This is a genomic window from Bacteroides sp. GD17, assembly GCF_038448625.1.
Taxonomy (GTDB): Bacteria; Bacteroidota; Bacteroidia; order Bacteroidales; family Bacteroidaceae; genus Bacteroides.
Map to the genome: position 1 here is coordinate 1 of NZ_JBCEZS010000003.1, position 115,343 is coordinate 115,343.

Annotated in this window: 103 protein-coding genes and 2 tRNA genes (1 of these 105 running past the window's edge); 59 read left to right on the forward strand and 46 right to left on the reverse strand. The window is 45.0% G+C overall.

All coding sequences use genetic code 11. From position 1 onward, the window contains the following. Window positions 1-128 precede the first annotated feature (128 nt). Window positions 129-1,856 carry a helix-turn-helix transcriptional regulator gene (locus AAE250_RS05495; RefSeq protein ID WP_446715728.1) on the reverse strand — a complete coding sequence of 576 codons (1,728 nt, stop codon included), beginning with the start codon at window positions 1,854-1,856 and terminating at the stop codon, window positions 129-131. 149 nt (window positions 1,857-2,005) lie between these two features. Between AAE250_RS05495 and AAE250_RS05500 the strand changes: the two genes are divergently transcribed. Next, window positions 2,006-3,664 (forward strand): B12-binding domain-containing radical SAM protein, encoded by a 1,659-nt coding sequence (locus AAE250_RS05500; RefSeq protein ID WP_342288750.1) that lies wholly within the window; start codon window positions 2,006-2,008, stop codon window positions 3,662-3,664. Between the two features lie 267 nt (window positions 3,665-3,931). Beyond that, window positions 3,932-4,210, forward strand: coding sequence for a LytR/AlgR family response regulator transcription factor (locus AAE250_RS23615; protein ID WP_446715735.1), 279 nt, complete (start codon window positions 3,932-3,934; stop codon window positions 4,208-4,210). A 147-nt stretch (window positions 4,211-4,357) separates the two neighbouring features. Here the strand turns inward: AAE250_RS23615 and AAE250_RS05505 are convergent, their stop codons facing one another. The 5 genes from AAE250_RS05505 to AAE250_RS05525 form a co-directional block, all read right to left on the reverse strand. Beyond that, a complete protein-coding gene (locus AAE250_RS05505) occupies window positions 4,358-6,232 on the reverse strand; it encodes a helix-turn-helix transcriptional regulator (RefSeq protein ID WP_342288751.1) in 1,875 nt (624 codons plus the stop codon). Between the two features lie 8 nt (window positions 6,233-6,240). After that, window positions 6,241-6,468: a hypothetical protein gene (locus tag AAE250_RS05510; RefSeq protein ID WP_342288752.1), complete on the reverse strand. Its 228-nt coding sequence runs from the start codon at window positions 6,466-6,468 to the stop codon at window positions 6,241-6,243. A 53-nt stretch (window positions 6,469-6,521) separates the two neighbouring features. Then, window positions 6,522-8,030 (reverse strand): DUF6850 family outer membrane beta-barrel protein, encoded by a 1,509-nt coding sequence (locus AAE250_RS05515; RefSeq protein ID WP_342288753.1) that lies wholly within the window; start codon window positions 8,028-8,030, stop codon window positions 6,522-6,524. 40 nt (window positions 8,031-8,070) lie between these two features. Continuing rightward, complete coding sequence (locus AAE250_RS05520; RefSeq protein ID WP_342288754.1) at window positions 8,071-9,114, reverse strand: DUF4876 domain-containing protein; 1,044 nt, start codon at window positions 9,112-9,114, stop codon at window positions 8,071-8,073. 173 nt (window positions 9,115-9,287) lie between these two features. Further along, window positions 9,288-11,876, reverse strand: coding sequence for a TonB-dependent receptor plug domain-containing protein (locus AAE250_RS05525; RefSeq protein ID WP_342288755.1), 2,589 nt, complete (start codon window positions 11,874-11,876; stop codon window positions 9,288-9,290). A 514-nt stretch (window positions 11,877-12,390) separates the two neighbouring features. Here AAE250_RS05525 and AAE250_RS05530 point away from each other — a divergent pair. Together AAE250_RS05530 and AAE250_RS23620 are read left to right on the forward strand one after the other, a co-directional pair. Further along, window positions 12,391-13,110 carry a helix-turn-helix domain-containing protein gene (locus AAE250_RS05530; RefSeq protein WP_342288756.1) on the forward strand — a complete coding sequence of 240 codons (720 nt, stop codon included), beginning with the start codon at window positions 12,391-12,393 and terminating at the stop codon, window positions 13,108-13,110. Window positions 13,111-13,450: 340 nt separating this feature from the next. Beyond that, the gene (locus AAE250_RS23620) at window positions 13,451-13,732 is read left to right on the forward strand and encodes a LytR/AlgR family response regulator transcription factor (protein ID WP_446715736.1); all 282 of its coding nucleotides are present in this window, start codon (window positions 13,451-13,453) and stop codon (window positions 13,730-13,732) included. A gap of 52 nt (window positions 13,733-13,784) precedes the next feature. Here AAE250_RS23620 and AAE250_RS05535 read toward each other — a convergent pair whose 3' ends face one another. From AAE250_RS05535 to AAE250_RS05555, 5 genes are all read right to left on the reverse strand, one after another. Further along, complete coding sequence (locus tag AAE250_RS05535; RefSeq protein ID WP_342288757.1) at window positions 13,785-15,287, reverse strand: glutamine synthetase family protein; 1,503 nt, start codon at window positions 15,285-15,287, stop codon at window positions 13,785-13,787. Window positions 15,288-15,338: 51 nt separating this feature from the next. Continuing rightward, window positions 15,339-15,614 carry a hypothetical protein gene (locus AAE250_RS05540; protein ID WP_342288758.1) on the reverse strand — a complete coding sequence of 92 codons (276 nt, stop codon included), beginning with the start codon at window positions 15,612-15,614 and terminating at the stop codon, window positions 15,339-15,341. 7 nt (window positions 15,615-15,621) lie between these two features. Continuing rightward, the gene (locus tag AAE250_RS05545; protein WP_342288760.1) at window positions 15,622-16,197 is read right to left on the reverse strand and encodes a sigma-70 family RNA polymerase sigma factor; all 576 of its coding nucleotides are present in this window, start codon (window positions 16,195-16,197) and stop codon (window positions 15,622-15,624) included. 89 nt (window positions 16,198-16,286) lie between these two features. After that, window positions 16,287-17,384 carry a peptide-methionine (R)-S-oxide reductase MsrB gene (gene msrB / locus AAE250_RS05550; protein WP_342288761.1) on the reverse strand — a complete coding sequence of 366 codons (1,098 nt, stop codon included), beginning with the start codon at window positions 17,382-17,384 and terminating at the stop codon, window positions 16,287-16,289. Window positions 17,385-17,397: 13 nt separating this feature from the next. Then, a complete protein-coding gene (locus tag AAE250_RS05555) occupies window positions 17,398-17,862 on the reverse strand; it encodes a DUF417 family protein (RefSeq protein ID WP_342288762.1) in 465 nt (154 codons plus the stop codon). A 380-nt stretch (window positions 17,863-18,242) separates the two neighbouring features. Between AAE250_RS05555 and AAE250_RS05560 the strand changes: the two genes are divergently transcribed. Then, window positions 18,243-18,686, forward strand: coding sequence for a PH domain-containing protein (locus tag AAE250_RS05560; protein WP_342288764.1), 444 nt, complete (start codon window positions 18,243-18,245; stop codon window positions 18,684-18,686). 383 nt (window positions 18,687-19,069) lie between these two features. Here AAE250_RS05560 and AAE250_RS05565 read toward each other — a convergent pair whose 3' ends face one another. Further along, the gene (locus AAE250_RS05565) at window positions 19,070-19,249 is read right to left on the reverse strand and encodes a winged helix-turn-helix transcriptional regulator (RefSeq protein WP_342288765.1); all 180 of its coding nucleotides are present in this window, start codon (window positions 19,247-19,249) and stop codon (window positions 19,070-19,072) included. Window positions 19,250-19,571: 322 nt separating this feature from the next. Here AAE250_RS05565 and AAE250_RS05570 point away from each other — a divergent pair, with 322 nt between their 5' ends. Both AAE250_RS05570 and AAE250_RS05575 read left to right on the forward strand, forming a co-directional pair. Further along, window positions 19,572-19,955, forward strand: coding sequence for a nuclear transport factor 2 family protein (locus tag AAE250_RS05570; protein ID WP_342288766.1), 384 nt, complete (start codon window positions 19,572-19,574; stop codon window positions 19,953-19,955). A gap of 2 nt (window positions 19,956-19,957) precedes the next feature. Then, on the forward strand, window positions 19,958-20,509 hold the full coding sequence (locus AAE250_RS05575; RefSeq protein WP_342288767.1) for a flavodoxin family protein: 552 nt from the start codon (window positions 19,958-19,960) through the stop codon (window positions 20,507-20,509). Between the two features lie 359 nt (window positions 20,510-20,868). Here the strand turns inward: AAE250_RS05575 and AAE250_RS05580 are convergent, their stop codons facing one another. Continuing rightward, complete coding sequence (locus AAE250_RS05580; protein WP_342288768.1) at window positions 20,869-21,729, reverse strand: helix-turn-helix domain-containing protein; 861 nt, start codon at window positions 21,727-21,729, stop codon at window positions 20,869-20,871. Window positions 21,730-21,877: 148 nt separating this feature from the next. Here AAE250_RS05580 and AAE250_RS05585 point away from each other — a divergent pair, with 148 nt between their 5' ends. The 20 genes from AAE250_RS05585 (at window position 21,878) to AAE250_RS05680 (ending at window position 38,087) form a co-directional block, all read left to right on the forward strand. Continuing rightward, the gene (locus tag AAE250_RS05585; RefSeq protein ID WP_342288769.1) at window positions 21,878-22,543 is read left to right on the forward strand and encodes a porin family protein; all 666 of its coding nucleotides are present in this window, start codon (window positions 21,878-21,880) and stop codon (window positions 22,541-22,543) included. Between the two features lie 11 nt (window positions 22,544-22,554). Continuing rightward, entirely contained in the window at window positions 22,555-23,691 is a 1,137-nt protein-coding gene (locus AAE250_RS05590; protein WP_342288770.1) for a BamA/TamA family outer membrane protein, read from the forward strand. A 12-nt stretch (window positions 23,692-23,703) separates the two neighbouring features. Continuing rightward, window positions 23,704-24,699: a hypothetical protein gene (locus tag AAE250_RS05595; protein WP_342288771.1), complete on the forward strand. Its 996-nt coding sequence runs from the start codon at window positions 23,704-23,706 to the stop codon at window positions 24,697-24,699. A gap of 21 nt (window positions 24,700-24,720) precedes the next feature. Then, window positions 24,721-24,942: a hypothetical protein gene (locus tag AAE250_RS05600; protein WP_342288772.1), complete on the forward strand. Its 222-nt coding sequence runs from the start codon at window positions 24,721-24,723 to the stop codon at window positions 24,940-24,942. 459 nt (window positions 24,943-25,401) lie between these two features. Next, window positions 25,402-26,016: a TetR/AcrR family transcriptional regulator gene (locus AAE250_RS05605; RefSeq protein ID WP_007568835.1), complete on the forward strand. Its 615-nt coding sequence runs from the start codon at window positions 25,402-25,404 to the stop codon at window positions 26,014-26,016. Between the two features lie 95 nt (window positions 26,017-26,111). After that, window positions 26,112-27,218, forward strand: a complete 1,107-nt coding sequence (locus tag AAE250_RS05610) for a tyrosine-type recombinase/integrase (RefSeq protein ID WP_280186785.1) — start codon at window positions 26,112-26,114, stop codon at window positions 27,216-27,218. 78 nt (window positions 27,219-27,296) lie between these two features. Beyond that, window positions 27,297-27,749, forward strand: a complete 453-nt coding sequence (locus AAE250_RS05615) for a DMP19 family protein (protein ID WP_115485216.1) — start codon at window positions 27,297-27,299, stop codon at window positions 27,747-27,749. Window positions 27,750-27,801: 52 nt separating this feature from the next. Then, entirely contained in the window at window positions 27,802-28,221 is a 420-nt protein-coding gene (locus AAE250_RS05620) for an NTF2 fold immunity protein (protein WP_342288773.1), read from the forward strand. A 545-nt stretch (window positions 28,222-28,766) separates the two neighbouring features. Then, entirely contained in the window at window positions 28,767-29,468 is a 702-nt protein-coding gene (locus tag AAE250_RS05625; protein ID WP_005643591.1) for a PoNe immunity protein domain-containing protein, read from the forward strand. Between the two features lie 9 nt (window positions 29,469-29,477). Further along, window positions 29,478-29,999: a DUF7691 family protein gene (locus AAE250_RS05630; RefSeq protein WP_117588480.1), complete on the forward strand. Its 522-nt coding sequence runs from the start codon at window positions 29,478-29,480 to the stop codon at window positions 29,997-29,999. A gap of 104 nt (window positions 30,000-30,103) precedes the next feature. Continuing rightward, window positions 30,104-30,655, forward strand: a complete 552-nt coding sequence (locus AAE250_RS05635) for a hypothetical protein (protein WP_117588479.1) — start codon at window positions 30,104-30,106, stop codon at window positions 30,653-30,655. A 73-nt stretch (window positions 30,656-30,728) separates the two neighbouring features. Further along, window positions 30,729-31,274 (forward strand): hypothetical protein, encoded by a 546-nt coding sequence (locus AAE250_RS05640; protein ID WP_342288774.1) that lies wholly within the window; start codon window positions 30,729-30,731, stop codon window positions 31,272-31,274. A gap of 85 nt (window positions 31,275-31,359) precedes the next feature. Then, entirely contained in the window at window positions 31,360-32,043 is a 684-nt protein-coding gene (locus AAE250_RS05645; protein WP_117588478.1) for a hypothetical protein, read from the forward strand. 51 nt (window positions 32,044-32,094) lie between these two features. Beyond that, the gene (locus AAE250_RS05650; protein ID WP_055295418.1) at window positions 32,095-32,292 is read left to right on the forward strand and encodes a hypothetical protein; all 198 of its coding nucleotides are present in this window, start codon (window positions 32,095-32,097) and stop codon (window positions 32,290-32,292) included. Window positions 32,293-32,302: 10 nt separating this feature from the next. Then, window positions 32,303-32,854, forward strand: coding sequence for a hypothetical protein (locus tag AAE250_RS05655; RefSeq protein ID WP_117700620.1), 552 nt, complete (start codon window positions 32,303-32,305; stop codon window positions 32,852-32,854). A 30-nt stretch (window positions 32,855-32,884) separates the two neighbouring features. Further along, window positions 32,885-33,727: a helix-turn-helix domain-containing protein gene (locus AAE250_RS05660; RefSeq protein ID WP_007845708.1), complete on the forward strand. Its 843-nt coding sequence runs from the start codon at window positions 32,885-32,887 to the stop codon at window positions 33,725-33,727. Window positions 33,728-33,758: 31 nt separating this feature from the next. Further along, window positions 33,759-34,661, forward strand: coding sequence for an RteC domain-containing protein (locus tag AAE250_RS05665; RefSeq protein ID WP_004326095.1), 903 nt, complete (start codon window positions 33,759-33,761; stop codon window positions 34,659-34,661). 35 nt (window positions 34,662-34,696) lie between these two features. Further along, window positions 34,697-35,125 carry a helix-turn-helix domain-containing protein gene (locus tag AAE250_RS05670; protein WP_008648468.1) on the forward strand — a complete coding sequence of 143 codons (429 nt, stop codon included), beginning with the start codon at window positions 34,697-34,699 and terminating at the stop codon, window positions 35,123-35,125. Then, entirely contained in the window at window positions 35,088-37,160 is a 2,073-nt protein-coding gene (locus tag AAE250_RS05675; protein WP_117978430.1) for a bifunctional DNA primase/helicase, read from the forward strand. Before AAE250_RS05670 ends, AAE250_RS05675 begins: the two co-directional genes overlap by 38 nt. Window positions 37,161-37,568: 408 nt before the next feature. Continuing rightward, a complete protein-coding gene (locus AAE250_RS05680; protein WP_005924160.1) occupies window positions 37,569-38,087 on the forward strand; it encodes a dihydrofolate reductase family protein in 519 nt (172 codons plus the stop codon). 97 nt (window positions 38,088-38,184) lie between these two features. On the opposite strand, the gene topB is transcribed toward AAE250_RS05680, so the two are convergent. Together topB and AAE250_RS05690 are read right to left on the reverse strand one after the other, a co-directional pair. Next, a complete protein-coding gene (topB, locus tag AAE250_RS05685) occupies window positions 38,185-40,272 on the reverse strand; it encodes a type IA DNA topoisomerase (RefSeq protein WP_342288775.1) in 2,088 nt (695 codons plus the stop codon). Window positions 40,273-40,298: 26 nt separating this feature from the next. Then, a complete protein-coding gene (locus AAE250_RS05690; protein WP_342288776.1) occupies window positions 40,299-41,621 on the reverse strand; it encodes a DUF4099 domain-containing protein in 1,323 nt (440 codons plus the stop codon). 547 nt (window positions 41,622-42,168) lie between these two features. Here AAE250_RS05690 and AAE250_RS05695 point away from each other — a divergent pair. Both AAE250_RS05695 and AAE250_RS05700 read left to right on the forward strand, forming a co-directional pair. Continuing rightward, on the forward strand, window positions 42,169-42,870 hold the full coding sequence (locus AAE250_RS05695; RefSeq protein ID WP_011202384.1) for a DUF6088 family protein: 702 nt from the start codon (window positions 42,169-42,171) through the stop codon (window positions 42,868-42,870). A 9-nt stretch (window positions 42,871-42,879) separates the two neighbouring features. Then, window positions 42,880-43,896 (forward strand): nucleotidyl transferase AbiEii/AbiGii toxin family protein, encoded by a 1,017-nt coding sequence (locus tag AAE250_RS05700; RefSeq protein ID WP_118337890.1) that lies wholly within the window; start codon window positions 42,880-42,882, stop codon window positions 43,894-43,896. A gap of 45 nt (window positions 43,897-43,941) precedes the next feature. Here AAE250_RS05700 and mobC read toward each other — a convergent pair whose 3' ends face one another. The 3 genes from mobC to mobA are packed head-to-tail and all read right to left on the reverse strand — an operon-like array spanning window position 43,942 to window position 47,647. After that, window positions 43,942-45,951 (reverse strand): conjugal transfer protein MobC, encoded by a 2,010-nt coding sequence (gene mobC, locus AAE250_RS05705; RefSeq protein WP_007754157.1) that lies wholly within the window; start codon window positions 45,949-45,951, stop codon window positions 43,942-43,944. Window positions 45,952-45,971: 20 nt separating this feature from the next. Further along, window positions 45,972-47,240 (reverse strand): conjugal transfer protein MobB, encoded by a 1,269-nt coding sequence (gene mobB, locus AAE250_RS05710; RefSeq protein WP_342288777.1) that lies wholly within the window; start codon window positions 47,238-47,240, stop codon window positions 45,972-45,974. Continuing rightward, window positions 47,225-47,647, reverse strand: a complete 423-nt coding sequence (gene mobA / locus AAE250_RS05715; RefSeq protein ID WP_221661016.1) for a conjugal transfer protein MobA — start codon at window positions 47,645-47,647, stop codon at window positions 47,225-47,227. Before mobA ends, mobB begins: the two co-directional genes overlap by 16 nt. A 561-nt stretch (window positions 47,648-48,208) precedes the next feature. Between mobA and AAE250_RS05720 the strand changes: the two genes are divergently transcribed. The 16 genes from AAE250_RS05720 (at window position 48,209) to AAE250_RS05795 (ending at window position 60,023) form a co-directional block, all read left to right on the forward strand. Continuing rightward, window positions 48,209-48,991, forward strand: a complete 783-nt coding sequence (locus AAE250_RS05720; RefSeq protein WP_122145301.1) for a ParA family protein — start codon at window positions 48,209-48,211, stop codon at window positions 48,989-48,991. 1 nt (window position 48,992) lies between these two features. Beyond that, on the forward strand, window positions 48,993-49,421 hold the full coding sequence (locus tag AAE250_RS05725; RefSeq protein ID WP_118529125.1) for a DUF3408 domain-containing protein: 429 nt from the start codon (window positions 48,993-48,995) through the stop codon (window positions 49,419-49,421). Between the two features lie 2 nt (window positions 49,422-49,423). Next, window positions 49,424-50,086, forward strand: coding sequence for a hypothetical protein (locus AAE250_RS05730; protein WP_234059363.1), 663 nt, complete (start codon window positions 49,424-49,426; stop codon window positions 50,084-50,086). A gap of 168 nt (window positions 50,087-50,254) precedes the next feature. Beyond that, window positions 50,255-50,551: a DUF4134 domain-containing protein gene (locus tag AAE250_RS05735; RefSeq protein ID WP_004308755.1), complete on the forward strand. Its 297-nt coding sequence runs from the start codon at window positions 50,255-50,257 to the stop codon at window positions 50,549-50,551. A 10-nt stretch (window positions 50,552-50,561) separates the two neighbouring features. After that, complete coding sequence (locus AAE250_RS05740; protein WP_007845738.1) at window positions 50,562-50,897, forward strand: DUF4133 domain-containing protein; 336 nt, start codon at window positions 50,562-50,564, stop codon at window positions 50,895-50,897. Next, entirely contained in the window at window positions 50,894-53,407 is a 2,514-nt protein-coding gene (locus AAE250_RS05745; protein WP_342288778.1) for a TraG family conjugative transposon ATPase, read from the forward strand. Before AAE250_RS05740 ends, AAE250_RS05745 begins: the two co-directional genes overlap by 4 nt. A gap of 11 nt (window positions 53,408-53,418) precedes the next feature. Then, window positions 53,419-53,769, forward strand: coding sequence for a DUF3876 domain-containing protein (locus AAE250_RS05750; RefSeq protein WP_004326111.1), 351 nt, complete (start codon window positions 53,419-53,421; stop codon window positions 53,767-53,769). After that, a complete protein-coding gene (locus AAE250_RS05755) occupies window positions 53,769-54,395 on the forward strand; it encodes a DUF4141 domain-containing protein (RefSeq protein ID WP_008648479.1) in 627 nt (208 codons plus the stop codon). Before AAE250_RS05750 ends, AAE250_RS05755 begins: the two co-directional genes overlap by 1 nt. Before the next feature lie 19 nt (window positions 54,396-54,414). Beyond that, complete coding sequence (gene traJ / locus AAE250_RS05760) at window positions 54,415-55,410, forward strand: conjugative transposon protein TraJ (RefSeq protein ID WP_118027934.1); 996 nt, start codon at window positions 54,415-54,417, stop codon at window positions 55,408-55,410. A gap of 20 nt (window positions 55,411-55,430) precedes the next feature. Next, window positions 55,431-56,054, forward strand: coding sequence for a conjugative transposon protein TraK (traK, locus tag AAE250_RS05765; RefSeq protein WP_004308760.1), 624 nt, complete (start codon window positions 55,431-55,433; stop codon window positions 56,052-56,054). 4 nt (window positions 56,055-56,058) lie between these two features. Continuing rightward, the gene (locus AAE250_RS05770; RefSeq protein WP_118027932.1) at window positions 56,059-56,355 is read left to right on the forward strand and encodes a TraL conjugative transposon family protein; all 297 of its coding nucleotides are present in this window, start codon (window positions 56,059-56,061) and stop codon (window positions 56,353-56,355) included. Further along, on the forward strand, window positions 56,333-57,664 hold the full coding sequence (gene traM / locus AAE250_RS05775; protein WP_342288779.1) for a conjugative transposon protein TraM: 1,332 nt from the start codon (window positions 56,333-56,335) through the stop codon (window positions 57,662-57,664). Before AAE250_RS05770 ends, traM begins: the two co-directional genes overlap by 23 nt. 33 nt (window positions 57,665-57,697) lie before the next feature. Continuing rightward, entirely contained in the window at window positions 57,698-58,633 is a 936-nt protein-coding gene (gene traN, locus AAE250_RS05780) for a conjugative transposon protein TraN (protein ID WP_007845745.1), read from the forward strand. 3 nt (window positions 58,634-58,636) lie between these two features. Beyond that, window positions 58,637-59,218 (forward strand): conjugal transfer protein TraO, encoded by a 582-nt coding sequence (locus AAE250_RS05785; protein WP_007845747.1) that lies wholly within the window; start codon window positions 58,637-58,639, stop codon window positions 59,216-59,218. Window positions 59,219-59,231: 13 nt separating this feature from the next. Continuing rightward, window positions 59,232-59,690 carry a DUF3872 domain-containing protein gene (locus AAE250_RS05790; RefSeq protein ID WP_004329653.1) on the forward strand — a complete coding sequence of 153 codons (459 nt, stop codon included), beginning with the start codon at window positions 59,232-59,234 and terminating at the stop codon, window positions 59,688-59,690. Window positions 59,691-59,702: 12 nt separating this feature from the next. Continuing rightward, complete coding sequence (locus AAE250_RS05795) at window positions 59,703-60,023, forward strand: hypothetical protein (RefSeq protein WP_004308767.1); 321 nt, start codon at window positions 59,703-59,705, stop codon at window positions 60,021-60,023. Between the two features lie 203 nt (window positions 60,024-60,226). Here AAE250_RS05795 and AAE250_RS05800 read toward each other — a convergent pair whose 3' ends face one another. The 7 genes from AAE250_RS05800 to AAE250_RS05830 form a co-directional block, all read right to left on the reverse strand. After that, a complete protein-coding gene (locus AAE250_RS05800; RefSeq protein WP_007845751.1) occupies window positions 60,227-60,709 on the reverse strand; it encodes a DUF7258 domain-containing protein in 483 nt (160 codons plus the stop codon). Window positions 60,710-60,720: 11 nt separating this feature from the next. Next, window positions 60,721-60,942 carry a DUF3873 domain-containing protein gene (locus tag AAE250_RS05805; protein WP_005924228.1) on the reverse strand — a complete coding sequence of 74 codons (222 nt, stop codon included), beginning with the start codon at window positions 60,940-60,942 and terminating at the stop codon, window positions 60,721-60,723. A 77-nt stretch (window positions 60,943-61,019) separates the two neighbouring features. Further along, on the reverse strand, window positions 61,020-61,553 hold the full coding sequence (locus AAE250_RS05810; protein ID WP_004329650.1) for an antirestriction protein ArdA: 534 nt from the start codon (window positions 61,551-61,553) through the stop codon (window positions 61,020-61,022). A 633-nt stretch (window positions 61,554-62,186) separates the two neighbouring features. Next, entirely contained in the window at window positions 62,187-62,717 is a 531-nt protein-coding gene (locus AAE250_RS05815; RefSeq protein WP_117887854.1) for an ORF6N domain-containing protein, read from the reverse strand. A gap of 84 nt (window positions 62,718-62,801) precedes the next feature. Further along, window positions 62,802-64,031, reverse strand: a complete 1,230-nt coding sequence (locus tag AAE250_RS05820) for a site-specific integrase (protein ID WP_004327305.1) — start codon at window positions 64,029-64,031, stop codon at window positions 62,802-62,804. 273 nt (window positions 64,032-64,304) lie between these two features. Beyond that, window positions 64,305-64,389, reverse strand: a tRNA-Ser gene (locus AAE250_RS05825). 386 nt (window positions 64,390-64,775) lie between these two features. Beyond that, a complete protein-coding gene (locus AAE250_RS05830) occupies window positions 64,776-65,213 on the reverse strand; it encodes a DUF6078 family protein (protein ID WP_294602863.1) in 438 nt (145 codons plus the stop codon). Between the two features lie 375 nt (window positions 65,214-65,588). Between AAE250_RS05830 and pflB the strand changes: the two genes are divergently transcribed. Then, on the forward strand, window positions 65,589-67,817 hold the full coding sequence (gene pflB, locus AAE250_RS05835) for a formate C-acetyltransferase (RefSeq protein ID WP_294602861.1): 2,229 nt from the start codon (window positions 65,589-65,591) through the stop codon (window positions 67,815-67,817). A gap of 1 nt (window position 67,818) precedes the next feature. After that, window positions 67,819-68,544 carry a pyruvate formate-lyase-activating protein gene (gene pflA, locus AAE250_RS05840; protein WP_294602858.1) on the forward strand — a complete coding sequence of 242 codons (726 nt, stop codon included), beginning with the start codon at window positions 67,819-67,821 and terminating at the stop codon, window positions 68,542-68,544. Here pflA and AAE250_RS05845 read toward each other — a convergent pair. Both AAE250_RS05845 and AAE250_RS05850 read right to left on the reverse strand, forming a co-directional pair. Further along, the gene (locus tag AAE250_RS05845; RefSeq protein WP_294602855.1) at window positions 68,541-69,887 is read right to left on the reverse strand and encodes an outer membrane beta-barrel protein; all 1,347 of its coding nucleotides are present in this window, start codon (window positions 69,885-69,887) and stop codon (window positions 68,541-68,543) included. The genes pflA and AAE250_RS05845 overlap by 4 nt on opposite strands. Beyond that, a complete protein-coding gene (locus AAE250_RS05850; protein WP_294602866.1) occupies window positions 69,888-70,436 on the reverse strand; it encodes an RNA polymerase sigma factor in 549 nt (182 codons plus the stop codon). A gap of 180 nt (window positions 70,437-70,616) precedes the next feature. On the opposite strand from AAE250_RS05850, the gene AAE250_RS05855 reads away from it, so the two are divergent. The 6 genes from AAE250_RS05855 to AAE250_RS05880 all read left to right on the forward strand — a co-directional run bounded on the left by AAE250_RS05855 (window position 70,617) and on the right by AAE250_RS05880 (window position 78,694). Then, a complete protein-coding gene (locus AAE250_RS05855; RefSeq protein WP_294602854.1) occupies window positions 70,617-71,321 on the forward strand; it encodes a NigD-like protein in 705 nt (234 codons plus the stop codon). 176 nt (window positions 71,322-71,497) lie between these two features. Continuing rightward, window positions 71,498-72,547 carry an efflux RND transporter periplasmic adaptor subunit gene (locus tag AAE250_RS05860; RefSeq protein ID WP_294602852.1) on the forward strand — a complete coding sequence of 350 codons (1,050 nt, stop codon included), beginning with the start codon at window positions 71,498-71,500 and terminating at the stop codon, window positions 72,545-72,547. Between the two features lie 2 nt (window positions 72,548-72,549). After that, on the forward strand, window positions 72,550-75,582 hold the full coding sequence (locus tag AAE250_RS05865; protein WP_294602850.1) for an efflux RND transporter permease subunit: 3,033 nt from the start codon (window positions 72,550-72,552) through the stop codon (window positions 75,580-75,582). 2 nt (window positions 75,583-75,584) lie between these two features. Further along, window positions 75,585-76,871, forward strand: a complete 1,287-nt coding sequence (locus AAE250_RS05870) for a TolC family protein (protein ID WP_294602848.1) — start codon at window positions 75,585-75,587, stop codon at window positions 76,869-76,871. A gap of 28 nt (window positions 76,872-76,899) precedes the next feature. After that, on the forward strand, window positions 76,900-77,928 hold the full coding sequence (locus AAE250_RS05875; RefSeq protein WP_294602846.1) for a sensor histidine kinase: 1,029 nt from the start codon (window positions 76,900-76,902) through the stop codon (window positions 77,926-77,928). Further along, a complete protein-coding gene (locus AAE250_RS05880; RefSeq protein WP_294602843.1) occupies window positions 77,921-78,694 on the forward strand; it encodes a LytR/AlgR family response regulator transcription factor in 774 nt (257 codons plus the stop codon). Before AAE250_RS05875 ends, AAE250_RS05880 begins: the two co-directional genes overlap by 8 nt. A 58-nt stretch (window positions 78,695-78,752) precedes the next feature. Here the strand turns inward: AAE250_RS05880 and AAE250_RS05885 are convergent, their stop codons facing one another. The 11 genes from AAE250_RS05885 to AAE250_RS05935 all read right to left on the reverse strand — a co-directional run bounded on the left by AAE250_RS05885 (window position 78,753) and on the right by AAE250_RS05935 (window position 93,329). Further along, complete coding sequence (locus AAE250_RS05885) at window positions 78,753-81,344, reverse strand: beta-mannosidase (RefSeq protein ID WP_294602840.1); 2,592 nt, start codon at window positions 81,342-81,344, stop codon at window positions 78,753-78,755. Between the two features lie 290 nt (window positions 81,345-81,634). After that, the gene (locus AAE250_RS05890; protein ID WP_294602838.1) at window positions 81,635-82,708 is read right to left on the reverse strand and encodes a nucleotidyl transferase AbiEii/AbiGii toxin family protein; all 1,074 of its coding nucleotides are present in this window, start codon (window positions 82,706-82,708) and stop codon (window positions 81,635-81,637) included. Continuing rightward, the gene (locus tag AAE250_RS05895) at window positions 82,689-83,432 is read right to left on the reverse strand and encodes a DUF6577 family protein (RefSeq protein ID WP_294602835.1); all 744 of its coding nucleotides are present in this window, start codon (window positions 83,430-83,432) and stop codon (window positions 82,689-82,691) included. The genes AAE250_RS05890 and AAE250_RS05895 overlap by 20 nt, the downstream gene beginning before the upstream one ends. A 224-nt stretch (window positions 83,433-83,656) precedes the next feature. Further along, a tRNA-Ser gene (locus tag AAE250_RS05900) sits at window positions 83,657-83,744 on the reverse strand. A 298-nt stretch (window positions 83,745-84,042) separates the two neighbouring features. Next, the gene (locus AAE250_RS05905; protein WP_294602832.1) at window positions 84,043-85,989 is read right to left on the reverse strand and encodes a fimbrillin family protein; all 1,947 of its coding nucleotides are present in this window, start codon (window positions 85,987-85,989) and stop codon (window positions 84,043-84,045) included. Window positions 85,990-86,120: 131 nt separating this feature from the next. Then, window positions 86,121-87,074, reverse strand: coding sequence for a fimbrillin family protein (locus AAE250_RS05910; RefSeq protein ID WP_294602829.1), 954 nt, complete (start codon window positions 87,072-87,074; stop codon window positions 86,121-86,123). Between the two features lie 33 nt (window positions 87,075-87,107). Then, entirely contained in the window at window positions 87,108-88,679 is a 1,572-nt protein-coding gene (locus AAE250_RS05915; RefSeq protein ID WP_294602826.1) for a hypothetical protein, read from the reverse strand. A 143-nt stretch (window positions 88,680-88,822) separates the two neighbouring features. Further along, the gene (locus AAE250_RS05920; protein ID WP_294602824.1) at window positions 88,823-90,628 is read right to left on the reverse strand and encodes an Mfa1 family fimbria major subunit; all 1,806 of its coding nucleotides are present in this window, start codon (window positions 90,626-90,628) and stop codon (window positions 88,823-88,825) included. A gap of 59 nt (window positions 90,629-90,687) precedes the next feature. Continuing rightward, window positions 90,688-91,719: a FimB/Mfa2 family fimbrial subunit gene (locus AAE250_RS05925; protein WP_294602820.1), complete on the reverse strand. Its 1,032-nt coding sequence runs from the start codon at window positions 91,717-91,719 to the stop codon at window positions 90,688-90,690. A gap of 14 nt (window positions 91,720-91,733) precedes the next feature. Then, window positions 91,734-92,021, reverse strand: a complete 288-nt coding sequence (locus tag AAE250_RS05930) for a hypothetical protein (protein WP_294602818.1) — start codon at window positions 92,019-92,021, stop codon at window positions 91,734-91,736. Between the two features lie 156 nt (window positions 92,022-92,177). After that, on the reverse strand, window positions 92,178-93,329 hold the full coding sequence (locus AAE250_RS05935) for a tyrosine-type recombinase/integrase (protein ID WP_294602814.1): 1,152 nt from the start codon (window positions 93,327-93,329) through the stop codon (window positions 92,178-92,180). Window positions 93,330-93,637: 308 nt separating this feature from the next. On the opposite strand from AAE250_RS05935, the gene AAE250_RS05940 reads away from it, so the two are divergent. Further along, on the forward strand, window positions 93,638-94,324 hold the full coding sequence (locus AAE250_RS05940) for a response regulator transcription factor (protein WP_294602811.1): 687 nt from the start codon (window positions 93,638-93,640) through the stop codon (window positions 94,322-94,324). Continuing rightward, entirely contained in the window at window positions 94,321-95,685 is a 1,365-nt protein-coding gene (locus AAE250_RS05945; protein WP_294602808.1) for a sensor histidine kinase, read from the forward strand. The genes AAE250_RS05940 and AAE250_RS05945 overlap by 4 nt, the downstream gene beginning before the upstream one ends. A 93-nt stretch (window positions 95,686-95,778) precedes the next feature. Here AAE250_RS05945 and AAE250_RS05950 read toward each other — a convergent pair whose 3' ends face one another. The 3 genes from AAE250_RS05950 to AAE250_RS05960 form a co-directional block, all read right to left on the reverse strand. Continuing rightward, on the reverse strand, window positions 95,779-96,318 hold the full coding sequence (locus tag AAE250_RS05950) for an HU family DNA-binding protein (RefSeq protein WP_342288782.1): 540 nt from the start codon (window positions 96,316-96,318) through the stop codon (window positions 95,779-95,781). Window positions 96,319-96,773: 455 nt separating this feature from the next. After that, window positions 96,774-98,804 (reverse strand): fimbrillin family protein, encoded by a 2,031-nt coding sequence (locus tag AAE250_RS05955; RefSeq protein ID WP_342288783.1) that lies wholly within the window; start codon window positions 98,802-98,804, stop codon window positions 96,774-96,776. 44 nt (window positions 98,805-98,848) lie between these two features. Then, window positions 98,849-99,064 carry a hypothetical protein gene (locus AAE250_RS05960; protein ID WP_342288784.1) on the reverse strand — a complete coding sequence of 72 codons (216 nt, stop codon included), beginning with the start codon at window positions 99,062-99,064 and terminating at the stop codon, window positions 98,849-98,851. A 422-nt stretch (window positions 99,065-99,486) separates the two neighbouring features. Between AAE250_RS05960 and trxA the strand changes: the two genes are divergently transcribed. Next, the gene (trxA, locus tag AAE250_RS05965) at window positions 99,487-99,783 is read left to right on the forward strand and encodes a thioredoxin (RefSeq protein WP_294600673.1); all 297 of its coding nucleotides are present in this window, start codon (window positions 99,487-99,489) and stop codon (window positions 99,781-99,783) included. 9 nt (window positions 99,784-99,792) lie between these two features. After that, window positions 99,793-100,272: a thioredoxin family protein gene (locus tag AAE250_RS05970; RefSeq protein ID WP_294600671.1), complete on the forward strand. Its 480-nt coding sequence runs from the start codon at window positions 99,793-99,795 to the stop codon at window positions 100,270-100,272. Between the two features lie 99 nt (window positions 100,273-100,371). On the opposite strand, the gene AAE250_RS05975 is transcribed toward AAE250_RS05970, so the two are convergent. From AAE250_RS05975 to AAE250_RS05995, 5 genes are all read right to left on the reverse strand, one after another. Continuing rightward, a complete protein-coding gene (locus AAE250_RS05975; RefSeq protein ID WP_446715729.1) occupies window positions 100,372-101,226 on the reverse strand; it encodes a histidinol-phosphatase in 855 nt (284 codons plus the stop codon). 44 nt (window positions 101,227-101,270) lie between these two features. Continuing rightward, window positions 101,271-103,157, reverse strand: a complete 1,887-nt coding sequence (locus tag AAE250_RS05980; RefSeq protein ID WP_294600667.1) for an ABC-F family ATP-binding cassette domain-containing protein — start codon at window positions 103,155-103,157, stop codon at window positions 101,271-101,273. 20 nt (window positions 103,158-103,177) lie between these two features. Beyond that, entirely contained in the window at window positions 103,178-103,990 is an 813-nt protein-coding gene (locus AAE250_RS05985; protein ID WP_294600665.1) for a DUF3805 domain-containing protein, read from the reverse strand. 491 nt (window positions 103,991-104,481) lie between these two features. Next, on the reverse strand, window positions 104,482-106,350 hold the full coding sequence (locus tag AAE250_RS05990; RefSeq protein ID WP_294600663.1) for a SusD/RagB family nutrient-binding outer membrane lipoprotein: 1,869 nt from the start codon (window positions 106,348-106,350) through the stop codon (window positions 104,482-104,484). Between the two features lie 38 nt (window positions 106,351-106,388). Further along, window positions 106,389-109,613 carry a SusC/RagA family TonB-linked outer membrane protein gene (locus tag AAE250_RS05995; protein WP_342288785.1) on the reverse strand — a complete coding sequence of 1,075 codons (3,225 nt, stop codon included), beginning with the start codon at window positions 109,611-109,613 and terminating at the stop codon, window positions 106,389-106,391. A gap of 970 nt (window positions 109,614-110,583) precedes the next feature. Between AAE250_RS05995 and AAE250_RS06000 the strand changes: the two genes are divergently transcribed. After that, window positions 110,584-113,736 (forward strand): SusC/RagA family TonB-linked outer membrane protein, encoded by a 3,153-nt coding sequence (locus AAE250_RS06000; RefSeq protein WP_342288786.1) that lies wholly within the window; start codon window positions 110,584-110,586, stop codon window positions 113,734-113,736. A gap of 29 nt (window positions 113,737-113,765) precedes the next feature. After that, window positions 113,766-115,343: the 5' portion of a SusD/RagB family nutrient-binding outer membrane lipoprotein gene (locus AAE250_RS06005; protein WP_294600656.1), read on the forward strand. 234 nt of this gene lie beyond the right edge of the window; 1,578 of the gene's 1,812 nt are visible here — the first part of the coding sequence; the start codon lies at window positions 113,766-113,768; its stop codon lies off the right edge, out of view.

Consider the following 115,343-nt stretch of genomic DNA (forward strand, 5'->3'; position numbering starts at 1 on the left):
ACAAGATGCCATCTTGTGTAGCATAAGATGGCATCTTAAACAGCACAAGATGGCATCTTGTGCAATAAAGCAATAAGGCATATGGCTGTTTACCTTATTAGTTTCATCTGTTCACTCCCAGTGTTCCATCACTTAAACTCCGACTGTGTGTTTTTAAATTCAGCTGGTGTCATTCCCGTCTTGCTTTTAAACAGATTATGGAAGGTAGGCATGCTGTTTATTCCGGACGCTTCGGCAATGGCACGCAAAGTATATTCAGGATGTTCTTTCAGTAACTGTATGGCATGCTTCAAACGTATATTATTGATATATCCATTCAGGTTTGTACCTGTATTTTCCTTTATCATCTTGGCAAAACGGGTATTATTCATATGAACTCTCTTAGCCAAATCGTCTCTGCTCAAGTCTGTCGAAAGATACAGCTTCTCTTTTCTAATAAGAAAATCCAGTTTCTGAAAAACCATCTTATTGACTTCATGTGCCGTTTCATCATCTGTTTCCTCACCTTCCTCGCCATCAGGCAAAGATAAAGAGGCGGATAATTGGGAGTTCTCGTGAGACTGATCAAGGCTGGCCTGCAAAGAAAGCTGCTCATTGATATATTGTACCAAAACTCTATTCTTATTCTTTATGGCACGGTTCTTAAACCATAATCTCCAAAGGAAGGCAAATGCCGATAAAGCCAGACATAAAACAAATACCAATGAGATATTACGTATCCGCAACTGGAATGACTGCTCGGCGATACGTGCTTCTTTCTCATTCACTTCGTAAAGAGTAGCCAGTTCCAATGCAGCATTTTCTTTCTCACGAAGATACATGCTGTCAGTCACTGCAATGACCGACTCCCGCAACAGTGCAACTTGTCCGAAATCTTTCAAGGCAACATAAGCTTTTATCTCCTTCTGCAGGATTCCACGATACTGATAATTAATCGTATCTTGCTGTCTGAATACATTTTTCAGCTCACGGCAATGATCCAGTACGGCTTGATATTGTCCGGAAGCAAGTAAATAAGGAGTAGCATCATACTTCCCGTCCGGAGTAGCGGCGGCTTCTGTAGCCTTATACTTTTGGTAATATCTTACTGCTACAGCCGATTCTCCCAACATATAATATGTATAAGCCAGTTTTGAGTAAACATATTCATATTGCTGGTCCAAATAAGTATCCGAGATATCCTGAACTGTTTTCATCCTGTCCAGCAATTTCTCCCTCTGCAGGCCAATTGCCAAAGCATCCGCAAAGCGATTATCGTCAATAAGATAGCTCATCTTCACTCCATAAAAATAAGAAAGCATTCTCATTCCCCGGGCATCGCGGGCATTGTCCAACAATTGAATAGCTTTGTCGAAGTATTCATACCCTTCTTCCTTGAGAGACAACATCCTTTTGTTCTCACCCATGCAGAACAGTAACTTTGCTTCCGCCTGCTTATCCCCATTTTCCCGGGCCAGTTCCATTCCTTGAATGGCATAACGGATGCTCTCCTTATACTCACTTAGAAGATTGGATAATTCGGCTAAAGTTATTGTCATCTCCAACAAATGTTCGGGATTATTATTGGCTATAGAATCATGTACATACGCTCTCCGAGCATACAAGAAAGACAATTCGCATTGATACATGTGGCGGTAAACTCTACTGCGTAACTCATCAATCAGATAAAGAGGCATTGAATTTTTATCTTCGGCCTCATTGAGCAATTCTAAAGCATGTTTAGGTTCGGATACATAAGTATCTCTTATGTGCTGCTCAGTAGGGAGCATGTGAGCTTCATATCCCATGTTTTCTTGAGCAGACAAATGTATGCAGCTTCCCAATAAAAGCATACATATATAAATAACACATCTCATGACATAAAAAAAAGAATGGTTTACATAAAAATAGCTTGTGTTGCATCACATCCCATTGACAAATTCCTTGTCAATGTGCAAATATATACTTTTTTATTTATCTGAAAGATAAAATCAGCTATCTTTGCATGCATGAAACCCCGTCAAATATGAAAATTCTCTGGATAGACCTTAACAGTTCGTATGCCCACTCTTCACTGGCACTCCCTGCACTACATGCACAGATTGCAAACGATCCTTCCGTCGAATGGGAGATAGTATCTGCCACCATCAACGAGAATGCAGGAATGATTGTCGATGAAATATACAGACATCGGCCCGACATACTTGCAGCAACAGCCTGGTTATTCAATCATGAACAGCTACTACATATCACAGCAAGGCTGAAAGCGCTGCTACCTCAAAGCTGCTTCATCTTGGGTGGCCCTGAGTTCTTGGGTGACAACGAAGATTTTCTTCGCAGAAACCCTTTCATCGACTGCGTATTCAGGGGCGAAGGAGAAGAGGTGTTCCCTCAATGGCTTGCTTGCTGGAAGCAACCCGAAAAATGGAATGTAATTCCAGGGTTATGCTATCTTGACTCACAGAAACAATACATAGACAACGGAATTGCCCGCGTACTTAATTTCTCTGACCTTGTACCTCCTGAAAAGAGCTGCTTCTTCAATTGGAGCAAGCCTTTCGTACAACTGGAGACAACACGAGGGTGCTTCAACACTTGTGCATTCTGCGTCAGCGGGGGAGAAAAGCCGGTACGAACCCTGTCTATCGAGAAGATCCGTGAACGACTTCAAGTCATTCACCAGCATGGCATTAAAAATGTCCGCGTCCTCGACCGGACATTCAATTATAATTCCCGACGGGCCAAAGAGCTACTGCAACTCTTTTTAGAATTCTCTCCCGATATACGTTTCCATCTGGAAATGCATCCGGCTCTGCTGTCCGATGAATTAAAAGAAGAACTGAAGCAACTTCCTGCAGGGCTGCTCCATCTTGAAGCCGGCATACAAAGCCTGCGCGAACCCGTCCTGCAGAAAAGTCAGCGAATGGGGAGGCTGGATGATGCTTTGAAGGGATTAAAGTTTCTATGTTCCTTATCCAATATGGAAACTCACGCCGACCTTATTGCCGGATTGCCTCTGTACCATTTATCTGAAATCTTCGAGGATGTGCGTACCCTTGCCGAATATAATGCCGGTGAAATACAATTGGAATCCTTGAAACTGCTTCCCGGTACGGAAATGCGAAGAAAAGCGGAGGCATTGGGCATTCGTTACTCTCCTCTCCCTCCTTATGAGGTATTGCAAACCAACGAAATCAGTGTAAGCGAACTGCAGACAGCCCGCCAGCTCTCACGATTGCTGGATGGATTTTATAATACGCCTGCCTGGCAAGCCGTTACCCGCAAACTGATTTTAGACAATGAGGACTTCCTCCCTCTTTTCTTAGAGTATCTGATACGAAAGAACTTGATAGACCAGCCTATGAGTCTGGAAAAGCGCGGACTTATTCTTTATGAATTCTGCAAGGACAATTACCCCGAATATCAGCTTGCAGTTACCATCGCCTGGATAGAGGCAGGCATGTCACTGAAGAAGGTGCCCGCAGAAAAGGTAAAAACCAAACGTCAACTTCCGCCCGAAAATTGGGAAATTATGTACGGAGAATACAAAGCAAGTCTCCGCCTCTGCTTCTTGCCTACCGACGAGAAAACAGAGGATGGTTATTGGTTTGGCTTCGAGTCTGAAATACAAAAAGCCGAACCGGTATTTAAAGCTAAGGGGACAAACCTCGCAAAACAGTATTGAATGAGTACTTTGTAAATTACAAAATCATCATTAAAATTCCGAAATCATAAAATAATATAGGACATAGAGCACCATAGTTTATTAGCAATCAATAGATTACAATATCATAATCTACAAACTACATTTTGGGATATTGGGAATCCTATTTTCGCCTTACCTTTACAAACAGAAAATTCAAACCTATTATTCAGAACTATGGATGTAAAACCGAACAATACTGCCGGCAATTGTATCTATCTGAAACAAAATGATTGTTATTGTAGATATATGTATAATGAGATTTATCATCTTGAAGCATCAGGGGGATATTGCTATATTTATCTGGCACCCGACCGTCCCAAAATCATACTTGCAATGACACTCACAGAATTAATGGAGTATCTACCTTCAGAGATTTTTATACGTACACACCGCTCTTATATAGTCAACCTAAATCATATTGAGCGAATTACTGGCAATACATTGTATATAGGAGCAGCGCAGATAGTTATAGGGAGGGAATATAAAAAGGAAGTACTTAAGCATTTAAACATAGTAGGATCGTAAATATCCACTCAAGAGAGAGGGGTGCATAAAATTTTGGGTATGGTTGTTTAAATAAGAAATATTACTTAGAAGATATTTCTTGAATATCTCGTAAAAGTCAGACTGATTGAAGTTAGACTTTTACGAGATTTCTTTTTTTGATGAAAACTATGCATCTTGGGATGTATCGTACTTGTGCTTTTTTTTATATTCACCCGGCGCACAGCCCTCACATTCCTTAAAACTGGAATAGAATGTGCTGCAGGATTTAAAGCCAACTTCTTCAGCTAAATCACGCAAATTGTCTGTAAACATGATGCGTTTTAAAGCATGGTCTATTCGAAACTTATTAATCCATTGGTTAAAATTACCTCCCGAATATTTATTGATAGCTGCCGATAAAGCAGTGCGATTTGTATCCAACCTCTCGGCTAATTCATCAAGAGTCAGCGAGCTATTCAGATAGAGTTTTTTAGTTGTAACCAATTTTCGGGCAGCATTGTAGAGTTGTTCTTGCTGGCTAAGCGGTTCGCGTTTTTGAGGAACAGCAGGCGGAGGAGGAGTCAATTCTGAGAGCCGCTTATGGTATTCTTTAATATTTCTCTTCAATCGACAATTTATAAAGACAGAAACGCTAACGACAAGAACCAAAATTAGACTAAAAGTCCATGAGGAAGCTGTCATACGCATTGTATTATCGAGCTGCTGTTGTTTTAGCTTATTTTCATTCTCTAATTCCTGAATTTCGAAACGGCCAGTCCAGTTCTTACTATCACTACTTATTTTTTCTTCATAATATATCTTTTGGATAGAATCCCGATAGACTAATAAATCAGCTGCTTTCTTATATTGCTTAGTAGCTTGGCAAAAAGCACTATAACGCCCAAGAGCATCAATCTGCTTTTCTAATCGGGCAGGTTCAGTCACCGGTTCCTTCATTAAAGGCTCAACTAGGCGAAACGCCTCACCTGCTTGCTGGGTTTTACCATTTTTTTGTAGTAGGGAGGCGTATGAGGGATAAACATACATAAAGTACATAGGAAGCATCTTGTCATCTTGAGATTTCAACTCACTTTCTGCTTCAAATTGCTTCATAGCCTTATTTAAATAATAAGTAGCTGAATCTTCTTGATTTTCTGAAATATACGTTTCTGCCATTCTACAATAATATACTACTCCTATCCTATTATGCAATTTCGAATTCATCTTTGTTAAATAATAGCGTGCACTATCAGACTTCTGAAGCTGCAAGTAGCATATTGACATCATAGAATAGGCAGAAGGTATATGTTTAGCTATAGAATCAACACCTAATGTATTACAGATATTTACAACGTCATTGTAATATTTCAAATCACAAGAAATATCAATAATTGATACTAGACATGATATTTGTTGTTCAAATGATCGGTAATTTACAGCTTGTATATAGGCATCCTTATATACAGAAAGACCTTTTTTCAAATCTCCCAATCGAGTTAAATAAGTAGCAATTGTATACAGATCTTCAATCACAGACATATTCTCTCCTGCATCACGATGTTCTTTCAATAATTCATACAATATTGATATACTTTCTTTATATAACCCTTGTCTGTTCAAAAAAGCTGCCTTTATATCCCTAATTTTCCAACTTTCCTCTTGAGATAAAGAATAACATGCTTCCAGTTCTTTACATAGTTTAAGCCCCTCAACAACAGCACCTGGTGCACTTAATGCATCTAGACTTTCATAAAGAGACACTAATTGAAACAATATCTTCTTTTTTATTTTTTTCGAAGCGATAGGTAAAACTTCAACTAAAAGCTCTTTTTGTTTTTCTATTTTAGAAAACTCCACTTCTGCCCGAGAAGATATCTCTAATATAATTTTTGCTTGTTCACAAACAGGCAAAGTTTTCACTTTTTGTAGCAATGAGTCAAATGAGGGAGATAGTATAGACACCGCATTTAATTCATATCCTACTTGAACAGCAGTCTTTTTATTCTGACTTATACAACCAATACATAGGAACAACAATAAAAACAGAAAAAGCGACTTCATATATTCAATCAAGTCAAAACTATAGCACGATACGCACAAGCAGATGCACAATCACCACATTGGTCACAAATTTTCTCATTCTTCATTACAATAACATTATTTTCCAAAGCCAACAGGCCCCTTAAACATGCATCAATACATTCACAACATGTAGTACATTTAGATTGATTTATTGTCCATCTTCCCACCGGCATATCTCCCGAAGCAGCTGCCAATTTTCCTTCATTGTTTTCCATAATTACGTTATTTTTAGTTTTTAATTTTTAGCCCCCAAATCTACACATTCTATCTAAAATATCAAACCAATATGTGTGACAATTTTCTTACTATCCCTTTTTAATAGAGATTTATGCAAATATTCGTAGTCACCAGACAATCGAATAAACCAGCAGAAAGGTACTTTACGCGTATATGTAACAGAAAAATTCAAAGCGAATCCTGCTGCTGTTTCATAGTCATAATCCTGTTGTAAACGCCTGGTATTCTGCCATAACTTTATTTCACCTGCATTTTGATCGGAAGTTAGTTTCTCCTCTTTCATGATATCTCCACCTCCTACCCGATACTTCCCACCTAAAGAACAATCAAGATATGCATCGGGCAGCACAAAATTACGTGTAAACATTGTGTAGAACGTAAAACGATGAAGCGGTTGCACATATTTCGTTGGATAAAACAATAAACTGCTTTCCTGATAACGATAGTCAACTCCTGACAGTATAGAGAAAAGAGGATTCCAAACATCACGCAACCGACGATATTCATAATTCAAACTCCCCCAACCAATATGGCGAGTAGAGCGAAGTACCTTCCCGTACGAATTCCAGGCTCCCCCTTCCTCTTGCTGTTGCAACGGGTCATAGTTATCAGCCTGCTCATATCTGACTTGCAAACTCCACTCATGTCGAGCATGGGCAAAAAGCCTTTGAATCTTTCCCAAATAAGCAATTTTCCAAAGATCGGTTTTCCCTTCTTCGCGATCTTGTATACGATCTCCTTCAATCTTTTGCTTCGTCATACTTCCCTCCAGTTGCTGGAACCAACGAAATTCCTCCCTACTAAAATCCAACTGTAAGGCTCCACCCAATTCCTGCCCCTTATAATACCACTTTATATTTTCATCTTTAGACAGCGTCTTAAAGAAACTTAGCGGATAAACTGCAAAGAAAGGATAGGTTGCATGTGTCCCCATATTCTGATAATCCACAGATTCTTTTCTCTCGGCATAAAACAACGATGCTCCCCATGTATAATTCCCTGATTGATATCCTATCCCAGGAGTCAATATCCACTCCGACCATTGATTCTTATTACGAGGATCAGTATCCTTAGACGTCATTTGTACCCGATAATCAAATTGTGCACCTACCAACCAACTCGACCGTAACGGCAAAGAAAAGGCTCCGGCCAAATGATACGCCTCACTCCTTCGTTTGCCACTGACCGAATCACACAAATTCACCGCTTGCCAATAATCATTAGTCATCCCGTCCCAATTTTGTCCCCGATTTTGATTCTGCGTATAATCCAAGCAACCATACAAAGCAACCTCTCCCAATCGTTGGAACGACTCGCTCAACACAGAATAAGCATTGGCAGATACAGGCAAAGATACCTTTCCCAAGTTACCACTGCTATAACCATACCCTGCTTCCGCCACAGAAAATGTATTAAAACGGTTGAAAGACAAACCTATCGGATTGCGTCCGGCAAGCCAGGAATTCTGTTTATACACCTCCTGTACAGAAGGAATATGCAAAGTATCCGATTGTGCCAAAGCAACAATCGGTACTCCCATTAATAGCCCTATTAACGCTGTCCGGAACTTCATTCTATTATCACTTCTTCAATAATGGAACCGAAACTTCAAAATCTTCCGCAGAGTTGTTCGTATCCTGATAAGTCACACGCCCATCCGTTCCTATACTCTTCTTGCGGACAAGTGATTTTCCACAATAAGCTCCCTCCGGAATATATGCCGGAGTATGATTCAATTCATCGGGTACCCGCTTATTGGTTATCTTATTTACAGTCTCCACGCACTCAACACAATCAATTACCCACGCTTTAGGTATCATTAGATAGAGTTTATTCTGATTGGCAGCTTGCGGACGGGGCTCACGATTAACCGGGTCGTCTACATAGCTCTCTGCCGCAACTCCTTGCAAACCGAAAACTATGAAAGTAGGACCGACAACAGGCAAAGAATAGATCGAAGTATTAGGATTGAGTTTTGATATAAGCTTCATCGGGGTTACACCCGGCTGAATATCCTGGCGACTCAGGCTCACATCCCAAAATCCCCAGTCCACTCCCGACAAGTCAATCGAATTAGCATGCTGATATTCACCTCCGGTATGATTAACAGCATTTGTAGCAATAGTAGTTCCGGCTCCCGGAAGCAAAGGATAATCCTTACCGTTTCCCGGAAACTGCCAAGTCAAGTCATTCACCGGGATTCTCGACATATCTGTATATTTCATCCAGGGAGATTCTATTCCCGTAGGAGGATCGACCACTCCTACGCACAGTCCGTCCAGATAAATTGTTTCATCCGAATTATTGTATAACGTAACGTATTGATCTGCCTGATATTCTTCCCCCATTTTGCCGATACAGCCACCATAATATATCTCTTTTATAACCAACGCATTCGTTTCAGAACGAGATAGTTGTACCTTCACCACATCTGTAGCCTCACTCTGTCCCGGCAATAACGGCAATGATTCTATTCTACCGCTGAAGATCAGTCCGGATGGAGATTGATAATGTACAGAAACAGTATAGTAACCATACTCCACATTGAAATGCGCTACTCCTTCGGAAGAGCATTGCGATTTATAAATTGCCCCTTGAGACTGATTCGTCAAGACGACTGTCATTTCCTCATAAGGTAAATCCGAATATCCCTCAGGTGATAATATCCGTATATCAACCTGAGACGAGCTATTTTCATCTTCTGAACAAGAAGAAAGAAGTAAGATTAATACGAAAAATAAATAATGAATCGTTTTCATTGCTTGTTATATTTGTTTGTTCTATTTATCCAAGATTATTAAAACCGGATATTTATCTCAGCCCCATAATACAAATCCGGATTCAACAGTGAATATTGCTGTGTACTCTGCGTCCAGCGTTTCGGATTTGCCCTTGTAAGGTTATTGGCACAGAACGCAACCGAGACATGGTTTCCAATTCTTTTTGTCACCCGGAGATTTAACAGGAAATAAGCACCGAACGAGTCTTCCTGAAAGGCTGTCAAAGTGCCGGCATCCATTACCAGATCGGCAAAACGCTTATCAGTCGCCATTTCCGGAGTAAAGCGGTGTCGGGTACCTTCCTCATCCAGGTAATACACCGGATTGAGACGTTTGCGATGTTCCGTATCAGTCATCGGGTTGCCATCCATCCGATACCCATTCTCATCTGCAAGATAAACCGGATTATCATAGTCACTTTCCATTCCTCTGCGCTGTTTATCCATCCATACTGCTTGCAGCGTCAAGGTAGTAATCAGTCCGATACGGGGAACCTGAGTGATGCACTGGAAACGGCTGCTGCATAACTGCCTTGTCCAAAGATTGGAAAGCAGACCGGTAGCCTCGTAAATACCCACATAAGGATAAGGCTTTCCATTCAGTTCCACTTGCGGATAGTACGCAGAAAGTGCATGGTCCTTCTCACGTACCTTTATATAACTGCCACTGACAAGGAATGATGAACGCAAACTCTTCCAACGTCCTAAATCGATGGTATATTCCACCCCTTCCTTACGCTGCTCCACACCATTTTCAGGGCGCATATAGAGGGAAAAAGTCGTATTCGTTGTATAAGGAAGAAGTTCTCCATTATTCATCACTCCTTCAGCAGTCAGCTCCGGGTGTTCACCTTTATCTGTCAACGAAGCATAACGTCGATAGCTGAAGGGCTCCGCCTGCTGTACAGAGCAATACCCATTGCGTAGACGTTCCCGGAACCACACAATGTCGGCAGTTACACCTTTGATTTTCAAGTTTACACCTAATTCTAATTTATTGTTGACCGGCAAGCGCAACTGCGGATTAAAGGTTTTATCTGTTATAAAAGTATGCAACACTGTCAGACGCCGGCCATTTTCCACATCACTATAAGTAAAACAATTCTTGTCTGTATAAGCCTTATCCGGATAAAGATAGGCCAGCACCGGCATTTTACGCATTAATCCCCAACCTACACGTATACTGAAGCTATTCAGAACTCCACCTTCCTTCTGCTCCCAAAGTACCTGTCGGAGATTGAAACGCGGTTCGACTGTTGGAGTGTAATGTAAAGACTTTACCTGCAAATGGTTGAAACGTATCCCCGCCTGCAGTTCAGTTTGCATTCCCCCATAGCGCAAAGTCAGCCTGTCTTCGGCAAAAGCTGCATACTGATGAACAAAAGGAATATCGCGATACGAGCGCGCACGCGCTCCGATCATCTCGGTAGAAGGAGCGAGCGGATTAAAAGAAATCCCCTCACCATGATTGCCTTCCATACCCGCCTTCACGCCTAAAGAAAAATGGTTATACACATTATTATATATGGACTGCCGGAGATTGGCAATCAGAGACGCATCGGCAGTCAAAGGCTTTCCTTCTACAGAAAGATCTGAAAAATAATTAGGTGGAAGGAAGACACCGGCATGTTCTCCTGCTTCTGTTTCATAGGTAGTGACCTGCTGGGTACCCGAATAATAAAGGCTTGACCGATTCTTTTGATATCCATACGTCAGTCCCGCTTCATACTCAAGGCTGGTAATCCATACTTTTCCCAAGTTCCATTGCCCATTCATCGAGAATGAAAGCCCCTGGTTAACAGTCTTCTGATATTCCCCATCGAGCATATTTTTCCCCTTCTCATCCTTATCTTGCATGTGATAGCCTCTAAAATTCAGACGAAAAGTGGCTGAAGGGAAATCTTTGGCATACGCCACCTGCAAGCCCATGCGTTGAAAAGTTTGCTCCGGCTGGCGGTTATCCAGATTAGATAATGCATAATCCGCACCCAAGTAGATAGTCCCTCTATTCTTCTCCAATGCCCAGCCTTTACCCAAAGAAAACAACTTTTCGGAAGCCGTAAACCTCAGCCCGGCAGTATATGGCTGCACACCGGCTTTAGATTTCACCAGTACTACTCCGCTGGTCACGTCACCATAGCGAACGGAAGGAACACCACGTATCACTTCTACCGTTTCAATGGACGAAGGAGAAAGTGAACGTACATCAAACCCGGAAAGCGCAGAACTATTGAATAACTTTCCGATGGCTCCCAAGGCAGTTTGTTGCAAGTTTATGTTGTTATTCATCCGCACGCCATCAACCAGTATTGCTGTTCCCAAAGCGTTGGTTGGATCTTCATACGACGCACTGCGAATAGTAAAAGCGGCGGGGACATTCAGGTCAGGATTACGAGTCAGCACCCCCGGCAACAATTGGGATAATCCGGAAAGTTCAGTAGCTTGTATATGGCGAATAGCCTCCTGTCCGATTACCGAACGGGTACCCGGAGCATCAGGTTGAACAGCAGTAACCACTACCTCCTGAAGGTGGATATTCCGAAGGGAATCAGTACGTAACGTCTGCGTTTGCCCCCATACTTTACACAAACCAGACTGCAATGCCAAGAATAAATAGAATATTATGTATAAATAGTTTCTGCTCATAACTTACGAGACAAAGAAAACTATTTTATTTTATCTATCCATCATCATACACAAAAAAAGGATGCAAAAATTCTATGAATTTCAACTTTTGTGTGTACATTTACAATCAAAAACAACCAAAATGTATCTACTTGCGTTACAAATACTAGTCATCTGCACTTCACTGCTTGCCTGGATTACGACAAGTATCTGTTGGATCATGCAATTGCCATTCTGTAATAAGAAGCAGACGAGTGCGGTCACATTGACAGCCCCCATTCTATTCATGTTATGGGGGATGAATACTTATACCTTGTATGAAACCTTCTTTCTGTGCCAGGGAGTCTCTTTTATGTCCAGTTTTAACTGCTGGTCTTTCACTATAATCATTCCACTGGTTTACTTGTATTACAATTTTCTCGTTACCAGGATATTGCCCAACAAGCAGATGTGGATACGTCACTTATTACTGCCGGGAGTATTAACCATCATTTACATGGGCATGATGTTCTTGAGTCCATCCGCCTATTGGACTATTTTCCGTGTCTGCTGCTGCCTGATAAGCATTCTTCAAATTACAGTATATGCCTTTCATTTACAGCATAGTCAGAAACTTAGCAAACTACGAACTCTTCTTGGTCGCAAGAAAATTATTTTCCTCCTATGCTTTTTCTTTATTGCCGTTGCCAACACATTGGCAACCAACGATGGTTTCAGCATCCTATACAACTTGTTCCTCACTGCATTAGGCAGTTATATTATCTGGGACTTTCAACTTTACCGGAAAATAAAACGTATATTCAGATTAAATCTACCCAGTCTCTCGCAAGTCCACCTCCTACCTCAAAAACAGAAGAAAATATTTATACCTACAGAAAAGCAAAAGAAAATGATAGAAAAATGGTTGGTTCCGGATATATGTAAATCAAAGGTTACTTTGCAAATGATTGCCGACGACGTCATGATAGACAGAGCCGATTTAAGCATATATCTCAAACAAAGATTAGGAACCAGTTTTGCCAAGTACATCACTTCCTTACGCCTTGCTTATGCAAAGGAGTTGCTTTTAAAAAAAGACAAGAACTTAACGATGGCCGAAATAGCCGAATGTACAGGCTTTCAAGGACTATCTACATTTTATCGCGCTTTCATAGCCCAGTATCAGCTCTCACCTTTAGAGTGGAAAAAGCAACAGGCAGATAACAGAGAGCCCTAAAGAGTTCCTAAATCATCTATTTAATTACTAAATCGTCAAAAAGATCCCCTAATCAGAAAGAGTACTCCACTGATAAACAAAGAATTACAATCAAAAGTCCGGTAAACTACTTTTTAGGACTTTTGTATTTGCGTTTCTGCCTATCTTTACAGCAACAAACAATAACTTTTTTATTAACAAGGAGGACTACATCATGATTACTACCACAAAGACCACGTACGAAGTTGGATTATTATACGAGAAAAAGTCCTATGGTTTTTACAATAAAGAAGCCATAGTAGAAGTCCAACCGGACATATCCAGTATTTACGTTAAATATAACAATTCTCTTGAAAAACTGATGTGCTCTATGATCCACTATATAGAAGCAGCCGGAAGCTATTGCAAGATTTGCATGTCGGATGATAAGAGAATAACAATAGCGCAACCGCTCGGAGATTTTATAACATCGCTGCCTTCAGATATTTTTATCCGTGTACATCGCTCATACGCCATTAATATCTGCCATGTCGAGAAATATAGTTGCAACATCTTCTATATAAACAATAATGCAATCCCTATCGGAAGAGCATACAAGCAAGAGGCATTGTCGCATTTCAATATCGCATCAAAAGGGTTATAATATCCCTTTTGATGCGATATAATAGGGTATTTATAGGTTCAAGATAAACGGATTATCCGCAATGGAAATATTTCTCCACCAGCTTCAACATCTCTTCCGGATTGTCTTGTATCTCACTACGCAAAGTCTTGTCATCGTAAGAGCGTAGTTTGGTGAGGATGCCATCAATCATTGCAGGGCTGAATACCCGGTACTGTTCAAAGATTGCACGCTGTTTCTCCAGACAATCAGCAGAAGAAACACAACTGTCGGGAAGTTGTTCCAGTTGTTTCAACTTATTTTCGTTCTCTTTCTTATGAATATTCACATTTACATACGTTTTCTCGGCAATAGCCAAAGCATCTTCTATCTCAAAACCATGACGGCACGCTACGGCCAATCCTGCTATCAATTGGTATAAGTCAGCGGAACCATCCGGAGAACGCATTTCCACCGTCTGCTTCTGTGTAGTATCATAGTGGCTCGGACTTTCCAGCGGGTTGGCAAGCATACACATATCCGTCTTTGCCGACCAGCCTAACGGAACACGTACCAGCACAGAGCGATTACGATCTCCCCAACAAATATTGGTAGGTGCTTCCTGATGGGGAACAAGGCGGAAATAAGAAGTCGGATTCGTATTGCCGAAAGCAGTAATGGAAGGTGCCAGTTGCATCATTCCCGCAATAGCTTTCCGGGCTGTTTCGGAAAGTACCCCATCCTGCAACATCTGATTGTGCCCATCCTTCATGATGCGCATGTGGATATGGAGCCCTGAGCCTGCCTTTCCGGCTGTAATTTTCGGAGCAAAAGTAATATTGTACCCATATTGGTGAGCCAGATTACGAATCACCCACTTGGCTATCATCAGCTGGTCGGCAGCGTAATCGGCACGCACGGGAAGAAATTCAATTTCATTCTGCTCATAGATCTTACCATCGAGCGTAAAATTACCTACTTCAGAATGTCCATACTTTATCTGTCCGCCCGCCTGCGCAATATACGACATACATTCCGTACGGAAATCATTGAACTTGGCATAAGGAGCCGACTCATGATACCCACGCTGGTCTGTAGCCGGGAACAAATCGTCATTTTCCGAAATCACATAATATTCCAACTCACCCATCGCTTGGAATTCCATACCTGTTACGTCGGTAAATGCTTGGCAGGCTTTACGCAAGGTGTATTCCGGTGAGCTTTCCAATGGCTCACCATCCTTATTAAAGAAAGAACAAAGCATGGTAAGCGTAGGTAGTACGGAAAACGGATCGACGAAAGCTGTCCGGAAACGTGGCACTACATACAAGTCGCTACTGCCTGCTTCGATAAAAGGAAACAAGCTCGATCCGTCTACACGTTCGCCGCAAGTAAGTATAGCATCGAGATAAGCAGCATTGTTGATGACAAAGTTCAATGTTTTCAATCGTCCGTCTGCAGCGGGATACATGAAGTTCACCATCTGAATGTCATTCTCCTCAATATAAGAGATGATGTCAGCTTTCGTAAATTCGGAAGCCGGTTTTTGAAGGTCAGCCACCAACAAATTGGGGCTCATTGACAGTTCTTGATTCATAATACGTTGGTTGTTTTTAAGTTATTAGATTATCAGGGGGATCATTTTCCCTCACCCGTTTATTTTCTCTTTTATGTCTGCTTTGAACAGTTCCACTTCATTCTCTTCAAACTGGCAGTTACAAGCCTCTCTTTTGATTCCTTCTTTCATCAGACTATCTAAGAAAACAGCTTTTGTATTGTATGCACGGCACAATTTGCAGAGCGAAAGATGAATTGCCAAACGCATTCTCTCCGTCATGGACAGAGGAACATGAATGCGTTTTTCTATCAGGTATGTAGCTTGCTTACACGACAGCGTAAATATATGTATAAGTTCTTTCAGCATTTTGATCTTATGATTTAAACCAATGAACATCAATACATTTTCTCAACTGAAGACGGCTGCGCTGCAATAACTTCCAATAGTTGGCAATCGACAGATTTAGTTCACGGCATATTTCTGCCGCTTTCTGTTCCTGAAGATAGCATTTATTGACAACAATCAACCATTGCCGGGGCAGATTCCCAAGGCACTGATTGAATACCTCATAAAAGCTCTCATTATTCAACAATGCACTTACTGCAAACTCATCCTCTTCCCAAGGATCTGCAACATCCGCTTCTATCCATTCGCCATGTTTATCAAAAAAAGTATCAAAAGAGAATGATGAAGTGCTTCCATTATACCGTTTCTTATAAATATCCGCAACTTTATGATGCAATATACTCATCAGCCAAGTCAGTGGCGAACTTTTCCCTTGAAAAGAATCCCGGCTTTTAAATGCAGAAAGAAAAACTTCCTGCACTATATCTTTGGCATCTTCTTTATCGGACAGCAGATAATATGCTCTGTCCAATAATATTCTTGAGTAGTCATCTACCCATTTCCCCAATTCGAAAGCAGCCATAGAGTTTTCACTTTGTCGCATACGGTTACTGATTACTTTTTGCTACAAAGATAGTATTTTATCGGACAATAACTTTCAAAACTATATTTATTGTAAGAACCGAGAACGTATTATTTTTCTTTCAAAAGAGAAAGGTAATCTCCATATCCCTCTTCTTTCATCTTTTCCTTCGGAATAAATCTCAGCGATGCACTGTTAATGCAATAGCGTAACCCACCTTTATCGGCCGGACCATCATTGAATACATGTCCCAAGTGTGCATTTCCTGTTTTACTGCGTACCTCAATCCGTTCCATGCCGTAAGAGCGATCCATCTTTTTCACTACCAGACTCTTGTCGATGGGTTTTGAGAAACTGGGCCATCCACAACCGGAATCAAACTTATCTGCTGATACGAATAAAGGCTCGCCTGTAGTTATATCCACATACAGTCCTTCACGCTTTTCATCCCAGTATTCGTTTTTGAAAGCTCTTTCCGTTGCATTCTCCTGTGTCACTGCATATTGTTCATCTGTCAGCATAGAGCGTAATGTAGCATCATCCGGCTTTTGGAATTTCTTTTGAGAGGCCGAGGCTGCTCCGGTCTTTTCATTCTTCATATTGGCTTTCCTGGCCATATCGAATAATTCAGGATCGATATGACAGTAACCATTCGGATGTTTATCCAGATAATCCTGGTGATAGTCTTCAGCAGGATAGAAGTTCTTTATCGGCTCAACTTCCACAACGACCGGCCTGGAGTATTGCTTTGCCAAAACCTCCACAGTCTGTTTGATAAGAGGTAAATCCGCTTTATCAGCATAATAAATACCGGTACGATATTGTGATCCTCTATCATTACCTTGTCGGTTAAGACTTGTCGGGTCTATCGTTTTGAAGAACAAATCTACCAACAGCTTCAAATCAGCTTGTTGCGGATTATAACTTACCTTTACTGTCTCGGCAAAGCCCGTGTCGTCATTGCAAACTTGCTCGTAAGTAGGGTTCTTCAAATTCGCTTTCCCATTAGCATAGCCCACTTGCGTATGGACAACGCCATTAATCTGCTTCATAAAATGCTCTGTTCCCCAGAAGCATCCGCCTGCAAAATAGATTTCTTTCATATCACTCATTTTAGTATTTTTAGAGAGCTGTCCGCTCATTGTTTCCTGCGCAGTTGCCAATCCAACATATACAAGCAACGCAATAGTCAAAATAATAGTTTTCATATATCTTTCTTTTTTATGTAAGTGAATAAGGTGAAGGACGGAGGTACATAAAACCTAGTCCCAACATAGGGATATCTTTTAAAATCATAAAATTCGTGATTGGCACTCCGTCCACTATGCTCCACATTCCGGGAGTAGTAAACAGAAAGCTGAATGTTATCAGGAACGTTGCAATGAGGCAAAGAGCTGCAAATGGCCTCAATACATCATATTTCAGACTAAAAAGCAGCAAAAGCCCAGTCGTGATTTCGATTACTCCAAAAAGATTAGATACCTGCTGTACATTCAAGACATCATATAACCAAAATAGTAAAAAATGGTTCTCTACCAACGGCTTGATGCCAGCCGCTTCGGTAGGTGTAAATTTGAAAAAGCCGATCCACAACATAATTAACACAATACTTAAAAGCGAGATGTAATATCCAAAACGTGCAAGTTGTGGAAATGGAGCGGTGATGTAACTGATAATTGATTTCATGTTCTTTTCTTATTTAATTCGTTATTTTGTTTCTTTTGATAGTTTAGTCTGTCATTCTACAAAATACTGACACCAATTGGAAAACTTTTTTCTAATCTTTTCAAACCTGTAGAAATAACAAGTTAATTATCAAACAAATAGTACATCTTCTTCCTCTACAATAAAATCAAGTTGCCGTTTTATTTTTGTTAATCTATTGCCTATATTACAGTTTGTATGGGAATAAAATAGTATTTTCGGAACTACGAAAGAGGCTGACGGTTGGAAAGGTGAAATAACAAATGAAAAGAAAAATCTAAGATTTATTTTGTACCATTCTGATTATATGTATTTTTGTTCCCTGATAATAAAACTATGCAATCTATTAATTTATAAGTACTATGAGCTATATTCAAGACAATCTACAAGCAGGTGAAGAAATCAAATATAAAGCAAATATTCACTGGTATATTTTCGTATATCCAGTAATACTGTTATTACTGGGTGCTTGCCTTTCTTCCGCACGGACAAGTTTCATTTATTATATCGGTTTGCTTTTACTAATATTAGGATTATTCCAATTGGTAAAAAGAGTTTTTATAAAGCTAGGGGCTGAATATGTTATCACAAACAAAAAGGTTATTCTAAAATCAGGTTTTCTTAGTCGGGATGCTCTCGAATTGATTTTAAATAAATGTGAGGGCTTACGAATTAATCAAAGTATTATGGGACGTATTTTAGGATTTGGTTCTATCGTTGTAACTACTGGCGGAGCAACAAATACATTTAACTATATAACCAATCCAATGAAGTTCAGGAACGAGATCAATGCACAACTTCAATAATCCAGAAGTATGGGGATAAAAAAAGTTCCACAAATCATTGATTTTGTGGAACTTGGCTATCCTTTATCCGGTTTTATCCGGTTAGTTCAGCGGAGAGACAGGGTACTGAGCCAAACCATCTAACAACCTATAAATCAACATCTTATTTTCCAAGATTTCAAATAGGTAACGAAACAGTAACGATTTCCATTGACGCTTTTGTCCAGCTTTGTCCGCTGTTTGTCTGAATATCTCACGAGTTCAAGGATACAACTCTTTTCTGAATTACGCAAATGTCTGAATATAAATGTTTAGCGATTAGTGCAAGGTGCAAGCTATATATATAGATATATACTTGCACCTTGCAGTAAAAATCATAATAAGATGCTTTTGCAATTATAAACTTATTTTCTATGCTTCCTTTCAAATAAGTCTTTATTCTTTTTTCCCCAATCAAGCATAGCATCAATAATTGGAATTAATGTCATTCCAAGAGAAGTGATAGAATATTCAGAGCGAGGTGGAAGTTCAGGATAAATGGTTTTCTCTACCAATCCGTCTTCCACTAACTCTTTTAATTGCAAATCAAGTACTCATGGAGTAGCTTCAGGCAATGCTTTATGAAGTTCGCTGGGGCGCATAGCTTGATAGCGTAATTCATCCAATATACATGACTTCCATTTAGAGTCAATTAGGCTCATAGTTAGTCGTAATGGGCAATCTAAATCTATAGGGATTTTTCTTTCGTACATATCTTTTTTTTGTGACAAAGCTACAAATAACATTCAAAAAAGTAGGTATACCGAATAATTTTTCAGTATATGAATAATTTTACGGTACTTGTATAAACAAGGACTGCCCTATAACTTTGCAACAGAATTAATAACACTATTAAATTATAAAATTATGAGAGCAAATATTGCGGAATACAAAGCAGTGGAAGAAGCTGCTTTGAAGTTTGTTAGGAGTGTGGCAGAGGGAAATAGTACCTATGCAAAAGAACTGTTTATAGATGAAGCCGTATTGTTTGGCTATTTGGATGGGAAGCTGGAACATGGTTCTATTGAACAATTTTATCATAATGTTGATACAGTGGGGGCAGGTGATGATTTTAAGGCACGTATTGATATTGTTTCTGTGGAAGAAACTGTAGCTGTTGTACGTGTATTAGAAGAAAAATGGGGTGGTAGAATTGATTTTACCGACTACTTGCTTCTACTTAAGATAAAAGGGGAATGGAAATGTGTGGCAAAAGCATATAATCAAAACTCAAATACCATTCAAAAATAATCATGAGCAAAATACTTATACTTAACGGAAGTCCTCGTCTACATGGAAACACAGCAGGACTTATAGACGCCTTCAGACAAGGTGCTGAAAAGAAAGGTCATGCAATCACAGTCTTTAATCTGCAAAAAATGAACATTCATCCATGCTTGGGTTGCTTTGGTGGTGGTAAAAATCCGAATAAGCCATGTGTACAAGAAGATGATATGCTACAAATTTATCCTGCCTATGAGGAAGCTGATATTGTAGTATTGGCTTCTCCAATGTACTATTGGAACATTACAGCACAGTTGAAAACAGCTTTCGACCGATTATTTGCTGTTGCCGAGAAAGATGCTAATTACAGCAATCCGCAAAAAGGCTGCATTATGCTTATGGCTGCGGAAGGTAACTCTAAAGATAACTTTGAACCGATAAAACATTATTTTCACTCATTATTAAAACACTTGGAATGGAGTAACTTAGGTGAAGTTTATGCTGGTGGTGTAATGAATATCGGCGATATTAAAAAGCATCCAGCGTTAGAGGAAGCAAGTAAATTAGCTATGTCTATTTAATATGAAAGTCTTATTGATTAACGGTAGTCCCAATAAAACCGGATGCACTTATACTACACTTTCTGAACCTATCTCCTTATATCGCTTAAATTCAACTATTTATCAATATGTCAATGCCTTAGGGGGTACAATTTAGGTTTCAAAAAAGACGTTTATCTGTCGTCCTTTGGCTGTTACTTCGGTTCAAGGATATAACTCTTTTCCGAATTACGCAAATGTTTGAATATAAATGTTTCAGCTTAGAGAGGGTGTGTCAAAACCCTCTTTTTAACAAAACCACCCCTGCTACAACTATGTGTGACAGGGGTGATTTTCTTGTTTTAGGTGTTTTGACACACCCTCCTAAATCATTCTGAAAATCATTTTTCCCTATATTCTTTAGGAGATATGCCAATTTGTCTTTTAAAGTACTTTCCAAAAAATGACTGAGAGGGAAAATTTAAGCCGTCACTAATTTGCTGTATGGTCAAACTGGATGATTTTAATAAAGATTTAGCTTCTAAAATAACATAATCATCAATCCACTCTGCCGCTGTTTTTCCACTCACATTTTTAATAACAGTTGATAGATAGCCAGCAGACAAATGTAGTTTGTCTGCATAGAAAATAACTTTTCTCTCTATCTTGTAGTGTTGTTGTACTGTCTTTAGAAAATCCTGCATCAAGATTTCTTCATTCGATAATTTTTTACTTACTGTTATCTGATGAAAATAATATCCCATTCCATAAAAGAAAGCACAAGTAAGGTGTTTGGTAATATCCAGTTTGTTTGGATGGTCTATTTTTATAACATTACGTACCATATTACAGTAAGAAAGCATTGCTTTATATTGATTTTCCGTTAATGGCAAAATAGGAGTTTCCTGTACAGACATATAGGTTTGAAAATTATATGGCAGACCTAAACTGCTAACAAAATCCTTAGACATTAGTATATAGATACCCTGAAATTCATCTGTCATAAATTCATGTTCCAATAATTGTCCGGGAACATTTATTGACATCCCCAACGCTTTCAGCGAATAGGGTATAAGGTTTATCCGTCCTCTGCTTTCCCCTGCTGAACAGATACAGCAAATATATAAATCTGTCCTAAACGGATAATTCATCAGGTTCATTTCAGATGATAGGTTACCTATATAGAATTTATCTTCTATATTTTCGACGTTCCCACTCTTTTGAATAAATGGATGTGAGTTAAACTGGATAGCACATTTCATAATCTACGTTTTTGAACACAAATATATATCAAAATAATATGTATTTACTAATCAATTCAAAGAACAGTCCAATTTATCCAAATGTATGACCTTTTTTAGCCCTTAAACATCTTCTACTTTTGCAACCGAATTTAAAGATTATAAGAATATGAAAAAGAAACTTTTCATCAGTGTGATACTGATTAGTTTGGGAATGATGAATGTGCAGGCTCAAACTATAACACATGACAAGGAAAAAGTCACGCAAAAAATCAAGTTGACAGGTGGTGCTATTTTAGAAGCCAATCTTACCAACTTTATTCATTCGGGTATTGATAAAGGAAGTAGCGACATGAAAATGGGAGCCAGTATGGGCGGTTTCCTGAATTTAGGGCTTTCATCCCCCTTTTCTATACAGGGGGAAATACTGTTCCACTATAAAACATCTGATTTCAATTGGAACAGTCATGCCGGAAAACATCAATATTGGGGAGTTGAAATACCAATTTATGCCATGTATTCTTGGAATGTCCGTAGCAACAACCAATTGTATGTAGGAATTGGTCCTTATACAAATTTTGGTTTCGGGGCAAGATTCAAAGAGGGTGGACAAAAAATAGATGTTTATGAAAAAGAGGAAAATACAGGCTTACCGATAATGAAAGATTCTGATACAGGTTTCGGGATTAAATTAGGCTATGAACTTACATCGGGCTTACAGTTCAATGTAGCTTATAAAATGAGTGTGACTAATATTATTGACGCTAACAGCAGCAGTGTAAAAATGAAGCCGCAAACATTCGCTTTTGGAATTGCATATCGTTTGGGAAAATAAAGACAAACAAGATGAAGATTAAATATATTATTACTACCCTTTTCTGTTTTCTATATGTATCCGGCGTTTATTCCCAAACTGATTCATCAGAGGTAAAGGGCTTGGAAAAATATTGGAACAGTCTTGTTCATGGAAATGTGGATAGGACATTTGAAAAGAAACTGGATATGAGTTTTGTTGTTGCTCCCTGCTATACGAGAGAGGGCAGTTTGGGCATAGGTGGGGCTGCTACAGCCTTATATCGCTTAGACCGCAAGGATTCAATCATGCAACCCTCTGATATTTCTTTGTCAGGAAGTGCATCAATCAAAGGCATTTATGCTATTACCGCAAAAGGTAATAATCATTTCAAGGGCAACAAATCCCGTTTGTCCTATCGATTACAGTTTCTCCACAAAACATTGGACTTTTGGGGAATTTCTTATAATGCTTGTGCTGTAAATCCAATATCAGAATACACTAAACGGCAAATAAAATGGGAGTCTGATTATGTTTACAAACTGACAAAAGATTTTCATGTGGGCGTAGCTTTCAATGTGAACTATACGGATTTATCGAAAATTACAGATTTAGCCTATTTGTCGGGACAAGAAAAATCCTACTTTTTCACAGGTATAGGGGTTTCCCTGCAATATGATACAAGAGATTTCATACTTAATCCCAAACGGGGGATTTATTTTATGGCAAGGGAGATTCTCTATCCTGATTTTATGAGCACATACAATAGAACAATCTTCAATACAACGATGGTTTTTGATACTTATCAGGAAGTATGGCAAGGTGGAGTTCTTACAACAGACTTATACGGACAGTTTTATAATGGTCAGACTCCTTGGGTGTTAAGAGAGGAATTGGGAAGCGGAAGTAGCAGGATGCGTGGTTATTATGCAGGTCGTTATATGGATTGCAACCAAATTGTAGCGCAATTGGAATTAAGGCAGCACATTTACAGCCGTATAGGTTGCGTTGCATGGATAGGCGGTGGAACGGTATTTCCATCTTTCAAAGAATTGAAGCTAAAGTATATTTTACCTAATTATGGTTTAGGTTTACGGATAGAGTTCAAGCATAATGTCAATGTCCGCATTGACTATGGATTTGGAAAAGATACCGCAGGGTTTGTATTTCAATTCGCAGAAGCATTTTGATTTGTCAAGTATATGTTGAAAAAGATATTTTTTACAATAATATGTAGTGGATTGTTTTTTACTCCCTGCAAGTCACAAGTTATAACAGATTCTTTAGCAAATGATTTCCGTTCTTTTGCAGCGAAACATTTTTCAAGATACCGTACTGTCAACCTGTTTTGGGAAACAAAAAGTACGCATGATTATACTCTAAAATTGGGTGGAAAAGAGATTGAACAGGGGAAAAAAAAGGATTTGCATACAATTAAGTTCTCGACAATGATTCCAATTATAAGACAGAAAAAAATATCATTATATGCCAATGTCAAATATGATTGTTACAAATCAGAAAGCAACAATAATGATACACAATCTGCTGTATTTACCACCGATACATATAATTGCTATGAGGGCGGTTTGAATGGGGCATATTATATGAGCCTGTTTAACAAACCTTTTATCTTATCGGCTAATATTGCACTTGATGGTTGGGATAGAGGTTTTGGAAAGCTACAGGCTCATTTATCGGCAATGATGGTAATTGTAAAGAAACCAAATATCAATTTTAGTGCTGGTATTATAGGAATGAGCTTATTTGATGGTATGCCCATAATGCCACTTATTACTTATTGGTATCGTTTTAGCAACCCCAATTTGAGTGTAGATATAATATTCCCCAGTCAATTCTATTTACGATACCAAATGCGTACACAGAGGCTTTCAATAGGTTCTTCTTTATCAAGAGAGAGCTTCTATTTAAAAACAAATCTTAAAGGAATGCCAGAAACTTGTTATTATAGCGATGCCGTGCTAAAACCTGAAATTCACTATGAGTATATCATTAATAGTCATTTCTTTCTATCTACCCATGTAGGTCTTTCTATAGGGACGAAAAGCGGACTGTATAATAAGAATAGGAAAAGTATAAAAGTAAAAGAGGATAAAAATGAAGTAGAGCAAATTTTCAAACAAAAGCGTTCTCCCATTCCTTTTATTAATTTTGGAGTTTCGTATAGCTTATTTAAGTAATTTAATAGCATTACATGAAATATGAAAAATGTAATTTTAGTTTTTAGAACTTCGGTTTCAACTATAAAAGATGTGGAACGTGTTAGCGTTATATTAAATAAATGTCCCCAAATAATGACATGGAATATAGACTTAGAAGATTGGGAAAAAGTGCTTAGAATAGAATGTAGAGAAAATTTAAAAGCTACAGATATTTCGATTATGTTGAAAGATATAGATATATGTATTTCAGAACTTGAATAGCATGAAATAGAGATAAGGGCTAAATGATGTCCGGTAGGGCAGACATAAGGGGATAAAAAAAAGTCCCACAAATCGTTGAATTTGTGGGACTTGTCTGTTCATTGTCCGGTTTTGTCCGGGTAGTTCAGCGGAGAGACAGGGTTTTGAACCTACAACTCTAACCGCTTATATTTCAGCTACTTCGCTTTCAAAATTTCAAATAGGTAACGAAACAGTAACGATTTTCAGATGTTGGGCTTGTCCAACTTTGACCGCTGTTTGTCTGCCTAACTTTCGGGTTCAAAGATACGGCTTTCTTTTGAAACTCGCAAATATCTGATAATAAATATTTTTGGGTTAGTGCAAGGTGCAAGCTATATATATAAATATATACTTGCACCTTGCACTAAAAAAAAGCACTGGGGTACAAATGGTTAAAACAAAATCCGTATCTTCGTAACCGATTAAAAACAAACGTGTATGATAATAACTAACCGTGAAGAAGTAATAGATAAAGCGTTCGGCGTATTTGTCAGGATGAACTACGAGAAAGCAAGCATCATCACGCTTGCCAAAGCCTGCGGGGTGACAAAAACGGGTATCGTTTATTATTTTCCGCACAAGTTGGATTTATTCATGGCTGTGGCGGACAAATACGTGTTGCAAATGCACGAACCGGAAAACAAGTTTGCCGCTCCTGCCGATACGTTGACGGAGTTCATCGGGCAATACGTGGCGGGAGTAGCCGCTTCCATGAAAAGGATTGTTGAACTGATTGGCGATAATTGCAGCCCGCATGATTGTAGTCCTAACTTCTACTACTTTCATTTCCTGTCACAAGTGCGCATGTACTATCCGGGTATCAGGCAGAAAATTGAGAAAATCTACCGACAAGACTATGACCTATGGGAGAAAGTCATACAGAAGGCAAAAGAAAGCGGGGAAATCAGGAGCAACACGGACGTGAAGAAAACGGCTATCTTGTTCCGGCAAATGTTTTTAGGACTGTCATACGAACAAGCATTTCTGAACGGTCTGAACGTGGACGAACTGGCAGAAAATTTTCGCCATATCTATTCGCTGCTTAAAGCCTGATACTCTTTTGTTTTTTTAACCTCTATTATTTTTGAACAGATGTTCAAAAAGTGATATTTTTATCTTATCTTTGGAGCGAAGCAAAATTCAGCGACATGGATAAGGTTCAGAAACAGAGAGGAAGCATCGTTCTGTACAAGGAAGAAAGAAACGGTGCGGACTACATACGGATAGAGTATGTAAACAGTCAGGCTGTCGCCCTGCTGCTCGCCCAAGATACGGACGTGGAAAAGACAGGCAATAGTTCTGCCTACATACCTGCCACCGCTTTTAAACTGCCGGATTTCTATGACCGCTATTCGCCCCACGCCTATATTGATTACAGCCGGGTTTACGTGCGGCATCCCAAACCTAAAAGGGAATACATACTGCCGAGAGGCTACCTCGAACTGCTGGAACAGAAGCGGTACAGCCTTTCCACCATAAAAGCCTATAAAATCTATTTCAGCGACTTCATGGAATACCACAAGGGGCAAGACCTTGACCAGCTGACGGTCGAGGACATAAACAGCTATATGCTCCACATGGTAAAGGAAAAGCACATATCCGCCACCCAGCAGAACATGCGCATCAACGCTATCAAGTTCTATTACGAGAAAGTCCGGAAAGGCAAGCGGCAATATTATGGCGGGATAGCCCGTGCAAAAGAGTACAAGGCATTGCCCGAAGTATTAAGCCGGGAAGAAATGAAAAGCATCTTTGCACAGTTATCCAATCGGAAACACAGGTGCATGATTTCTCTTATTTACTCTGCCGGACTACGCCGAAGCGAACTTCTGAACCTGACACCCCAAGACATCATCAGCGAACGGATGCTAATCAGGATTGCCGGAAAAGGCAAGAAGTGCAGGTATTCCCTACTGTCGGAAAAGCTGCTCAACGAACTAAGGGCTTACTACCGGGAATACAGACCGCAAAAATGGCTTTTTGAGGGCGAACAGGCAGGCGAACAATACTCACCCAGCGCATTGGTTAAGATATTGAAAGAAGCGGCAAGGAAAGCCGGAATAAAGCATCGGGTACACCTGCACATGCTCCGGCACACGTTCGCCACCCACCTGCTGGAACAAGGGACAGACCTAAGAACCATACAGGAACTTATGGGACATACCGATATAAAAACAACGGCAATTTATCTGCACGTTTCGAACGCCTATAAAGCAAAAATCCCCAATCCGCTGGATTGTTTGGATGATGATTAGACAATGATTTAATAGTGAATAGGAACTGCACCATAAGGTGCGTTTATCGAAAAATTATCTATAACAAAAGCAATAAGAATGGAAAATTTAGAACAATATTGGGAGCAATCCTTTTCTCCTATTGGACGTAAGTTTACAGAAATTCGTCCCGATTATCAAGATATGGGGGAAACAGACAGTATGGTCGCCGCATTATATTGGCTGGAACTTGAAATGTATAATGGTGGATTTCTTCAATTCTTCTGTAATTGGGGCTATGATGCTTATTTGCTTGCAATCAAAGGACTGGGAGCAATTAACGCAACATATACAGAACAACTTCTTATACAGGCATACAGCATCATCCAAAGATTGGAAAATGACAGCCAATTACAAGAGCTACGGGATATTCCCAAGCATTTGACAGAGAACGAAATCACCAAGTTGAATAAAATAGACGAGGAATATTGGGAAGATAAGGAAAATATTATGCGGCTTATGCTTCTAAAATTCCATTCTGATTCAGTTGAAAATATAGATAACGAAGCGTGATAACGCTTACAGCGTTCCCCGCTTAGCCATTAATAATAAAGATAATTAAAGTATGGACGATATTACGACAAAAATACTTGAAGAACTTGTTACAAATTTTATTTCAGAAATGAATAAATGGGAGAAATATTGTAACAAGTTTGACGAAGACCAGTTAGAATTGGATGAAACAGAGCATAAGATAAAGCAAATGGTTGCTTCTATCATTAGTAAATATTGTACAGACAAGGAACGAAAAATGAGCCGCCCGAATGCTTTGTCATGGGGACTTGAAGGAAGTTATGACTATGATCCAAATAAGGAAAAAATAATAGATATACAAGAAAGCAGGAAAAATAGATTTATTGTGACAACACGAACTGATGATGAATATCTACAATATGTTATTGTCAAAAAAAATAATAAGTACTTGATTGATAGTAAAAAAAGAAGATTCTTAAGCGAAGATAAATGGTACGTGGATTATTTATAAGTCTAACAACCAACTTTAATGTTTATTTTAATAAACTCTATTATTAACAAGTTCGAGATAACAGCTGAACGCTGTTCCTCGCCAAACCATTAATGGTAATTAAGTATGATAGATTATTTATTTTTCAAATTTTATAGGCTATGGAAATACAGTTCTTATTCCGAAATAGCGGTTTATGCAGCTTTGTTAATTCTCGCTGTATTTCTGAATTGTAATATTCACACAATATGGGGAGTATTGGAACAATATAAAATATTGCCTTATCCAACGCGAACAATGTATAATGTGTCTTTAGGGCTGATATTCATTCTTTTATGTATTCGTTTCTACTGGAAAAGAAGGTATAAAGCTGTCATAGAGAAGTTTAATGAAAAGCCTAATAAGAATAATCTATTGATACTTATATTATACATTTTCCTTTCGTTGTTTCTCTTTGTTTTAGAGGCTTTTTATAGTAAAGGGAAAATATAAATATACCATTAACAACGCAGGATAACGGCAAGCCGTTCCCTGCTGAACCATTAACATCAAAACAGTGTACCATAATGGAAACAAGAGATAAACTTTTTACAGAAGAACAGTATTTAAAGCAACTGAAATTGTATAATGAAGAAATTCTTTATTATGAACAAAAGCATCTTTCAGGTAAACATATAGGTTACGATTCTTTGTTCAATTATAGGCTTCGTTCTTTATTGGTACAGTATTCTATGGGACAGGATATTGATAATCTGAAAAATAATTATGTGGAAACCCTCAAAACGATGCCGAGATTTTGGACGGATAACGGATTTTATATTGAAATGTTATGGCTTCTGTCAATAGGCATTATGTTGGATTACGAAGACAACCTTATACAAAGTTTGGTTCAACTGATAAAAGACAGGGAAGCAAAAGACTATATTTATGACACCTTGATTAGATACAGATTTCTTGATTGGGAAAGGACAACAAACAAAGTATTATATCCGTCACCCTATCAAGCAGCTATCACTGTTACAGAGTTGGCTGAACAAGACAAGGCAGAAGCGATGAAACGATTAGAAAAATACCTCAAAAAAGAATGGTATCGAGGACATTCTGATTTATCTTGGCATGACGACCATAAATATGGTATCAACCATGACGGTTATTGGTGTTTTGAAAGCGGTGCATTGGTCAAGGTCTTGGGGCTGAATGATAGCAGCCTGAAAGGGTTGCCCTACTATCCATACGACATGGTACATTGGAATGACAACATTAAATAAAGAAAAGGTATGAGTTACTCTGTTTGTGCATATTTGATAGAAGCCGATAAGGTAAGGTCTGTTTACGGGGCTTGTGATAATCAGCTTATAAACCAATTAAAGGTTGCGTTGAAGCAGGAACTTGACTGTTTGAACGATTCTTTCAGCAATAGCCTAAACACGGATAAAGATGCTTATGCGGTATTAGCAGACATTGTGAACGGAAAAATCCGTTATCCCGAAATTGCTTTCATGTACGGGTATGTATATGAAAAGATTTGCAACCATTATGGAACGCAAATCTACTGTGCGGAAAACCTTTGGCAACTGGATAGTCAAAGTACATTCATCCCTATTCCATTGAGCAGTGATTTTCCCTATATTATCAGCATACCCGTTTCTGAATTGGAGAGTAAGCGTACGGAATACACCTCGCTGAAAGAGGGTAACGGTATCGGAGATTATGACTATGAGCAGGAAATGGACGACCTGAATTTCATTTTCGATGAAGCCTTTGAAGCGCAAAAAGACCTCGTGATTATGGTTTATTGATATGGTACACTGGTGTGAGAATAAATATGATGTTAACGAAGCGTGATAACGCCTTACAGCGTTCCCCGCTGAACCATTACCGATAATAATAAAACAAAGAAAATATGAATGAACGATATGCCAAATGTATTCCATTTGATAAGAATGTAAAAGGCAGGATTGGTGGCAATCCACCTAAATGTATAGAAGGACAAATCCCCAGCGATTATAAATTCTATGCAATATTGGTACATCCTGAAAAGGAAAACGTCATGCTTTCTATCATCATTCACCAAGATTATGATACTCTTATTGACAATAACATATATCCTTCAATAGCAGTAAAAGTAATAGAACATGAATTTTCTGAAATTGGTAATTGCACAGAAAAACGAAATACCAACTTAGGGATGTGTTCTATTAGTGAATATTCAGAAGATAAGGATAGTGAAAATATACTTGTAAAAATAGGTGGAACTCCTATCCTTATTCAAGATGAAGAAAGCTATTATAAAGAATTAGAGGAATATGGTTTTTCTTTTTTCTTGTCAATAGACGAAGACGGATATAGTGAAGATGTTACTATCGGCAGTTATCCTTTCGGATATGGTGCTTTGTATTTGTATAAGCACTGTACAACCAATGAAATAATCGCAGGATTTTGGCAATGTTCATAAAAATATATCGGTAACATGCACCTGTTCCGCCTAACGGCGGCAAGCTGCATCCCATTAGCGAAAACATGTCAAAATGAAACGGATAGAATTGTTTATGAATATGCTATACTATTGTAATTATATGATTATGTATAAGACACGCAGCAGTTTGGACTATCTGTTCCTTTCTATATACGACAATGCGTGCACCCGGAAATTCTGCAAAAGCGACAGGTACTGGAAGTTTGTAGATGGGGTTAAACGGGCACATAACAGTATAATGTGGGAAAAATGCAAGGGCTTCCCAGTTTATAATGTCCTAAGTGGCACATACGGAGCAACCTTGCTTTTTGTCTTTATCATCCTGCATATAGTGCTCAACATGATAGAGGCGATAACGCATATACCGGTATATAATCTGATGTTTGAAAATGAGTTAGTTGCGCTTATTGTTTATATTATTCTGTGCGGGTCTCTGTCATATTTGATGATTGACAGGTTGATAGAAAGGAACGACAAATACATTTCCTACTTCAAGAAGTTCAGGAAGCAGAAGTTCTGGAAACTGTTCATCTGGTATGTACTGTCTTACGGCGTGGCGATAGCCTGCTGCTACTTTAGTTTCATTTTGACAAAGTAAATAACAGAAAGAATATTTCGCTAACAACGCAGGATAACGGCAAGCCGTTCCCTGCTGAACCATTAAATGTAATAGCAACAATGATATGAGCATGAGAAAATTATTTCAAACAATAAATAAAGGTGAATTTGAAACTGTAAAACAGATTATCCTTCGGCAACCGGAAGTAGTGAATAACAAGTCTGTCGGATTACTTAAACGTGACGAAGGACAGACACCTTTAAGGATTGCAGTAAAGAATAGTTTTCCTAAAATGACTATGTTGTTTGTTGAAAATGATGCTGACCTCAATGCTTATACTTCCGAAGATGATATGTATATTATACATCAAGCGATATATACAGTGATACAGTATGCTTGTAGTGGAAAAATACATCTCCGAGATAGAGAGTTTAAGGAAAAAGGGATAGTAAGTGATTATACCCAAAATCTTTATGATGAAGACAAACAGTTGTTTGATATTTCATATTCTATATTGGAATATTTAATTAAACAAGGTATAGATTTAAGCGTAAAGACAAAAATGGGAAATTGTTTCAGTTACGGAATTATACTTTCGTCAGCCTCCTTTTTTCCTCGTACCAGCATTGATGATGTACCACAGGAAATATGCAGAAGAGTTGAAAAAGTGTTTTCTTTGCTTTTATCAACTAAAGTAGATACTGTGTTGTCAGATTATGTGCGGAAAAACTATACTTTGGAAAAGCAAGATGCTTTGGAAAAATGGAGAAAGAAGGTTTTATCATTGTGCGAGAAACAATACATTTAACAAGGTCGAGCCAACAGCTAAACGCTGTTTCTCACCAAACCATTAATCAATATGAGTAACCTTATCACAGTAAATAGATTTGGAAAAGTTCTGATATGGGTATGGAACAGATGTATAAAGAAAACTGCCATTCCTTATGAAGAACTTGATTTCCATTACCCCGATTGGGCTTTCATTATTACAGGTTGTATCTTTTTCGGGGTTGTGGTAGGTGTTACCCTGTTTTATTTTGCTTTTATAAAACAATAGACTATTTACAATGAAAGCCCGACTTAAATACCCGATATTCAGCTTTGCCCCCAAAGGCAACATGATATACGTGTTTCGCAAGGAAGAACTGTACACAACGACCAATACCGAGTTGTTGAAGAAGCGGAAGAACTACATTGTAGTGGATGCAACCGGGACGAAATATGTTGAAAAGGGGGCGCACAAAGTGAAGTGGCAAGGGATATTCGGATATTGTATCAGGATGCAGGGACGTGTGATTTCCATTGAATACGAGTACGGGGACAATCCCGAACCGTTCCCACTACGAAAACTGCAAGAACTGGTAGCGGAACGATACCCCAAGACACGGTGGTTCAAGGAAGAATGCTGGAACAGCGCAGACGAGTTCCGGCAAGCGATTTTCGCCTGCAAGACCTTTGAGGAAGTGGCGGACATACTGATGCCCGAACAAAAAACGAGCGTTTGGCAGCGCATTGAAGAATATTTCCTGCGGGCAGGTTTTCTTATGCTTGCCGCCATGTTCCTTTATCACGTGGTTTGGCGGCTAATCCAAAAGTTTTGGCTATGGGCTACCGGGTAACGTACAGAAAACAAATCAATTTATTCAGATATGGAACAACGGATTACATCATTATTGCTGCCCGCTCCCGAAGCGGAGCTGGAAGCGTCCTGCAAGGAACTGGACGAAAAGGTAACATGGCTGTTGCACAACAGCCGGAAAATGGACAACTATTTGGAACTTGAACCGTTCAGCAAGGACGGGCGGCTGTGCGCCCACGTGTGCGACACGCTCAAGAGCCTGCCGGAAACGCCGACACTGGCGGCATACAAGGACTACAAGGCAATCATTATCCTGCTGGGTATGTCCACCACCCGTTACGCCATACTGGACGAACTGGCGGAACAGCACCGCAAGCGGGACGAGATACCCGAACTGACCGCCTACTGCGATGCGCTCCACTGGATGCGACCGGGACGGCAGTACCTCTGCAACGTGTACAACACGGTATGCCACGCTTTCCACCTGCTACGGAGAAACCCGGTAAGGGACAACCGCCTGCTGGTGACGGAAAAGGAACTGCGCCACGCCGAACGGATGCTGCCGGAGCTGGGCAGGCAGACATTCACCGAAATGGTGCGTCTGAAAGGCTACATGGTCTATGATGCCGAGCAACTGGCGGACAAATGCGGCATGGAATACGGCTCGTTCCGACGGAAGGTAAAGAAAATGACCGGGTACACGGCTAAGGAATGGGTGATAAAGGAGCGTGCAAAGGACGTGGAACACTACCTGAAGAACACCAACCTCACACTTACGGAAGTGGCGTTCACCACCGGGTTCGCATCGACATCGAACCTGAACGACTTCTGCAAGGCTTACTTGCTGGACACACCGGGCGAGATACGCAGAAAAGCGCAGGAAACAAGAAAATGCACAGTTACAAGAACGTAATGTGAAAAATCAAGAATAAAACAGATTTTTTATGCCCGTAACTTTGTGCTTCATAAAAGATAAGCACAAGGTTATGGAACATAAGATACCGTTGGAAACATACTTCGCCGGACTGCTTCAAAAAGTGGAATGGCAGATACAGGAATACGAGGACACCGCAGCGGACACGCTGACGCTCTGCCGCCTGTGCGTGGACTACCTGCAAGAGATACTGGGCGAACTCAAAAACTTTATAATCTCCTACCCGTTCGCCAGCACGGAAGAGGAAATACACTTCTTCAAGGAACTGAAACCGCTTTTAGCGAGCAAAATCATCTATTACAACACTGTTTACAAGATAGAGGTGCGCTTCCCCAGCGGCAGCGAGGAAGTGCAAAGGGACTACCTGCTGTCGGAAACCGACCGGATTTCAAAGTCGTTCCAGCGGAACTTGGCGTTCTACCAGTACCACCGAACGAAAGCCACCTACTTGGACAGGCAGTATTTCATGCGTGGGAAGCCTGACATACAAATCATCGTGGACAGTTTCTATTACGAAACAGACCCACAGTTCAGCACCAGTCACGATTTCAAGGTAGCCAAGATTTTAGCCAACGAACTGCTGGAAATATACCTCACCAACCGTCTGCACGAGCTGGAACGCCGGGAACAACGCAAGCGGGTGAAGAACGGCTTCATGGGAAAGGTGTTGCGCTGGACGGGGACGAAAAGGGCGTTGGTGGAACTTATCTACGCACTGGACGCCTGCGGCTGTCTGAACAAGGGGACGGTTGATATTAAGGAGATTGTAGCCTACTTTGAATACGTGTTCGACATCGACCTCGGCGACTTCTACCACACCTACATGGAACTAAAAGCCAAGACCAAAGACCGAACGGGCTTCCTCTCCACCCTGAAAGACAGGTTGCTGATGCGCATGAGGGAGCAGGATTAGGCAACCGTGCTTTAACAAAATTTATTTCGCCACAGGTGGGTACATCTGTGGCGTTTTATTTTTCAGGACACCCGAACTTTGCGGCAAATCAATTAGTTACCGTTATGGAAATAATAACATTCGAGTCCAAAGCCTACAAGGAACTGGACAACAAGATTACCGCCATTGCCGACTACATCTTCAACCACATGGAAACGGCAAGGCAAAGCGAGGAAGACATGTGGGTGGACAGCTACGAGGTCTGCACGTTCCTGAAAATAAGCGAAAAGACCCTGCAACGCCTGCGGGTGTCGGGGACTATCGCCTATTCCAACATCAGGGGACGTTACTTCTACAAGGTCAGCGAGATACGCCGGATGCTGGAAGAACGCCTGATAAGGAGCAACAAGGAGAACATCGACAACCTGATAACCAACCACCAATTATATGCTAAGGAAAGAGGAAATCTTAGAAAGAACAAGTAACGGGCTGGCGGTGTTCAAACACTACCTGCCCGGAAACTGGCGCATAGGTCGCAACTTCCTTAACCCGCTGTACGAGGACAGCAAGGCTTCCTGCAACATCTATTTCGACCGCCGGGGCGGTATCTACAAGATGAAAGACTTCGGCAACGACAGTTACAGTGGCGACTGTTTCTTCCTCGTGGGGCAGTTAAAGGGGCTGGACTGTAACCGGGCGGCTGACTTCGTGGAGATACTGGAAATCATCGACCGGGATTTGGGCTTGGGGCTGGCTTCCGGCACTCCGGTTTCCGTTCCCCCGGCAACCGTCCGCCGGGCAGTGCCGGACAAACCCGAAGAAACGCCCGAAAAGCCCGTCAAGCCCTACCAGTTCCGGGAACAGAAGTTCCCGCTTGCCGAACTGGTGTACTGGCAACAGTACGGCATCACGCCCGAACTGCTGGAACGTTACAAGGTCTGCTCGCTCCGGGAATACAACAGCGAAACGGCAGAGGGCAAACCGTACACCTACACTTCATCGGTGGCAGAACCCATGTACGGCTACAAGGGCAAACAGCACATCAAGCTGTACCGCCCGTTCTCCACGCCCCGCTTCCTCTACGGCGGCAGCTTCGGTGAGAACTACTGTTTCGGGCTGGAACAACTGCCAGCCAAAGGCGACACGCTATTCATCACGGGCGGCGAGAAAGACGTGCTTTCGCTGGCGGCGCACGGTTTTCACGCTATCTGCTTCAACAGCGAAACGGTGACGATACCGCCCACGCTGGTCTATCGGTTGACATTCCGCTTCAAGCACATCGTCCTGCTCTTTGACATGGACAAGACGGGCAGGGAAAGTTCATGCAAGCAGGAAAAACTGTTGGAAGAATTTGGCGTGAAACGCCTGCTGCTACCGCTTCCGGGAACGAAAGAGGAAAAGGACATATCCGACTACTTCAAAGCCGGGAACACCCGTGAAGATTTCCTGAAACTGTTTATCGAATTTTTAGACAACCTGTATAGCGACACATTGATTATGCTTAAATCGTGCGAGATAGATTTCAACAACCCGCCCGCCAAAGCGCAAGAGATTATTTCGGCGGGTGACGTTCCGCTGGGGACACAAGGCAACCTGTTCGGCATCACCGGGGGCGAGGGAACGGGAAAGAGCAATTACGTAGCCGCAATCGTGGCGGGCTGCATCTGTCCGGCTGGTGCGGACATAGATACACTGGGCATACAGATAACCGCCAACGGCAGGCACAAGGCGGTATTGCTCTATGACACCGAACAGTCGGAAGTGCAACTGTTCAAGAACGTAAGCAACCTGCTGGCACGTGCCAAACAGCCGGACAAGCCCGATGAACTGAAAGCGTTTTGTCTTACCGGTATGTCACGCAAAGAACGCCTGAACGCCATTGTACAAAGCATGGACAAGTTCTACTACCAGTACGGCGGCATCCAGTTGGTCGTCATTGACGGCATCGCAGACCTTGTTAAGAGTGCCAACGATGAAGCGGAAAGCGTGGCGGTGATAGATGAACTTTATCGGCTGGCGGGCATCTATAACACGTGTATTCTGTGCGTGCTGCACTTCGTCCCCAACGGATTGAAACTGCGGGGGCATTTGGGCAGCGAGTTGCAGCGCAAGGCGGCTACTATCCTGTCCATTGAGAAAGACGAAGAACCTACCCAGTCGGTGGTAAAAGCCCTGAAAGTAAGGGACGGAAGCCCGCTGGACGTGCCGCTGATGCTCTTTGCTTGGGACAAGGAAGCCGGGATGCACGTGTACAAGGGCGAGAAACCACGTGAGGAAAAGGAGAAGCGCAAGGAAAGGGAACTGGTAAATGTCGCACGTGACATCTTCGGGCGGCAGACACGCATCACCTACATAGACCTTTGCGAGCAGTTGCAGCAGGTATTGGACATCAAGGAGCGCACCGCAAAGAGCTATATCCGCTTCATGCGGGAAAGGGACATCATCACCAAAGACACGGCGAACCAAAGCTGTTTTGTCATCGGTTCATATCATCTTCAAAGGAACGCAAGCTGCCCGTAGGCGTATGGGCTGAACTTGTGTATTTTTAGGTGCTTGTGTCCTGCCCTGTTGTGATAACACGGCAGGATTTTTTCTGTTTGCACGTGATTTTTCAGGGTATTTGCTTAACTTTGCAGAAGTTACACGAAAAAAGTAACGGCAGTTGGACGGCGGTTGCCGGAATATTGCCTTTATATATAACATATACGTTCGCCGAACGTCCCGATGCGAAAACTGGCACTTTTCAAAATGTGGGGATATTCAGCGCAGGATATGCTATGCGTTTGTCATAGCGTGGCTGCACTGTTTCCACATTTGGGTATGCCAGTACCTCGCATCGAAACAGCGTCATGCCACGCTTTCTTTTTTTGGGGTGGCGGCTAACGTGCCAAGACAGTAGGGATTTATATCACTTTAATACCTGATAATATGGAACAAATCAAAGCGCACATCGCCGTATCGCTGGACGGGCATACCGCCACGCCGGACTATGAACTGGACTGGATGCCCCGTGAGGTCAAGGAACTGGTGGCAAGGGAACACGCCGCCGCAAGCTGCCTGCTTATGGGGGCGAACACCTACAACTACATCTTTGAACACTGGGGCGGGTGGCCGCACAAAAGCAAACGGTCTTTTGTGGTGTCACACTACGACACCAACGTTACACCGGACTGCGGGGTGGAGTTCCTGACCGAAGAACCGCTGCAAAGGGTCTATGAACTGAAACAGGAAACCGACATGCTGGTGGTGGGTGGCGGCAAGCTGCTTACTTCATTGATTAAAGCCGGACTGCTGGACAGCCTGACAATCTACACCGTCCCGGTCATGGCGGGCAAAGGCATCGGTTTTGTCGGGGAAACATCCGGCTCGCTGTGGAAGCTCTCGGAAAGCAGGGTGCTGGATAACGGGGTGGTCTGTTCGACCTACCTGTTTGGCGGGAACATATAAAAAATGCGCCTGGTTTCCCTCCGGGCGCAACCACTAAAATTTCAATTATTATAAGCTGTAAAACCTATCACAATGAAATTTCAGCGGCAAAGATAGGCTATTTCTTCGGTTTCGCTTTCTTTTCGGGGAATGAAAAACCGACATTGAACTGCTCGTCCAGTACCAGCGAAGCATCGAAAGCCTTGCCGTTCTTGCCCTTGAAGCCCTTGATTAGCCCGGTCTTGCGTTTCGTCACCAGCTCGACAATCTGCTTGTCGGAAAGCTGCTTGTCGCACTTGTTGCGGAATATGGTAAGCGTGCAGTCCACGTTGGAACACTTCGCCACTTTCGGGTAGAACAGGATGCGCCCGCTGCCGCATTTCGGGCAGGGGCAGGTTTCACCAGTAGCGACAGATAGCTGCACCGATAGCAGTTCTGCGGTGATTTGCGTTGCGTACACCTCGATGCCCTTCCGGAACGTGTCGGCATCCATGCTGCCCGCTTCTATCTTGGCAAGGGCGGTTTCCCACATGCCCGTCATTTCGACATCGGCAATCTTCTTGTCCTTGACAATCCCATAAACGGCAAGCCCCTTGTCGGTAGGCACAAGGTTCTTCTTCTCACGCACGATGTACTGGCGGGCGAACAGCGTTTCGATAATCGCCGCACGGGTGGCGGGCGTGCCTATCCCGGCATCTTTCAGGCTGGCTTTCAGTTCGGCATCTTCCAGTTCCCTGCCTGCGTTCTCCATTGCCGACAACAGGCTGCTTTCCGTGTGCAGCGGTTTCGGCTTGGTCTGCTTTTCGAGCAGATCCACGCCGGAGAGTGGCAAATATTCTCCCTCTTGGAGTGGCGGCAGGCTGGCGGCTTCTTCATCCCCGCCCGTTTCCTGCTCGCCGAACACGGCACGCCACCCGGCTTCTTTCATCACAGACCCTTTCACCGTGAAGTCGGTATCTCCCCCTGACAGCAAGGCGGTGGTAACGTCTTTCACGCACTTGCCCGAAAAGGCTTCCAGCATACGCCCGGCTACCAGCTCGTAAACCGCCCGCTCGTCTTTGGAAAGTTCGCCGGGCAGGTTCTCGGTAATGATTAAGGCGTGGTGGTCGGTCACTTTGCCGTCATTCACGCTGCGGCGGTTCAGGGGGGTGCCGTCCAGCCCGGCGGCATACCCGGCAAAGCGGGAGTATTGCCCCAGCAGGGCGACACGTTCCGGCATTTCATCGAAAACGTCCTCCGGAATATAGCGGCTTCCGGTTCTTGGGTAGGACATCACTTTCTTTTCATACAGGCTTTGCGCTATGGAAAGCGTCTTGTCAGCCGAGAAGTTCAGCTTCGTGTTCGCTTCCTTTTGCAGCGTGGTAAGGTCGTACAAAAGCGGCGGTTCTTGGCAGGCTTCTTTCCTCTCAACGGATTTAACCACAAGTTGCCCGGCATCCTTTACCCGTTGCAGGGCGGCTATGGCTTCGGGCTGCTGTTCCCACTTGGCGGTCGATTGGGCGGTAAAATTTATTCCCCCGCTGGCAGTCGCCGCTTTGAGTTGCCAAAACTTGGCGGGTACGAAATTCCTGTTCTCCAAATAGCGGCTGCATATCATCACGAGCGTGGGTGTCTGCACCCTGCCCAGCGAGAACACCCCCTGCCCGGCGGCAACGCTCAACGCTTGGGTGGCGTTTATCCCTATCAGCCAGTCCGCTTCGCTGCGGGACTTGGCAGAGAAGTAGAGGTTATCGTAACGCTCTCCCGGCTGCAAGTTATCCAGCCCCTCACGGATTGCCTTGTCGGTAAGGCTGCTTATCCACAGGCGCACAAATGGTTTCCGGCAGTTCAGGTAATGGAAGATATAGCGGAAGATTAACTCACCCTCACGCCCGGCATCGGTGGCGACAATAATCCGGTCGCACTGGTCGAACACTTCCTTTATCACTTTCAACTGTTTCAGCACGCCGGGGTCTGCCTTGTAGCCTTTCTCCGCTTTTACCTGACGGGGGATTAGCTGGAAATCGGGCGGCAGTATGGGCAGGCTCTCCCTGCGGAAGTTCGCCACGCCGTAGGCTTCCGGCATGGCAAGCTGGATTAAGTGGCCGAACGCCCATGTCACCATATACCCGTTGCCGGAAAGATAACCGTCATTACGCCCGGTCGCACCGATGATGCGGGCGATGTCCTTTGCCACGCTGGGCTTCTCTGCTATCAATGCAATCATAATTCTTTACTTTTTAATGGTGGATATTACATTTTCATTCCTCTGGACTTCTTGGGCTTGTCAGCTTTCAGGCTCTTGTCCTGCGCTTTCTCCTGCTTCTCTTTCTGCTTGGCGGTGGGCTTGTCCTGACCCTGTTTCAACGGCTCTTTGCCCTGCTTGGTGGCTTCGTTGGTCTTGCCCCCCGAATTGACCGCTACCTGCGTCCGGCTCTCGGCGGCGGGGGTAACGTCTTTCGGCTGCACCTTGTCGGGGGATTTGCCCTGTGCGCCGGGCTGTACATGACCGTTGAACTCAACTCCCTTGCCGTCCTTTAGCCCGGCGACCTGCCGCTCTGCGGGCTGCTGCCCCTGCTGCAAGAACTGGACGGCGGCACGGGGCAGGAACTCCAAGCCACGCTCCACCGCACTAACCTGCAAATAGGCACTGCGCTTCGTGCCGTCCCTGAATTGCAGGTTTTCCATTTTCACCGCTTGCCCGGCTTCAAAGGCGGCTTTCTGTTCCGGGCTGACTTGCACGTTACAGATTGTATCGGGGCATTTCCACTTGTCAGCCCGCATATACTCCAGTTCGTGCGTGTACCTGTCCCGGCTGACGAACACGGGGATTTGCTCGCCGCTTTTCGGGTCTTTGATTTCAGCGATGCCGCCCAAATTGCCAGTGCCTTGCAAGTTGCCCTGTTCCTGCTTGGTGAACTCGTGTTCATGGAACGGGCGTTGCAACAGTTTTTCGTCCTGCTGCACGCCGTGTAGCTTGGGTACTACCGTGCCGTCCTTTGCCTGATAGAAAGAGAGCTTGACATCGGTAGGTTTGAGATAGAAGCCGCCCACCGTCCCCGAAACAGTGTAAGTGTTGCGGGACTTGTAGCCACGCATCACCCGGTCGAAGTCCCTCGTGTTTTTCAGGGTGTCGGCGGTGATGCCGACTTTTTTCAGGTTCTCCCAGTCGATTTTTGATGGGTCGAAGCGGTAGCCCTGCTTGAACTCGTGGAAGTCGGGCTTCGGAACTCGAAGCATTTCAGCCCGCTTGCCGCCCTCCTGTGTCGGGTTGCGGTGGTTGTCCTCGATTGCCTTTGCGTCCCGCTCCGCTTCGGAAGCCTTGACGCTGAACAGTTCCAGCCCGGAAGTGTCCTGATACTTGCGGTAGAAGTTGGAAATGAAGTTGCTGAACACATCGCTGTTCTTGTCCACCTGCATGAACTCGCCGCCGTGTCCGGTAGTGGGTGGCACGGTCTGCAAATTGCCGTCCTTGTCGATACCCTTAACGGCACTCACCTTTCCCTGCTGTTTATCCAAGACCAGCAGCACGTCTTTTTCCTGCCCCTCTGCGGGCGGGGTCATTCTGTTTGCCATAAATAATTGGAATTTTAGTGGTTACGGGAATAGTCCCGCCCAAAGGTAGCGACTAAATATGCTATATTTGGACGAGCGGCAAGGACTGTCCGAATTTGTCCTGCGCTGTCTGAAATTGTCCGGGTGGGATGAAATTCCGCAACCATTGGTTGCAGAATTGGGAAAGGGCATAAAAAAAGAGAGCGAAGTTAATCACTCTCTTTGGGTGAGCCATTTATGAGCCATTTAATTATAGACCTTATGCCTTATAATCAACGACTTATTAAAATTTGCATTATGCTTGCGAGCCATTTGTGAAGCGTTTATGAAACGTTTGCTATTTTATCAATAGGCTAATAATGAGCTACATATCAAAATTAATACTGAAATACAGCTTATTTTTGGAACGTTTGTGAAGCGTTTGGCAAGCCTTTGATTGAATTTCCGTTATTCTCCTATTATCAGGTGACACGACAAAAAGAAAACATCTTCGGCAAAATCTTTGTTATGTTTTTGCAGGTGATTACATAATATACTATCTTTGCATATAGAAACAAAGGACATAAATATGGCTTCATTCAGAAAAGAGATACTTGGGCAGATTGAACGGATAGATACCGGGCGTATATTCACGTTCCGGGATTTGTCGTTTGAAACGGAAAAGACCGCCAATGTTGCGGTGCTACTTTCCGAACAGAGCCGCAAAGGGGTACTGGTACGGGTTGAAAAGGGGGCGTACTACCGTCCCAAGAAATCAGTGCTGGGGCTGGGAAAGCTGCCTGTCTATCAGGATGAACAGTTCCGCTACCTGACTGAAAAACTGAACGGCTATATCACGGGGGCTTACATCTATAACAAAATGGGGCTGACCGAACAGGTTGCCACAACCATAACGATAGCCACTCCTAACCCGGTTCGCCGTTTCCGTTTCAAGAACTTGGATATAGAGTGCGTGAAAGCCTACTGCATGGACTACCCGGATGAAAGCCTTGTCCCGTACTTGCGGCTGCTCGATGCGATAAAGGACATGAAGCGCATACCCGGAACAACCGGGCAGGACATCTACAACCGGGTCAAGAGCCAATATTTCAACGGGTACAGCCTGCCGGAACTGGAAAAAATCGTATCTTTGGCGAAAAGTTACCCGCCACGTGTCAGAAAGGTGGTGGCGGACATACTGGGCGACATCAGACAAACCGTATTGCAAACAGAAATGGCAAAGACCATTCTTCCCACGACACGGTTCAACTTGGATTATAAAACGGCATAGGACAGAAATATGAATTTACATTCGGACAAGGAAGCGTTCAAGGAAATCATCGCACTGGCGGCTGAACATTTCGGCTACGAGCAGTCGCACGTGGAAAAGGATTACTGGGTATCGAAGATACTGCGGGATATTTCCATGTCCGAATATGCGGATAAGACCTACTTCAAAGGCGGGACTTCACTTTCCAAAGCCTACGGGCTGATAGAACGCTTCTCGGAAGATTTGGACTTGTTCGTGTTCACGGGTGACAAAGGTGCGTCCAAGCAGGCTGAAAAGACATTGAACAAGAAACTTTCCAAATACATAGCCGAACTCAACAGTGACATATACAAGGAAGATTTGTCGGAAACGGGCGGTAATTACCGCAAACTGTATTTCTCGTATGACAATGTATTTCAGGGTGTGGGACTAAAAGAGCATTTGGAAGTAGAGATAAAATCCTGTGACCTGCCGGACAAAAAACGGATGTTCTACCCGGCAGACAAGCAGGTTATCAAACCGATTGTGACCGCCTTTCTTGAAAGTATCGGGCAAGAGGAACTGATAAGCACCTACGGGCTGGGAAGTTTTGAAACGCAGTGCATCAATCCCCGAAAGACTATCTGCGACAAGGTTTCAAGGCTGGTAAAGCTGTCTTACAATGAGGATGCAGCCGCACTGTTGGCAAAGCATATCCGTGACGTTTACGACTTGTCGGCACTCTACCACAATCAGGAATATAACGATTACCTACATTCGGAAGATTTCTTGGATGCCATGTACCGGGTGACGATAGAGGACGGACTAAATAAAAACTCCCGTTCGCACTTGTCGCTGGCTGATGCACCGATATTCAAGGATGCCGAAGCGGTCATGGCGTTGCCCGAAGTGGCTACGGCGTACACTGCCGATTTGAAGAAACTAACTTTCGACAAAAGCAAGATGCCGCCGATAGGCAAGGCTGTGGAAGCATTGAAGAACCTGCACGAAATATTAGTGCGTTTTGAAGCCTACCGCACCAAAAAGCAAAATGAAGAACAACCGTAAAGCTACATCGGCTGTTCTTCACTCCATACATTATATTATATACAGCTATTCTTCCTCCTTAATCAAGTGGCATAGCTCCGGGTCGTTCTTAATCCGTGTTATCTCGTCCTCGACAATCTGCCGGACTTCCTGACGGATGCGGTCATAGTTGGCTTGTATCTCCTCCTGCATCCGGTCGTTGCCGTCCTTGTCGGTGAAGTCGATTATCTGCGGCAGCTTCACGTAACGGGCGGTTTCCCGCTTCACCTTTTCATTGTCCACCACGATTTCGCAGTGGAAAATCTTCTGCTCTATCCGTTCATCGAAGTTGTCCGCCACAGCCCCCACGAACATACCTTGCGTGAGGTTGGATATTTTGCTGGCGGGTATCAGGCTGTCCATTTGGGTACTTATCGAGGTGGACTTCTCCCGCTGGTTGATTGTCATGCTCTGCCGTTTCTGCAACACCTTTCCGAAACGCTCCGACAGTATTTTTGCCGTTTCACCGACTACCTGACCGCTAAACACGTTGCCCACAGTATTTTGTATCACACGGCTTTCCTTGTCCCCATAGTCACGGGTAAGCTGGCTGTAATCCTGAAAGCCCAGCAGAACCGCTACCTTGTTGCTTCGGGCGGTTGCAATCAGATTGTCAAGCCCTCGAAAATAAATCGTTGGCAGCTCGTCTATAATCACCGAACTTTTAAGCTGACCTTTCTTGTTTATCAGCTTCACTATTCTACTGTTATATAATCCCAGTGCCGCCGAATAGATGTTCTGACGGTCGGGATTGTTGCCGACAACCAAGATTTTAGGCTCTTTCGGGTTGTTGATGTCCAGCGAGAAATCATCACCTGTCATTACCCAGTAAAGAGCGGGTGAAATCATCCTTGAAAGCGGGATTTTCGCACTTGCTATTTGACCCTGCAACTGCTCTTGAGCGTCTGATTCCCAAGCATCCACGAACGGGGAAAGGTAGTTTTCCAGTTCGGGATAACTGCGCAAAATAGTGAATACATCGGCGTATTTCTTGTTCAATAGTTCAATGGCATGGGGGAACGTGCAATACTTACCGCCTTGATAGATACGGAGATACCAAATTATAGCCGCCAAAAGAATAATCGGGCTTTCCACGAAGAAGTCGCCCTGCTTGCTTATCCAACTTCGATTGAGGTTAAGCATTATCGTGTAGCTGGCTTCGTAGGCATCCGCAATGTCCGACATGAAGCTGGCGTTTATCGGGTTGCATCGGTGGCTCTTGCGGGGGTCGTCAAAATTGATAATGTAGAATTTGGGCTTTACCTTATACCCGTCCAAGTGGTTAAGCAAATGATTATAAGCGATTTCCGACAAATCGGGAAACTTATAATCATAGCAGTAAAGCGCAAAACCTTTCTCGATTTGCTGTTTTATGTAACTGTTTACCACTGCATACGATTTGCCACTACCCGGCGTACCCAACACAAGGCTGGCACGGAACGGATTCACGACATTTATCCAACCGTTATTCCATTTCTTCTTATAGTAGAACCGGGTAGGCAGATTTACCGAATACTCGTTCTCGATAAGCCTTGTTTCCTGCTGGAAACTTTCGTTCTCTGTATTAAAGACATCATCCATTAGGTTGTTCTTCAACAGCCGGGACATCCATGTACCCGCCATGAGCATACAGATATAGCCCGCCGACAGCGTGGCGATATAAAACACAGTGTCCGCCGTGTGTGGCAGCGGAAGTTCCAGCAGCCACCAGTTCAGAAAAAACAACACGACACCCGCCGCAAGGCTGCAATGTATCTTCGCCCACGTTATCTTTTCCTCTTTCACGCCCTTAGTGCCGATACACGACAGGGCGAGGAACACCACCGAAAATAGTTTTGTCCAAAGAACGGACGAGAACAGCCCGGTGGTGCGCTGAAAGTTCCACAGTATCTTGTCTATCACTTCAAAGGTCACTCCCCACTCTTTCAGGGTGGAGTAACAGAACCAGTACACGTTTATTCCCACGAATAGAATACTGACAGCCCGCATAAAGTCCATGACCCTTGCAAGCCCTCTCAAATCATCTTCCTGTTGCATGATTGTAATGTTTTTTTAAGTTAGTCGATGCGCCTTGTGCGCTTCTTTTTCTTCTTTCTCTTTTGGCGGGCGGTGTCCTGCGGATCGTCACCGCCTGATGCACCGCCGCCCAGCAATCCACCGAACGCACCCAGCACGGAAGCCACGCCCGGAATGATGTCGGCTTTCGGCGTGAAGCACGGCTGTTCCTGATGCGTGGATTGTTCCCGCTGTTGTATTTCCACTTCTGACTGGTGCATATTTCCGGTTTCGCCCGAAAAACGTTCGTTGAACACGTTCGCCGAATACTCCTTGCCCAAGCGTGAACCGTTCAGCACTACCCGGCTGTCGTGGTCGATGAACGTAACGCCATAGATGCGCCCGCTGTCGTTCTGACGGAATACCACGTCAATACCCTGCTTCCTTAGCTGTTGTTCCAGTTCCTTGCGGCTGCGGGCGGTCTGCATGGCAGTGGCTACAATCTTCCGGGTGCGCTCTTTCAGTTTCCCGTTCCTGATTGCTTCGCCCGATTTCTCCATTCTGCGCTGCACCGCTTCATAACCCACCGACTTGCAGATGCGGGAAGCTTTTGCCGGGTTGCCCACCTTTTCGCCCTTGTCGTTCATGGCAGAATAGACAATGCCCTGATAGGGCTTGCCATTCACTTCACCCTTGACTTCCTCGGCGCACACGTTGTAAGCGGCAAGCAAAGCCTTGTACTCCCCGAACGACTGGAAGCGGTAGCCGTAGCAAGCCGCTTTCACGGTATTGCCGATTTGGTGCTTCACGTCCCCGGCTGCATAATCCACCTTTTTAAGTTCCGGGCGTTCGGCACGCTCCTTTCGCTCTGCCGGGTGCAGCCCGTATTTCTTTTCCAGTTCACGGGTGATTTGCTTGCTGCGCCGATGCTCGAACCTGTCATTCAGTGGCTTGCCGTTCTCGTCCACCCGCAACCCCACGATGTGGATATGGTGGCGGTCGATGTCGGTATGCTTGTACACCAAATAAGGCTGGTCGCCATAGCCCAACTTCCGCATATACTCCTGTGCAATGTCGGAAAGCTGCTGGTCGGTCAGCACGTCTTCCGGGTGCGGGTTTATGGAAATATGAAGTATCGGCTTCTTGGTGGATAGCTGGACGGGCATCTGCATTTCAAAGCTGCGCATACACTCGCCGATAGAGAAATTCCCGTCCTCGCTCAACAGCATCCGGTTGGAGAAAAGCACCTTTGCTTCCCCGCTGTCCACCTTGTTTTGGTTGTACGCCAGTGCGCCGAACATATTGCCGCCCGTGCTTATTTTGGCAACCATAGTTCCTTGCACTCGTTTGTCAGGTCGATAACCTGACGGTTCAACATCGCCAGTTCGGTGGTCGCTTTCTCCAATTTATAGAGAAAAGCCAGTGCCTTTTTCTCCGAAAAGTTGCTGTGCAACGCCTTTACAACTTGGTTGTAATTGACCGCTACCGCTCTGAATTGGGCGTAAAATTCGGTCAGCCGGGCGCAATATTCTACTGCCGATTTGTCCACTTTCACCACCCGGAACGGCTCGCCGAACAACCGTGCGGCGATGAACCGGGACTTGCTCGTAACGCCCGACTGCTCCCACTGCGAGAGGAAGCGGGCGTTCTCCCGCTCGTTCAGGTAAAGGACATGGCGATGCTTCGCCGGGTCTGCGAGGGCGGGGCGACCGCCCTTGTTAGGTTTTCTTGTTTCCATGCTTCTTTGGATTAAAAAATTACGACTTCGGAGTGATTTTTACCCCCGCAAGGGGCAAGGCGTTTTCAGGCACGGAAAACGGTTTTGTAGCATACAAAACACACCTTGCTATTTTCTGACGAAAATCGAAATCCGTCACGGACGGATTGGGGTTAGCGTGGAACGGTAAGCCCAGCCATTCACCAGCCCTGTTTTACACCTGCGCCCCCTGCGGTTCGTTACTCCGCTGCAAAGTAACGGTGATTTATAATGCTGTAAAATAGGTGGTTGGTGGACAAAACGGGACAGCGCAGGACAAATCGGGACAAGGTTTTCAAGGGACGTTTTTTCTCCCTTTTTTTGCATCGGATTTCAATATTGAAAGCAAGATTGAAAGACATATTCCAATCAGGAAAGAATGATTGAAAGCATGATTTCAAGAAAACGTGATTGCAGGATTTCAATATTTCAAGAAAGAATGAAAGCAGGAAAACAAGATTGAAATAAAACAGTCTTTCAATATTTCAAGATTGCAATATGGAAAGAATGATTGAAAGCAATAAACAAATCTATCAACCAATAATGAACGGAAGCAATATGGAAAACGAGAAAACACCCCTTTATGTCGCCTTTTCCACCCAAAAGGGCGGGGTCGGCAAAACCACCTTTACCGTGCTGGCGGCAAGTTACCTCTATTACCTCAAAGGCTACGACGTGGCGGTGGTCGATTGCGACTACCCGCAACACTCCATTGCCGGGATGCGCAAGCGGGATGCCGAGCAGGTCGGGGCGGATGAAGATTACAAGCGAATGGCGTATGAACAGTTCACCCGGCTGGGGAAGAAAGCCTACCCGGTATTGTGCAGTTCACCTGAAAAGGCGATTGCAACGGCTGACGGATATATAGCCGCCGGACACGTGCCGGATATAGTGTTTTTCGACCTGCCCGGCACGGTGAACAGCGAGGGCGTGATAAACTCCCTTGCGGGCATGGACTACATTTTCACCCCCATTTCAGCCGACAAGGTGGTGCTGGAAAGCAGCCTGTCGTTCGCAATGGCTATTCAAAAGCTATTAGTGAAGAATGAAGCCTGCCGACTTGCAGGGCTGTACCTCTTTTGGAATATGGTGGACGGTAGGGAGAAAACAGACCTTTACACCGCCTACGACAAGACCATTAAGGAATTGGAACTGCCGCTGATGAAAACCTTTATCCCCGATACCAAACGCTACAAAAAGGAACTGGTAGCGGATAAAAAGGCGGTGTTCCGCTCCACGCTCTTTCCCGCCAGCCGCCCGCTGGTAAGGGGAAGTAACTTGGAAGAACTGATAACCGAAATAACGTACTACATCAAATTACAATGATATGGCAAAGCAAAGCGGCGGGATGCCGAAGATAGACGAAGATTTTATGCGGGAACTTATTTCGCAAGGTGTACCGAGTAAAGAAGATAATAAACCGAATGATGCACCACATACCAATCTTGCATCACAAGTTACCCAAGAGGAACAGCAGACGGAAACGGTGCGGGTGGAGAAAACGACAAACCGCAAGCGCAAGGGCGGTTCGGGCGACTACCGGGAAACTTACTTTCAGAAAGTGGAACTGGCAGACCGACAGCCCTTGTACGTGAGCCGTACCACGCACGAGAAGCTGATGCGTATCGTGACGGTGATAGGCGGGCGCAAGGTGACGGTAAGCAGCTACGTGGAAAACATTCTGCTGCGGCACTTCGAGCAGTACCAAGACGAGATAAACACCCTGTACGAAAGCCACTTCCAAAAGCCTGTCTGACTATGATAATCTATTGCATACTTACCGGGCTTTTGGTGTACTATATCGCCCTATGGCTGTGGTATCGCTACACGGACAGCCGGACATCAACGGGCAGAACGGATGATGCGCCACTCCCACGAAACGGGGTTTCAGGCTACACGCTGATAGGTGAAAGCCGATACAAGGGCGGACTAATCGGGACAGCGCAGGACAAATCGGGACACCTCCCGCAAGCGGCTGAAAATGATACTATTTTTGCGCCGCAGGCTGACGGACAGCCGGAAGAAAACATTCCGGAAACAGCAGCCGAAGCGGAAGAAACGCCCGGTTACGAGAATGACGAACCCGACTACGAGGACGAGGAAATAGCCGGGTACATGGACGGTGACGATGATACCGGGCGGGCTACGGGCGTGAGCTTCGATGAACTGGGCGAAGCGGTACGCACGGCGAACGCCGACAACCCCACCGAAGCGGAGAAACGGCAAACCGCCGGGACACTGGCAAGCATTGAGGGGACAAACCTCTACGATGCGGTGGTGGAGAACATCAACGGCGGGCTGGCAAAGGTGGCGGAACTGCTGGGACGCAACGAAGCGGAACTGGCTGCGGCTGCTGTCCCTGCCGGAACTGGCGATACAAGCGAGGAACACGAAGCGTTCGACATGAACGATTTCCTATAATATAATAATTATAAGCCTGACAGCATGAAACAACGGGATTACGGTTGATTGGCAACCTGAAAACAAACAGACAAACGGGACTATCCCCGACCACTAGAATTTCAAATTATTCACCAGCCGGGAAAGGCGGACTATCCACCCGCCGCCCGGCATTAAAAACAAATCACAATGAGAAAGAAAATCTTCTTGTCGGCGGCTATACTTGCCGCCGTGGTAAGTGCCTACGCACAAGGAAACGGGCAGGCGGGCATCACCGAAGCCACGAACCTAATCACCGGGTATTTTGACCCCGGAACAAAACTGGTGTACGCAATCGGGGCGGTCTGCGGCTTGATTGGCGGGGTAAAAGTATATAACAAGTTTTCAAGCGGCGACCCCGACACCTCAAAGACCGCCGCCAGTTGGTTCGGGGCGTGCATCTTCCTGATTGTCGCCGCCACTATCCTGCGTTCGTTCTTCCTCTAAACCAGCGGCAATGTCTGAATATCCGGTAAACAGGGGTATCGGGAAGCCGGTAGAGTTCAAGGGGCTGAAAAGCCAGTACCTCTTTATCTTTTGCGGCGGCTTGCTCGCCGTCTTCGTGGTGTTCATCGTCCTGTTCATGGCAGGCGTGAACCAGTGGCTATGTATCGGTTTCATCGTGTCGGCTTCGCTGCTGCTCGTGTGGCAGACGTTCCGGCTCAACGCCAAGTACGGCACGCACGGGCTGATGAAAGCCGCCGCACGCAAAAGACACCCACGCTTCATTATCAGCCGAAAGGCGATACCCCGGCTGTTCAACTACAAAAGAAGAAAGGAAGAAAGAACATGAGGAATATGTTAAAGGCTACCACGCTGGAAAGGAAATTTCCACTTTTGGCGGTGGAGAACGGCTGCATCATATCAAAGGATGCAGACCTGACGGTGGCTTTCAGGGTGGAACTGCCCGAACTGTTCACCGTCACCAGTGCCGAGTACGAAGCCATACATTCGGCGTGGTACAAGGCGGTCAAGGTGCTGCCCGACTACTCCATAGTACACAAGCAGGACTTCTTCATCAAGGAGAACTACCAGCCCGACACCGAAAGGGACGAGCTTAGTTTTTTAAGCCGCTCCTTTGAACGGCACTTCAATGAACGCCCGTTCCTGAACCATTACTGCTACCTGTTCCTGACGAAAACGACAAGGGAGAGAAGCCGCCGACAGAGCGACTTCTCCACCCTCTGCCGGGGCAGGATTGTACCGCAGGAGATAGCCGACAAGGAAGCGGCGGCAAAGTTCATCGAAGCGGTCGGGCAGTTTGAAAGGATTATGAACGACAGCGGTTTTGTCACCCTTACCCGGCTGGCGGCATCGGAAATCACCGGGCAAGACGGAAAGGCGGGCATCATCGAGAAATACTTCTCGCTCTCGCAGACAGATACCACCTGCCTGAAAGACATCGGGCTGTACCCGGAAGAAATGCGTGTCGGGGACGACATACTGTGCCTGCACACGCTCTCTGACGTGGAAGATTTGCCCGGAAAGGTCGGGACGGACTGTCGATTTGAGAAGCTGTCCACTGACCGGAGCGACTGCCGACTGTCATTCGCCGCCCCGGTGGGCGTACTGTTGTCGTGTAACCACGTCTATAACCAGTTCATCTTCATAGACGACCACGCCGAAAACCTGAAGAACTTCGAGCAGACCGCCCGGAACATGCAATCGCTCTCCCGTTACTCCCGTGCCAACCAAGTGAACAAGGAGTGGATAGACGAGTACCTGAACGAAGCGCACAGCAAGGGGCTTATTTCGGTGCGCTGCCACTGCAACGTCATGGCATGGAGTGACGATAGGGACGAACTCAAACGCATACGCAACGATGTGGGAAGCCAGCTTGCGCTAATGGAGTGCAAGCCACGCCACAACACCACCGACACGCCCACGCTCTTTTGGGCGGGCATACCCGGCAACGAAGCCGACTTCCCCGCAGAGGAAAGTTTCTACACGTTCTTGGGGCAGGCTCTCTGCCTGTTCGTGGAAGAAACGAACTACAAGAGTTCGCTTTCGCCGTTCGGCATCAAAATGGTGGACAGGGTAAGCGGTCGCCCGCTGCACATCGACATATCGGATTTGCCCATGAAGAAAGGCATCACGACCAACAGAAACAAGTTCATACTTGGGCCGAGCGGGTCGGGTAAGTCCTTCTTTACCAACCACATGGTGCGCCAGTATTACGAGCAGGGCGCGCACGTGCTGCTGGTCGATACGGGTAACAGTTACTTGGGGCTGTCCCAGCTTATCCACAACCGCACGCACGGCGAGGACGGGATTTATTTCACCTACACCAACGAGAACCCGATAGCGTTCAACCCGTTCTATGTCGAGGACGGAGTATTTGACATCGAGAAGAAAGAGAGTATCAAGACCCTGATACTCACCCTGTGGAAGCGGGACGATGAAGCCCCCAAACGGTCGGAAGAAGTGGCGTTGTCCAATGCGGTAAGTGCCTATATCGACCTGATAGGCAAAGACAGTTCGGTAACGCCCTGCTTCAACACGTTCTACGAGTTTGTCCGGGATGATTACCGCCGACAGCTTGAACAGAAGAACGTCAGGGAAAAGGATTTTGACATTGACAATTTCCTGAACGTGCTTGAACCGTACTATCGTGGCGGTGAGTACGACTACCTGCTGAACTCCGACAAGGAGCTGGATTTGCTGCATAAACGCTTCATTGTCTTTGAGTTGGATAACATCAAAGACCACAAGATTTTATTCCCGATAACGACTATCATCATCATGGAAGCCTTTATAAACAAGATGCGCAAGTTAAAGGGGATAAGGAAGTTAATACTAATTGAGGAAGCGTGGAAAGCGATTGCATCGGCGAACATGGCGGACTACATAAAATATTTATACAAGACCGTCCGAAAGTATTTCGGGGAAGCGATTGTAGTCACGCAAGAGGTAGAGGATATTATTTCTTCCCCTATCGTGAAAGAGAGTATCATCAATAACTCGGACTGCAAAATATTGTTAGACCAACGAAAATACCTGAACAAGTTCGACAGCATACAGAACCTCTTGGGACTGACCGACAAGGAGCGTTCGCAGATATTGTCTATCAACATGGCGAACCACCCCGGACGGAAGTACAAGGAAGTTTTCTTCTCGCTGGGCGGCACACAATCGGCGGTGTACGCCACAGAAGTTTCGTTGGAAGAATATTACACGTACACGACCGAGGAAAGCGAGAAAATGGAACTGTTCGCCCTCGCCGACAAGCTGGGAGGCAACCTTGAACTGGCTATCAAGCGGCTTGCAGAAAGCAAAAGAAATCCCCAATCATCAACAACTTAAAAATTAGGAACATGAAATGGATTGACAATCTGATATACACGCTATTGTCCGCCTGCCTGCTGGCGGGCTGCGAGGACAGCGGAAGCAAGGAGCTGGAAAGGATGCAGGGCTATTGGGTACACGTCAGGGGACACCCGGCTTTCACACTCTCGGAAACGGGCGGCAGATACACCGTCACCCGGAAAGCGAATGTCAGGGGCAGAATACTGGAAACGGCTTACCCGGTAACAGAACGGAACGGCTGCCTGTTCATCGAAACGGGCTTCCGCATACAGTTCACCTATGACAAAAAGACCGACCGGATAACGCTCATGCCCGGCGGCGAATACAAACGAGTTACAAACCCTGAAAACAAAAGATAATGAAAAGAACAATTCTCCTTATGGCGGTGTGCCTTTGCTTCATCGGCAAGGCATCCGCACAGTGGGTGGTGTCAGACCCCGGCAACTTGGCGCAGGGCATCATCAACACCACCAAGCAGATAGTGCAGACTTCCACCACTGCCAAGAACACGCTGGACGGCTTCATGGAAGCGCAGAAGATTTTCCAGCAGGGTAAAAAATATTACGATGCGCTCAAAGCGGTACACGATGTTGTCAAGGGCGGCATCAAGGTGAAGAAGTCCATTGAGCTGGTGGCGGAAATATCCGAAATCTACGTGCGAAACTATCAGAACATGCTGGCAGACCCGAACTACACGCCGGATGAACTCACCGCCATTTCAGCCGGGTACGCCAAGCTGCTCTCCGAAAGTGCGGACGTGTTGCAGGACTTGAAGAATGTAGTGAACGTGACGGGCATGTCGCTGACGGATGCCGAAAGGCTGGCGGTAATCAACAACGCCTATAAAAGCCTGCTCAACTACCGCAACCTCGTGAACTACTACACCCGAAAGAACATATCCGTGTCCTACCTGCGGGCGAAGAAGAAGAACGACACCGACCGGGTGCTGGCTCTCTACGGCTCGGCGGATGAACGCTACTGGTAACATATAAATCGGTATGCCTATGTTATTAGCAGCGGTGGATTTTGACAACCTGCACCAAGTGTTGCGGGTGCTGTACGATGAAATGATGCCCTTGTGCAGCAACATGACGGGGGTAGCCAAAGGGATAGCCGGGCTGGGAGCTTTGTTCTATGTAGCCGCCAAAGTGTGGCAGTCGCTCGCACGTGCCGAACCCATAGACGTGTACCCGCTCCTGCGTCCCTTTGCGCTGGGGCTGTGCATCATGTTTTTTCCAACTTTCGTGCTGGGGACTATCAACACGGTATTGTCGCCAGTGGTAAAAGGGTGCAACCAGCTTATGGAAACGCAGACTTTCGACATGAACGAGTACCGGGCACAGAAAGACCGACTGGAATATGAAGCCCTGATGCGAAGCCCCGAAACGGCTTACCTCGCATCGGACGAGGAATTTGACCGACAACTGGAAGAACTGGGCTGGTCGCCCTCCGACATGGTGACCATGACGGGCATGTACATGGACAGGACGGCTTATAATATAAAGAAGTCCGTCCGGGACTGGTTCAGGGAGTTATTGGAAATGCTCTTTCAGGCGGCGGGGCTGATTATAGACACGCTGCGGACGTTCTTCCTAATCGTGTTAAGCATACTGGGTCCGCTGGCGTTTGCGATTTCCGTCTATGACGGTTTCCAAAGCACGCTGACCCGGTGGATTTCACGCTATATCTCCATTTACCTGTGGCTACCCGTGTCGGACTTGTTCAGCAGCGTGCTGGCACGCATACAAACCCTGATGCTCCAAAAAGACATCGAGCAGCTTTCAGACCCGGATTTCATCCCGGACGGGAGCAGCACCGTGTATATAATCTTTATGATTATCGGCATCGTGGGCTACTTCACCATTCCAACGGTGGCAAGCTGGATAGTGTCGGCTGGCGGTACGTCTGCCTATAACCGCAACGTGACACGGGCTGGTTCAATCGCCGGGGCTGCGGTCGGTGCGGCAAGCGGGAAAGTAACCGGGAAACTACTCAAATAACCAACATCAATATTTAGTATATGGAATTTAAGTCATTAACGAACATCGAAACGAGTTTCCGGCAAATCCGGCTCTTTGCGCTGGTATTCATCTGCCTGTGCGCACTGGTGACGGGCTTCGCCGTGTGGAACTCGTACAGCTTCGCCGAAAAGCAACGGCAGAAGATATACGTCCTCGACAACGGCAAAAGCCTGATGCTGGCACTCTCGCAGGACATGGCACAGAACAGACCCGTGGAAGCCAAGTCGCACGTGCGGCGTTTCCACGAACTTTTCTTCACCTTATCACCCGAAAAGGGGGCTATCGAAAGCAACATCAAACGCTCGTTGTTTCTCGCCGACAAGACCGCTTTCAACTATTACAAGGACTTGGCGGAAAAGGGCTACTACAACCGGGTGATTTCCGGAAACGTCACGCAGACGGTGGAGATTGACAGCGTGAAGTGCGACTTCGACCAGTACCCCTACAAGGTGAACACGTATGCCCGCCAGTTGATTGTCCGGGAAAGCAGCCTGACGGTGCGAAGCCTTGTCACCTCGTGCCGGTTGCTTAACGCCACACGGAGCGACAACAACCCGCACGGCTTCATCATCGAAGCGTTCACCATTACCGAGAACAAGGATTTGCAGACCATTAAAAGATAGCCTTATGGAGAGAAAACGAAACCACATCGAAAAGGTGCGGGACTGGGCGGACGACCGCCTGCGCCGAATGTGCGGACGGATTACGCCGGGCAAAAGGCTGGCGGTTATCCTCCTGATGTTCTTCTTTTTCGGCGGCTTGTCTATCTACATCACCGTTTCATCAATCTACAATATCGGGAAACGGGAGGGGCAAAGGCTGCAAATAGAACACATCAGACAACTGCCGTTGCACGGCAATGACACAACCAAAAGTATCAACCCGTTAAACAGACCGCAATATGGAAGAAGTACAGAAGAATGAGAACGGCACGACCGCACCGCAGGCGGACGGGAAGCCGAAAAAGGGGAATAAGCCCAAACGGGAACTTACCCCGCAGCAGGTACAGCAGCGCAGGAAAATGATAGTCTTCCCGCTGATGTTCCTTGCCTTTGCAGGGTGCATGTATCTGATATTCGCACCCTCCGGCAAAGAGGACGTGAATGTGGAAAGCGTGGGCGGCTTCAATGCCGACATACCCCTGCCCGCAGAGGACGGGATTATAGCCGACAAGCAAAAGGCTTACGAGCAGGCGGTGACAAACCGCAAACAGCAGGACAAGATACAATCCTTGCAGGACTTCGGTTTCACGCTGGATGATGATACGGAAGAACCACAAGAGGAAATCAACCTGCTGCCGGAAGAAGATCCGAAGCCACAAAGGGGCGGCGGTGCTTCTTCAAGGGCGGCTTACCGGGACATCAACCGCCAGTTAAGCACGTTCTACGAAACGCCCCCTGTGGACGAGGAAAAAGAGGAATTGAAACGGCAGGTGGCGGAACTGACCGACCGACTGAAACAGCAGCAGAACGCCACGCCTACGGCTGACGACCAAATGGCACTCTTGGAAAAGTCCTACGAGCTGGCGGCAAAGTACATGAACGGGCAGGACGGACAAAGGGGACAGATTGCCCAAATACCGACAGCCGGGCAGAACGGCGGCGGTATCGGCACTCCGGCTATTCCGGTGCAGGCTATCCGGGAAACGACCGTTTCGGGATTGCAGCAGCCCATGAGCGATGCCGACTTCATCCGGGCTTACAGCCAGCCACGAAACTACGGCTTCAACACGGCGGTAGGCACGGGGTACGCTATGGGAAAGAACACGGTAGCCGCCTGCATACACCAAGACCAAACACTGGTGGACGGGCAGGCGGTGAAACTACGGCTGCTCGAACCCATGCAGGCGGGAAATATCGTTGTGCCGAAGAATACCCTTGTGGCGGGAACGGCAAAGGTGCAGGGCGAACGGCTCGACATACTGGTGTCCTCGATTGAGTACGCTGGCAACATCATCCCGGTGGAACTCGCCGTGTTCGACACGGACGGGCAAAAGGGGCTTTCCGTCCCGTCCTCTATGGAGCAGGAAGCGTTCAACGAAGCTATGGCGAATATCGGAAGCGGGCTGGGTACAAGCATTTCCTTTGCCCAAAGTGCCGGGCAGCAGGTGGCTATGGACGTGACAAGGGGATTGCTGCAAGGAACGTCCGGCTACCTCGCCAAGAAGTTCCGAACCGTGAAAGTGAAGCTGAAAGCAGGCTATAAAGTCATGCTGTATGCCAAACAACAATAACCATTTTATCAACCGTTAAAATTTCAATTAGCAATGAAACAGATTTTTGGATTGTTCGCCCTCTTGCTGGGCGTGTGTGCGGCAAACGCACAAACCGCTGACACCGTGAAGTATGCGGCTGGCAACGACTTGTACCGGGGGATTACCCGGAAACTCCCGTACCGCCAAATGGTTACGCCCTACGGCGTGGAAGTGACCTTTGCCAAGACGGTGCATATCATCTTCCCCGCCGCCGTCCGCTATGTCGATTTGGGAAGCAACCACATCATAGCGGGCAAGGCGGACGGTGCGGAGAACGTAATCAGGGTGAAAGCCACGACAGAGGGCTTTCCGGGAGAAACGAACTTCTCCGTTATCTGCGAGGACGGCAGTTTCTTTTCGTTCAACGCCAAGTACGCCCGTGAACCGGAAATGCTCAATATCGAAATGAAGGACTTCTTGGAGAATGAAGATACGTCCGACTTCTCGCATACCCGGATGAACATCCATTTCCGGGAACTGGCGGGTGAAAGCCCGCTATTAGTGAAGCTGATAATGCAGAGCATCTACAAGAACAATGACCGGAAAGTGCGCCACTTGGGTAGCAAGCGTTTCGGCATACAGTTCTTAATCAAGGGGATTTACACATATAACGGGATGCTCTACGTGCACACGCAGACAAAGAACAGTTCCAACGTGCCTTTCGACACGGACTTCATCAGGTTTAAGATAACCGATAAAAAAGTGCCCAAACGCACGGCTATTCAGGAAACGGTACTGGATGCGGTACGCAGCTACAACGAGGTGATAGAGATTGCCGGGAAATCGACCGTGCGCACGGTGTACGCCCTGCCGAAGTTTACCATTCCTGACGACAAGCTGCTGGTCGTGGAACTCTACGAGAAGAACGGCGGACGGCATCAGACCATACGGGTGGAAAACGCCGACATCGTGAACGCAGAAGTGATTGACGAACTCAAAATCAAATAGGGAATGAAAAGACACATCTTTATAATGATGCTCTTTGCGCTGTGCCTGACCTCGTTTCAGGCACACGCACAAAGATACCTGCCGGGCATGAAAGGCTTGCAGGTCACGGCGGGCATGACGGACGGGGTGCATTGGAACGCTGGCAGTGATTTCGCCTACCACATCGGGGCGGCGTACAGCGTTTACACCAAGAACGCCAACCGCTGGGTGATTGGCGGCGAATACCTGCACAAGAAGTATGACTACAAGGATATGCAGATACCCGTAGAACAGTTCACCGCAGAGGGCGGCTATTACCTGAAATTCCTATCGGACAGACGAAAGACCTTTTTCCTTTCATTGGGCTTGTCGGCTCTCGCCGGGTACGAAACAAGCAACCGAAGCGAAAAGCTGCTGCCGGACGGCTCTACCTTGCTGGATAAGGACTGCTTCATTTACGGCGGTGCGCTGACGCTGGAACTGGAAACCTACCTGACCGACCGGGTGGCTCTGCTGTTGAACGCAAGGGAACGGGCGTTGTTCGGCTCGGACATCGGCAAGTTCCACACGCAGGTATCTTTGGGACTGAAATTCATTATCAACTGACCGCTATATAATAATGTATATGAAGAATGTAATGTATAAAATCATCATGGGCTGCTACATCGTGGCCGCCCTCGTGCTTGTCACCGCCTGTAATGACAACTTGGATATTCAGCAGGCGTACCCGTTCAGCATCGAAACACTGCCAGTACCCAAAAGGCTGAAAGTCGGGGAAACCGCCGAAATACGCTGCCGACTGGTGCGTGGCGGCTATTACCAGCCGACTACCTATCAGATACGGTATTTCCAGCCGGACGGCAAAGGAAAGCTGGAAATGGATAACGGCACGGTGTTCCTGCCCAACGACCTTTACCCGCTGGAGAAAGAAACGTTCAGGCTCTACTACACCTCGGCATCGACCGACCAGCAGACGATTGACATTTATATCATCGATAGCTTCGGGCAGATGCAGCAACTTACACTATCATTCAATAATGACAACAGCGAAGAAGGAACGGAAACAATAACCCCCTAATAACAAAACGACATGGTAAAAATAGAATTGGATATAGAAGGCATCTCGTGGTACATAGAAACCACGTTGGAAACAGATACAGTTCCGGCAGTAGGTGACATCATCATTGTGGACAAGGACTGTATTTCCGAACGTGACAGTGCTGAATTATGGAAAACGCCGTCCAATCAGGTTTTCAAATGGGCGGACGAAGAAGATGATGCGCCCGTAATGGTATGGTTCGATTGCGAAACGGAAATGCTTGTCAATAAACGGACATGGAAATATGACATCGAGGAAGAAGAAACCGTGTGCATACTTGGTGTAAAATTTATTCACTATGAGGATTTATAGTTGCGACATCCGTTTTTATCATCCTCTTGGGAAACCGGGTATGGAATGATACGCAAAGCGTAAATATCGGGCAGACAGCCCGCCGGGAAGCATCGGCGGGCTGTTTCCATGATAGGGAAAACGAAAGGCTTCTTTGTTACTTTCTTCACCCGCTGGCAGGCTCACGGAAGAAAGTAACGGCGGCAAGCAGCCGCCGTCCTCTATCAACTGGTTTTAAGGCTCTTTATGGACGTGTATTTCTCTAACCACACCTTTACCTGCTCCATGTTATATTCGCCCGTGATGGTTGCCGTATGGTCGTCTATGGCTACAAACCGGACACTTTCATAGCTGTTTACCCAGCCTTGCAGGGAACAGACGCCCCACGTGTCCACATCTGCAAAAACACTGCGGTCTATCCGGCTGATTGGCTCGCCGAAAACTACCGTCATTATCTGAAAGTCCGGTTTGTCCTCCAACAGTTGCAAATGGTGCAGCGTGCCGAACTCGTCTATTTTGCGCCCCCACGCCCACACATCATTATACAAATCATCGCCCCACTGGTGCGGGTGGTCGAAACGGACTTTTACCTCTATGGTGTGTTCGTTTTCTTCTGTGTCCTCGATAACGCCCGTTACCATTAAGCCCGTAAAAATACACTCGCAACGCCTGCCGATAAGCTCCTTGTTTACTTCTGTCGTTTTCATGTCCCTGAAATTTACTTGTTTATTACTCCGTTCTTCTTCGCTACCCATTCGTCACGCCTGCGGCGGCACTCGTCCAGCGTTTTGGCTACCGTGCTGAAAAGTTCGCCGTCCGTGTGGCGGTAGTCATATTGATAATAAATTTGTCCCCTGAAAGCCCCTAAACGGCATTTCACGAACTTTTCTTCTCCCGGTGTTTGGGTGATGCTTACCCCGTTTTTGTTAAGTGACTGCATGATGTCTTATTTTTTTATGGTTATAAACTTGGTTGTTTTAAGCGGGCAGGGCTTTGACACCCCGCCCGGATTGGTTGTTATGCCGCACGGAACACAAAGCCGTCATCAAACCAGTAATCGCACATGAACAGGTCACGGGCAAACTGTTTGTAATCGAAATAGGTCTTTGCGAACTCCGGCAGGTCGTAACATTCCTCTACAATTTCATAGGCGAAATCTTCTTCATCGTCATATTCCCCTTGATATTCATCCCGGAAATCACGTACAAGGTCGTCCGCATCTTCCTCGCCCAAATCATGGCTTTTATAGTTGCACCACACGAAAAAGGCTTCCTGCTCGGTGTCGCTCAAATCCTCCACCGCATCACGCAGGGCGAAGAAGTTTTCAGAAATCCAGCTTTCGTCGATTAAGCCCTCCGGCACGTTCTCCCAGTCCTGAAACATGTATTCCGCATCTTCCTCGTCCTTGTGAAGTTCCCGGCAGGCTTCATAAAATTCTTCCTTGTCCGAATAGTCCGAAAGGTCGAGCCATGCGCCGGACAATGAACCGTTGTTGTACTTGGCATAAGTGCCTACATAAACTTTTGCTTCCGATAATACCTTTGCTTCCATATTGCTGTAATTTTTAAGTTTTTAATTTTATGCGGATTTGAGAGGTGAGGGAGTTGAAGTTTCACTGAACTTTTTTCCTGTTTCCCGTAAATCCGACTTTTTTTTTATGCGTCTTCCGGTCGGGTCGGTCGTTTTCGTTTCACATAGGCGTAAAAGGGTAGTGTTTAGAGTTTGCAAGGTTTTGGGCAAAAAATACCTCGCAAGGCAGGGAAGATTTTTTCGCCAAACCGGAACGGCTCGACCTTGCAAAATCGTGAAGAACACGTAACTACCTTTGCCTATTGAAATGATTAAAACGACTGTCCCGGCTGGGGGACTGCGTAAGAGGAAGATTTACAGATAGGGAAACAGGGGAAAAGTGCCTGTTCTCTTTCATCTTTTAGGGAACACTCCATGCGGGCGGGAAAGGCAAGGGTGTTGTGAGCTTGCTTGCAATACGCTTGTGCGGGTTTCCAACGGCTCTTTTCACGAAATACAGTCAGCCATGCCACGCACGGCTGGCGTTTCGGGGAATGTGCCAGTTGGAAAAGGATATAAAAAATGCGGGTAGTCGGTGGACTGCCCGCAAGGTGGAAGAATGTACTTTATTGGGATATAGTTTGTTAGGCGGAATTTCGTTACCGAAATCGTTACCTATTCGTTTTTGTCACGGTTATAGGTAACGAAACCTACCGGGCGGCGTTCTTTCTGTTGTTTCGACTGGCTCAAAAGCTGGGTAAGGGCTTGGTACAGTTCGTTGAACTGCGCATCGGTGCTTACCTCCAGTTCCTCGATGCGCCTTGACAGTTCCTCGTAACCGATTGCCATTTGGCGCATGAGGACAAAAGCCCGCATGATTGAAATGTTTACTTCTATGGCTACTTTGGAGCGGAGAACCGAAGAAAGCATGGCTACGCCCTGCTCGGTGAAAGCCATAGGCATAGCAACGCCGAAGTTGTAATCAGGGGGTATCACAAAATGTGATACCCCTATGGATAACAGCAAGTTAGCTTCCTCTCGGGTGAGTACAAACATAAAATCACCCGGAAAACGCTCGATATTGCGCTTGACCGCCTGCTTCAAGGCTCGTGTTTCCACTTGGTAGAGTTCTGCCAAATGATAATCGAGCATCACCCGGCAACCTCTGACCTCAAAAATCTTGTTTTGGATAATCTGCAAATCCATAATCGTATATTTTAGGAGATTTAGCAATGTTGGAATAATAGTAAGGACTGGTCACAAATTGTGACCAGTTCCATATAATCAAGATTACATGGCAACTTCCTTGTAAATCTTCTCGATGCCGACAAACTTCTTGTCAAGCCCCTGCATATCGCTGCCTATCTTGCTGTTGGTGATGCGGGCGTAGATTTGCGTAGTTTCTATGTTTGTGTGTCCCAGCATCTTGGACACCGTTTCAATGGGTACGCCCTTTGACAGCGTGGTGGTCGTGGCGAACGTGTGCCGGGCAAGGTGGAATGTCAGGTTCTTTTTAATACCGCATATATCGGCAATCTCTTTCAGGTAGGCGTTTAGCTTCTGATTGCTGATTACGGGAAGTATCTTGCCGTCCGGCAACTTGCCCTTGTACTTCTTCAAAATCATCTTGGGAATATCCAGCAGGGGGACATTCACGTCCGTGTTGGTCTTTACCCGCTTGGTGATTATCCAAAGGTTGCCGTCAAAGGACTTTTGGATATTCTCCTGCCGCAAATTGGCGACATCGCTGTATGCCAGACCGCAGAAACAGGAAAAGACGAACAAGTCCCTGACGTGTTCCAGCCGTTCGGAAACCATTTTCTTTTTAAGGATAATTTTAATCTCGTCCTCTGTCAGATAACCCCTGTCCACTTTCTCCAGCCGGATTTTGTAGCTGGCGAACGGGTCGCCCACCAGTATGCCGTTGTTGCGGGCAATGATGATGATACGCTTGAAGAACTGCATGAACTTGGCGGTGGTGTTGTAGCCGCACTTGCAGGCGGTACGCAAATACAACTCAAAATCGGTAATGAACATCGGGCTTATCTCCTTTATGGATATGTCCGATACGTTGTACTTGCTTTGGATAAATTCAGCGAGGTGGCGGCGGGTCACTTCATACTTGCGGTAGGTCGCTATCGTCTTGGATATGCCCACAAGCTGCTTCACATCGTCATTGTGCTTTTGGAACAATGAAAGGATTGTTTCGTGGCTCTCGCTATGACCTAAAAACTCGTTTTTCACTTTCTCGGCGGTCACGTAGTTGTCACGCCGCTGCATTTCGTGGTAAATGGTATTCAGGGAAGAACGTATGTCGTCCAAAAGGGCGTTTATCCTCCCGGCATCCCTGCCTTTGGCTTTGCCCGCAGCAATGCTCCAGTTGTCGGGCTGGATGCTCTGTTTCGTACTGAACTGGCAAAGTTTGCCGTCTATGGTGATGCGTGCCATAATCATAACCTCGCCGTTTTTCTTTTCAGAACCTTTCTTCAAATAAAAAAGAACCTTGAATGTCGATTTCATAACTCAAAATTTTTAGTTGCAAAATTAGTTTTTACCTCTCGTTTTCGAGTTATGCAGACTATGGACTAATATAGTCATTATCAGGTCATTTATGGACAATTCGTTACCGTTTTTGTCCGGCAGGGAATAGGTAACGATTTAGTAACGAAACTTTGTCTTTTACCGTACTTTTGAAGTCTTGGAAGCAGGACTTTCGGGCAATAAAAAAAGCCACAAATCATTGATTTGTAGCTTTTTGTCCGTTTGCTGACCATTTCTGTCCAGCACGTTCAGCGGAGAGACAGGGATTCGAACCCCGGGTGCCTTGCAGCACAACGGTTTTCAAGACCGCCGCAATCGACCACTCTGCCACCTCTCCAAAACTACTTCTTCAAGCAGTACTTTCCGTTGAAAGCGGTGCAAAGGTACAACTCTTTTTTTATTTCACAAACTTTTCCACATAAAAATATTATCTGGACAACATTTAGTCAACCATGTAATAAGGCATGTACTGCAAACGAATTCGTTTCCACAAACAGTCACGTCCGTTTCTACAAGCAGAAACGACAGTTCCCATTAGCAGAAACGCGCGTTCCCATTATAAGAAACTGCAGTTCCCATTAGTAGGAACGGGCGTTCCCAACGATAGGAAATTGTAGTTTCCACGTACAGAAACGCCAGTTTCCTACCTATAGGAAACTGTAATACATTATATATCAACTACAAAAAAGATATACATACCACAAAAAGAAACTATATTCTTACTCAACCTCCCCAGCTATAAGCGTCTACATAGTCATCAAAATAATCATCGAGTTGAAGTCCACATTCTTTAGCTATACGGATGATATATTGTTGATCGGCAGGTTTTATCAGCAAGTCTCCCTTGCGAACAAGGTAATAGTTCTTTCTACCAAAATGAGAAATAAGTCGCCAACGGAAAGTATCGGAGTTTCGAACAGTCAAGGATTCGATGGCACGTGTAAAACCTTTGGCATAACGCACTGTATCATTCGGACAATAGTATTCACATTTTCCCTGCATGGCCTTCAGTTTATTCGGAGTCAAGGTAGGCAAGAAGGGATATTTAACAGGAGCATGCTCCAAAGCGATATGACGCAAGCAAGTTGAAGTTTTAGCACAATCGGAAGATGCACACAGACCAAAGCCATAAGGAACTTGCGAATAATCAAAGATTTCCATATTATATAAGATTTTTTACCTGCAAAGGTAAGCATAATAAATCAGACAACGAGAGAATACAGGATAAAATAGCAACTATGAGAGCAAACGCTCACCCTCATAGTTACCACCATAGTTACTCTCATACTTCAAATGCCGATGAATAAAGGGATACAGAGATTTTATGAGGGTATGAGAGTAAAATGCCTTGCAACTTTTTTTTGAGAAAGAGATTTCAGAAGAATATTATGGGGATAATCACTACCTAATAATAGTTATTTTATGCTGTCCAACATAAAAAGGAAGGTATCTCCTATGCAATTACGGAAATTTTTCCGTAATTTCGCGCCCTCAATAAGAAGGATAACATTTCTAACCCACTAACAAAATGAATTTATGGAATTGAACAAAACCTTTACCAACGGGCTTTGGAACAAAGAAATCAATGTCAGTGATTTCGTTAGTAAGAACATCGCTCCCTACTCAGGGGATGCCTCTTTCCTGCAAGGACCTACCGAGCGTACCAAACGCATCTGGGACGTATGCCTGAAAGCACTTGAAGAAGAAAGAAACAATAACGGAGTCCGCTCTTTGGACAATGTCACCATCTCAACCATCACTTCCCACAAAGCCGGATATATCGACAAGGAGAATGAACTGATTGTCGGCTTGCAGACCGACGAGCTCCTGAAACGTGCCATCAAACCTTTCGGCGGCATCAACGTAGTGGCAAAGGCTTGCCACGAAAACGGCCTGGAAGTGGACGACAGAGTAAAAGATATCTTCACGCACTACCGCAAGACGCACAACGACGGCGTTTTCGACGTATACACCGAAGAAATCCGCTCCTTCCGTTCACTGGGCTTCCTCACCGGTCTGCCCGACAACTATGCCCGCGGACGTATCATCGGTGACTACCGTCGACTGGCCCTCTACGGCATCGACCGCCTCATCGAAGCCAAGCTAGAAGACCTGCACAACCTGACAGGTCCGATGACCGAAGCACGCATCCGCCTGCGCGAGGAAGTGGCAGAGCAAATCAAAGCATTGAAAGAAATCAAGGTGATGGGCGAATATTACGGGCTCGATCTCAGCCGTCCCGCCACATCGGCCCAGGAAGCCGTGCAATGGGTATATATGGCATATCTGGCTGCCGTAAAAGAACAAGACGGCGCCGCCATGTCACTGGGTAACGTTTCCTCGTTCCTCGATATCTTTATCGAATACGACCTGGCTCATGGCAAGATTGACGAAACCTTTGCGCAGGAACTGATCGACCAGTTTGTCATCAAGTTGCGTATGGTCCGCCACCTGCGTATGCAGTCGTATAACGATATATTTGCAGGCGACCCCACCTGGGTGACCGAAGCCATCGGCGGCCGCTTCAACGACGGACGTGTGAAAGTGACCAAAACTTCCTTCCGCTTCCTGCAAACGCTGTACAACCTCGGCCCCTCTCCCGAACCGAACCTGACCATCTTGTGGAGCCCCGAACTGCCGGAAGGTTTCAAGGAGTTCTGCGCCAAAGTGTCCGTCGACACCAGCTCCATACAGTACGAAAACGATAACCTGATGCGCGAAGTACGCAACTGTGATGACTACGGCATTGCCTGCTGCGTATCTTACCAGGCCATCGGCAAGCAAATCCAGTTCTTCGGCGCACGCGCCAATCTGGCCAAGGCATTGCTGCTTGCCATCAACGGCGGACGTTGCGAAAACACCGGTACCGTCATGGTGAAAGGAATCCCCGTGCTGACCAGCGACACGCTGAAGTTCGAAGAAGTGATGGCTAATTATAAGAAGGTGCTGACCGAAATTGCCCGCGTCTACAACGAAGCAATGAACATCATCCACTACATGCACGATAAGTATTACTACGAAAAGGCACAAATGGCATTCGTCGATACCAACCCGCGCATCAACCTGGCTTACGGTGTTGCAGGACTTTCCATCGCCATCGACTCTCTGTCTGCCATCAAGAATGCCAAAGTCACCGCCCGCCGCAACGAAATCGGTCTGACGGAAGGCTTCGACATAGAAGGCACCTTCCCCTGCTTCGGCAATAACGACGACCGTGTGGACCACCTCGGTGTAGACCTGGTTTATTACTTCAGCGAGGAGTTGAAGAAACTGCCCGTTTACAAGAATGCCCGCCCCACCCTTTCACTGCTCACCATCACCTCCAACGTGATGTATGGCAAGAAGACCGGCGCCACTCCCGACGGACGTGCCAAAGGTGTTGCCTTCGCTCCGGGTGCCAATCCGATGCACGGACGCGACAAGAACGGTGCAATCGCCTCCTTGAGTTCTGTTGCCAAGTTGCGCTACCGCGACTCACAAGACGGAATCAGCAATACATTCTCCATCGTTCCGAAGTCCTTAGGTCCCACGGCGGAAGAGCGCGTAGAGAATCTGGTTACGATGATGGACGGTTACTTCACTAAAGGTGCCCACCACCTGAACGTAAACGTGCTGAACCGTGAAATGCTGGAAGACGCCATGGAGCATCCCGAGAAATATCCGCAACTCACCATCCGTGTTTCCGGTTATGCCGTGAACTTCGTGAAGTTGAGCCGCGAACACCAACTGGAAGTTATCAGCCGTTCGTTCCACGAAAGAATGTAATATGATAAACGTACACTCCTACGAAAGTATGGGAACATTCGACGGGCCGGGCCTCCGGCTCGTCGTTTTCCTTCAAGGATGCCCGTTCCGTTGCTTGTATTGTGCCAATCCGGATACGATCGATATAAAAGGCGGCACTCCCACTCCCCCGGAAGAAATTCTGCAAATGGCCATCAGCCAGAAGGCGTTCTTCGGGAAAAAAGGAGGCATCACCTTCTCCGGCGGAGAACCTACCCTGCAAGCCGAAGCGCTGATTCCTCTTTTCAGGGATTTAAAAGCAAACGGCATTCATACCTGCCTGGACAGCAACGGAGGCATCTGGAATGAAAAGGTAGAAGAACTATTGGGTTTAACGGATTTAGTATTGCTCGATATCAAAGAGTTCAACCCCGAGCGTCATCGTGCACTGACGGGACGAGGCAATGAGCAGACGCTCCGCACCGCTGCCTGGCTGGAGGAGCATGCACGCCCATTCTGGCTGCGCTATGTCCTGGTTCCGGGATATAGTGACTTTGAAGAAGACATCCGCAGCCTTGGCAAGCACTTGGGAGATTTCAAGAACATACAGCGGGTAGAGATACTTCCTTACCATCGGCTGGGCGTACACAAGTACGAAGCCATGGACTTGGAATATCAGCTAAAGGAAGTAAAAGAAAATACTCCCGAACAGTTGCTGCGGGCAGAACAACTGTTCAAGGAGTATTTTGAGAATGTAATAGTGAATTAATACGTCAATCGAATTCCCGCCTGCAACGTAAAGTTGCACGGGTTTTCTTTACGTATCGTCTGCACAGCCGAACCGTCGTCGAAGAAATAAGATACTCCCGGTTCCACGTACAAACCCACTCTGTTACTTATATTATATTGTGCACCCACAGCCCCCATCACAGATAGCTGCACGGGCTTCACGGTTTCGTTCTCACTGCCGATCTTGCCATACACACATTTCTCAATGGCACCGCCGCCCGAAACGTACATTGTGAAATTCTTGTTGTCCACAAAGTTCCAGTTAGCCCGCACCGGAATGCCGATATAATGCAATTTCTGGCTCAACTTTTCGGAACTTCCTTCAAACCTTACGTCCGAAGCAAGATAAGTATAAGTCACACCGCTCTCCACCGAAAATCCCTTCGGCAGGTTCTTCCGCACTGAAACGCCAAAACTGAGCGGTTGTTTATGATCAATGGAAGCAATCTGGTTTTCACGTCTTTGCAAGTAAGGCAAACCATCCTTAAAAACTAACTCCTGACCACTCGGAATACTAACAATACCATTGGCAGTAGACGACAGATCTACTTTATCACCATAAATCGGATTACCGGGTGCCATACTCTGATATAAGTTCTCATCTCCTCCCGCATTTGCCAATGAAAAACCTCCCGTATTTCCTACAGACAAGCCAACAGCCCATCCTTTGGATTGAGAAGCAGATTTCTTCTCAGCGGGAAGATGCAGTTTGTCCCGTCCCGACGGACGATAGCGTTCTCCTGTCCTTTGCTCAGTCCCCCTGTCCTGGGCAACCGTAGTATTATCTTCTGTACTTTCTGCAACCGGTTCTTCAACTTGCCGACCGATATCCTCACTATTTATTTCGGAAACAGGTAAAGGCTCTCCTTCCTGTTCTTTTTCTGCTACTATCTCTATATGCTGAGCCACCAAAGAGTGACGCACTGCATTGTTTGTCACCGACGAACCTACATGTACCTTATATATAGGTTCCGCCGGATTAGTCTGTACTGCGGGTGCTGTCTGTTCGGGCAAATCATCCGGAATTGCAGCCAAAGCAGGCACCGACGTACGCCGCACCTCATCTGCCACCGGACTTTGCAACAGCCACAAACTGACAGACGACACAGCCACCAGCAACGCCGCAGCTGCCGCCACTGCCCACCGACGGAAAGGCACTATCCGTCGCGGCCCGGCAATCAGAGGCTCATCGGCAGAAGTCCCCGTAGCAGACAATTCCTTCTCCAACCGCTCCCAACCGGAAGCCGGCATCGGTTCTGAATAATCTTCCAGCCGGTCCTTTATCTTCTTCAACCACAATTCATCTTTCATACGTTCCTTCATTTATGCATTTCTTTTCATCCACTCGCGCACCTTTGTTGCCAAAGCCGCTTTAGCGCGTGTCAGCTGCGAGGCCGATGATTTTTCATTAATCCCCAATATTTGAGCTATCTCTTTATGGGGCTTGTCTTCAAAAACATATAAGTTGAATACAGTACGGTAGCCTGCGGGCAGTTCGCTGATAAACTGCATCAGCACTTTCTGAGGAATCACATCTATCGTCGAGCTGTCCGGTTCATCGTAGGTTTCGGGCACACTGTCCAAAGCCGATGCCTGGTTCATCACATCATTCTTCCGCAAATGCTGCAACACTGTATTCACCATCACACGTTCCATCCACGCACGCAAGGAACCTTCTCCCCGCCAAGTGAATTTATCGAAAGAATCGAAAAGCTTCAGGAACCCGTCATGCATCAAGTCCTCGGCAGTCTCCCTGTCGCCGGCATAACGGAGGCACACGCTGAGCATACGTCCTGCGTAACGCTCATACAGTTCTTTGCGGGCCGAGTTGTCTCCTTGCCTGCAATGTTCTGCCAGTACCTGTTCTTCCATTCTTTCTCTTAACACGTGTTTACCTTATAAATGCAACGAGCACAAAAGTACTGCATCGGCCAGAGAAGAAAATCATGCTTTCAATTCTTTAACAATCTTCTGTGCAGTAAATGCCTCTCGACCGTATTTTCTGAATACAAAGAAGAGTATTAGTTTAAAAAAGTAAAAACCTATCCATTTATGAAGAGACAGAAAATGACATTCGCAGTATTGATGCTTTTATTCCTGACCATGCCTATGCTGCAATCATGCTTAGACGATTGGGATGACAAAGACAATCCTCTGTTTGCTATCGGCACGGTGAAGGTCATCGAAGGGAGAGATTATTATTTCGCGCTGGATGAAGGGAGTAAACTATATCCGGGCGACACCACTTATGTTCACAATTACGCCGTAGTGGACGGTCAACGTGCCTTTGTCTACTTCGATGAACTGACAGATAAAGTAGCAGGGTATGAGTACAATGCCAAAATCAGACATATCGAAAACATCCTGACGAAAGACATCTACTTCATGCCTGCCGAAAAGAACGACAGCATTGGAGACGACCGCATCAACGCCACCGACTTCTGGGTTACGGGCGATTATCTGAACATCAAATACCAGTTCTACCACAGCAATGACACAGACAAGAAGCACATGCTGAACCTGATTGTCAATGAAGCATCTACCGGCGAAAACGACAAACCGGATTACGTCAATCTGGAGTTCCGCCACAATGCCTTCAATGATAGCCAACAGCTATTGGGTACCGGATTGGCTTCTTTCAAACTGGATAATATAGCCGGACTGCTGGAAGGGAAAAAAGGATTGCGCATCCGTGTAAAGAGCTTATACGATGGTGAACGTTTTGCTACTATCGACATCAAGAAAGAAGAGAATTAAATCTCTCTCCTTGGAAAACACTATTTTAACATCTCAATGAAGAGCGGAGTGACATGACTAACATGTTACTCCGCTTCCTTTTTCCCGCTTTCGGAACCGTCTTTTCCGGCTTCAGCAAATTCTTCCCGGATTATGTCCAGACACCTTGCTACTTTTGCTCAAAAATTAAATGAGACATGAGAACAAAAGTACATCCCATTTTATTATCCGGCATTGTTTTCCTGCTTTATGCATGCAGCGGAAAAGATGTAAGAAGAGAACAAAACCTGCTGGTTCGTACGGCCGATGCTTCTACACTCTCCAGCAAAGATAGCAGAGAATTCCCTTTTATCGCCCAACCTTTCCGCACTTCTGAACTATCATTCAGAGTAAGCGGCCCCATAAACCATCTGGACGTCTATGCAGGAAATCAATGCAAACAAGGCACAATTATCGCCAAAATAGATCCACGTGACTTCCAAATCCGTAAAGAACGTGCCGAGGCCGTGTATCAGCAGGCAAAGGCAGAATTCGAACGCATCCGAGTATTATACCAGAAAGAGAATATCTCAGCCAGCACCTACGAAAAAGCAAAAGCCGATTATGCCTCTGCGAAAACAGCTTTCAAAACAGCTGCCTATGAATTGGAAGATACTCGCCTGACAGCTCCGTTCACCGGATATGTAGGTGAGGTATATATAGAGAAATATCAGGATGTTAAAGCTACTCAACCCGTTCTTTCATTCATTGATATACATCAACTCAAAATAGAAATCTATGTTACACAAGATATTGCCTACGCTGCACAAAAGATGGATAGCATGCAGGTATACTTCGATGCCATGCCCCACAAAACATTCAAAGCACACATTGCCGAAGTATCCAAAGGAACTACTCAAAACAATCTTTCCTATCTTCTGACAGCCTTTCTTCCCAATAAAGACGGTGACCTCCTGGCGGGTATGTCCGGCAAAGCGGTATTGGACATTCCGCAGGCAGAGCGTTCGTCCGGGGTCTGCATCCCCCAGGCAGCGCTCTGTCACCGTCCTTCGGAAGGGGACTATGTGTGGGCAGTCCATCCCCTGACAAAAGACGTTAGTCTCAGAAAGGTTGAGATAAAAAAACTGTTACCGGACGGCTATGTCCAAATCAGCCGGGGGTTGAAAGCCGGTGAGACAGTAGCTGTCAGCAGTCTCCGTTTCCTCTCGGACGGAATGAAAGTAACCACCATCTCTAAGACTGAATAATCATGAAACTGGTAAAATACTTTTTGCAGAAGAAAGCAGTCACCCTGTTACTGTTGGCATTGGTATTGGCAGGAGGTCTGCTTGCCTATGCTAAAATGGGCAAACTGGAAGATGCTCCCTTCACTATCAAGCAAGCGCTGGTACTGACTCCTTATCCGGGTGCATCTCCCTCGGAAGTACAAGCACAAGTCACCGATATATTGGAAGAATCTATCCAAGCACTCGGAGAGCTCTATTATCTGAAAACAGAAAATCGTGCAGGGCTATCCAAAATCACCGTTTATGTGAAGAAAGAAACCCGCGCCGACGAAATGCAGCAGCTTTGGGACAAACTACGCCGTAAAGTGAATGATGTACAAGGCAAGTTGCCTGCCGGAGCCGGACCGTCAGTAGTTAATGATGACTTCGGCGATGTGCTGGGAGTATTCTACGGTCTGACCGGCAAGGGCCATACATACCGCGAATTGGAAGACGAAGCCAAGCTCATCAAAAACGAACTGCTCAAAGTAAAAGACGTGGCCAAGGTAGAAATATATGGAGTCCGTACTCCTACCATCGACATATCCGTCAGCCCTTCCGTCATGGCACGCAGCGGCATCACAACAGCCGACATAGCCCATGCGTTCGACGCACAGAACACAGTGGTAGATGCTGGAGGAATAGATGTCGGAATCAACCGTATCCGCATAGAGTCTACAGGCAATTTCTATTCACTGGACGACATCCGCAACCTAACCATCGTATCGCGTAGCGGTGAGCATTTCCGCCTGGCAGACATAGCCCAGATTGAAGAGAGCTACCAAACACCCGCCACCAACCTGATGCGCATCAACGGGCAAGAAGCTGTAGGCATCGCCATCTCTACCGTCCCCACCGGCAATGTAGTGAATATGGCAGAAGCCGTAAAACAAAGAGTAGACGAACTGGCAGAAACCATGCCGCAAGGGTTCGAACTAATCTCTGTTTACGATCAAGGGTATGAGTCGGCAGTAGCCAACCAAGGCTTCATCCTGAACTTGATAATCTCTGTACTCACCGTGGTAGCCATCCTGCTCTTCTTTATCGGCTTCAAGAACGGACTGCTCATCGGCAGTGGTTTGGTATTCTCTATCTTTGCCACTCTCATTGTCATGCTTGCCACAAACATCGCATTACAACGAATGTCGTTGGCGGCCATCATTATAGCAATGGGAATGTTGGTAGACAATGCCATCGTGGTATCTGACTCCGTACTCGTAAACATGCAGCGCGGCATGCGCAAGCGCGTAGCTATCATGCGCGCATGTTCTTCCACCGCCTTACCTCTACTGGCAGCTACGGTTATCGCTATCCTCACATTCTTGCCTATCTATTATTCACCGCACATTACAGGAGAGCTACTGTCCTCGCTGGTAATCGTTATCGGCGTATCACTCATGTTCAGTTGGGTGTTTGCCTTGACACAAACGCCCTTCTTTATCCAGGAGTTTGTGCGTCGACCAAGGCCGGAAGAATTGTCTGCGGATTTATTCAAAGGAAAGTACTACAACCTTTTCCGCACCTCTCTGCACCGGGTCATCAGATACCGTTATATGACAATAGGCTGCATGGTATTGCTATTGGTACTCTCGGCATGGAGTTTTAGGTTTATACCGAAGGTCTTCGTTCCCTCCCTCGACAAACAATACTTTACACTGGATATATGGCTGCCCGAAGGAAGCAACATCAACGAAACCGATAAACTGGCAAACGAAATAGCCGGTTACATCGAACTACAAGATGAAACTGAAATGGTTTCTGCTTATATCGGCCGTACGCCGCCACGTTACTATTTAGCAAACGTATCATTCGGTCCGCAAAGTAACTATGCACAACTCATCGTGAAATGCCACACAGGCAAAGACTCCCGCCGACTGAATGCCTTGTTGCAAGACTCCATCAGGTTGAAGTTTCCTGAGCCGCTTATCAAAGTGAATAAGTTCGAGTTAAGTCCACTCACAGAAGCTGTTATCGAAGCCCGCTTCCTCGGTCCCGATCCGGCAGTATTGGATTCACTTACTGGCGAAGCCATTGAAATCATGCGCCGTAACCCCAAAGTAGCCGATGCACGCAATGAGTGGGGCAATATGTCGCTGATGCTCCGTCCTGTCTATGATCCCATTAAAGCGGGAGAACTCGGCATAACCAAAGCACAAATGATGCAGTCCGTAAAATCGATTAGTGACGGTACTCCGATAGGTATCTATCGGGATAACGAGAAGAAAGTGCCCGTCTTGCTGAAGTCCGAAGGCTATGATATCACAGACACGCACTCTTTGGGAAATTTCTACGTATGGAACGGCGAACGGTCGGCTCCGCTCTCACAAGTCACCAAGTGTATTGAAACTACTTGGGAGTTTCCGCAAATACGCACTTACAACCGCCAGTTATCTATGGCAGCTATGTGCGGTGTGCAGCCGGGACATACCATGGCAGAAGTGCACAGCGAAATCCGCAAAGAGATAGAAAACATTCAGCTGCCCGAAGGATATACCTTTTTCTGGGATTCCCAGTTCAAAGACCAGCGAGAAGCGATACAGGCCATCACCAAGTACTTCCCATTGGCATTCTTGATGCTGATAGTGATATTGGTGGCATTGTTCGGCAACTTCCGTCAACCGATAATCATTCTCTGCATACTTCCGCTATCACTTATCGGAGTTGCTATCGGCATGCTGCTTACCGGTTTCGATTTCGGATTCTTCCCTATTGCAGGTTGGTTGGGCTTGCTAGGCATGATCATAAAGAATGTAATTGTGCTGATTGATGAAATCAACGTACAACGGCAGAGTGGCACAGTACCTTACACCGCAGTAATCGAAGCCACTGTTTCCAGAACCCGCCCTGTATTGATGGCAGCCACTACTACCATTTTGGGTATGGTTCCGTTACTGTTCGATATTGCTTTCCGTGGCATGGCGGCTACTATTATCTTCGGACTGACATTTGCAACATTACTGACTTTGTTTGTAACCCCCACCCTCTACGTCTTATTCTATAAAGTAAAAACCAAATAAGCATGAAAACCTTATATTGCATATTCGCCTTTACATTGTGTGTTCCGTCCGCATTCTCTCAGCAAAGTTCGTTGCTGGAGAAATACAGGTCCATGGCTTTAGAGTATAACCATGACCTGCATGCGGCGGATAAGAACATCGCTTCCAGCATTGAGCTGGTAAAAGCTGCCCGAGCAGACCTGAAACCCAAACTGTCCGGTGATGCTAATTTTCAGTACACCGGAAATCCTCTAAAGCTGACTGCCATCCTGCCCCAGGCAGAAGCACCTCTGAACTTTGAGGGGCGGAACATGAAATATGGAACATCCTTGACTCTGTTGCAGCCTGTCTACACCGGAGGCAGTATCCTCGAAAACATCCGCATGGCAAAACACCAGCAGTCTCTGACCATCCACCAGGCCGACCTGCTATTATCATCCGTTTGTTACCAAACTGATATTCAATATTGGAACACCGTGGCTCGTGCCGAACTCATGCAAATAGCCACCGATTACCGTAACTCCATCGCTTCACTGACACAAACTATCCGCGAGCGTGTTGACGTAGGACTTGTCGACTCGCAAGACCTGCTTATGGCAGAAGTTAAATTGAACGAAGCAGAATACCAGTTGCTCCAAGCTCAAAGTAACTTCGACACCGGACGCATGGCACTCAATTCTCTGATTGGAGCAGACTTAAAAGCCGATACGCAGGTCGATGATACAATTCCTTCCGTAATTCTTCCCGATAGTTTGTTGCTATCCGACGGTGCCTCCCGCCCTGAACTGATGATAGCACAAGACCAGATAAAAATAGCCGAAACCAATTCCCGTCTGATCAACACCAAATATAAGCCACAACTATATATTGGTATAGACGGTAGTTACTCTTCTCCCGGCTATGACTTCCGCAGTGATCTCGACCCCAACTATGCCATATATGCCAAACTATCCGTACCCATTTTTGAATGGGGGAAACGGCGGAAAGAGAAACGTGCTTCTACCTGGAAGACGGGTATGGCCAACGACCATCTGAACAAAGTGACCGATGAGATAAACCTGGAAGTGCAGACAGCGCAAACATCCTTGATACAAGCCATCCGGCAAGTCAGTCTGACAAGCAATTCCCTGAAAAAGGCTTGCGAAAACGAGCAGAAGGCGCTTGAGCGCTACGTCGAAGGAAAGGTATCTGTTGTCGAAGTCATCGAAGCCCAGAATTATCGGCAGAATTCACAAATAAATCATGTACAAGCCAAAGCATCGGCACAAGGTTACTATTCAGCCCTAATTAAAGCCTTGCATAAGTATTAGATAAGAATTTATTAATAACTTTGCCCTCATGAAATGGAACAACCTGATATACATTCTGCTATTCTCCGGGATAGGTGCATTCTCCTACCTATTGTTGGTAAACTCTGCCGACCGGATTTCCATAGCTGATAAACTTTATTCCGGTGGAGCATTCATATTCTTTATACTGGCTTTCAATGTATTGGGATATTCCACTTTACGTATCAGCTCATGGATTAACACGCAATATACCGTCAACATACGTTCCCGATGGAAGATACCTACCATTTACATTACCGTGATGCTATTGTATCTTCTGCTGAATTATAGCCTGATGGCCTTTGCAAAAATATTGGCAGGAGCATCCCATCCCTTCACCATAGTCCAAAGCAGCGGCTGGCAGGTACTTATCGGCGTATGGCTTGTAGAATTAGTTATTTTAGGATTGCTGCTTGCCAACCGCTCCATGCTGAACGCCTTGAAACTACAGAAAAAGACAGCAAAGCTACAAGCAGAAAACGATACAGCCCGCTATACAGCGTTGCAAAACCAACTCAATCCGCATTTCCTGTTCAACAGCCTCAACACTCTGATTGCCGAGATTGAGTATAATCCGGAGAATGCCGTAAGTTTCACCAAACATTTATCCAGCGTTTACCGATATGTACTGCAAAGCCAACATAAAACATTAGTTACTCTAAACGAAGAGTTGGAATTTACCCGTTCATACCTTTTTCTGCACGAAGTACGTTTGGGTAACTGTCTAAACTGTAAATGCCACATTCCGGCTGATGACATGGAGTGCCAATTGCCACCGCTTACCCTACAACTGTTAGTCGAGAATGTCATTAAGCACAACTCTATCACCCAAAGCAAGCCAATGACCATCACCATACTAATAGAAAATGAGTATCTGGTAATAAGCAATCCCGTACATCCTAAGAAGGGTGTTTCTTCCTCCGGGGTCGGTTTGCAGAATCTTGCCAAACGTTGCATGCTGATGTCCGGCAAAAACATAATCATCGAGCCTCCGCTCGACAATCTATTTACCGTAAAAGTCCCGTTGCTATATGAATAAACAAAATGTAGTGATCATCGAAGATGAAGTGCCGGCTGCCCGCTTGCTGCATTCTATGGTTTCACGTATCCGACCGGAATGGACTATCACTGTTCTGCCGGGTAGTGTAGACGACTCTATTGCCTGGTTTGAGTCTCATCCGCATCCCGACCTTATTTTTTTGGATATACAATTAGCAGACGGTAATTCATTCGATTTCCTGTCTGCAGCACACCCCTCTTCCGCCATCATCTTCACTACCGCCTACGACCAATACGCAGTCCGTGCTTTTACAGTCAACAGTATCGACTACATCCTGAAACCTGTGGACGAACAGCGACTATCGGATGCCATTACAAAATATGAAGCGTTGCGAAGCAACCACCGCTCTATGCCGGATGACTATTTGAACACACTGCTCAATGCACTGCAACCCCGTGACAAGCAATATCGTACCCGCTTCCTTATTTCAGGAGTAGATAGCTTCTGGTCCCTCCAAGTGGGCGATATAGCTTATTTCTATTCAGAAAATAAGGTCACTTTTGCCGTTACCCGTATTGGTCAGGAACATATCATTAACCTCTCTCTGAGTAAGTTGATGGAACAACTCGACCCCGACCTTTTTTTCCGTGCCAATCGACAAGTCATCCTCTGCATCACCGCCATAGACCATGCCGAACCATATTTCAACGGTAAAATCACCGTCACTGTACGCCCGCCATATAAAAGCAAGATTACAATCAGTGAAGAAAAACTATCTGCGTTCAAACAATGGCTTAATTTCTAACTGATAGTGCATTCTACGTTTTTACTTGCGTAGAAACATAGAATGCACATCCTTATAATCAAAATTCATTATTCAGACAAGTCAGTTTCAGCGTCTTATTGAATTCCTCAGCAGGCAGTTGAGTCATAACCTGCACCTTCACATGGCCATTTGGCTGAATATCAAAGTAATTATCGCTATACACACTTTCGTTATCCGCAATGGATAAGAATACGGCACGGGCAAATCTATCAGCAGCAACCGTTACCTCGTATCCACCTTCGATGGGATGAACCTCGGTAGTCAAGTTGACCTTCGGATAGTTCATTTCCTTCTGCTTGCCCAGGTAATAGTTATTAGTGTATGTCTTACCGGATTTATCGGCATAGACTACACGAACATACACCTCGCTCTTTTTCGTATCTTTCAGTACTTCGGCCAGCGGAGCAGAGAAGCAGACACGGCTGTCATTGGCGGGAATGCTGACAGACTTATTCCAATCGTGCACCACCGTTCCGTCGAAGTGGCAGACTTGCAGTTGCAGTTTGCCGGAAGTCCCCTTCATACGGTCGGAAACTGCATACACCTTCAAATCATCTCCTTCCAATATAGGAGATATCAGGATGTCCTCAAAAGCCTTGCGGGCATAATAATGCTGTGCTTTCCACCGTCCGTAATAATCGCGGCTTGCCCAGGAGGCCACCGGCCAACAGTCATTGTGCTGCCAGAAGAGTGTTCCCATATTATACGGCATCTGGCGGCGGTGCGATTCGATAGCCGTCTTGATGGCATCGCCCTGCAATACATGGTTCATATAGAGGAACGACTGGAAATTGCGCGGCGTCTTATACTCATTGAGCAGATAAGTCTCAATCAGTCCGTTGGCATGCTCGCCACCACGCTGGTGAGACATCATGACTTCCGAACGGATATCCCAGTCTTCGGGATCGGGAGCATAGCGCTTCACCGATTCAAATTCCGGGAAAGACTGGAAGCCATATTCGCTGAAGAAGCGGGACTTCTCCTTGTCATAATCGGAAATGGGCACTTTACCATGCCAAACGTCCCAGTAATGGCGGTCGCCATCGGTAGTACCGGACATCTCGCCTTCGAAGGCAAACGGAGAAGAAGGCCAGTAGAATGTTTCGGGAGCATATTCTTTCACTACCTCGGGCAGGGTGACGTGGTACTGTTGCAGATACTGCGCCCAGATTTTGTCGGCGTATGCTTTGTTCTGCTTTTCTATTCCCGCTTTCCAGCCCCAGCCCAGCCAAGCATCGTGGCACTCGTTGTTGCCACACCACAAAGCGATGCAGGCATGGTTGCGCAGGCGTTTTACATTGTCAATGGCTTCCTGACGAATGTTCTCCAACAGTGCGCCTTCGGCGGGATACATGCTACAAGCAAACATAAAGTCTTGCCAGATCATAATGCCGTGCTCGTCGCATAAGTCATAGAAGAGATCGTTCTCATAAATACCTCCACCCCATATACGAAGCATATTCATATTGACATCGGATGCAGCAAGAATCGTCTTCTTATAGATTTCGGGAGTGACACGCGGCAAGAAGTTATCGCACGGAATGTAATTGGCGCCTTTGGCAAATACTGGGCGTCCGTTCAGCTCTATATAAAAGGTGTGTCCGTCCTTATCAGGTTGGTGGATGACTTTCAGGGAACGAATGCCTACTTTCTCGGTTTTTGAGTCCAGGAGTTCTTTATTGGCGGTAACGTCCGTACGGAAACGGTAAAGATGAGGTTCTCCCAGCCCGTTGCTCCACCAGAGTTTAGGCTTGTTGAGGGTGAAGTCTACGGTAATCTGGTTTATTCCTTTCTTCAGATCGGTCTGCTGCTTGCCAAGTACCTTGCCGGTAACCTCATCGGTGATGGTGACAATAGCACCGCTTATGTCCTTGTCGGCATTCAGTTCCACATGGCCGGCAATCACTGCTTTGCTTGCACTCACCTGTTTCTGTTCGATAAACACGTCATCGATGCGCGAATCACTCCAAGCACGGAGATATACGGGACGCCAGATGCCGGAAGTAACCAGGCGCGGTCCCCAGTCCCAACCATAATGATAGCCTGCCTTACGGGCAAATACACTGATCTTCTTATCGAGTAGTCCGCCATTCTCCGACTGGTCATTGGATGCCGGATAGTGGTAAGGCAGCGCATCCCATTTAGGTGCATCGATCTTCACCGGTGAGTGGAAATAGACTTTCAGCACATTGTCCCCTTCCTTTATATATTGCTTGACGGGAACAGACCAACGGCGGAACATATTGTCTGCTTTCAGTATGCATTCTTCATTCAGATAGACATCGGCATAGGTGTCGAGTCCTTCGAATACCAAATCCAGATTCTCCTTCTGCTTCATGTCGGCAGTCAGCGTGAAGTGGGTTTCATAAATCCAGTCTTCCTTGTCAATCCATTGCAACCCACGCTCATTCAGGCGGAAGAAAGGGTCTTCAATGATCTTATTTTGCAATAAGTCGGTGTGAACTACTCCCGGTACGGTGGCCGGATACCAATTCGTCAGTCGTGCCTGTTTGAATTTCCATCCTTCATGAAGATTCTTCACCAATGGAACCGAGGCAAGTAAAGTGCTGCCCGACAATAGCCCGACAGCAACAATAGCTGTTCTTAATTTCATAATTATGTGTCTCATAGTTACTCGTATTTTTGAAGTTTTACAAAGGCAAAGGTAGACAATAGCAGGCAGACTTTATGATATATTATTGCCAAAAGACGATACTAAAATGAAAAAGCTCAATGTAGAATGGACTAAGAATGCAAAACATATTCTTAATACTTTATTTGTAGGTCTATTTCTATATCCCTACATTTATGACACGAAATTAAAAATCATAGGAAGGTTATGGATACAATAAAAGAAATTAAGTTTGATGCTAACCGCATTTATATGAAAAAGATATGTATTGAAATATTGCTGCCACATCATAACCGTTGTTCCATTACTTGTATTTCATTCCAATAGAAGAAAGCCTCAGGATGAGTTTTCTTCAACTTATTGAGTTTTGTTGGTATGGGAAGTTGTAGAACTTGGGATGACAATTCACTCAGATTTTCAGGGCTGTAGTGACGGATTTCATTGAATCCTTTTACTAAAAGCTTAGTCAAGTAAGCCACTTTGGCAGCATTCACGATGGCAGAGTCAAGGGTATATTTCTCGCTGTGGATGAAGTTGCCGATACGGCTGATGCCATCTTGCAGAAGTTTGTATTCGTCTGGGTTATACAAACCTCTCACGCAGATGCAAAGGGCGGTCTGGTAGATGTCATCAAATACCTGCTGGATGTCATCAGGTTGTAGGTGACGGTATTGAAGTTCTGTCGCAGCGAATTTGCAGAAGGTCTCTCGTGTGACCGTCAGGTCGTCCGTGATGTCGAACAAAGATGCCACGTCAAAGAGTTGCTTGATGATTTCCATTGTGCATTTCTTTTCGCCTTTGAAGAACGGTATGCCTGTGGTGTGAGGAGCAAAGGCTGTCAACTTGTCGCCCAACAAATCTTCATGGCTCGGCAGATTAACCATGACGGGAGGCTCCTCTGTTATAAGCAACGGACTCTGTATTGGCAGAGATACAATCCGGGAATAATGCGTTTCCTCGAAAAGCACATCCAACAGAATCTTGTCTTGTCCGCCATTGCCGGGATAACTCACCTCGTAATAAAACTTGGCGTGTTGCTTCGGTACATCTGTGCGAGAGATGCGTTCCACAAGCTCCACTTTGCCAAAACCATATTCCTGCGCATATAGATTAAGATAGTTCTCAATCACAGTCCCAAGAGGACAAATAACGTCGATGTCTATTGACAGACGCTTGCTGGTGTTTAGGTGAAGCATGAGCGAGCTGCCGCCTTTGAACAGGAATGGACAACCGGAACGTGCCAATGCCTCAAGAAGCGAAAACGCACGGATGGTCTTTTCGACCAAGGCGATGTCATGGACGCCCAAATGCTGGGCTGCATCTGTTATCCATTCAATGGACCTACTCTTTGGATTTATCATATTCTATAGCGTCAACAATCTGTTCAACTTTTTCTTTACGGTTACGGCGAGAGGCATATCTCATCAATTTGCTCATATTGACATTGTTTCTCTCACGTGCGTATTCGTATATATTGTATATCTCAGAACCACCTGCAAACAGCAATTCGTAGTCACCAATGGCATCTACAAGAATCTTTTCTATGCGAGGCACGGTGTTGCCATCTACTTCGGTCAGTGGCGACTGCCCAATCAGCTGACGCACCACGATAGCATCCGTCCCTGTCAGATAACGCTCGCAGTCTTTGGCTGATGGCGCAAGGAGAATGTTCCGACTAAGGTTCATATTCTGCAAGGCATGGAAGACTGGTTCCATACCATCTTTTTCCACGTCTACAAACGTATAGCCAATGTTCGGCACATGGAGCATGAAAGAAGAAAGGACTCTAGGACTCCAGATGCACATATCGAGAAAGGGGAATAGTTTCCTCAGCTTCTGGAAAATGTTTTTTTCTATTTCAGAGGGCTCATAAACGAACTCTGGCAAGCTATTCTCGGCCAACAGATACTCGCCACGTCCTTTGCGAAGGAGTATGCCGGAGGCAATGAGACGGTTTATCTGCAAATCTACCGCTCTTTCCTTAATATCTGCCTGTTTACTGACAATATCACGGAGAAGATCTTTCCGCTGAAAAGTTCCTCTCTGCATAGCTGCATAGTTTAATATAGCTTCGGTTGTTGTCATACTTTTGAGATTGCTGCAAAACTACATCATTTCTGTCAAAATCCAAAGTATTTTGCCAACAAAGGAAGATTTAGTCTTGCTTTTAACAAAGACAGGTAATTTTAGACATAAGAACAAAAGAACATATTTTTTATGCAACTTAACTGACCTGTAAAAAAAGTCCCACAATACGTTGATATTGTAGGACTTGTCCTGTTTTACCTCTTTTGTCTTAGGAGTTTCTGCGGAGAGACGGGGATTCGAACCCCGGATACCCTTTAGGAGTATACACGCTTTCCAGGCGTGCCTCTTCAACCACTCGAGCATCTCTCCTCTTTCGGGGCGCAAAAGTAGGGGAAGTTTTCGGATTTACCAAATATTCGGGCAAATAAAATATAAAAGTTCTTACTGTCCGCTTACTTCCCTCCCCTACTCGCCCGAAACAAATGAACATTTACCCAGATTACAACAATATTCTATCATCACAAACGGCAAAGTGATAAGACCTATAGAAAATATTAAAAGACAGGCAGGCACACAAACCACCACCACTTTTGCCAATTTCCACAGAATGGGGGATGCCTTTTTTGCCAGTTGTTGAGTCATGGCTTGGAATTGTTCTTTATATAAATTACTCTTGAACACAACGTACCGGCAGTCCCCTACCTAGGGAAGTCGGAGTAGTGCTCGGACCACCTTTGTCAAACCTGAAAGACACAACACGCCCCCCCCAATCAGGTGAACTATACACCCAAGCATATCCTCTTTCTTTATAGTCTGTCAGCACGCCATCACTAGCGTTCATGTAGCCTGTAAAAGGAAAATATGTACCACTACCATCCTCTCCCAGGAATCGTCCATTTTCAAAATCAATAGAAGTATAAGAGAGAGAATAATCAGAACTACTCCCTAGTGTCCACCCTCTAGGGCATGGATTGTATTTAAGCATATCAAGGCTAGTCGGATCATCATTCCACAACGATAAGTTTCCGTCGCGATACCATATATCGGCTGCAGGAAATCCAGTTGGATGCATAATTGTCCATACTATAGGCTGCGCCCCCTGGTCTACGCTCGTCAAGCCACCAACCATCAACGGATCTTTACGTCCCCATTGATAGTACAAGCTATAATACTCCGTGTTAGTATTGGCATATGCACCAAGATTACGATCCATAAGACGAGCTCCATTACTTAGTACTATCGGAGTTGACAGTATTTTTCTGCTATCCCCTACCACCCAAATATGCCAACTCCAAAGAATAACATTACTGGATCTATTATATACTGCAATAAGAGCATTACCCTCTTTCCCACTTCCAACCTTAAATCGTACTCGATTTGTACCCGAATCATAAGTAAGATCTTTTATCAGGTCTGCACATTCACCCCCAAAATAATCATAACTCCACACAACTTTAGCTATATCACGTGTATAGCCACCGTTAACGGTCGTTCCCGGTTTATTTTGAGTACGTCCTTCATAAGCAGGAAACGAATACATCCGTTCCCTTGAATAATCTAGAGGTATTACCCAACAATTTCCACCTCCATAAGGATATTGTAGTCCATCACTCTCCTCCATATGAATATCTCTCAACGAGTACTTCACAGTACATGTATACGCAGTATTGGCTTTCAGTTTATTTGCAGTAGCAATCCAAAGCGACTTGTCAGATTTCGCCCCATTGGCAAACGTCGAAGCTACTTTAAGATACAAACCCACACTGCCATCCACTTGATTCAACAACATGAACCTCTTGGCATTACTCGTTATTTTCTGACCACTTATACTCTCAAACTTCAAATTATCAGCCGTACTTTCTACCACAGACGTGCTATAATTGTCAACAACATCATTTTCACTGAGAACCGTCCATTCTGCTTCCTTAGCTAGTGCTCCTCCATCATTAACAGTTATGGCAGCTTTTACATTGGTAAAATCAGAGCCAAACTCAGTCGCATCCAATGTCACTTCCAGCTGTGGAAACAAATGCCGGAAGCTGACAGACAAAGCAATATTCTCGCTGACCGTAAGCTGTTCGGAACGCCAATAAAGGAAGTCATCATCTACATTCACCGTAACTTTGTCTATATCGTCGCTTTCGTCCGGAGCTTCCGAAATGGCATCACTATTATTATACGAGTAAGCAACAAACTTATACTGTCCGCTGACCAAACTCAAACCTCCTCCTTGTAACTCCGACTTTCCACCTACTATTTTATAATCAGCATATCCACTATAAACCGTTCCTCCCTGATATGCCATTACACGATAGTAAGTATTTTCGGCCAAAGCGCTTCCTGTCCCGCGAGTCTGCGCCGTATTGCGAGGAGCAAACGTTGCCTCTATCTCGTAATCATCGTTCATAGGAACAGATACCGTAAAAGATTCCGCAGAAGAGCCGCGTGTTTCGGCCGACGTATCATCATAGTCCGAAATCCCACTCACGATGAACTGTATTTCTACAGGCTTACCTGTTTTAGGATCATTGGATTCATCATCTTGGCTACATCCGCCAAACATTAGCATACCAACAACCGCCAGAAGCAAATTAAAGCATAACTTTCTTTTCATACTATATTCCATTATTAATTATCCATGTACTATCCATCATTTATATAAAGAAAAACCGGTCGGCATTAAGAGAAAAAGTACGGAAGATAAAGAGAAAAATTCCTACCTTCCGAACGGTAGAAGCATTTCAATCATCCTACTTCCACTTCATTGTCTTTGAGTTTCTCTGTACTCCAGCCCGACACACTTGGACCGTTGTCATCATCCGGCACGACAGTAAAGCCTTTTTCGCCTACCATAACTTTCAATTTGTAATGATATCCCGCCTGCAAACTGTTATGAGTACTGGTAAACAGACTCTGAGGGATGGTTCCTTTATAGGAATTTTTCTTCTCTGTCCCATCTAAATAAAACGAAAACTCCTGTCCGCCATTCGGGATAAGCATCGGAATCAGCAGTAAATCAACTGTCGAATGCTCTGTGCCTGCCGTTACGTCCGGACTGTCCCATATATAAGAGCCAGTGTCTGTAACAGAATAGGAGTCGGCGAACAAACAGTACTTTCCTGCCTTATATACCCCGTTGAGCATGAAAGAGCACACCACACCTTTCTCTTTATAAGTATCTTGCTTAGCAAATCGGAAACTGATACGCGCATAAAGGTGAGACAACACCGGCGTCGGGCGAGAATTCGTTTCCGATGCTGTAAACGTACCTCCACACAGATCATGAGCTTGGTTATAGGGAGCAATTTGCAGACTCAAACTGATGTCATCGGAAGTTTTTTCAAAAGTATCATCCGACGACGAATATGGATAATATGTGCACAATTGTGAAACCTCCTTGGATAATAGAATCCCCTCCTGTGTAGTGGTCCACGCTGTTTCTCCATATACATAGGGCACATTCAATTTTTCCTCCCCGCCAGAGATGCGGAAAACCCCTATGGTTCCCTCTTTCAGAATGACCAAGTCACCACCGGCACGAGTATCAACGTCGGACGAATACGTACCGACAGACATACTGCGAATGGCAAGTGGAGTCGTTCCGCCAATTCCACTCCGCTCTTCGTCGGCCGAACATCCGGACAGAGATCCGCAAGTAACTCCTGCCAGCATTGCATATAACAAATATCTTAGTTTCATATCCATTGTTTTTCTGTTTTACTTACTATCAGTCTAGAGTTCTACAGACTGATTATCAATAATATCATCCCTGTCATCACCTCTGTCAATTACAGTCACACCCTCATCATCCGGTCGGGTATTCACACCCGGATGAACGGGAATTTCCGTTTCATTTCCATTATTGGCTTGTCTCCAATCGTAAACAAGCACCCCGTCAGGAGAAAGGTAAACTCCGTTGCTTTGAGTCACCCGGAAGGTTACACTCAGGTTATTTATCTTAATACGCACACTTCTGGAAGCCGGTCCATAGCCCTTTGCTGTAAACGTGATATAACCGATGTCTGTCGCATTTTCGGGAAGTTCCACGCTAAACACGTCCTGCCACTCATTTTCGTTCTCGAACACCCAGTCCGCTACAGCTACATTGCTCTTCACCGCTACTTTCTGAGAACTGCCAAGAAAATAGCCCAACGAAACGTCTTTGGTAGAGCACTGAAAATTGTCCTGCCCGTTGTAATCTGTACTGCCAAGTGCATGATCCCAATGCTCCACATTCACACTGATATTGAAAGGTTTATTCTCAAAAGCCTCACCGGGTGTGTCGTATCCGGGGCCGTACACACTTGTGATATTGAAAATATAGCGGCTATTGCGCATAATGTCCATCAACGTTGCATCCGTTTTGCCATCTTCCAGGAAGTCGATGCGATAGTAAGTCTCACTACCCTTATAGTTTCCCCCCACTACAATACAGCAACGCTCCTGCATTGCTTTATTGCTCTTATCAGCAGTATGGTTTTTCACTTCTGCCAGATAAATCTCGTGATCGGTCTGTTTTTCGTTGGCAACCGGATATTCTACATAGTTCGGTGTATATGGAGCTGCATCGTCCGGAATGCTAATCGTACCATATCCACCTACAGGAGCCACATAGCCCTTATCCAAACTATTATATAGTCTTACACTTGTCAGTTTGAACTCATCCAGTCCCTCAGCCTCCGGCTGGTCGTCATCAGAGGCTGTATTATCCGCATTATTCTTTTTGAATTTCACTCCGACATCCACTCTTGCCACCGCCCGATAAACGGAGATTGCTCCGAAATCCGTTGCACTATTAATGATTTCTGGGGTACTTTTTCCCCACATAGGAAGGGAAGTTCCGCTGGCATTCGGATAACCGGCATCACCACCATGCATAGCAACAAAAGTATATTGTTGCAGAATCTCTTCCTTTGTCATCGCCCCTGAGGGAGTAAAATCGGAAGTATTTGCCAGCAGTACAAGGTAGTATCGTTCCTCCTTGCTACTTTTCCTCAAGCGCACATAGATTGTCCCGTCCAAGCCTCCAACTTCCGCTTTATACTGAAACACGTCAATAGCATTGAACACCAATACCTGAAGATTAGTGATGGCCGATTCATCGTCCGGCAACAGTGCACGCGTCCCTGCCTCTTTATTACCGGGCACATTAATACGCAGGCTGATATACACATCCTCCTCTGCAGGCGATGTCCGCATGCTTTCATCCACGTCGCATGACAGGATGAGCAGTAGACAGGCTCCCATGCACAATGCCCATCGCGAGACGGCAAAAGTCGTTTTAAAAATCCGATTCAGTATCATTTCGCTATTATTTATATATTATTGTTTCCGCCCGTCCCCCGATGGTACGATGCCGGCCCTCTTGCGAGTACCCGGAGCGGAAATTCTTTGAATGAAAGGCGGGAGGGAAACTTTCACCGCCTTTCATCAGATTAAATCAAGGTTTATTGGCCTAGACCCTCAATAATCATACCCTTGCCTACCCATTTGTACACGTTAATCTTACATTGCATAAATGTAGTAGCCTCTTCAATCGGTTGCTCCTGGTTCGTATCACCTCCCAAGTCTACGTTCACATCGTCGTTTTCACCAATGCGGGCAACGCTATTGACGCTTACATGGTAAGACACGTTACGCATTACAGAATAGTACATAGGATGTGCTTTTGCATAACCATCAGTAAATACATTGATGCGATAGAAGCATTCCAGACCGACATTAGCACCGTCTGTAACAGTATTATACACGCCGATAGTAAGCGGAGTCAGATTAAAGCTGTTATCTACTGAAGCCTCATCTTCGCCTACTTTAACACTCCATCTCTTCATAGTGATGGTATAGTGTCCTGCTTTAGTGTCACCATTTACCATGACCGGAGTAAGGTATGCATATACGGTAGATTGAGTCACAGGAATTGCCACGGCATTATTATAAGCAGCTTCATTGGCACAGAATACTACATCATTTGCCGTAATATCATCTTCTGCCGTATATTTCTCAGCAACTCTACGAGCTACCAATGCTTTGATATAGCCAACAATAGTCGCATCACTTAAATCTGTAGAAGTAAGATCAAGTCCGGGCTCTTTAGTGAATGAAGAGAATGCTACATTATATTCATAAGAGAAAATAGTATTTTCACCATTCTTCAAAGTGCTACTCGCAGCATATGTAAAGTCTTTGCTCGTTGCATCATATCCATCAACAATATACTCGTTGTCTGTAGGAACATATACACCTTTCACCAATACATAAGTAGTGTTTCCTACCTTTGCCTTATTTTGTTCATGAGTATTTTCGGACATATAGATAGTAGTATTCAGTGCTTTATACTCATCGTCCATATCAAACCACTTTTCATTCCAAGAAGAAGCACCACCAACTTCAGGAAGAGAGTACCAAGGAGTAGGATATACCTCGTTGGCATCTATCGGTTGCAGAAAATAGTAAGTATCCTGACTCAAGTTGTTCACTTTATACTGTACATTCGAAAGAGCGGCCAAGGTGTTGGCGTTATCATCCTTTACATCCAAAGATATGATAGAGCCACTTCCTCCTAACTTCAAATCCAGTTTGGCAGCATTTCTATTTACATACATAGTAACAACATTATTCGCTTCTTGCACACTGGGGTCACTACTACTCATACCGGCTGTAACTTTCTCTTTACTGATACCGGCATGAAGAGTAACTTCGGTAGTTCCCGTCATCATCATAGCGTCCGAAGTCATCAAACCACCATCAACCAAACCGTCTGCTGCGGAATAAGTGGACATGCTCTGCACACTTTTCAAGAATTCAGCTATTGTAGTCTGCTTGACAGTAACCGAAGGATTTCCACACTTATTCAGGATTACACAAAAAGTCTTGGTTCCTGAAGTCACTTCCACCGGAGTGCCGGGAGCAAGTTTAGAAGCATCGTAATCAGGATCGGTATTATCTCCCAACTCTGATTCACCATATGCCTTCATCATTTCCAACGTGCCATTCTCATCAAAGATATACAAATCCAACGACTTTACTGCCAATTCAAGAGCCTCGTCAGTATCCTCCGTACCATTCTCTCCAATTCCGGCCGCACGTGTATTCACAGCTTCACCGATTGAGAAATTCAGCATAGCCCACGTCTTTTGACCGGCTACTACACCACTGTCCACACCCGGAGCATTTTCCGTAATGTCATCATTACTACAAGATGTCATAGCTAAAGAAGCTACGAATAACATCCCCAAAAGATTGTTTAACCTCATGTCTTTTCAAAATTTAATTGTTAATAAATAAAAGTTATCTCTATAATATTTCACTGGTTTTATAACTCACTTCCTATGTCTTTCACCACCCATCCATTGATGATGATGCCTTGAACCATCCAAGTGTCAGCATGGGAGTGGTCGGAGCCCGTACAACAGAAATCTATGTCCACATTAAAATGGTCTTCCCTGTCTATATGCTCCTGTGTATCATAATGCCCGGTCAGGCGGATCAATTCAACAAGACCACGGGTGTAGCGACGCGTAACTCTGCCATCAGGTAATACCTCGCCGATTGTAATCTTTGCAGTACTACCCTCCGCCATCAGCCTTCCAATACGGAAATCGGCACGTACCGAAGCATAATCTATCGGGCTTTCTTCTTCCGAAGGAAGCAATTGCGGCATATATGTAAGGAAGCGTTCGCGTTGCAATTTGCCGGCAAAGTCATATTCTCCGTTCTTTATTTCCAGATAAGGACGTACGCTCTCTTCATGTCCCTTATCGGTACAATAAACACCATCATGGTCTTTCCAGCGGATGCGGATATGCACATTATTCGTCACCTGCATCAGGTCAATGGAGTCGTGCACCGTTTTTCCATTCACTACCCGTACTTTCTCCTCTTGTGTTTTACCGAAAAATAAGGTTTCGGGCATATCTGCTACCACGTATGCATTTTCGCTTGTTGTAGGATTAGCCGCAAGTTTCATGCGTGCTTCTTCCAGCGTAGTGATACCCGGAAGAAAAGCCTCGGGCTGCCATGCCGTACCACCGTTGCTCCATGACAAGATGGTATAATCTCCACCCGGCAAGGTTAAGAGGTGATGATATCCGTTAGTAAAAGCCGGTTTCTCCGCTACGTCCCGGCGATAAAACAACCCGTCTTTATCAAAGACATAAAGTTCGGCACGGTTTACCTCTTGGCCAAAGTTGTCCACATTGCCCTTGTTGTGCCAATAGTAAGTCATGGCAATATCCACATTACCCTCTTGCGGACAATCGTCGTTGTCCTCGTGTATGCAACTACTTAAACTTGCTCCTCCGGCCAGCAACAGAATACTAAGAATATATTTTGCTTGTATTTTCATAATTACCTTCCTCATTATCTGTTTTCCAATTCTACATAATCTTTCCTCCACAAGTGGCACACAAATGGAAATGAATGTTCCTGCGCAAGCGCCCCATCTATCAGTACACGATGCAAAAAGATATCTGCTTCAGGAAATACTTCTTCCGTCAAAGTAGCTTTCACTTCCGGCATAAAGACTTGTAAGTTGACTGCTGATTGTTCATAGGCTGCCCACTTGTTTTCTGCCGGCAACAGAAACAAATGGATAAAATCCGTATTGACCGATTCCAACTGCAATATTTGTTCTAGACGTGGATTCATACACCTTCGCTTTATTAATTCATAAGTTTTCTACTTCTCTCTTTCTACATAAGAAAGAGATAGGTAAAATAATAAAGGATTATAAATCTGTTTTTCAGCTAGTTATAAAGAGAATAATAGGAAAATAGTATTGCTATACAAAGAAAAGAAAGGAGGTCAAGGTAAAAGAAGAGAAAAAAAAGAAACCAGAAAATTTGTTGTTTTCCGTAAAAGAGCTATCTTTGCCACATGTTTTAATGAAGATGTCCCTTTCTTATGTAGAAAGGGATATTTTTTATTTTTAGGGGGTACTTTCTGTTTTTCCCTGATAGGAATCTTCTCCGGAGGGGATTCAGTTATCGGGCGCAGCATCTGATCGAACATATCATTCACTTCCTTATCTACCCTATTCATGGAGATACGCGAAATATAGATTTGGGTAGTGCGGATCGAAGCATGGCCTAAACATTGGCTGATCAGTTCTATTGATTTTCCGGATTCCAGCATCAGAGTGGCGAAAGTATGCCGCATCACATACGTACTAAGCCGAAGGCTCAGTCCTGCCATTCTTCCTATCTTGTGGGCATGACGGTTCACACGGTGCAAAGAAGACTGTTCAGAGATAGCACTGTCTTTTTTCTTTCGCCTGTTTTTGCTCCCATGCAAGAAAGGGAAAACATATATGCAATCTTCTTTCCGATAATGTTCGATGATCTTTTGAGCCTCAGAAGGTATCTTTGTATCAATAGGTATCTCAGTCTTGCTACGCAGATAGTGGATATGGTTATCAGCATCCACCATCTCCCACGTGAGATTGAAGACATCCTGAAACACCATACCACGCATAAAAAGCATAAAAAGAAGAATGTCCAGGCTTTCATGCAAATGCATCGAAAGCCTTTCGCGGAACTCCGGGTCGAGCAACTTATCAACCTCTTCTTTAGTCAAGGCACGTTTAGAAGATTGCTTGCCGGCAAAAGAAACTTCCCTGAATGGGCTAGGCTTTGCGGACGGTTTTATTTTAAGCAACTTGCAAGTGCCATTGTACATGGCACGTACATTGCGGAAATAAAAGTCCGAAGTTTGCAGTTTGTTGGGATGCTGTGCTTTAAGCCAACCGACGAAACAAGATACCCATTTTTCATTGATCTCTTGCAAGGTCAAGGTCTCGGACTTCTCCGGCTGATACGCTTGCAATTTATGCACCGTACTCCGATAGTTGGCTGCCGTACGCAGATAGCCGTCCTTTTCTTTCTGCGCAATCAGCTTTCTAAAGCTTTCCAACAATAATACACTGCATCCCAATTCTGTTTTTGTCTTTTTCTTCATGTTTCCTCCTATTAAATTCCAAATTTATTTTTCAGGGTGCTGATACTAAAAACACAAAGGGAGACACTCAGGTTTGTATCATTATATGTTTTTTATATTTCAGCCATCAGAAGTATACGATTCCTTAAAATCAGAGAGGCTCTTTGTCATTTTGACATTTTACATACCGATCAAATGTACAAAAAATGATCACAAGAATGAGAGATATGTTCTATTTTTGACGGGATAACAAGTATTTTACTTTCTCTTTGAAAATACAGCCTTCCTTTTTTTTGCTACCTTTGCGAACAAACAGTGCCAAAAAGACGATGCATACAATCCTCATTATCGAAGACGAACAGAGAGTTGCCAGCCTGCTGAAGACAGGTTTGGAAGAAAACGGCTACCAGACAATGGTGGCCTATGACGGTGCAATGGGACTGCGATTGTTCCAGTCGTACACGTTCGACCTGGTTATATCCGACATCATCCTACCGAAAATGGATGGGTTTGAACTGGCCAAAGAGATACGCAAAACAAGCCCCAACATCCCTATCCTGATGCTCACCGCACTGGGTTCTACCGACGACAAGCTCGACGGTTTCGATGCCGGAGCAGACGACTATATGGTAAAGCCCTTCGACTTCAGGGAACTCAACGCCAGAATAAAAGTGCTGCTGAAAAGAAACATCGAGTCTCCCCTCTCCACCCCCGACCACATCGCCTATGCCGATTTATACATCGACCTCAACGGGAAGAATGTCACCCGAAACGGCATTCCCATCAAACTATCCCCCAAAGAATACAATCTGCTGCTCTATATGGCAGAAAATCCCGAACGAGTCATCAGCCGTATAGAAATAGCCGAGAAAGTATGGAATACCCACTTCGACACCGGAACCAACTTCATAGATGTATACATCAACTACCTGCGAAAGAAGATAGACAGGGATTTTGAAACCAAACTGATCCATACCAAACCGGGAATGGGCTTTATACTGACCGACAAGCTATGAAAATAAGAACCGCCCTTACCCTGAAGTATACCGCCATCATAGCAACCGTATTCCTGTTGTTCATGGTCACCATCTACTACGTCAGCGAGCACACCCGCAGCAACACCTTCTTCTACAACCTGAAAAGCGAAGCCGTGACCAAGGCGCATCTGTTCCTTAACAATAAGGTAGATGCCGAAATCATGCAATCCATCTACCTGAACAACAAGAACTTTATCAATGAGGTGGAAGTAGCCATCTACACGCCCGACTTCGAAATGCTGTATCACGATGCAATAGAGAACGACATCGTGAAAGAAGACCGGGCAATGATAGACCGCATCATGCAACAAAGGGAGATAGAGTTTCAGGAAAACGACTACCAAAGCATAGGCATGGTCTATACATTCAAAGGAAAAGAATACGTAGTGACGGCCGCGGCATACGACGGATATGGGTATGCCAATCTCGAGAATCTGAAACACACCCTGTTCATACTGTTTGCCGCAGGGCTGTCGGTGCTGTTCATCGTGGGCTACCTGCTTGCGCGGATTTCGTTGAACCCCATCCGCACCATTGCCAAAGAGGCCGAAAGCATCACAGCCTCCCAAATGGCCAGACGCCTGCCCGTGAAAAGCCGGGACGAACTGGGCGAACTCAGCATTGCCTTCAACGCCCTGCTGGACCGGTTGGAAACTTCCTTCAACTCGCAGAAGATGTTCATCAGCAACGTGTCTCACGAACTGCGTACGCCCCTGGCAGCACTGACGGCCGAGCTGGACCTTGCCCTGCTCAAAGAGCGCACCCCGCAACAGTATCAGACGGCCATCGGCAATGCCCTGCAGGACGTACACCGTATCATAAAGCTGACAGACGGCCTGCTGAACCTTGCCAAAGCCGATTATCAACCCGAGCAGATAAAGATAGAAGAGACCCGCCTCGACGAACTGTTGCTGGATGCCAGGGAACTGATACTGAAAGCACACCCCGACTACCATGTAGAGCTTATCTTCGGCCAGGAAGCGGAGAGCGACAACGTATTGACCGTAGCCGGAAACATCTATCTGCTGACAACGGCGTTCGTCAACCTGATAGAGAATAACTGCAAGTACTCTGCCAACAAGACTTCGTTTATCCAGATTTCATATTGGGAAGAATGGTCCATCATCCGCTTCTCGGACAATGGCATCGGCATATCCGATAAAGATAAAGACAAGTTGTTCACCCTGTTCTATCGGGGCGAGAACAAAGACATAGCCCCCGGACATGGGATAGGAATGGCGCTGACGCAGAAAATAATAAACCTGCATAAAGGGGAAATCACGGTGCTGTCGCAGCAGAACGAAGGGACTACGTTTATGATAAAGCTGCCGCATCTGTAGACGTTATATCGAACTGACGTTAAATAAGAAGGCTGAATCTTTTCGATAGATTCAGCCTTCTGTCTTTTCGCTCACAGCGATGCGTTTACCGCGTTATCCCAAAGGATTCTCGCTCTGGTCGCCATCGTTGCCACCGCCGCTGCCGCCCGGATTGCCACCCGAACCGGGATTGTCGCTGCCGCCGCCGGTGATGCCTTTCGCCCGCTTATAGTCCGAAAGCGAGGCATAGCTGACACCATCTTCGAGCACACCGCCGTTCTGGAACTGAAGGTTCTGAACGACCGATTCGCGAAGCTCCTTCGAGGGAGTGAAGATGATGCGAGGTTCGCGTATCATCTGTCCGGCATTGAACGTTGTGATGTCGTCCACGCCTGCGCTCTTGAAGGTAATGCGCAAGGTGCCCAGGTTGCCCACACGCACGGTGTGGCCCTGAAGCAACTGCTGCTTGGCATACTCGCCCAGCAGTTCCAGCGAACCTTCCAGTTCGATGGGGGCTGTGGTGGTGTTTTCCGTGGCGGCACGGGTCATTACCTTCACGCTCTGTGCCTCGTAGGACACGGGGATGGCGTACCATTTCTTCGGAGCATCCGGTTTGGAGGGATTGCCGCGTTTCACAAGTTTATATTTCTGCATAATGTTGAAGTGTTTTAAGTTTTGCTTCTTTTGCATGATTTGTCAACGTATTCAGTGCCGAGTGGCCCGGATGCAGGCATCAGGCAAGGGGGCATTGCCCATAAGAGTACGCACCAAGGCGTGAGGACACCGGGACGGGCCCGGGAGACAGACCGAGGTCTGACGTCAAATGAGACTACTGGTCTCGGGTGTGGTGAGACTAAGGGTCTCTCCTATAGTGAGACTACTGGTCTCAGGTAGGGNAAGACAGACCGAGGTCTGACGTCAAGTGAGACTACTGGTCTCGGGTGTGGTGAGACTAAGGGTCTCTCCTGTAGTGAGACTACTGGTCTCAGGTAGGGTGAGACTACTACTCTCACATAAGGGGAGACTACTGGTCTCACCATAGCCTCCTCCGAGGGGTAACCGTTCGTGTGGGTTAAGGGTCGGAGAAGGATGGGGTAAGACATTATAAATCAATGGTGTTCTTCGCACGGCACTGGTTCATAGGTTGCATTGCTGCCTATCCATTGGTCCGGAGTGCCGGTGTTGGTGCAGCAGTCATAGACTGTTATGGTAGATGTAAATGCAGAACCATAATGCCCTATCAGACCACCTGTATAAATATAATGTTCACTGCTCCCCGCTGTCACAGTACCGCTATTGTGGCAAAGATGGAAAGAGCTTCCAGAGCCTACGTACCCAACAATACCGCCGGTACTGCTTCTTAATTTATCCGCTCCTCCTATCACTTCACCATGATTAGTACAACGTATGAAGGTGATAGAACCATTAGTATACCCAAGAATACCACCGGTTAATCCCAAAGTACTATCTACCTTTCCAATATTGGTGCAACCTTCCATCTTAAAAGTGGAGCCTGCACTCTCTCCGGCAATGCCGCCTATCTTGCCACTACCTTGACCAGTTACTTCACCACTATTGTAACAATCGCTACAATCTTTCGCAATATCACCCACAATACCACCAATACTCATATTGTTATTACTTCCACCATCAATCTTCCCGGTATTGATGCAACCGGAAATGAAATCAGTCGCCCCGACAATGCCACCTATTTTACCCGTACAACTGTTTCCTATTATATTTCCACTGTTGCTACATCCTGTAATCTTATAAGCCCATCCTGCTATACTGCCGATATATGAGCCTCCCGATGATGAGGTACTTGTCACCGTTGCCGCCATGTGCAGATTAGTGATTTCGCTGTTTTCATTACACATGCCGAAGAAACCGAAATACCCGGCATCCCCTTGCAGTGTACCACTAATAACATGACCGTCTCCATCAAAAAAACCATCGAACAGCTTATTAGTACTACCTTCTCCTATCGGCACCCACTTATCCGCAGTCACCTCAACATCCGTCGTCAGACGGTAATACTTCCCGGTAGTGGGATTGCTATCTGTGGCATCCGCCAACTGCTTCACTAACCACCGCAAGTTAGCGGGAGAAGCTATCAGATACGGATTATCTTTGGTATTTCCCCCCGTAGTAAGCAACGCAGGTGCTTCGCCCTCTCCCGATGCCGCAGCATCATCGAACGTTGCAGACTGCTGCATGGCTACCTCAGCTGTGTACATAGTACCTACGCCTACGGTACCGGACAAAGTGCCGGTATAGGTCTTTCCCTCTTTGATTGCTATGACCTGAGCCTCGGCCAGCGTTCCCGGAAGCAGGTGCAGATAGACCGTGGCAGCATTATCCTCCGCCGTGAAGCTGCCGCTCAGTTGCAGTACTCCGATGGGAGCAAGGTCGGTATAGACCGGAGACGGCTGCACGCCGCTACCCGTGCCTGTAATATCCACCTGTGCCGAAGCATAGACACCCTTGCCACGAAGTTGAACACCCGTCACCGTGCCGGTTGCTCCCGCGCCGCGGGTAAGTGCCTCTATCTTCATATCGGGCGTGGAAGCACCCGCTACGTCGGGGAATTTCAGTTTTAGTTTCAAGATAGAGGTGAGGTGGACAAAGCTGAATGCCAGTCCGTCGTTGTAGGTGGCTTGGGCGCACATGTACAGTTTGCTTTCGTCCGGTGCGTCGCCTGTCTGTCCGCTCATGTCGAGGGTGATGTCAGTGGGGGTTGCTGCTTTGTCTTCGGGCAGTGCGGGATAGAGGGCGTAGAAATTGCTGCTCCGGTCCTTGATAGTACCTTCGAAGGTGGCGTTGTGGGCATTCCCTGCGTCTACCTCTGCCTGTGCGAAGGTGGAAGGGAGAACAGCGGCTGTACCTTCGAGCACGGAGAAGGTTTCAGGGTGGCTCAGGTCGCTTCGCCAGGTTATTTCGAGCGTGCTTATTCCACTGTTCTCGTTGAATGCTACTCTTGTAGTGGCTCCTCCACGGGGGATTCCTGCCGTGGCGGTCACTGCTATCCGTCCGTCTTCCGGTGCGGGCGGGGCAGATTGTGGCAACTCGTTACTACATCCTATGGCCGCACCTGCAAGCATGCTTGCCAAGAGGCCGGGTAAAAGTGTCTGTTTCTTCATATTGCTTGGTTATTTAGTACTTATAATCATAATAATCTCAGCAGCTACTGCTCCACGGTCAGAATATCGTTTATCAAATCTTCCAATTCGCTGGTAGAGGCGGCACCGTAGCTTCGCCCTCTGCGGGCGGTGTTCAATGGCTGTATCGGCATGTCGGATGTTCCTCCGCCACCCGGGCTGCCTGCAATCACACTTTCGCTTTCCAAGGGGATCACCTCTATAGTAGGAGGCATGTACTGCTGTCTTGTTTTCTGTTCCATAACTGCTGATAATTAGATAATTAATGGATAAATAGCGGGGCGTTCATTAAACGTTCGTTTAATGGACACCTTTTCCCTCCTTTTCTATATCTTGATAGAAGGAGATAGCTTATGCTTTGAGCAGCAACGAGATATTACCACAGAAAAAAGGCAGGGATTGTAACAGTAAGAAGAAGAAAAACCCTATATTTGCAGCGTCCAATAAACGAACGTTTAATGAACGCCCCGCCCGCCCTAATCATCTTATTTCCTGACAGTTGTCATATCTTCCGCGGTCGAAGCCATTTTTGGCACATACACAGCAACGATAATTGTATGAACCTTTTCCCTAACTCAAACGTTATATATTCAAACTATTACACAAGTCAGGAGGTAAAGCATTAACTCCTGATTCACATTAACTACAAAAAAAGGAAAGTATTATGGAGAAATTTGAAGAACTGATACAATCAGAGAAACCCGTTTTAGTTGACTTCTTTGCTACCTGGTGTGGCCCTTGTAAAGCCATGCACCCAGTATTGGAAGAGCTCAAAGGCGAAATAGGTGACACTGCCCGTATTGCCAAGATAGATGTAGACCAGCACGAAGAATTGGCTGCCCGCTATCGCATACAAGCAGTACCTACGTTCATCGTATTCAAAAAAGGTGAAGCCGTATGGCGTCATTCAGGCGTTATCGGCGGTAAGGAATTGAAAGCCGTTATAGAACAAAACTCTTAACCGAAGGAAATGAAAAAAGTATTAGCCATAGCTGCTCTGTTCTGCGCAAGCGCACTGACCTACGCTTGCACCGACGGAGCCAAACAGCCGAAATCTGCCGAGGTAAAAGAAGCCCGGGCCGGCGCAGGAGATGTAATCGCAATGAACAAGAATATGTTCATCAACGACGTATTCGATTACGAGAAATCCCAGGAATGGAAGTATAAAGGAAGCAAACCTGCCATCATCGACTTATACGCCGACTGGTGTGGTCCCTGCCGCATGACGGGCCCCATCATGAAGGATCTGGCCAAGGAATATTCCGACCAAATCGTTGTCTACAAGGTCAATGTAGATAAGGAAAAAGAGCTGGCAGCCTTATTCAATGCCTCAAGCATTCCTCTCTTCGTGTTTATCCCGATGGAGGGAGAGCCACAACTGTTTCGCGGTGCTGCCGACAAGGCAACTTACAAGAAAGTAATAGATGATTTCCTGTTGAAAGGAAAATGATAAGTTTATAAATTTAAAAGAGAAAAACTCCTGATTGCCTGTCTATGCCGGGCAGTCAGGAGTTTTTTTAGGTTTATGCAGCTTCCGGGCCAGCGGCATTTAAACGATCGGCATTTCTTTCCACTCGCCGCCATGCAGCTCCATCACCGTTTCGTAGCCCGCCAACTTCAGGGCTTTCAGTGCCTCGGCCCTGCCGTTGCTTATCTTTTCCGGATAGTGGGAGTCGCTATTCACTTGTACGCGGATGCCCAAATCGTGCAGCAGGGAGAAGTATCGTTCATTGGGATAGAAAGTACCCAAATCAAGATAAGCCTTCGTATTGATTTCAACCTGATATCCGCGACGGGCAATTTCTGCGAAGTAATCGCGGACCAGTCTGTCGTACCAAGGTTCATCGAGCAATCCCGGGCGGTAGCATGATGCATTGTAATGCATTTTATCGGCATGGCCCACGATGTCAAAGCCTCCCAACTCCACCATCCGCAACAACCGTTCATAATAGAGGTGCACCACCCGGTCCAGGTCCCCATTGAAATGTTCGTCTACAATCTTCCTGAAAGTACCGGCAGGAACATCGGCATCTACAATCTCGCCTTTGTCATCATACAGCAGATGCACGGAACCGATGCGATAGTCCAGCGGCAGCTCCCTGAAGCGCGCGACGGACGGATTGCTTTCATCATTCAGATAATCTATTTCCAAGCCGATGTACAATTCAATGCGTCCGGCATATTTCTCCTTCAACCGGCGGAACTCGGACAGATAATCGTCCATACGGTCCCACTCCATGGTCCACGCGGTGGAAAATGGCAAAGGGGCATGAGAGGAAAAGCCATAAGAAGTAAACCCCTCGCTCAATGCAAAGCGCACAAAGTCTTCCATCCCGGCACGCCCGTCACAGTACAGACTATGGCTATGATAATTCGTTAAATTTCCAGTCTTCATTCTCTCCATCTCTTTATCACCTTATCACTTCATCACTTTATCACTTTATCACCTCATCCCCCCTCTTCTATCTCGCTCAACTCCAGCCAGCGCAGAGTCTTCTCGTCTATTAAGTCAGTCAGTTCGGGCAGCCGCTTCGACTTCTCCGTCAGTTCGTCCACGGAGAGGGTGCCGCTACACAAGGCATCTTCAATGGCTTTCTTCTCTGCTTCGAGTCCGGCAATCTCTTGTTCCAACTGTTCAAACTCGCGTTTCTCCTTGAAAGACATCCGGCGCTTCTCGTTCAGGCGCACTTTCGACGTCTTGTCTTCCTGAGACTTGGCAGCTTCTTTCTCTTTTTCCTGATGCGCTTTCTGGTCTTTCCAATCGCGATATTGCGTATAGTTGCCGGGGAAATCGCGGATATCGGCCTGTCCGTTGAATACCAGCAGGTGGTCTACCACCTTATCCATGAAGTAGCGGTCGTGGCTCACGACGATTACGCAACCCTTGAAATTCTGCAAATACTCTTCCAGCACGTTCAGTGTCACGATGTCGAGGTCGTTGGTGGGCTCGTCCAGAACAAGGAAGTTGGGATTGCGCATCAGTACCGTACACAGATAGAGACGGCGGCGCTCGCCACCACTCAGTTTATAGACGTAACTGTGTTGCGACTCGGGGGTAAAAAGGAAGTGTTGGAGGAATTGCGAGGCTGTCAGCTTCTTCCCGTTGCCCAACTCTATGACTTCGGCAATGTCTTGCACCACATCTATCACCTTCATCTGCTCGTCAAACTGCAAGCCATCCTGAGAGTAATAGCCAAAACGAACCGTCTCACCAATATCCACCGTACCGCTATCGGCCTGCACCTGCCCCATCAGTATCTTGATGAAAGTGGATTTTCCGGTGCCGTTATTTCCCACGATTCCCATCTTCTCATAACGGGAGAAGATGTAAGAGAAGTCCTCCAATATTTTCAGATCACCGAAGGATTTGTATAAATGGTCTGCCTCGAATATCTTACTGCCGATATAGGATGCCTTGACGTCGAGCTTCACATTGTCGTTGTTGAAGCGCTGCTTTGCAACCTTTTCCAGTTCATAGAAGGCATCCTCTCGATATCGTGCCTTATGCCCGCGGGCTTGCGGCATGCGGCGCATCCACTCCAACTCGGTGCGGTAGAGATTATTGGCGCGTTCCACTTCTACGGTTTTGGCTTCAATACGCTCTTCGCGCTTCTCCAGATAATAACTGTAATTACCCTTATACTGGTATATCTGGCGGTTGTCTATCTCTATAATTTCAGAGCAAACGCGGTCGAGAAAGTAACGGTCGTGCGTCACCATCAAAAGGCTGAGATTGTTGCGACGCAGATATTCTTCCAGCCATTCCGTCATATCAAGGTCGAGGTGGTTGGTAGGCTCGTCCAGTATCAGCAAATCGGGTTCAGTGATAAGGGTATTGGCAAGTGCCACACGCTTCAGCTGGCCGCCGGACAGGTGTTTCACCTGCTGGTCGAAGTCACGGATCTTGAGTTGCGAAAGGATTTGTTTGGCTTTCTGTTCATACTCCCAAGCTTTCTCATGGTCCATACGCACCAGTATTTCGTCCAGTCCGGGATGGCCTTCCGTCTCCATGCAACGCTCATATTCCTTAATCAGCTCAACAGTGCTGTTGCCATGATGGAAACAGGCTTCGAGCACGGTCAGTTCTTCGGGATATTGCGGATCTTGCTCCAGATAGCCAACACGCAAATCACGCCGGAAGGATATAGTGCCGGCATCGTACCCTTCCTTACCGGAAAGGATATTAAGCAATGTAGTCTTACCCGTACCGTTCTTGGCTATCAAGCCGACGCGCTGCCCTTCGGCCAAACCGAAGGATATATTCTCGAATAATACCAGGTCACCGAATGACTTGGTCAGGTTCTCTATCTGAAGAATTGAATTTACTGCTGCCAAAATCCTCGTTATTTTAATGATTAATTTTCAAACATCGTTTGATAACTCTCTACCAGATTGCAAGGTTCGCCTGCTTTCACCTTGCTCCATACCAGCTTCATCGGATCAATCCAGGTTCCGGTAGTGGTATTCAGCAATACCGGTGCTTCCCGGTTGCCGTCTATCAACGTACGCCACTCCATGCCATCCACTTCATTGGCAAAGATTACGCAAAGGGCAATGCCGAATGCCAGCCATGCGTCTTTCTTCTTCGGGCCGATGTCGCCCTTATCTATAATCTGCTGCATCTTAAGGAGATCTTCTTCGGCTCCCTGGAAGTCTTTCTTCAGCAGTTCTTTTACAGTGGCATCTACCCACTCGTATGCTTCATTAATCTGATAAATTTCTGAAAGACGTACCGGGATGATTTCCGCCGGATACTTTACTCCCTCCTTACGCACCTCCAGGGAAGCCAGCACTTTCTCTGCCTCCGCTACCGTTCCTCCTTTTTTCACGGTGAACGAGCATTCAAAGGCGACTTCACCAATGCCTGTAATCCAAAGATGGGAAGTGTAGTACTCCCCTTCTTCTTCGAACATCTCTTTACTATAGGCGCATTGCAACTGTCCTACCTTGATCAAGGTAGCAGAAGAATTTTCTTTCAGCTCCTGCTGTATAGAGTCTTTGCCATACGTAGCATTTCCTTTGTAAGCTGAAATACGAAAATTACCGGTCCACTCATTGGGGTTATAGAAGAGGAAAGAACCTTCCCCGTCTTCAAATTCGTTCCAGTCTGCCGGATAAGTCATGGAGAACCATGCTCCCGGAGAGATAAATTTCTTGCCTTGTTCCATACTAAATAAACTATTCCTCGCAAAGATAGTGTGAACTGTCTTCGCTATTCCTGGCAAAAGTAACATTACCGCCGTTGATATGCAAACAAACGAAACAAAAACAGCCGATTCTCACGAACCGGCTGTCCCAATCATCATCTATGAATGAAGACCATTAGAGCCTTCAATATCTTATTCAATCTAATGAAAGTCAAAATAAAAATCTATTAAATCTTTAATTTTAGTCGCAAAGATAATCAATGAAATAAATACAAACCTAAGATTTTAGGATTATTAAATCAAGATTCTACAAACTAAGGGATTTTATAGACGAACAAACCGCAAAAACAGCCGATTCTCACGAACCGGCTGTTTCAATCATCATTTATGAATGAAGACTGTTAGAGTCTCCGAATCTGAATATTTTTATTTATCCTCTGCCATTCAAAAACGAATAAGATCTTAATAGCAATAGGAAAGCATTCTGCAAAAGCCCTAACAGGTACATTTTATTATTTAATATAACTGTAATATTCTTCGTCTGAAGCACAATCCCACCAAACCGGACAAGAATTTATGGTCAATTCCAATGCCTCTTTATTTGATTCTTTTAGATTATTTATATTATAATCAGACTCAAGACTGGGCTGCTGGAAACGACGGAACCAATAACGACTATCCGAGGGATTATCCGAAGTATATCGTCTACCACTTTCTGCATCAAATTCATTAGGGCGATCAAAGCCTACATATACTACACCAAAATCTTTGATATTCCCTGCTCCATAGTTAAAGCGGCGCATATCATTCCAATTTTGGATAGAATATGAACAGGCAATAAACTTTTGCTGCATAATCTTTGCCATAGTCAGTTCTGCCTCAGTCTGTGCAACGGCTTCACTTGACAAAAAAGCATCCATTTTTTCTGTCGGAATCATCTGTTTTCCATAAACAGATTGATCATAGTCAGCTAACTTTATATTCATCAACTCCATATGCGCACGAATACCTTTCTTGTACTCTTGCAAAGCTTGTCCTTTTTGTCCTAAACGAAAATAACATTCAGCTTTCATAAAACAAACCTCCGGATAGCAGAGCAAATGTCCCGGAGCATCGGCACGGGTATAGAAAGTTCCTGTAGAAATTATGCGTTCCGTTTTGCCATTATAGCGGTTTGCAATATAACGGTCATCATTAGGGTCACCTGGTGAAGAGGTAATCCAACTCAGATGTTCCGAGTAAATTGGAACATAAATAGAATCTCCTTTTCGTGCTTCATCTGTAGTACCGGAAGCCCATATATCTTTCACCGGATCTAATTTAACACCACCCAGAAATTTGATAGCAGTCTGGGTATCTGAAGAAAATACATCAAAAGTAACAGGACCTCCTGCATTACGGATATTACTATACAAATCAATGCCTGCAGTACGACGATATTCCAATTGACCGTTTTTGTTCATAAATTGACCACTTGGAACAAGCAAGTCTGTACGTGGATCTTCAACGCCACTGCCATCCGCAAATGTATTCGTCAATAAATCTAAGTACCATTTTGTTATACGTGAAGTGGTATTTGTCAGATTCCCAAATTGCAATGCTTTGATTCCACTTTCTTGATCCAAATTAGAATTTCTATAATGCATCACTGTGCCATCATCATTGGAATCTGCCGCTTTAGCCAAAACCTCCAATACAGCTTGAGGATCAAAATCAGCCTTTTTAGATGTATTCAGCATCCAACGGGCTTTCAGTCCATATGCTAATTTCAACCATTTCTTTGCATCTCCCCCATTCCAGGTATCACCATCAGCAAATGCTTCCGCTGTTGTAGGCTGCTCTTTCTGAAAGTTCTCAATAGCCTTGTCAAGCATAGCCATACATCCTTCATAGATAGTTTTCCCATCATCATATTTAGGAGTAATATTGGAGGTTAAAGCTTCTGTATAAGGCATTTCTCCATATACATCCAGCATAGTCATAAATCCCCATGCATGAATTAGTTGTGCTGCTCCTACATAATGCCACGCCTCTTCAGATTCAGCTTTATCAAGCAAATCCGGTATATTTGAAGCCGTATAAATAAACCATGACTGATAAGGCCATGTACAGGAGTTTACTGCCGGACGCCATTTTATAATCATATCATTATATGCAGTACCACTGGTTTTCGCTATATTACCGGTAATCCAGCAACCACGTGTACCAGAAGACTCATAAGCATCTACAAAGTTTGCCTGAATAGCCCGCAAACGCAAAGAAGCCGAAGGGACTGTATTGTTCGGATTATCCGGATTATTGTTTATATCCAAATAATCAGAACAAGAACTAACACCGAGGGCAAATAATGCACCTAAGCAAATATATTTGAATTTTTTCATAACTTACTCTTTTTAATATATTGTTCTATAATTCAGATTTAGAATGTAACATTCAGGCCGAAAGACATGCCCGCTGTAGCAGGTACACCACAATATTCAATGCCGACAGAACTTGAACCTATTGCACCGGAACCGGCAGCACTTGTCTCAGGATCCATACCTTTATAATTAGTAAAAAGTAGCAGATTTGTTCCTGTCACCGTAGCAGAAAGCCCTTTGATAAATTTGGTTTTCTGAAGCAGATTCTTCGGGAATGTATAAGTCAAAGAAATGGAACGGAGACGCAACCAACTGGTATCCGTCATATAGTTAGTAGATTCCAAAGTATAACTACTCGTCCAATAATTGCGAATAATCGACTTTCCACAAAGAGCATTATCGGAACCTGCAGGAACTTCTTGTGAATAATCATTTCTATTATAAAATTTATCAGCACTGAAAGTATATGTAGCAGGTGTATATGTCTCTTTACCCTCAGCGTCTTTTCCATTAGTAACCACACCTTTGATTGTCAGATTTTCACGGTTTGCACTTCTCACGCTCATACCGCGTGCTGTCATGAAGTAATCTGTACCATTATAGATGTCGCCGCCGATACGGAAATCCCACAACATAGAAAGAGACCAGTTCTTATAAGTAAAAGTATTATTGAAGCCTCCCAGAAGCTTAGGTTCACGGTTACCTAACTCATAAGTTGTTTCATTATCGGAAGTCGGCATTCCGGTCTTTTTATCCAGAATAACATTTCCTTGGTCATCCCTCGACCATTTAGAACCGGAAATTGCCATAAAGTTACCACCATTAAAGGAAGCAGCTTTTGCATTTCCAACTTGAACATCCGTTACATAGAGGATATCAAGCCCTTGAAGTAAATTGTTTACCTTACCCCGATTTCCTGACAGATTTAAAGCTGTCTCCCATGTAAAATTCCTATTCTGGATAGGTGTACCAGAAATAGCCAACTCCATACCCTTATTTTCAATATCTCCGGCATTTGTCGTCATAAAGATATAACCTGTGGTCTGACTTGTACGTGGGCTAAGTAACTGATTGATACTCTTATTCGTATAATAAGTAAAATCAAATCCAATACGTCCCTTCAAGAATCTCATTTCCAAACCAATTTCCGTAGACTCTGTCTTTTCAGGAATCAAATATGGGTTACCGTGTGTCCAACTATTCTGCAATCCATTGCCTCCGATTGTAACAAAAGGAGGATCAAGATATGTATTCGTTACATAAGGATCGGCATCTTTACCTACGCGTGCCCATGAGGCGCGAACCTTACCATAGGAAACTATATCGTTCTCAGGCAGCAACTCCGAAAAAACGAAAGCACCACCTACTGAAGGATAGAAATAAGAACGGTTATCTATCGGCAAAGTGGAAGTCCAGTCATTACGTCCAGTAACAGTGACATACGCTATACTCTTATAACCAACTCTGAATTCACCATATACACCAATCAGACGTTTACGGCTATTTGCTTGGGTCATACTACGATCAGTTTCGGCTGTATTGTTGATTGAGTAGAAATTGTCAACTACAAAGTTCCAACCCATTCTGCGGTTGGTAGTTGTTTTTGTATCTTCTACTGATTGTCCGACCAATAAATTAAAGTCAAAATCTGCAATCTTTTTATTGAAGTTCATCATAAAATTTGATGTCAAATACTCATAAACTCGATCACTTTCAGACAACATACCTTTTTGCCATAAAAGCTTCACGCCAGATTCCGGTTCTATCAAGCGGCGAGTATTTGTAGTATAGCGGTCTGTTCCGGCTGTATAAGAAATTTTCCACCAGTCAAACAAATCAAGTTTCAGGTTAAGATTACCAGTGAAACGGGTCGTTTTATCAGTAACTCTGTTTTTATTGACAATCCAATAAGGATTATCAATATCATCGGCCAACAACTGATCTGGGAATAAACGGTATTTACTTCCATCTTCATTCTGCCAAACAGACATGTTTTCGCTTCTCGGCCAACGGAAAACTGAATTCATGGCTCCCGTGCCACCTGACGAATAGAGCCCACCGCTAGTTAACGATTTGTCTGAATTAGCAATGGAGTAAGCCATATTCGCCCCTACAGTCAATTTACCATATTTTTGTTCGCCATTAAATCGAACTGTATTCTTTGTATAGCCAGTTTCCGGTATTATACCATCTTGGTTGAAACGAGAAATGGAAAGATAAAAATTATTATTTTTTCCTCCTCCTGAAATACTGACATTGTTATCCCAGGTCAAGCCACTTTTGAAGAAATCACTGACATTATCATATATTTTTTCTCCTGGTGCAAACTTTTCTCCCCAAGAGTCCAACACTCCTAAATCAGTAAAGATACCAGTGTCCCCAAATGTACCACGTTTATAAGTACTTTGTTGTTCTGGAAGACGATTAACCCAAGTTGTATTTAATTTAGTTGACAGGTTGACCTCAACACGCCCTTCTTGACCTTTTTTTGTTGTAATGATAATAACACCAGCAGCAGCTCTCGAACCATAAAGTGCAGCGGCAGCAGGCCCCTTCAATACAGACATATTTTCCACATCCTCAGGATTGATATCCATTACACGATTACTATATGTTGAGTTTGTAGATTGTGCGCCATCAAAACCTGAATTACCGCCAATATCCACACCGTTATCATAGACTATACCGTCAACAATAAACAAAGGCTGGTTATCTCTTTCTAATGAAGTACCTCCACGAATGATAATGCTTGCACCAGCACCAGCAGCACCACTTCCTTGAGTTATATTCACACCGGCAATTTTACCATTCAAGGAATTAATAATATTAGCATTCTTATTTTTCAACAGTTCTTTACTGTTGACATCTTGCACTGCATATCCCAATGCCTTTTTCTCTTTCTTAATACCCATTGCCGTGACCACCACTTCGTCCAATGCCTGCGAGTCATCAAGCAGTGTTACGCTATAAGTGGAAGCATTAGTCACTTTCAGAGTAACGGTCTTGTAACCAATAAAGGAAACTTCCAGTGTACTGCCCACAGAAGCATCCACTGAGAACTTTCCGTCAATATCCGTCACAGCACCGGTTCCGGAACCTTTCACTAACACGCTGGCGCCGATGATAGGCTCACCTGTTGTGTCTACAACTTTACCTGTAATTTTCTTGGTTTGCTGAGTACTTTGGGAACTTGGCACACTTTCAACGGCTGCATTAGCAGCAAAAGGTGCAGACATCCCAAACAATGCAAACAACATTAATGATAAGCAATAATTTCTTTTCATAAGCTCTATTATTTGGATTTGTTTGCAAACATATAAATAAATTTAGGAATTTCATCATCGATCTATTTAAAAATTCCTAAATGAATATTAAAATGTTTGGTTTTATGCTTTTATAAAGTTTGAAATAGAGGTTTAATAGTTATCTCATTTTATGTATTTTGTACATAATGACAGTTTAATAAGTATATAGATACCAAAATGAAATTATATATAGTATTATATATATCATTTGAAGTTATAAATTCACATATTTAATCCATGTAGATTTGCTTATTTAGTGCAATAATCCTTTTTTTTATTGAAATAAGAATAATTGCATAAGAACTAAACGTTAACAGAAAGAATTGGTAAAAGCAAATCCGTTAAAATCAATCACGAGTTACTCAAAAAAAAGTATTAGACTGTTAATTACACAAAAGCTTTTACGCAACATATATTAATAGATTCATGCACCTCTTATTTTTATTCATTTACATACCCCCAATTAAATAACCTTATTGGAGTATGACTTCCTAAATGTTGCTACCATAAATAACCTCATTTAGTAAAAACGAATGATTCATTTTTACGGGTAGAACTATTTATTTCATAATAGAAAATAGTTTGCTCCTCGCTTACAAATATTCTATTTTATGCTTTAAACAAACAGTTTTAACATAAAAAGTAGCAGAGTGTATATGGTTGAAACAAATTGTTTTAAACGCGCGAAACAGAGTGCTTACCTAAATAAATTAACTATTTACTCTGATATATCACGAGAAATATTATTGTTCACTCTGTAATCTTCAACCTGATTCTTCATTTCACAACCATTCCTTGTAAACCGGCAACCTGCATTTTTTCTACAAAAGATATCTGCAAGCAAGTAATATATTGTTATGCATACATATATAAGTAGAAATGTGGTAGATAGCAGATACTTTTAAATTTGGAACTTCTGCATAAAGTGCAATCTTCAAGTTTAAGCGCATTGCCAAGTTCCCAAAGTACTCAGCAAGCCAAGAAAATCACAGGTAAAGTTGTAGATGCAGCAGGTGAGCCTATCATCGGCGCCAGCGTATTAGTAAAGGGTTCCGGCACCGGCGCTGTGACGGATATAGATGGAAATTTCTCAGTAGATGCTTCAATGGGTAGCACATTGGTTGTTTCATTCGTAGGATATAAAACTCAGGAACTCGTTGTTAACAACGCCACAAATTACGTTGTAACTCTACAAGATGATGCTCAAGCATTGAGTGAAGTTGTAGTAACAGCTATGGGTATTAAGAAAGAAAAAAAGGCACTAGGATATGCAGTTCAGGATGTCAATAGCAAAGAACTATTGAAAAACAAAAGTGCTAATGTTATCAATTCTTTGAACGGTAAAATAGCCGGCGTAAATATCACCCAATCCGGTGGCGCTGCCGGTGCTGGTTCACAAATCGTCCTCCGTGGAGGTACATCTTTGGAACGCGATAATCAACCTCTATTCGTTGTAGATGGTGTTATTTACGATAACTCTACTGCAATTGGCGGTGATTCCGGTTTTGATGGTATGGTCCGCACAGCCTCTTCATTTGGTAACCGTGTTATGGATATTAACCCGGAAGATGTTGAAAACATGTCAGTACTGAAAGGGCCTGCTGCTGCCGCTCTTTACGGTTCACGCGCTGCGGCCGGTGTTATCGTCATTACGACAAAAAAAGGTAATACCGATGGAACAACAGAAGTAACATTTAACACCCGTTTCACCACAAGTTGGGTAAACCGCTTGCCTGATGTGCAGGAAACTTATAAACGAGGAAAATATAATGATTTAGGAAATCTGGAAACCGACTGGGTAATGTCCTCTTGGGGAGAAAAATTCGGCGGTGGAGATAAAGTCTATGACAACATCAACAATTTCTTTGAAAACGGTGCCAGCTATGATAATACATTAACTGTATCCGGTGGAAATAATGCAGGCAGCTATTTCTTATCCATCTCACGCTTCGACCAAAATGGTATCGTGCCCAATACTGGCTACGATAAAACGACATTCCGTTTCAATGGAGACCGCAAATACGGAAACCTCACTGTTGCTGCGAATGTTGCCTTCTCCGTATCCAACACTGACAAAACACTAACATCCAGTGGACTTTGGGATTCAGACGGTAAGGGAGGAAACGGCGCAATGCAGGCTGTATATACATGGCCTGGTAGCGAGGACATGAAACATTATTTGAACGAAGACGGTAGCAAATACCGTATTTTCCAGAGCTTGGATCCTGACAACCAGAACTTAGTTTCGGATATTGATAACCCATATTGGATTATCAATAAGAATAAGATGTGGGATAAGACTACCCGCTTTACCGGCTCCGTTGCCCCCAACTATAAAGTTGCAGATTGGCTAAACATCAGTTATCGTATTGGCTTAGACCGATACACCACTAACGATTACACTTATATTGCTCCCGGAGCTGCAATGAAAGATATCTATCAGAACGGCCGTTTGTCAACAAACGACTTCACCTATGAATATTTGACTTCCAACTTGATTATTACTGCAAATAAAAAGTTCGGAGATTTCGACTTCAACTTGATGGCAGGACAATCAGCAGAAGACACCAAGGTTCGGCGTGAACGCCGTACGGGTTATGACTTTATCACGCCCGACTTTCCAAGTTTTGAAAATATCGATCAATCTACCAAACAATTCCAGTCTTATCAAAGCCGCAAACGTTTGATGGGTGTTTTTGGAGAATTCCGTGCAGCCTATAAAAATATAGCATATCTGACTGTTACCGGACGTAACGACTGGACTTCTACCCTACCGATAGACAACCGTTCATATTTCTATCCGTCAGTCAGCGGCAGCTTTGTATTTACCGAACTACTACCGGCAAATGACATCCTTTCCTTCGGTAAGATACGCGCATCCTGGGCCCGCGTAGGTAAAGATACCGACGCCTATGCAACAACTACCGCATTGTGGGCGCCCAGAGGTTTTCTGGCAGGGGTAGGAACCGGAAATTCATGGACACGTGGAAATCCCTACTTAAGACCGGAAATCACAGAATCTACAGAGTTGGGGTTGGAAATGAGATTCCTGAACGGTCGGTTAGGTTTTGACTTTACATACTATACCAATAATAGTAAAGACCAGATCGTTTCCCCACGTTTAAGCCAGACTAACGGATACATCATGTACTCTACGAATGTCGGCAATGTTTACAATAAAGGTATGGAGCTCTCCATTACCGCAGTTCCGGTAGAAACCAAAGATTGGAGATGGGAGACTACACTGAACCTGGCAGGTAACCGTGGTACTGTTGAGAACTTGCTGCAAGGAATGGAATTACTATATGTAACAGACGTACAGATTGGTGGTGTAAAAGCTGCATCTGTAAACGGAGGTGACTTTATGGCACTGACCGGAAACAAATGGGAACGCACCAGTGACGGAAAAGTGATTCTGGATGCTGTAACGGGTATGCCTACCTATACGGACAAATCAACAGAATATATCGGTAATCGTGAACCCAAACTAAGCGGCGGATGGAACAACAGCATACAATATAAGAACTGGAACTTATCGATGTTGTGGGATTTCCGTTTTGGTGGCGTAATCTATAATGGAACAGAATACGACTTGACAATCAATGGATTGAGCAAGAGAACTGAAGCTCGCGACAAACTGGTGATCAACGGCGTTGTGCCGGATGGTACAGATGCCCAAGGCAACACCATTTACAAAGATGCGACCTTCACATTCGAGGCTGGTAAGAATTATGATATATTAAATGCAGACGGCAGTGTAAAAACAGCGAGAAACGGCAACCAGATCATTCAGGATTACTATTCTAATATCTACACTAAAGAATCCACCAATTTCACAACTAAGACGAATTGGATGCGTCTACGCTCCATTTCTCTCTCTTATACATTCCCCAAAGCCATGCTGGCAAAGACCAAGGTTATCAAGGGATGCGCTATTAATGTAACAGGAAATAATTTGTTGCTCTTCACAAATTACAAAGGACTTGACCCGGAGAACAGTGTTGCAGGTTCCGGCGTAACCGGCTCCAGTTCAACAGGTATTGATTATTGTGGTGTACCGAGTACAGCCAGTATGTCTTTCGGTATTAACTTGACATTTTAAGAATAGTTGAATCATAAAAAGATAGAATTATGAAGAAGATAAAATATATAGGATTAAGCCTTATTTTAGCATTAGGATTAACATCCTGCGACAGTTGGCTGGATGTTAATGAGAACCCTAATACTCCAACCCAAGATGTAGCATCATTGGCTTCCCGGCTGCCATGGATCGAACATCACTATGGATATGCTGCCGGATCTGCCGGTTTCCGTGCCGGTTTTATCAATGGTACAATAACCTCCCGGAAAGGTGTATCAACATTAGCCACGAACCTACACAATTATATGCCTTATTGGGATGCCAGCAATGGTATTTCCACTACTCCGTATCAGCATTGGTTTGTCGGTGCGGCATGTAACCTTGAAGATTTGATTAAAAAAGCAGAAGAAGAAGGTGCTTACCATTATATTGGCGCCGCATATGTAATCAAAGCCATGGGATTTATGTTAATGACAGACTGGTATGGAGAATGTCCTTACACAGAATCACTAGGTTCATATCTGACCCCCAAGTATGATACCGGACAAACTATTTTCGAAGGATGCTTGGCTGATTTGGACACAGCTTTGCCTTATTTTGACATGACGCAGGAAACCAACGCCACTCCATTAAAAGATGGAGATAGCTGGAATGGTGGTGATATTGCCAAATGGAAGGCTTTGGTATACGGACTAAAAGCACGTTGGCTCAATAATCTGTCAAAGAAAAGCTCACTTTACAAACCGGATGATATTTTGGCTGCTATTGCAAATGGTCCGAGAGACTATGCAACCAGTACAATTGTAAATCACCAGAATGACCCGGGAGATACCGCCAGTGATGCCTTGGCAGGTGACCCTCTGAAAACATCCTATTTATTTGACGGTGCTGCCTGGTCCGATCACATCCGCATGACGAAATATTATACAGACTTGTTTGAATACCCGCAAACAGATGGTACAGTAACGTACGACCCTCGTCGGGAAAAGATGCTTCCTATGAACGAGCATTACGACGAGAACGGCAAATCCTATTTCATGGTGACAGCAGGTGTTGATGTACTTAACAGTGATATTTTGAATAATTCAGGTCCGGCCCAACAAACCTATTCGGCTTCTACCAAAAAGTATACAGTAGCTACTGCCGGGCGTGAAGGTGACACAATCTACGTCACGCTGAAAGGTGTATGTTGCAAGCAGGGTGGAAAAGCTGACGAAAGTTTCTATCAGAATACAGCCGATGGCACCATTCTTTCCACCGGAACGTTCTATACTCTTCCGGAATCTCCGACACACTTGATGACAAGCTACGAAATGGATTTCATCAAGGCAGAAGTATTGTTCCGCAAAGGCGACAAGAGTGGGGCACTGACTGCATACAAGGCGGCTGTCAAAGGACATTTCGATTTCATGAATACCAAACTGAAATCATACGGAACAGAAAATAATCCGGGGAAAATACCGATGGATGAGACAGCTATCAACCAATTCCTGACAAGTGACTGCATCGCACAGACTGCTGACCAATTGACGATGGCGGAAATTATGAAACAAAAATATATTGCAATGTCATTCTCACAACAGAATTGGAATGATATGCGACGTTTCAATTTCTCAGCGGGAAATATC

What these genes read in the sequence shown, in the direction of transcription:
- AAE250_RS05495 (WP_446715728.1), bottom strand. Translation starts at nt 1,856, where the DNA reads ATGAGATGTGTTATTTATATATGTATGCTTTTATTGGGAAGCTGCATA.
- AAE250_RS05500 (WP_342288750.1), top strand. Translation starts at nt 2,006, where the DNA reads ATGAAAATTCTCTGGATAGACCTTAACAGTTCGTATGCCCACTCTTCA.
- AAE250_RS23615 (WP_446715735.1), top strand. Translation starts at nt 3,932, where the DNA reads ATGTATAATGAGATTTATCATCTTGAAGCATCAGGGGGATATTGCTAT.
- AAE250_RS05505 (WP_342288751.1), bottom strand. Translation starts at nt 6,232, where the DNA reads ATGAAGTCGCTTTTTCTGTTTTTATTGTTGTTCCTATGTATTGGTTGT.
- AAE250_RS05510 (WP_342288752.1), bottom strand. Translation starts at nt 6,468, where the DNA reads ATGGAAAACAATGAAGGAAAATTGGCAGCTGCTTCGGGAGATATGCCG.
- AAE250_RS05515 (WP_342288753.1), bottom strand. Translation starts at nt 8,030, where the DNA reads ATGGGAGTACCGATTGTTGCTTTGGCACAATCGGATACTTTGCATATT.
- AAE250_RS05520 (WP_342288754.1), bottom strand. Translation starts at nt 9,114, where the DNA reads ATGACAGTCGTCTTGACGAATCAGTCTCAAGGGGCAATTTATAAATCG.
- AAE250_RS05530 (WP_342288756.1), top strand. Translation starts at nt 12,391, where the DNA reads ATGGGCATGATGTTCTTGAGTCCATCCGCCTATTGGACTATTTTCCGT.
- AAE250_RS23620 (WP_446715736.1), top strand. Translation starts at nt 13,451, where the DNA reads ATGTGCTCTATGATCCACTATATAGAAGCAGCCGGAAGCTATTGCAAG.
- AAE250_RS05535 (WP_342288757.1), bottom strand. Translation starts at nt 15,287, where the DNA reads ATGAATCAAGAACTGTCAATGAGCCCCAATTTGTTGGTGGCTGACCTT.
- AAE250_RS05540 (WP_342288758.1), bottom strand. Translation starts at nt 15,614, where the DNA reads ATGCTGAAAGAACTTATACATATATTTACGCTGTCGTGTAAGCAAGCT.
- AAE250_RS05545 (WP_342288760.1), bottom strand. Translation starts at nt 16,197, where the DNA reads ATGCGACAAAGTGAAAACTCTATGGCTGCTTTCGAATTGGGGAAATGG.
- msrB (WP_342288761.1), bottom strand. Translation starts at nt 17,384, where the DNA reads ATGAAAACTATTATTTTGACTATTGCGTTGCTTGTATATGTTGGATTG.
- AAE250_RS05555 (WP_342288762.1), bottom strand. Translation starts at nt 17,862, where the DNA reads ATGAAATCAATTATCAGTTACATCACCGCTCCATTTCCACAACTTGCA.
- AAE250_RS05560 (WP_342288764.1), top strand. Translation starts at nt 18,243, where the DNA reads ATGAGCTATATTCAAGACAATCTACAAGCAGGTGAAGAAATCAAATAT.
- AAE250_RS05570 (WP_342288766.1), top strand. Translation starts at nt 19,572, where the DNA reads ATGAGAGCAAATATTGCGGAATACAAAGCAGTGGAAGAAGCTGCTTTG.
- AAE250_RS05575 (WP_342288767.1), top strand. Translation starts at nt 19,958, where the DNA reads ATGAGCAAAATACTTATACTTAACGGAAGTCCTCGTCTACATGGAAAC.
- AAE250_RS05580 (WP_342288768.1), bottom strand. Translation starts at nt 21,729, where the DNA reads ATGAAATGTGCTATCCAGTTTAACTCACATCCATTTATTCAAAAGAGT.
- AAE250_RS05585 (WP_342288769.1), top strand. Translation starts at nt 21,878, where the DNA reads ATGAAAAAGAAACTTTTCATCAGTGTGATACTGATTAGTTTGGGAATG.
- AAE250_RS05590 (WP_342288770.1), top strand. Translation starts at nt 22,555, where the DNA reads ATGAAGATTAAATATATTATTACTACCCTTTTCTGTTTTCTATATGTA.
- AAE250_RS05595 (WP_342288771.1), top strand. Translation starts at nt 23,704, where the DNA reads ATGTTGAAAAAGATATTTTTTACAATAATATGTAGTGGATTGTTTTTT.
- AAE250_RS05600 (WP_342288772.1), top strand. Translation starts at nt 24,721, where the DNA reads ATGAAAAATGTAATTTTAGTTTTTAGAACTTCGGTTTCAACTATAAAA.
- AAE250_RS05605 (WP_007568835.1), top strand. Translation starts at nt 25,402, where the DNA reads ATGATAATAACTAACCGTGAAGAAGTAATAGATAAAGCGTTCGGCGTA.
- AAE250_RS05610 (WP_280186785.1), top strand. Translation starts at nt 26,112, where the DNA reads ATGGATAAGGTTCAGAAACAGAGAGGAAGCATCGTTCTGTACAAGGAA.
- AAE250_RS05615 (WP_115485216.1), top strand. Translation starts at nt 27,297, where the DNA reads ATGGAAAATTTAGAACAATATTGGGAGCAATCCTTTTCTCCTATTGGA.
- AAE250_RS05620 (WP_342288773.1), top strand. Translation starts at nt 27,802, where the DNA reads ATGGACGATATTACGACAAAAATACTTGAAGAACTTGTTACAAATTTT.
- AAE250_RS05625 (WP_005643591.1), top strand. Translation starts at nt 28,767, where the DNA reads ATGGAAACAAGAGATAAACTTTTTACAGAAGAACAGTATTTAAAGCAA.
- AAE250_RS05630 (WP_117588480.1), top strand. Translation starts at nt 29,478, where the DNA reads ATGAGTTACTCTGTTTGTGCATATTTGATAGAAGCCGATAAGGTAAGG.
- AAE250_RS05635 (WP_117588479.1), top strand. Translation starts at nt 30,104, where the DNA reads ATGAATGAACGATATGCCAAATGTATTCCATTTGATAAGAATGTAAAA.
- AAE250_RS05640 (WP_342288774.1), top strand. Translation starts at nt 30,729, where the DNA reads ATGAAACGGATAGAATTGTTTATGAATATGCTATACTATTGTAATTAT.
- AAE250_RS05645 (WP_117588478.1), top strand. Translation starts at nt 31,360, where the DNA reads ATGAGCATGAGAAAATTATTTCAAACAATAAATAAAGGTGAATTTGAA.
- AAE250_RS05650 (WP_055295418.1), top strand. Translation starts at nt 32,095, where the DNA reads ATGAGTAACCTTATCACAGTAAATAGATTTGGAAAAGTTCTGATATGG.
- AAE250_RS05655 (WP_117700620.1), top strand. Translation starts at nt 32,303, where the DNA reads ATGAAAGCCCGACTTAAATACCCGATATTCAGCTTTGCCCCCAAAGGC.
- AAE250_RS05660 (WP_007845708.1), top strand. Translation starts at nt 32,885, where the DNA reads ATGGAACAACGGATTACATCATTATTGCTGCCCGCTCCCGAAGCGGAG.
- AAE250_RS05665 (WP_004326095.1), top strand. Translation starts at nt 33,759, where the DNA reads ATGCCCGTAACTTTGTGCTTCATAAAAGATAAGCACAAGGTTATGGAA.
- AAE250_RS05675 (WP_117978430.1), top strand. Translation starts at nt 35,088, where the DNA reads ATGCTAAGGAAAGAGGAAATCTTAGAAAGAACAAGTAACGGGCTGGCG.
- AAE250_RS05680 (WP_005924160.1), top strand. Translation starts at nt 37,569, where the DNA reads ATGGAACAAATCAAAGCGCACATCGCCGTATCGCTGGACGGGCATACC.
- topB (WP_342288775.1), bottom strand. Translation starts at nt 40,272, where the DNA reads ATGATTGCATTGATAGCAGAGAAGCCCAGCGTGGCAAAGGACATCGCC.
- AAE250_RS05690 (WP_342288776.1), bottom strand. Translation starts at nt 41,621, where the DNA reads ATGGCAAACAGAATGACCCCGCCCGCAGAGGGGCAGGAAAAAGACGTG.
- AAE250_RS05695 (WP_011202384.1), top strand. Translation starts at nt 42,169, where the DNA reads ATGGCTTCATTCAGAAAAGAGATACTTGGGCAGATTGAACGGATAGAT.
- AAE250_RS05700 (WP_118337890.1), top strand. Translation starts at nt 42,880, where the DNA reads ATGAATTTACATTCGGACAAGGAAGCGTTCAAGGAAATCATCGCACTG.
- mobC (WP_007754157.1), bottom strand. Translation starts at nt 45,951, where the DNA reads ATGCAACAGGAAGATGATTTGAGAGGGCTTGCAAGGGTCATGGACTTT.
- mobB (WP_342288777.1), bottom strand. Translation starts at nt 47,240, where the DNA reads ATGGTTGCCAAAATAAGCACGGGCGGCAATATGTTCGGCGCACTGGCG.
- mobA (WP_221661016.1), bottom strand. Translation starts at nt 47,647, where the DNA reads ATGGAAACAAGAAAACCTAACAAGGGCGGTCGCCCCGCCCTCGCAGAC.
- AAE250_RS05720 (WP_122145301.1), top strand. Translation starts at nt 48,209, where the DNA reads ATGAACGGAAGCAATATGGAAAACGAGAAAACACCCCTTTATGTCGCC.
- AAE250_RS05725 (WP_118529125.1), top strand. Translation starts at nt 48,993, where the DNA reads ATGGCAAAGCAAAGCGGCGGGATGCCGAAGATAGACGAAGATTTTATG.
- AAE250_RS05730 (WP_234059363.1), top strand. Translation starts at nt 49,424, where the DNA reads ATGATAATCTATTGCATACTTACCGGGCTTTTGGTGTACTATATCGCC.
- AAE250_RS05735 (WP_004308755.1), top strand. Translation starts at nt 50,255, where the DNA reads ATGAGAAAGAAAATCTTCTTGTCGGCGGCTATACTTGCCGCCGTGGTA.
- AAE250_RS05740 (WP_007845738.1), top strand. Translation starts at nt 50,562, where the DNA reads ATGTCTGAATATCCGGTAAACAGGGGTATCGGGAAGCCGGTAGAGTTC.
- AAE250_RS05745 (WP_342288778.1), top strand. Translation starts at nt 50,894, where the DNA reads ATGAGGAATATGTTAAAGGCTACCACGCTGGAAAGGAAATTTCCACTT.
- AAE250_RS05750 (WP_004326111.1), top strand. Translation starts at nt 53,419, where the DNA reads ATGAAATGGATTGACAATCTGATATACACGCTATTGTCCGCCTGCCTG.
- AAE250_RS05755 (WP_008648479.1), top strand. Translation starts at nt 53,769, where the DNA reads ATGAAAAGAACAATTCTCCTTATGGCGGTGTGCCTTTGCTTCATCGGC.
- traJ (WP_118027934.1), top strand. Translation starts at nt 54,415, where the DNA reads ATGTTATTAGCAGCGGTGGATTTTGACAACCTGCACCAAGTGTTGCGG.
- traK (WP_004308760.1), top strand. Translation starts at nt 55,431, where the DNA reads ATGGAATTTAAGTCATTAACGAACATCGAAACGAGTTTCCGGCAAATC.
- AAE250_RS05770 (WP_118027932.1), top strand. Translation starts at nt 56,059, where the DNA reads ATGGAGAGAAAACGAAACCACATCGAAAAGGTGCGGGACTGGGCGGAC.
- traM (WP_342288779.1), top strand. Translation starts at nt 56,333, where the DNA reads ATGGAAGAAGTACAGAAGAATGAGAACGGCACGACCGCACCGCAGGCG.
- traN (WP_007845745.1), top strand. Translation starts at nt 57,698, where the DNA reads ATGAAACAGATTTTTGGATTGTTCGCCCTCTTGCTGGGCGTGTGTGCG.
- AAE250_RS05785 (WP_007845747.1), top strand. Translation starts at nt 58,637, where the DNA reads ATGAAAAGACACATCTTTATAATGATGCTCTTTGCGCTGTGCCTGACC.
- AAE250_RS05790 (WP_004329653.1), top strand. Translation starts at nt 59,232, where the DNA reads ATGTATATGAAGAATGTAATGTATAAAATCATCATGGGCTGCTACATC.
- AAE250_RS05795 (WP_004308767.1), top strand. Translation starts at nt 59,703, where the DNA reads ATGGTAAAAATAGAATTGGATATAGAAGGCATCTCGTGGTACATAGAA.
- AAE250_RS05800 (WP_007845751.1), bottom strand. Translation starts at nt 60,709, where the DNA reads ATGAAAACGACAGAAGTAAACAAGGAGCTTATCGGCAGGCGTTGCGAG.
- AAE250_RS05805 (WP_005924228.1), bottom strand. Translation starts at nt 60,942, where the DNA reads ATGCAGTCACTTAACAAAAACGGGGTAAGCATCACCCAAACACCGGGA.
- AAE250_RS05810 (WP_004329650.1), bottom strand. Translation starts at nt 61,553, where the DNA reads ATGGAAGCAAAGGTATTATCGGAAGCAAAAGTTTATGTAGGCACTTAT.
- AAE250_RS05815 (WP_117887854.1), bottom strand. Translation starts at nt 62,717, where the DNA reads ATGGATTTGCAGATTATCCAAAACAAGATTTTTGAGGTCAGAGGTTGC.
- AAE250_RS05820 (WP_004327305.1), bottom strand. Translation starts at nt 64,031, where the DNA reads ATGAAATCGACATTCAAGGTTCTTTTTTATTTGAAGAAAGGTTCTGAA.
- AAE250_RS05830 (WP_294602863.1), bottom strand. Translation starts at nt 65,213, where the DNA reads ATGGAAATCTTTGATTATTCGCAAGTTCCTTATGGCTTTGGTCTGTGT.
- pflB (WP_294602861.1), top strand. Translation starts at nt 65,589, where the DNA reads ATGGAATTGAACAAAACCTTTACCAACGGGCTTTGGAACAAAGAAATC.
- pflA (WP_294602858.1), top strand. Translation starts at nt 67,819, where the DNA reads ATGATAAACGTACACTCCTACGAAAGTATGGGAACATTCGACGGGCCG.
- AAE250_RS05845 (WP_294602855.1), bottom strand. Translation starts at nt 69,887, where the DNA reads ATGAAGGAACGTATGAAAGATGAATTGTGGTTGAAGAAGATAAAGGAC.
- AAE250_RS05850 (WP_294602866.1), bottom strand. Translation starts at nt 70,436, where the DNA reads ATGGAAGAACAGGTACTGGCAGAACATTGCAGGCAAGGAGACAACTCG.
- AAE250_RS05855 (WP_294602854.1), top strand. Translation starts at nt 70,617, where the DNA reads ATGAAGAGACAGAAAATGACATTCGCAGTATTGATGCTTTTATTCCTG.
- AAE250_RS05860 (WP_294602852.1), top strand. Translation starts at nt 71,498, where the DNA reads ATGAGAACAAAAGTACATCCCATTTTATTATCCGGCATTGTTTTCCTG.
- AAE250_RS05865 (WP_294602850.1), top strand. Translation starts at nt 72,550, where the DNA reads ATGAAACTGGTAAAATACTTTTTGCAGAAGAAAGCAGTCACCCTGTTA.
- AAE250_RS05870 (WP_294602848.1), top strand. Translation starts at nt 75,585, where the DNA reads ATGAAAACCTTATATTGCATATTCGCCTTTACATTGTGTGTTCCGTCC.
- AAE250_RS05875 (WP_294602846.1), top strand. Translation starts at nt 76,900, where the DNA reads ATGAAATGGAACAACCTGATATACATTCTGCTATTCTCCGGGATAGGT.
- AAE250_RS05880 (WP_294602843.1), top strand. Translation starts at nt 77,921, where the DNA reads ATGAATAAACAAAATGTAGTGATCATCGAAGATGAAGTGCCGGCTGCC.
- AAE250_RS05885 (WP_294602840.1), bottom strand. Translation starts at nt 81,344, where the DNA reads ATGAGACACATAATTATGAAATTAAGAACAGCTATTGTTGCTGTCGGG.
- AAE250_RS05890 (WP_294602838.1), bottom strand. Translation starts at nt 82,708, where the DNA reads ATGATAAATCCAAAGAGTAGGTCCATTGAATGGATAACAGATGCAGCC.
- AAE250_RS05895 (WP_294602835.1), bottom strand. Translation starts at nt 83,432, where the DNA reads ATGACAACAACCGAAGCTATATTAAACTATGCAGCTATGCAGAGAGGA.
- AAE250_RS05905 (WP_294602832.1), bottom strand. Translation starts at nt 85,989, where the DNA reads ATGAAAAGAAAGTTATGCTTTAATTTGCTTCTGGCGGTTGTTGGTATG.
- AAE250_RS05910 (WP_294602829.1), bottom strand. Translation starts at nt 87,074, where the DNA reads ATGAAACTAAGATATTTGTTATATGCAATGCTGGCAGGAGTTACTTGC.
- AAE250_RS05915 (WP_294602826.1), bottom strand. Translation starts at nt 88,679, where the DNA reads ATGATACTGAATCGGATTTTTAAAACGACTTTTGCCGTCTCGCGATGG.
- AAE250_RS05920 (WP_294602824.1), bottom strand. Translation starts at nt 90,628, where the DNA reads ATGAGGTTAAACAATCTTTTGGGGATGTTATTCGTAGCTTCTTTAGCT.
- AAE250_RS05925 (WP_294602820.1), bottom strand. Translation starts at nt 91,719, where the DNA reads ATGAAAATACAAGCAAAATATATTCTTAGTATTCTGTTGCTGGCCGGA.
- AAE250_RS05930 (WP_294602818.1), bottom strand. Translation starts at nt 92,021, where the DNA reads ATGAATCCACGTCTAGAACAAATATTGCAGTTGGAATCGGTCAATACG.
- AAE250_RS05935 (WP_294602814.1), bottom strand. Translation starts at nt 93,329, where the DNA reads ATGAAGAAAAAGACAAAAACAGAATTGGGATGCAGTGTATTATTGTTG.
- AAE250_RS05940 (WP_294602811.1), top strand. Translation starts at nt 93,638, where the DNA reads ATGCATACAATCCTCATTATCGAAGACGAACAGAGAGTTGCCAGCCTG.
- AAE250_RS05945 (WP_294602808.1), top strand. Translation starts at nt 94,321, where the DNA reads ATGAAAATAAGAACCGCCCTTACCCTGAAGTATACCGCCATCATAGCA.
- AAE250_RS05950 (WP_342288782.1), bottom strand. Translation starts at nt 96,318, where the DNA reads ATGCAGAAATATAAACTTGTGAAACGCGGCAATCCCTCCAAACCGGAT.
- AAE250_RS05955 (WP_342288783.1), bottom strand. Translation starts at nt 98,804, where the DNA reads ATGAAGAAACAGACACTTTTACCCGGCCTCTTGGCAAGCATGCTTGCA.
- AAE250_RS05960 (WP_342288784.1), bottom strand. Translation starts at nt 99,064, where the DNA reads ATGGAACAGAAAACAAGACAGCAGTACATGCCTCCTACTATAGAGGTG.
- trxA (WP_294600673.1), top strand. Translation starts at nt 99,487, where the DNA reads ATGGAGAAATTTGAAGAACTGATACAATCAGAGAAACCCGTTTTAGTT.
- AAE250_RS05970 (WP_294600671.1), top strand. Translation starts at nt 99,793, where the DNA reads ATGAAAAAAGTATTAGCCATAGCTGCTCTGTTCTGCGCAAGCGCACTG.
- AAE250_RS05975 (WP_446715729.1), bottom strand. Translation starts at nt 101,226, where the DNA reads ATGGAGAGAATGAAGACTGGAAATTTAACGAATTATCATAGCCATAGT.
- AAE250_RS05985 (WP_294600665.1), bottom strand. Translation starts at nt 103,990, where the DNA reads ATGGAACAAGGCAAGAAATTTATCTCTCCGGGAGCATGGTTCTCCATG.
- AAE250_RS05990 (WP_294600663.1), bottom strand. Translation starts at nt 106,350, where the DNA reads ATGAAAAAATTCAAATATATTTGCTTAGGTGCATTATTTGCCCTCGGT.
- AAE250_RS05995 (WP_342288785.1), bottom strand. Translation starts at nt 109,613, where the DNA reads ATGAAAAGAAATTATTGCTTATCATTAATGTTGTTTGCATTGTTTGGG.